This is a genomic window from Pseudonocardia sediminis (assembly GCF_004217185.1).
Classification (GTDB): domain Bacteria; phylum Actinomycetota; class Actinomycetes; order Mycobacteriales; family Pseudonocardiaceae; genus Pseudonocardia; species Pseudonocardia sediminis.
The window spans coordinates 284,753-396,786 of sequence record NZ_SHKL01000001.1 but is presented as its reverse complement, the minus strand read 5'-3'; the positions used below and the strand labels follow the sequence as shown (position 1 = coordinate 396,786).

Genomic DNA, 112,034 nt, shown 5'->3' with positions numbered 1-112,034 from the left:
ACGACCCAGTGGCAGACCACCGGCACCGCCTTCCCGGCGCCGTCACCGGAGCCCCGCCCGACCAACGGCCGGGCCACCGCGGGGTTCGTGCTCTCGATCGTCGGCCTGGTCGTCGGCTGGCTGCCGATCGTCGGGCTCCTGGTCGTCGGCCCCGCCCTCGGCCTCTCGATCAGCGGCTTCCTGCGCTCCCGGGACGGCCGGGCGGCCACCGCCGGCCGCAGCGTCGCCGGGATCGTGATGTCGGTGATCGGCGCCGTGATCTGCGTGGCGATGACGGTCGCCGTCGTCAACGCCGCTCCGGTCGCCCCCGCACCGGTCGCCGCACCGGCCCCGGTCGTCGCCCCCGCTCCGGTGCTGTTGCCCGTCCCGAACGTCGTCGGCTCCGGCGACGTCGCGGCCCGCGACATCCTGCTGCGGGCAGGCTTCACCAACGTGACCCTCGGCCCGTCGACCGGCTCGATCGCCGGTGTCGCGGCCGGCACCGTCACCACCCAGCTCCCGCTCGCCGGGGCGCAGGCCTCCGCCGGCGACCCGATCGTCCTGGGCGAGGCGTCGGCCCCGCCGCTGGTCGCGGCGCCGGAGCCCGTCGTCGCGCCGCAGTCGGCGCCGGTCACGCAGGAGCCCGCCGCCGTCGTCGACGAGCCCTCGGCCGACGTCGACACCCGCCGTCCGTTCGTCGCCGCACCGCGCGCCGCCTCGGTCCCGCAGTCCTCGTTGTCCGGGTCGAGCTCCTCCGGCGGCTCGGCCTACTACGCGAACTGCAGCGCGGCCCGCGCCGCCGGCGCCGCCCCGCTCAGCACCGGCGACCCCGGCTACTCCAGCAAGCTCGACCGCGACGGCGACGGTATCGCCTGCGAGTAGATCGACGGTCCGGTGGGGCGGTTCGGCTGAACCGCCCCACCGGCGCGCCGGGGATCAGACCTTCGTGTCGAGCAGGTCCTTCAGGTGCTGGTCGACCTGGCCGATGTAGGTCGGAGCGACGCCGAACAGACCGAGGTGGCCGAGGACGTCGTCGATCACCCGCAGCTCGCTGCCCTTGATCAGCTCCTGCTCGGCGACGTGGTCGCGGACCGGGAAGAACATGTCCTCGTTGATCGGCAGGACGAACGTCTTCGCCGTGATCCGGTCCAGCGCGGCCGCGAGGTCACCGCCGGTGTGCCGCGCGACGTCGCCGCGCTGCCACTTCCACGCCATCGCGAGCAGGTCGTTCGGGTCCATCGCGGTGAAGTAGGGCTCCAGGAAGCCGGCCAGGAACGCCTCCTTGGACTCGAACTCCAGCGCCCGCCACACCTCCTGCTTCCAGAACTCGGTGGAGAAGCCCATCACGGCCCAGATCCCGGCGTGCCGCGTCAGGCCGTCGACGACGTCGGCGTTGGACGTGTACTCCCCGCCGTTCCAGCCCGGGTCCGAGGTGATCGCCTCGATCAGGGCCTTGGTGTAGAGGAAGTCGTGCGGGGTGTTCTGGGCGGTGCCCGCGATGGGCGCGGCGCGCAGCACCTTGTCCGGGAAGCGGACGGCCCACTCGTAGGTCTGCTGGGCGCCCATCGACCCGCCGGTGACGAGCTGCAGCGTCTCGATCCCGAAGTGCTCGCGCAGCAGGCGCTCCTGGGCGACGACGTCGTCGCCGATCCGCACCTTCGGGAACTTCGACATCGCGATGGAGGCGTTCGGGCCGTCCGCGTTGTGCGGCGACGTCGACAGGCCCGACCCGATCTGGTCGATCACGACGATGAAGTACTTCTCCGGGTTCAGCGCGTGGTCGGGGCCGATGTAGACGTCACGCCAGATCTGGTGGGTGCCGGAGTACCAGGTCGACACGAAGATCGCGTTGTCCTTGGCGTCGTTGAGCGTGCCGAACGTGGCGACCGCGAGGTGGCAGTCCGGGATCGAGCCGCCTTCCTCCAGGTCCAGCTTCCCGATGGAGATCAGCTCGTAGTCGCCGTGGAACTCGTGGCTGTAGAACGGGTTGTCGATCATGTGGACGTTCCTCCTCGATGAGGGCGCCGGACGGCGGAGGGGTCGCCGCCCGCAGGCTCGTGTGTTCCCTACCACTACCGCGTCGGCGGGGACAGAAGCACGCGCCGTCACCGCGGGTACGCACCGCACACGCCGATCCCGCGGGCGGCGGCCGAGGTCTGAGCGCGAACGCCGTGGCCGAGCGGGCCCCGGGAGCGGCATCATCGACGCCATGAGCGAGCTGCCCGTGCCGCCCGAGGACCTGCGCGTGTCCGACGCGGACCGCAGGCGGGTCCAGGAACGGCTGCGGCGGGCGCACGAGTCCGGCGAGCTCGACCTCGGTGAGTTCGACGAGCGCGTCGGCGCGGCGTGGGCCGCCCGCACCCGGGCCGACCTGGTGCGCACCACGTCCGACCTGCCCGAACCCGAGGCGGCGCCCGCACCGAAGCCCGGCGGCCGGGTGTTCTCCGACTCCGGCGGCGGCGTCGCGATGCGGGTACTGACGATCATCTGGGCGTGCCTGTCCGCAGTCGCGCTCACGTCCTGGGGGATCGTCGCGCTGTCCACCGACGGCGACGTCGATCCGTGGTGGCTGTGGGTCGCCGGACCACCCGCGGCGGTCCTGCTGGTGCTCTACGTCGCCGGGATCGGCCGCCCGCCCCGGCTGTAGCGCCGGGGCCGGGCGGCCGGGCCGGGATCAGGACGTCGCGGCCTTCTCCTGCTCGTACTTCTTCGTCATGTGGTCGACGGCGTCGAGCTGGCTCTGTGCGTGCCCCTCACGGGTGTCCGTCGCCCGGGCCGCCGCGGCGCGGGTGCCGGCGGCCTGGTCCTGGAACTCCGGGAAGACGTGCTGGGCGATCAGCTCGTAGGACTTCTTGGTCGCCTCCGGGTTGGCCCACTCGTGGCCGAGCAGCAGCATCGCGCCGAAGCCGCCGTTGCTCTGGTCGACCAGCTTCTGGACCTGCGCCTTCGCGTCCTCGACGGTGCCGATGGCGCCGATCCCGGCGTCGTTGATGAAGTCGATCATCTCCTTGATGCTCGACCCGTCCACGGCCATCTGCGGGAACGCGGCGACCTTCTGGAAGTAGTTGAACCACTGCTCGATGCCGTACTCGACCTCGCGGTAGGCCTGCTCCTTGGTCTCCGCGATGTGCATCAGCCCGACCAGGCGCCAGCCTGCGCGGTCCGGCGTCGGCTGCCCGAAGTGCGCGGCCCGCTCCTCGACGACGCTCCAGTGGTGCGCAAGCGCGTCGAACCCGTCCTGGGTGAGGGTGGCGCCGATCGAGAGCAGCCCGGTGCCGAACCGGCCGGCCATGCGCGGCCCGGTCGGCGAGGCCACCGCGGCGACCGCGAGCTCGAAGCAGGGGTCGGTGTAGGGACGCAGCTGCAGCTGGGCGTCGACCAGGTTGTGCGTCTTCGTCTGCTGGGTGACCGTCTCACCGCGCAGCAGCCGGGTGATGATGTCGAGGTTCACCTCGAGCAGCTCACGGGTGTCGGTCGGGTTCAGCCCGATCATCGCCGAGTCGGTCGGCAGCGAGCCGGGGCCGACGCCGAGCATCGTGCGACCACGCGTCAGGTGGTCGAGCAGCACCATGCGGTCGGCCACCCACAGCGGGTTGTGGTAGCTGATCGAGGTGACGCCGGTGCCCAGCTTGATGGTGCGGGTGCGCTCGGCCGCGGCCGCGATGAAGATCTCCGGCGAGGCGATGATCTCGCTGCCGGCGGAGTGGTGCTCGCCGATCCACGCCTCGTCGTAGCCGAGGGCGTCCAGGTGGGAGACGAGGTCGAGGTCGCGCTGGAGGGCCAGCGTCGGGTTCTGGCCCGGCGAGTGGAAGGGCGCCAGGAAGGTGCCGAAACGGAGTCTGCTCACAAGTGCTCTCCTCGTCGAGATCGCGGTGCGCCCGGGGGCGCTCCTCCCGTCATACAGAGCGTGATCGGAGCCACGCAAGGGTTGCAGCGCCGCTGCACCGACGGGCCGGACGCCGGGGTGAACTCCGGGTGGACGTGCAACCGAAGGCACCGTCCCCCGATGCGATAGGTTCGCCGATCATGGGACACCGCGAGGAGCTGCTCGACGGGGCCGCGCAGTGCCTCTACGAAAAGGGGTTCGGCCGGACCACCGCGCGTGACGTCGTCGCGGCCTCGGGCACGAACCTCGCGTCGATCGGATACCACTTCGGGTCCAAGGACGCCCTGCTCACCGAGGCCCTCCTGACGGCGACCGCGGGCTGGGGCGAGGAGCTGGACAAGGCACTCGCCGAGCCGGACGCGACGACCACCGAGGATCCGCAGAGCCGGGTGGAGGACACCTGGAGCCGGGTGATCGGGCTGTTCGCCAGCCAGCGCCGGCTCTGGGCCACCCACGTCGAGGCGCTCGCCCAGGCCGATCGGCTGCCCGAGCTGCGCGAGTCGCTCGTCGCGGCCCAGCGCGAGGCGCGCGAGGGGCTCGCCCTGACCTTCCACACGCTGCCCGACGACCCCGAGGCCGCGGACCGTCGCGTGCACGTCCTCGGCGCGGTCTACCAGGCACTTCTCACCGGCGTGATGGTCCAGTGGCTGCTCGACCCGGACACCGCACCGACCGGCGTCGACGTGGCCGAGGGGCTACGGGCGATGGCAGACGAGCGGGCCGCGGCGCTCGCCTGAGGCGCTAGCGGACCTGCAGGCGCCCCAGCTCGACCCCGGGATCACCGACCGTCACCGTCAGCTCACCCGGTCGATCGACGACGAACCGGAGGCTCACGGTGCTCCCGGCCGTCACGTACCGGGACCAGCCGTAGCCCTGCAGCGTGACCCGCTCCGCGACGTCGCTGCCGACGACCAGGTCGACGACGGCACCGCGGGGCACCGCGACCACGGTGGCGGGCGGCTGGAGCGCGCCGGGCCGGTGGTCGAAGCGCACGCTCCGCACGCCGTCCGCCGAGGCCGCGGGCGTGATCGTGGGGGTCACCGGCACGGGCGGCGGCAGGGTGCCACACCCGACGAGCGAGGCCAGCGCGAGCACGGCGCCGACGGTCAGGGCCGACCCTCTGCGGGGACGGGGGGCCGCACGCACGATCGGTACTCCTCCCCGGCCGTCCCGGCACCGCCGTCGCGACTCGATCGACGACGCGACCACTGTGCCAGCCCGCGGGGCGTCACCCGGCCCCCAGGTGGACATCGCCCGAATGGGGCATGATCGGGGGGTGCGTGCCGACCCCTCCGTTGTCCCTGCCGACCCCGGGGCTCCGGCACCCGCGACCCACCCGGTCTCCCCGGTCCCGGAGCGTCTGTTCGACGACGACGCGGCCGAACGGCGCTGGCGGGCACGGTTCACCGCGGTCCGGATGTCGCGGCCGTCGTGGGCCCGGGACGCGCCGGACCGCACCGTCTACGTCTCCAACGGCAGCGGCACCACCGAGATCCACGTCTGGGATCGGGCGACCGACATCCACCGGCAGGTGACCTCGCGTCGCAGCGGGACGCACTCGGCCACCCTGCCCCCGGACGGGGACACCGTCTGGTGGTTCGACGACACCGACGGCGACGAGTTCGGGCACTGGGTCACCGAGCCGTTCGCCGGGCGCCCCGACACCGAGGAGCCCGCGGTCGCGGTCCCCGGCGCCGAGGACGGCTACCCCGCCGGCCTGGACATGGGCCGCGGTGTCGTGGTGCTCGGCACCTCCACCGACGCCGGGACCACGGTCTGGCTGCACGACCGCGGCTCGTCGGAGCCCGCCCGCGTCGTCTACTCGCACACCGAGGACGCCGGCGTCGGCGCGCTGAGCGAGGACGAGACCCTGCTCGCGATCCACCACTCCGAGCACGGCGACTCCCGGCACCCGTCGCTGCGGGTCCTGTCCGTGCCCTCCGGCGAGACCGTCGGCGAGCTGCACGACGGGCCCGGCAAGGGCCTGGCGCCGCTGGTGTTCTCCCCCGTCGCCGGTGACCAGCGGCTGCTGGTCGGGCACGAGCGCCGCGGCCGCGAGGAACTGCTGATCTGGGACCCGGTCACCGGGACCGAGTCCGAGCTGCACCTGGACCTGCCCGGCGAGGTGTTCGCCGACTTCTACCCGGACGGCACCGCGCTGCTGGTCGGGCACACCCACGCCGCCCGGACGCGGCTGTTCCGCTACGACATCGGGACCGCGTCGCTGACGGAGCTGCCGGTCGCGCCGGGGTGCGTCGGGTCGGCGGAGGTCCGCCCGGACGGCACGGTGGAGTACACCTGCAGCTCGGCCGCGACGCCGACGGAGATCCGGGCCCTGCACCCGGACGGCACCGACCGGCTCCTGCTCGTCCCGCCGGGTGAGCGGCCGCCGTCGTCGTCCCCGGTGCGTGACGTGTGGGTGGACGGCCCCGGTGGGTCCGTGCACGCCCTGGTGACCTCACCGGAGAACGTCCCCGGACCGGCTCCTGCGGTGTTCGTGCTGCACGGCGGCCCGCACGCGGCCGACGAGGACCGCTTCGACCCGGCCCGTGCGACGTGGGTCGAGGCCGGGTTCGTGGTCGTCGAGGTGAACTACCGCGGGTCCACCGGCTACGGCTCGGCCTGGCGGGACGCGATCGAGGGCCACCCGGGCCTGACCGAGCTGGCCGACGTCGCCGCCGTGCAGGACGCGCTCGTCGCCGACGGCACCGTCGACCCGGCCCGTTGCGTCGTCGACGGCTGGTCGTGGGGCGGTTACCTGTCGCTGCTCGCCGCCGGGGTCCAGCCCGAGCGGTGGGCGGTCGCGGTCGCGGGTGTCCCGGTCGCGGACTACCTGGCCGCGTACGAGGACGAGATGGAGCAGCTGCGCTCGTTCGACCGCGCACTGTTCGGCGGCTCGCCCGAGGAGCTGCCGGACCGCTACCGGGAGGCGTCGCCGCTGACCTACGTCGACCGGGTGCGGGTGCCGGTCCTCGTGCTGGCCGGGGAGAACGACCCCCGCTGCCCGATCCGTCAGATCGACAACTACCTCGACGCCCTGGCCGCCCGCGGCGACGTCCGCTACGAGGTCACCCGTTTCGACGCCGGTCACGGCTCCCTGGTCGTGACCGACCAGCTCGACCTCGTCGCCACCGAGATCGACTTCGCCCGCCGCGCCCTCAGCTGAGCAGCGGGAGCACGTTCTCCGGCGGCCGGCCGATCGCGGCCCGGCCGCCGGTGACGACGATCGGGCGCTCGACGAGCACCGGGTTCGCGGCGAGGGCGTCGAGCAGGGTGTCGGCGTCGGCACCCTTCAGACCCAGCTCGCGGTAGACGGCCTCGCCGGTGCGGGTGATCCTCAGCGGATCGTCGGTGCCCAGCGCGGCGAGGACCTCGACGAGCTCGGCGCGGGTGGGCGGGTCGTCCAGGTAGCGCCGCACCGTCGGCTCGACGCCGTGCTCGGTGAGCAAGGCCAGGGTGGCGCGGCTCTTGGAGCAGCGCGGGTTGTGCCAGATCTCGACGCCCATGACCCGAGCCTAGAACCGGCCCCCGACACGAATGTGGCCCGGCCGGGCGGGTCGAACCGCCGGACCGGGCCACGCCTCGTGGTGGGAGTGTCACCAGCACACCACCGGATCTGGAACCGGTCAAGTTCGAGCACCCTCGCCCGATTCCTGTCGGGGTCGTGGGTGACGATGGACGCGTGGTGACCGAGGCGAGCCCGGCGCGCGGGGGCATGGCGGCCTACCGCGACGTCCTTCGCCTGCCCGGCGTCGGCGGCGTCACGGCCGTGGCGCTCGCGGCGCGGATCCCGGCCACGGCCGTCGGCGTGACGATGACGCTGCACGTCGTGCTCACGCTCGGGTACGGCTACGCCGCGGCCGGGTTGGTCGCGGCCGCCGTCCCGACCGGGATGGCGATCGGCGGGCCGGTGCTCGGGTCGCTGGTCGACAAGCGCGGTCTGCGGCCGATGCTGCTGCTGACGATGCTCATCAGCGCCGGGTTCTGGGCGGTCGCCCCGCTGCTGGGCTACGGCTGGCTGCTCGGGGCGGCGTTCGTCGGTGGGATGTTCGCGCTGCCGGTGTTCTCGGTGGTGCGCCAGGTCCTGGCCGCCGCCGTCCCGGCCGGGTACCGCCGTCCGGCGTTCGCGATGGACTCGATGTCGGTCGAGCTGTCCTACATGACCGGACCCGCCGCCGGGTCGCTGCTGACGCTGTGGCTGGGCAGCGCGACCACGATGCGGGTGATCGGGGCCGGGTTCCTGCTCGCCGGGGTGGTGCTGCTGGTGCTCGACCCGCCGGTGCGCGCGACCGGCGAGGGGCCGCGACCGCCCGCGCCGCCGGTCCGGGAGTGGCTCACCGCCCCGCTGGTCGCGGCCCTGCTGGCGATCACCGCCGCCATCGTCGCGATCATGGGGACCGAGCTGGCGTTCATCGCGAGCCTGACCGGCAGCGGGCAGGCGTGGGCGATCGCCGTCGTCAACGCGGTGTGGTGCGTCGCGTCGCTGGTCGGCGGCTTCGTCTACGGCGCCGCCCGCCGGGCCCCTCCGATGCCGGTGCTGCTGGCCGTCCTCGGTGCCGCGACGCTGCCGGCCGCCCTCGGCGGGGCGTGGTGGACGTTCGCGCTGCTGCTGCTCGGCGCCGGCCTGTTCACCGCACCGACCCTGGCCGCGGGCAGCGACACGGTCGCGACCCTCGCCCCGGACCGGGTGCGCGGGCTGGTGACCGGCCTGCAGGGCTCGGCCACCACGGTCGGGATCGCCGTGGCCACGCCGCTGTCCGGGGTGCTGGTCGACACCGCGTCCCCCGCGGTCGCGATCCTCGTCTGCGGTTCGATCGCGCTGGTCGCGGCCGGGGTGTCCGCGGTCCTCCTGCGCCGCCCCCGGACCGGCGTCGTCTCCTGAAACCGCCCGGCGCACCGTCGGCGGGGTGCTGAGAAGGTCCACAGGCGGTCGGCGCAACGACCTCGCAGCGCCCGATCCCCGGCTCGGAGTCCGGGCACACTGGAAGACGATGAGCGCCCCTCCCCGGCCGGACTCGGCCACCCGACCGAACCGTCGCGGCCACCGCCCGGCGGGCCCGTTGCGCTGGCTGGCCGCCCTGCTCCTGACGGCGCTGGCCGCGGTCGCGGTGGTCCCGGACCTGCTCTTCGGGATGGACCGGTTCCCGCCGTTCGCCCAGACCATCGCGTTCCGGACGCCGATGCTGGTCGCGCTCGTGGTCGCCGTCGTGTTCTTCGGCGTGCTCACCGTGTTCCGGCGTGGGCTGTGGCCGATCACCGCGGGGCTGGCCGTCGTCGCCGTCGTCGGTGCCGGGCTGGTGCTGCCGCGGGCGGTCGCCGACACGCCGCCGACGTCCGGGGCGCCGTTGAAGGTCCTGGCGCTCAACGTGTTCGAGGGCGAGGCCGACGTCGACACGCTCGCCGCGCTGATCCGCACGGAGGCGCCGGACATCGTGTCGATCCCGGAGTCCGGGGGCCGTTTCGCGGGCCGGCTGGACCCGCTGATCGCCCCGCTGGGCTACCGCACGGTCGCGTCGGTCTCCGAGCGCCGCCAGGACGTCGCCGGGGTCACCCTGGCCGTCTCCGAGCGGATGGGCGAGGTGCAGACGCAGATCGGGCGCGGCCAGCCGTTCCCGTACGTCGAGGCCACCGGCGGCGCCCTCGGGGACACGCGCTTCGTCGCCTACCACTCGGTCGCGCCCACCCGCGGCAGCGTCGACGAGTGGCGCACGGACCTCGACCGGCTACGCCAGTGGTGCCAGGGCCCGACCCCGGCCGTACTGGCCGGTGACTTCAACGCCACCCTCGACCACTCGGTGCTGCGCGAGGGCACCGCCGGCTGCGGCGACGCGGCCGCGCAGACCGGCAACGGCCTGGTCGGCACCTGGCCGAACTGGGCCCCGCGCTGGCTGGGCCCGCAGATCGACCACGTCTTCGGCACCGACGGCATCGCCGCCGAGTCCTTCGACGTCGTCGACGTCCCGGGCACCGACCACCGCGCGATCGTCACGACCCTGCGGATCCCCTGACCCGCAACTCCTACAGCCGGCCCGGCTACCGGTCGACCGGCGGATCCGCAGCCCGTCCAGGCGTTCGCACCCTCTGCAAGGGGTGCGAATCGCGGAACGGGGTGCGGATCGCAGGCCGGGGCAACGACGACCCGCGGCGGCGGAGACCGTCAGGCCGGGGTGACCTCGGTCAGGGTGAACGCCTCGATGTCGAGGACGAAGCCCCGGATGTCGATGTCCTTGAGCAGGAACGGGTCGCTGCTCAGGCGGGTGATCCCGCGGCGGACGTTCGTGGCGGCGTCGGCGAAGGCCTGCGGACGCCAGGACGGGACCAGGCCCGTCTCCTGCGCCAGCTCCTCGGTGAACTCGTCGTCGGTGAACGTCGCCATGCCGCACCCGGTGTGCTGCACGAGCAGCACCTCGCGGGTGCCGAGCTTGCGCTGGCTGATCACCAGCGAGCGCACCACGTCGTCGGTGACCACACCACCGGCGTTGCGCAGCACGTGCACGTCCCCGGGCTCCAGCCCGAAGAGCGCCTGCTCGTCGATCCGGCAGTCCATGCAGGTGACCACGGCGGTGTGCAGGGAGGGCGCGGCGGCCAGGCCGGCGGCCGCACCGGCACACCGGTCGCGGCCCGTCGCGTCGTGTCGGCGAAGGAGTTCGTCGTTGCTCACGTGATCCAAAATATCGCGTTCGGGCCATGGGTGAGGACCTCGACGGTGGGAGCGGCCTCACACCTCTGACCAGCCGTTCCGCCACGCAACGCACGACGCCGCCGGGACCCGTGCGGATCCCGGCGGCGCCGGTGGAACGGTCGCGTCAGCCCGCGGCGGCCACCGTCTCGGCGACTTCGTAGGTGTTGAGCGCGGCGCCCTTGCGCAGGTTGTCACCGCACACGAACAGCTCGAGGGTGTTCGGGAAGTCCAGCGCCTGGCGGATGCGCCCGACCCACGTCGGGTCCCCGCCCACGGCCTCGGACGGCGTCGGCCACTCGCCCTTCTCCGGGTCGTCGCGCAGCACGATCGACGGCTGGGCGGCGAGCACCTTGCGGGCGGCGTCGACGGTGACCTCGCGGCCGAACGTCGCGTGCACCGAGAGCGCGTGCGTGGTGACGACCGGGACCCGGACGCAGGTGGCGGACACCTTGAGCTCCGGGATGCCGAGGATCTTGCGGGCCTCGTTGCGGACCTTGAGCTCCTCGGACGACCAGCCGTCCTCCTTCACCGAGCCGGCCCACGGCACCACGTTCAGCGCCAGCGGGGCCGGGAACGGCGAGCCGGCGTCGGACCCGACCGGCACGCCGGCCGCGGTCAGCGCCGCCGCCACGTCGCCGCCGGTGACACCGAGGTCCTTGCCGGCCACCGCGGCGATCTCGGCGTAGAGCTGGTCCACGCCGGGCTGCCCGGCACCGGAGGCGGCCTGGTAGGACGCCACGACGAGCGCCTGCAGGTCGAACTCGCGGTGCAGCGCGCCCATCGCCGCCATCATCGACAGCGTCGTGCAGTTGGGGTTGGAGATGATCCCCTTGGGCCGGTCGGTGACCTTCTCCGGGTTGACCTCGGGCACCACGAGCGGCACGTCGGGGTCCATCCGGAACGCGCCGGAGTTGTCCACCGCGATCGCACCGCGCGAGGCCGCGATCGGCGCCCACTCGGCGCTGACCTCGTCCGGCACGTCGAACATCGCGATGTCGACGCCGTCGAACACCTCGGGCTTGAGCTCGAGGACGGTGATGTCCTCGCCACGAACACGGAGCACCTTGCCGGCCGAGCGGGCGGAGGCGATGAGCCGGATCTCCGACCACGGCACGGACTCGCGCGAGTCCAGGATGTTGATCATCGTGGTGCCGACCGCACCGGTGGCGCCGACGAGGGCGAGGACGGGCTTGTCGATGGCCATCCCGGTCACCGGCCCGTTCCGCCGGCGACGACGGCGTCATCCTCGGCGCCGAGGTCGAACGCCTCGTGCAGAGCCTTCACCGCGTCGTCGAGCTGGTCGGAGCGGCAGATCACCGAGATCCGGATCTCCGAGGTGTTCATGGTCTCGATGTTGATCCCGGCGTCGGAGAGCGACTCGCAGAACTTCGCGGTGACGCCCGGGTGGTTGCGCATCCCGGCGCCGACCAACGAGACCTTGCCGACCTCGTTGTCGTAGATCAGCTCCTCGAAGCCGATCTGGTCCTTGGCCTTCTCCAGCACCGAGACGGCCTGGTCGCCGTCGGTGCGCGGCAGGCTGAACGTGATGTCGGTCTTGCCCTCGCTCTCGCGCGAGACGTTCTGCAGCACCATGTCGATGTTGATCTCGGCGTCGGCGACCGTGCGGAAGATCTTCGCCGCCATGCCGGGGGTGTCCGGCACGCCGGTGATCGTGATCTTGCCCTCGGACCGGTCGTGGGCCACGCCGGTGATGATCGGGTTCTCCAACGGAATCTCCTCGATCGAGCCGGAGACCAGCGTGCCCGGCTTGTCGTTGTAGGAACTGCGGACGCGCAGCGGGACGCCGTAGCGGCGGGCGTACTCGACGGCGCGCAGGTGCAGCACCTTCGCGCCCGACGCCGCGAGCTCCAGCATCTCCTCGTAGGTCACCGTGTCGAGATGGGTCGCCTTGGAGACGATCCGCGGGTCGGCCGAGAAGACGCCGTCGACGTCGGTGTAGATCTCGCAGACGTCGGCGTTCAGCGCCGCGGCGAGAGCGACGGCGGTGGTGTCCGAGCCGCCGCGGCCGAGCGTGGTGATGTCCTTGGAGTCCTCGCTCATCCCCTGGAACCCCGCCACCAGCACGATGTGCCCCTCGTCGAGGGCCTCGCGCAGGCGGTACGGGTTCACCTCGATGATCCGGGCGTCCCCGTGCTTGGACGTCGTCAGCATCCCGGCCTGCGAGCCGGTGAACGAGCGGGCCTCGGCGCCGAGGGAGTGGATCGCCATCGCGACGAGCGCGTTCGAGATGCGCTCACCCGCGGTGAGCAGCATGTCCATCTCCCGCGCCGGCGGCTTCGGGGAGACCTGTTCGGCCAGGTCGGTCAGTTCGTCGGTGGTGTCACCCATCGCGGACACCACGACGACGACGTCGTGGCCCTCTTTCCGGGTACGGACGATGCGCTCGGCGACCTTCTTGATGCGATCCGCGCTCTCGACCGACGAGCCGCCGTACTTCTGCACGACGAGGGCCACGCCGACCTCCTGTCCTGGCCCCGCACGGATGCGGGTCCTTCGGCTGTGCACCGCCGGCGGGGCAACCGTCGGCGGCGCTGGTCGGAACGGCACATTACCGGTGGACGGCACCCGATTTCAGGATCTGTGAAGTCGGCCATGACCGATCCCACACGGCCGGGTGCTCTCCTGCGGGTCAGCTCGCCCGGGCCCGGTGGCGCCGCACCCCGTCCCGGTTCGCACAACGCGTCGAGCAGTAACGACGGCGTCCGGTGCGGGAGGTGTCGGCGTAGATCAGACCGCACTCGTCGACGGCGCAGCGGCCCAGGCGGTCCATCCCGCGCCCGGCCAGGTGCATCGCGGTGCCGGTGGCGATCAGCGCGTGCAGCACCCCGGCCAGCGGGAGGCCGGCGTCGCGGTAGTGCAGGTGCCAGTGCCCGTCGTGGTCGGTCAGTCTCGGGTGCGCGGTGCCCGACGCCAGCAGGGCGTTGAGCCGCTCCGCGCGGGCGGGACCCGGATCGGCGTCGACGACCTCGGTCCAGCGCGCGAGCAGGTCCCGGACCTCGGTCAGGTCGTCGGGGCCGGGCGTCCATTCGCGGGTCAGCCCCGCGTCGAGGCAGCGGCGGACGAGCTCGTCGACGGTCTCCGGCGGTTCGTTGGCCAGGTCGGCGGCCAGGCACACCGGATCGTGCCCGTAAGGGTTGATGTGCACTGAGCCATTACAGCACGCTGGACGGTACGAGCGAACCGTTGCCGCACCGCTGGGTCGTCCGTTCCCGGCATCCGACGAGCGAGGGCGTGGTGCGCTACGAGGCCTGCCACTGCGGGGTCGCGCGCATCCGCACCGAGATCGTCGGCGCCGGGGACGATCAGGCGATGCGGCGCACCAGCCGCACGACCAGGGTCGTGACGACGAGCCAGACGATCGCCGCGACGCCGTAGTTCAGCGTCACCGCCATCTTCGGCTGGGCCGGGGTGAACAGGTTCCCCAGGCCGAGGTTGAACATCGCCGCCCACTCGCCGACGAACTGCGTCAGGAAGTTGGCGGGGTTCGCGTCCAGCAGGGTGAACACGATGTGCACCACCAGGATCGCGACGATCACCAGACCGACGATGCGCAGCAGGCTGGCCAGGAAACCGGCGCCGCGTCGCGCCGTCGTACCCACCGTGGACATTGGACCTCCCCGAAGTGACAGGCGACATCCTCACACGGAGATCACCACTGGCCCTACCAACGAGTAGGTCGCGCGTGAGGTTGTGATCACTTCGTTGTCGTGATCGTTTCGTTGCGGCGCAGCGACCGTCATCGAAATTGATGACCGCTGCGGGACGGTGCAACACGTCACGTGACCACATCGATCCTCTCGGTAGCGGACGGCATGCCCGTCGTCCGCTCCTACTCGTCGTGGAGTACCTGTGCGCACCTCCGTTCCCGCCGGTCCACCGGCCGCCCCCTTCCGCCGGATCGCACGGACGGGCGTCGCGGCCGCGCTCGGCGTCGTCATGGCGGCCGGGCTGACGATCGGCGCCGGGACGGCCTCCGCCGCATCGACGACCGTCGTCGCCGACGCCGACATCACGCGGGACTGCACCGCGACCACGCCGGTCTGCGAGTTCCAGCGCGACGGCGGCACCGCGACCGTCGTCGACGACGCGAAGGCCCAGTCCGGCACCGGCTTCCTGCGCCTGAACACGCCGGCCGGCAACGACAAGGCGACGGTCAACACCACCGCCTTCGCCGGGCGCAAGCTCTCCGAGATCAGCGACCTCGAGTACCGCACCTACATCGAGAAGGTCGCAGCCACGTCGTTCCAGGCTCCGGCACTGAACATCGGGGTCACCACGTCCCTCGGGTTCGTCACCCTGGTGTGGGAGCCGGTCTACACGAACGCGGCGGTCACGCCGGAGACCTGGCAGAACTGGTCACCTTCCACCAGCAACGGCGGCTGGTGGGCGAGCAACTCCGTAACCGCGCCGGGAACGGTCAACAAGTACGGCTTCACCACCTACTCCGCGAGCTTCGCCGACGTGAAGGCGGCGCAGCCCGATGCGACCGTCGGGCTCGTCGGGGTCAACCAGGGCGGCGGCAACCCCGGCCTGACGGCGGGCGTGGACCTGTTCCGCGTCAACGACACCACCTACGACTTCGACAACCCCGTGGTCCCGACCACGATCGCCGCCACCTCCGGGGGCGGGCAGTCCGCCGAGGTCGGGACGACCTTCGCCCAGCCGCTCACCGCGACGGTCAGCGGAACCGGCGGTAGGCCCGTTCCCGGGGCTCCCGTGTCGTTCGCGGTGACGAGCGGCAGCGCCGCGTTCGGGTCGTCGACCACCGCGACCGCGACGACCGGCGCGAACGGTGCCGCCGTCAGCCCCGCCCTGACCGCGGGCTCCACCGCCGGACCGGTGACGGTGACCGCCACCAGCGGCACCCTGACCACGAGCTACGCCCTGACCGTCACGCCCGCGCCGGCACCGGTCCCGGCCCGCGCGGACCTGTCCGCCGCTCTGACCGCGCCGCCGACGGCGACGCCCGGCAAGACGTTCACCGCGACCCTGACCGTGCGCAACGCGGGCCCGTCCGCGGCGGCGTCGGTGGCCTCGGGGATCACCGTGCCGAAGGGCCTGCGGATCACCGGCGCCGCCGGCGGCGTCGTGACGAACGACGGCCGCAACGCCGGCTTCCTGACCCCGTCGATCGCGTCGGGTAGGAGCGTGACCTTCACCGTGACCGTCTCCGTCGACCGGTCCGTGCGGGGCGCGCAGGACCTCGGCGCCGTCTCGACGTCGCTGCGCACGCCCGACCCGGCTCCGCGCAACAACATCGCGACGGCCCGCACGACCGTCCGCTGACGCACTCCCCGGCGGCGTCGCTCCACCGGGAGCGGCGCCGCCGGCGCGTCCGACCCGATCGGGTTGCCGCAACGCGGGCGCTTCGGGTTACGGTAGGGACATGGCGCGCCTGCTCCTTCGCCGCCGCGGCGGGGTCTGACCGACCGGCCCCTCGTCGCGGGGCTTCTGCGTGCTCGCCGGTCGTCCACCGGCACCGCCCTATCCAGGGCCACATCCAGGAGCATTCACGTGACGAGCACTCCCGACGCGTACACCGCCAGCAGCCAGAGCAAGGTGCGTACGCCGGACATCCCCGCCCCGCAGGGACAGGCACCGTGGAACCCGCAGAAGGGTTCCCATATGCCGTTCGGGCGCTACAAGCCGTTCCACGAGCTGGTCGAGCCGGTATCCCTGCCCGACCGCACGTGGCCGGACAAGCGGATCACCACCGCCCCGCTGTGGTGCGCGGTCGACCTGCGTGACGGCAACCAGGCGCTGATCGACCCGATGAGCCCGAACCGCAAGCGCCGCATGTTCGACCTGCTGGTGCGCATGGGCTACAAGCAGATCGAGGTCGGGTTCCCGGCCGCGAGCCAGACCGACTTCGACTTCGTCCGCGAGATCATCGAGAACGATGCGATCCCGGACGACGTGCAGATCCAGGTCCTGACCCAGGCCCGCCCCGAGCTGATCGAGCGCACGTTCCTGGCCTGCGAGGGCGCCCCGCGGGCGATCATGCACCTCTACAACTCCACCTCGGTGCTGCAGCGCCGGGTCGTGTTCCGCTCCGACCGCGCCGGCATCGCGAAGATCGCCACCGACGGCGCCGAGGAGGTCCTGCGCTTCACCGAGAAGTACCCGAACACCGACTGGACGGTCGAGTACACGCCGGAGTCCTACAGCGGCACCGAGCTGGAGTACGCCGTCGACGTGTGCAACCAGGTCAGCGCGATCTGGCAGCCCACCCCGGAGCACCCGATGATCGTCAACCTGCCGGCGACGGTGGAGATGGCGACCCCGAACGTCTACGCGGACTCCATCGAGTGGATGCACCGCAACCTGGCCCGCCGCGACGCCGTCGTGCTGAGCCTGCACCCGCACAACGACCGGGGTACCGGCGTCGCCGCCGCCGAGCTGGGCTACCAGGCCGGGGCGGACCGCATCGAGGGCTGCCTGTTCGGCAACGGCGAGCGCACCGGCAACGTCGACCTGGTGACCCTGGGGATGAACCTGTTCACCCAGGGCATCGACCCGCAGATCGACTTCTCCGACATCGACGAGATCCGCCGCACCGTCGAGTACTGCAACCAGCTGCCGGTGCACGAGCGCCACCCGTGGGGCGGCGACCTCGTCTACACCGCGTTCTCCGGCAGCCACCAGGACGCGATCAACAAGGGCTTCGAGGCGATGCGCGTCGACGCCGCCGCGGCCGGGCACGACGTCGACGACCACCCGTGGGAGGTCCCGTACCTGCCGGTCGACCCGAAGGACATCGGCCGGACCTACGAGGCCGTGATCCGCGTGAACTCGCAGTCCGGCAAGGGCGGCATCGCCTACATCATGAAGGCCGAGCACCAGCTGGACCTGCCGCGCCGGTTGCAGATGGAGTTCTCGCACGTCATCCAGGCGTTCACCGACTCCGAGGGCGGCGAGGTCGAGCCCAAGGCGATGCGCGACGCCTTCGACATCGAGTACCTCGACCGCGAGACCCCGCTGCGCCTGGTCAAGCACCGGGTGACCAGCGACGGCGAGGGCAACGACGAGATCGTCGCCACCGTCCGCGTCGAGTCCGACCTGCACGAGATCACCGGCAGCGGCAACGGCCCGATCGCCGCGTTCGTCGACGCGCTCGCCGGCATCGGATTCGACGTCCGGGTGCTCGACTACCACGAGCACGCCATGGGCGGCGGTGACGACGCCCGCGCCGCCGCCTACGTCGAGTGCGCCGTCGAGGGCAAGGTCTTCTGGGGCGTCGGCATCGACAGCAGCATCACCAGCGCGTCCCTCAAGGGCGTCGTGAGCGCGATCAACCGCGCCATGCGCTGACCCGCCCGTGCGCGGATATCGTTGCCAGGGCAGTGATATCCGCGCACGAGGGATATCCGCGCACGCGGGTTCAGCGGCCGAGGAACTCCGTCAGCGAGCCGCCGTGTTCGGGTGCGGCGGGGGCGGTGCCCACGGACTGGTCCACCGCCTCGGGGGCGACCTCGTGACGGGTGATCCGGCCGTCTCGGATGGCCTCGGCGTGGTGGCAGGCGACCCGGTGCTCCGGGCCCGCGCCGTCGGGGACGCGGAGCTCGGGACGCTCGGTGTCGCACCGGTCGGCCTGACGCCACGGGCAGCGGGTGTGGAACCGGCAGCCCGACGGCGGCGCTGCGGGTGAGGGCAGGTCGCCGGTGAGCAGGATGCGCTCCCGGTCGTCCTCGACCTGCGGGTCCGGCACCGGGACGGCCGAGAGCAGTGCCCGCGTGTAGGGGTGCAGCGGGTCGGAGTACAGCTCCCCGGCCGGTGCCTCCTCGACGATCCCGCCGAGGTACATCACCCCGACCCGGTCGCTGACGTGCCGCACGACGGCGAGGTCGTGCGCGATCACCAGGTACGTCAGCCCGAGCTCGCGCTGCAGTCGGGACAACAGGTTGAGCACCTGGGCCTGGACGGAGACGTCCAGTGCGGACACCGGCTCGTCGGCGACGATCAGGTCCGGCTCGACGCACAGCGCGCGGGCGATCCCGATCCGCTGCCGCTGCCCGCCGGAGAACTCGTGCGGGTAGCGGCGCAGTGCCCCCGCCGGCAGGCCGACGGCGTCCATCAGCTCCGTGAGCCGCGCGTGGTCGGCCTCGCCGCCCTTGCTCAGCCCGTGCGCGCGCAGGCCCTCGGTGAGCAGCGACTCCACCGACTGGCGCGGGTCCAGGCTGGACAGCGGGTCCTGGAACACCATCTGGAACCGGCGACGCATGCGCCGCAACGGTTCGCCCTTCAGCGTCGCGACGTCGGTGCCGTCGAACAGCACGCTGCCCGACGTCGGGTCGACCAGTCGCAGGATCGCCCGGCCCAATGTGGACTTCCCGCAACCGGACTCGCCGACCAGGCCGTAGGTCTCGCCGCGGTGCACCCGCAACGACACCCCGTCGACGGCACGGACGTGCCCGACGGTGCGCTCGAACAACACCCCGCTGGTGATCGGGAAGTGCACGGCGAGGTCGTCGACCTCGAGGAGCGGATCGGTCGCGGTCATCGATGAGTCCTCACGCCGACGTCGCCGGGACGGGGTTGTGGCAGCGCAGCATCCGCGACGCCGCCGTCTCCACGAGCGGCGTCGCCTCGGTGCAGATCTCGATCGCCCGCGAGCAGCGCGGGGCGAACGCACAGGCGGTGTCCCACGGCAGGTTGTCGTTGACCGAGCCGGTGATCGCCGGCAGCTCCTGGCCCGGGTCGGAGTCCAGCCGCGGGATGGAGCCGATCAGCCCGTGCGTGTACGGGTGCCGCGGTGTCGCGAAGAGGCGGTGCCGCTCCGCGCGCTCGACGATCCGGCCCGCGTAGAGCACGTTGACCCGGTCGCAGAGCCCGGCCACGACGCCGAGGTCGTGGGTGATCATCATCAGCGCGGTGCCGGTCTCGGCGACCAGATCGCGCAGCAGCTCCAGGATCTGCGCCTGGATGGTGACGTCCAGGGCGGTCGTCGGCTCGTCGGCGATCAGCAGGCGGGGGCTGCAGGCCAGCGCGATCGCGATCAGCGCGCGCTGGCGCATGCCGCCCGACATCTGGTGCGGGTACGAGCTCACCCGCCGCGCGGGGTCCGGGATGCCGACCCGTTCGAGCAGCGTGACGGCCTCGGACCGGGCGGCCTTCTTGTCCATCCCGCGGTGCCGGGTCAGCGCCTCGGTGATCTGCGCCCCGACCGGGACGACCGGGTTCAGCGACGACAGCGGGTCCTGGAACACCATCCCCAGGTCCCGCCCACGACGCTGCCGAAGCGCCGCGTCGGAGAGCGTGAGCAGGTCGTCGCCGCCGAAGCGCACCTCGCCGCCGACCTTCGGGCCGCGCCCGGGCAGCAGCCCCATGATCGCCAGCGAGGTGACCGACTTGCCGCAGCCGGACTCCCCCACCAGCCCGACGATCTCGCCCGGCTCGATGTCGAACGAGACGCCGTCGACGGCGACGGTGTCCGGCTCGCCGCGGCGGGTGAAGCGGACCGTCAGGTCGCGGACGTCGAGCAGCGGGCCCTCGCCGGGCGCCGTCCTGGGCGGCCGGGTGCTCATCGACGTCCCTTCGGGTCCAGCGCCTCGCGCAGGGCCTCGCCGAACAGCGTGAACCCGAGCGCGACGACGATGATCGCCAGCGCCGGGTACAGCGCCAGGGCGGGCCGGACGTCGAGGTAGGGCTGGGCGTTGGCCAGCATGAGCCCCCATTCGGCGCGGGCCGGGTCCGCGTCACCGAGCCCGAGGAACGACAGCGCGGCCGCGTCCAGGATCGCCGTGGCCAGGGTCAGCGTGGCCTGCACGATCACCGGTCCGATCGCGTTGGGCAGCATGTGCCGCACCACGATCGCCGGGCGCTTGACGCCGAGCGCGGTCGCGGCCAGCACGTGGTCGGACTCGCGCTGGGCGAGCATCGAGCCGCGCAGCAGGCGGGCGAAGATCGGCACGTTCACCAGCGCCACCGCGATGATCACCGTCGTCTGGCTGGGCCGGGCGGCCAGCGCCGCCACCGAGATCGCCAGCAGCAGGGACGGGATGGACAGCAGCACGTCGGTCACGCGCATCAGCACGGTGTCCGCCCAGCCGCCCAGGGCACCGGCGACGAGTCCGATCAGGACACCGAACACCAGGCCGAACAGCGTGGCCAGCACACCGACCAGCAACGTCTGACGCGACGCCAGGATCATCCGGGAGAACTCGTCGCGGCCGTTCTGGTCGCTGCCCAGCGGGAAGCCGTCCTGCGGGCCCGGGATGACGCCCGGCCGCAACGTGTCCAGCAGCTGCGGGAACGACTCCCCCGGACCGTGCGGGGCCAACAGCGGCGCGAACACCGAGATCAGCACGAACACGGCGATGATCACCGCACCGGTGATCGCGACCGGGTTGCGGCGCAGCCGGCGCAGCGCGTCCGCGGTGAGGCTGCGGCCCTGCGCGGTGTCGTCGATCTTCGCGCGGCGGCGCTGCGCCCAGGTGGTCGGTGCACTCATCGCAACCTCACCCGGGGGTCGATCAACGCATAGGACAGGTCGACGAGCAGGTTCACGATCACGTAGATCAGGGCCCCGAGCAGCACGATCGCCTGCAGGCGGGGGTAGTCGCGCCGCTCGATCCCCTCGGCGATCAGCGTGCCGAGACCACCCCAGTTGAAGACCTTCTCGGTGAGCACGGCACCGGCCAGCAGCAGACCGGTCTGCAGGCCGATCGTGGTCGAGACCGGCAGCAGCGCGTTGCGCAGGACGTGCCGCCCGCGCACCGTCCCCGGTGCGAGGCCCTTGGCGTTGGCGGTGCGGACGAAGTCGGAGTCGAGCACGTCGAGCACCGATGCCCGGGTGATCCGGACGATCACCGCGAGCGGGATCGTGGCCAGTGCGATCGCGGGCAGCACCAGGTGCGCGATCGCGTCGGCGCTGGCGTCGAACTCGCGGGTGAGCAGGCCGTCGAGGATCGCGAAGCCGGTGACCCGGGTGGCGTCGATGTCCACCGAGACCCGGCCCGACGGCGGGAACAGCCCCAGCTCGACGGCGAAGACCTGCTTGAGCACGTAGCCGAGGAAGAACACCGGCACCGCGACACCGACCAGCGTGGCCAGGATCGTCGCGTTGTCCCAGGGACGGCCGCGGTAGCGGGCGGCGAGGTAGCCCAGCGGGATCCCGGCCAGGATCGCGATCAGCAGCGCCGTCACCGAGAGCTCGATCGTCGCCGGCAGGGCACGCCCGATCTCGGCCAGGACCGGGTCACCGCTGACCAGCGACGCCCCGAAGTCCCCGGTCAGTGCCCGCCCGAGGTAGCGCAGGTACTGGATCGGGATCGGCTGGTCCAGACCCAGCGTTCGGTTCAGCGCGGCGATGCCCTCCGGCGTCGCCTTGTCCCCGAGCAGCGCCCCGGCCGGCCCGCCGGGCAGCGAGCGCAGCCAGGCGAACAACAGCACGGACAGGATCAGCAGCGTCGGGACGACCTGGACGAGTCGTCGCACGACGAAGCGCAGCATCGTTCCCCCTCACTCCCCCGAGCCGGACACCGCCGCCGGGGATCCCCGGCGGCGGAAGCAGTACCCCCTACTGCTGCTCGCCCTTGCTGACGGTCAGGAAGCGCTCGTCGGTCAGCGGCGACGGGACCAGTCCCTGGATGTTGCCCTTGACCACGACGGCCGGGCCGGTGGTCAGGATCGGCACCGCGGGCAGGAACTTGGCCATGATGTCGCGGTTGGCCTGCTGGTAGGCCGCGGTGTGCCCGGCCGGGTCCGGGATCGAGTCGGCCTTGGCGAGCTCGGCGTACATCGCCGGGTCGTTCTGGCCGAACTCCGCCTTCGGCCGGCCGAAGAACGTGCCGACGAAGTTGCCGGCGTCGTTGTAGTCGCCGGTCCATCCGAGCATGTGCAGGTCCTGCTTACCGGCCTTCTGCACGTCGTCCTTGTAGCCGCCGTTCCACGGCCGCGCCACCGGGTTGATCTTGATGCCGACCGCGGCCAGGTCCGCCGACATCGCGGCGAACAGGTCGGCCGGGTTCGGCATGTAGGGCCGGGTGACCTCGGTCGGGTAGTAGAAGTTCAGCGTCAGGTTCTGCTGCCCGGCCTGCGCCAGCAGCTGCTTGGCCTTGTTCGGGTCGTACGGGTACGTCGTGACGTCCGGTGCGTACCCGGCGACGGTGTCCGGCATGAACTGCGTCGCGACCTGGGTGCCCTCGGGCATCTTCGTCTTCACCAGCGCGTCCCGGTTGATCGCGTAGGCGATCGCCTGGCGGACCCGCAGGTCCTTCAGGGCCGGGTTGTTCTTCGGGTTGATGCCGACGTAGAGCAGGCTGAACGGCTTGCGCACGAGCACCTGGTTACCGGCGTCCTTGAGCGTCCCGTAGTCCGCCGGCGAGGGGAGGTCGTAGCCGTCGATGGTGCCGGCGGCGAGCTCCTGCTTGCGGGCGTTCTCGTCCGGGATGATCTTGAAGATCAGCTTGTCGAGCTTGGCCTTCTCGCCCCAGTACTGGTCGTTGCGGGCCAGGGTGATGGTGCCGTTGGCCTTGTCGAAGCTCTCGAACCTGAACGGCCCGGTGCCGGTCGGGTGCTCGTTGGCGTAGGCGGGGTAGGTGAAGGAGTCCCCGCTCTGGGTCACCGCGTCGGCGTTGTACTGCTTGAGCGCGGTCGGGCTGGAGATCGACAACGAGGTCAGGCCGAACGCGGCGGGGAAGGCGCCCTTGAACTTGTTCAGGTTCAGCACCGCGGTGTTGGCGTCCCTGGCCTGGCAGTTCTTGTAGACCGGCGAGCCGGACGCGTCGCCCTCGTTCTTGGCGAAGCCCTCGAACACGTCGCCGTAGTAGATCATCTGGCTCTGGGCGGCGGCGCCCTTCATGGTGAACCAGCGGTCGAAGTTCGCGCACACAGCAGCGGCGTTGAAGTCGGTGCCGTCGTGGAACTTGACGCCCGGGCGCAGCGCGAACGTCCACTGCTTGCCGTCCGGCGTCGAGGTCCAGGACGTCGCCAGGCCGGGCTCGAGCTCGGTCGTCCCCGCCTTGTAGGTGATCAGCGTGTCGTACATCTGACGCGCCGGCCGGAAGCTCTCCCCGTCGTCGTTGAAGATCGGGTCGAAGTTCTTCGGCGCACCCGCGGCGCCGAACACCATCGTCCCGCCGGCCGCGCCGCCGGCGTCGCGCTCGGATGTGGCGCAAGCGGTCAGGGACACGGCGAGCAGGCCTGCCGTGATGACGGCGACCAGTCGGCGGGGGGCACTCATGCGGTGACCTCGATGGTGAGTCGGGGCGTGCGTCGGGTGAGCGACGACGCTATATCGCGTCTTTACCCGCCGGTAGATCCTGACGTCACGAATCGGGAACGACCACGCCCCCGGCGCGGCTCAGAGGTCGTCGAAGTCGCCGCGGCGGACGCCGTCGCAGAACGCCGTCCACTCCTCGCGGGTGAACAGCAGCGGGGGCTCGCCGGTCTTGGTGTCGGCGACGGCGATCGCGCCGTCCGGCGTCGCCCCGACGGCGACGCAGTTGCCCAGGTGGCAGAAGCTACTGACCCGGTAGTCGATCAACGTGCGGCTCCCTCGGCGGACAGGTGCAGATCCCGATAGCGGAGGAGAGTGTCCCGTGTGGTCTCCGGGCCCTGCGCGCGGGCCCGGACGTCGTCGAGGATCCCGCGGTAGAGCAGGACGTCGGAGGCGTCGGTGAGGTACGTGTCGCCGGCGTGGCTCTCGGTGTAGACGACGTCGGAGCCCCGCTCGTCGGGGATCTCGAGGATCGCGAACTGGCCGGAGTGCGCGCGATGCATACCGGCGTCGAACGGCAGCACCTGCAGATCGACGTTCGGCATGGCGGAGAGCTCCAGCAGCCGGTCCATCTGAGCGGCCATCACCGCCGGGCTGCCGACGACCCGTCGCAGCGCGCCCTCGTCGATCACGTCCAGCAGCCGCAGCGGCCCGGTCGCGACGGTCAGTGCGCGCTGACGGTGACGGCGCAGGTCGACCAGGCGGTCCAGCTCCCACGCCTCGTGCCGCGGGAGCAGCGCGCCCAGGATCGCCCGGGCGTAGTCGGGGGTCTGGGCGAGGCCGTGCAGGACCGCGAGGTCGAACGAAGCGATCCCGACGGCGTCGGTCTCCAGCGCGGCGTAGCGCCCGGGGCTGTCCAGCACGAAGCGCTCCGCGGACAGGCCGTCGGTGTAGGTCTCCCACCAGCCCTGCGACCGGCTCTCGTGGACCAGCCGGCGCAGCATCGACTGCTCGAGGTCGGCCGTGACGTGGTAGATCCGGATCAGGTCCTCGATGTCGCGCGGCTTCGGGATGCCCTTCCCGTTCTCCAGCCGGCTGATCTTGGACGTGGAGCAGCTCAGCTCCTTGCCGACCTCGTCGAGCCGGAGCCCGGCGTTGCCGCGGAGCCGTCGCAGCTCCGCGCCGAGGCGGCGGCGCGCCCCGGTCGGTTCGTGCTCCACCCGCACCCCGTTCACCGGTCGTCGCGGGCCCTTTGCGGCGATACGACGAGTTCGTCTCTTCGGGTAACCATGTGCAATCCCACTGCTGTGCAATTGCACATGGGCCCGATGTCCGGCACTCTACCCATAGGCGGGCCAGAGACCGCGATCACACTCCGCGGGCTCGCCGCAGGTCCGTCACGGGCACGACGAGCAGAAGGAGAAAGTGATGATCCGCAGTCACCGTTCGCACCGCGCACCGGAGGTCCACCGGGCCGGGAAGTCCCCGGGGGCGGGCCAGGGCAGGTGGTCCCCATGACCGGACTGATCATGCTGGTGGTGATCGGCCTGGCCGTCCTCGTGATGACCGGCATCGTGATCGGGGTCGTCGACTCGGCACAGCGCCGGGCCTGGCGCCGGATCGCCGCCGAGCGCCGGATCAGCTGGGAGCAGCGTCAGCAGCCACGGGGTCACCGTCGCTACTACGTCGACGCCTGGGCCGACGAGGACACCGACTGACGCTCGACCGCACGACACGTTGACCGCACGAACAGCGGGTGGAGAGGACCGGCGCCGCGACGGGGGGTTGTTGCGCCGATCGGCCGGCCGCGCCCATGGGCGGGGCCGGCTTTCCGTGTGTCCGGGCCCGTGTGTCCGGGCCCGACTCAGAGGACCCGGCGGCCGGCGAGGGCGCGACCGAGCGTCATCTCGTCGGCGAACTCGAGGTCGCCACCCATCGGCAGGCCGGACGCGAGCCGGGTGACGCTCAGCCCCGGGAAGTCGCGCAGCAGCCGGACCAGGTAGGTCGCGGTCGCCTCGCCCTCGGTGTTGGGGTCGGTGGCGATGATGACCTCGGAGATGTCGGTCTCGTCCGGGGCCGGGCCGGTGCCGCCCAGGCGGGTCAGCAACTCACGGATCCGCAGCGTGTCCGGGCCGATCCCGGCCAACGGGTCCAGCGCCCCGCCCAGCACGTGGTAGCGGCCCTTGAACTCGCGGGTCCGCTCGACGGCGAGGACGTCCTTGGGCTCCTCGACGACACACACCAGCGTCGGGTCGCGCCGGGCGTCGGCGCAGTAGCGGCAGCGCGAGTCGGCCGCGACGTTGCCGCACACCTCGCAGAACTGCACACCCTGCTTGACCGTCTGCAGGACCTCCTGCAGGCGGGAGATGTCGGCCGCGTCGGCGGCCAGCAGATGGAACGCGATCCGCTGGGCGCTCTTCGGCCCGACTCCGGGCAGCCGACCCAGCTCGTCGATCAGGTCCTGGACCGGCCCCTCGAACACCTCAGGCGCCCGGCAGGCCCAGGCCGCCCATGTCCATGCCTCCGGCGAGCGGGCCCATCTTCTCGGCCTGCAGCGCCTGCGCGGCGCGGACGGCGTCCTGCAGGGCCCCGGCGACGAGGTCCTGCAGGGTCTCGACGTCCTCGGGGTCGACGACCTTCGGGTCGATCTTGACCCCGCGCGGCTCGAGCTGCGCCGTGATCGTGACCTCGACGAGGCCGTTGCCGGCCTGGCCGGTGACCTCGGCGGTGGCCAGTTCGGCCTGCGCCTGCTGCAGCTGCTGCTGCATCTTCTGCGCCTGCTGCAGGATCATCTGCATGTCGGGCTGACCCGGTTCCACCAGGGGACTCCTCGCTTCGACGAACTGCTCACGCCCGTCGGGACGCCGGTGCCACGTGGGAACGAATTCCCGACACGGCCGACGCGACGGGGCCTGGCGCCAGGGTAGCCGTGCCAGGGTGTCGCCCGTGTCCGCCCCGCTCCGCATCGCCGCCGCCCTGCTGGCCGGTACCGCCCTGTGCGCCGGGTGTGCCGGTGCCGGGTCCACCGCACCCGCACCGACGCCCGTGTCCGCCACGACGTCCGACCTCCCGGCGACGACCGTCGCCCGCACCGCGGCCACCGCGACCCCTGCCCGGACGCCCACCGCGGCGGCGGCGCCGGTCGTCCTGCTCGACCCCGGGCACAACGGCGGCAACGCCGGCGCGACGAAAACGATCAACCGCAAGGTCCCGGACGGCCGCGGCGGCACCAAGCCGTGCAACACGACCGGCACGTCCACCGACGCCGGGTACGCCGAGCACGCGTTCACCTGGGACCTCGCGCAGCGGGTGCGGAAGCAGCTGCAGGCGAAGGGGGTCACCGTCGTGCTCACCCGGCCCGACGACCGCGGCGTCGGGCCGTGCGTCGACGAGCGGGGCGATGCCGGCGCGAAGGCGAAGGCCGCGGCCGCGGTGTCCCTGCACGCCGACGGCGCGGCACCGAAGGGACGTGGCTTCCACGTCGCCTACGCCGACCCGCCGCTCAACGCCGCCCAGTCCGGCCCGGCCCGCACGCTGGCGACCGACCTGCGCGACGCGATGCAGAAGGGCCGGTTCGCCCCGGCCGACTACATCGGGACGAAGGGGCTCGACGGACGCGAGGACCTGGGCGGGCTGAACACCGCGACCGTGCCCACGGCCCTGGTGGAGTGCGCGAACATGCGCAACCCCGCCGAGGCGGAGCTGGTGTCCTCCCCGGCCGGCCGGGAGCGTTATGCCACGGCGATCACGGCCGGGATCCTGGCGTTCCTCGGCCGCTGAGGCCGCCGGACCCCGGGGACCGACCGGGGATCAGCGCTGCTCGAACGCTTTCGCGCCGAGCTCGTTGCTGAGCAGCTCCATCGCCGCGACCTCGGGATCGCGGCGTGTGGCGCCGCTCCCGGCGTCGGCGGCGGCCTCGGCCATCATCGACTCCTCGTCGTCGCGGTCGGGCGGGGCGTCCTCCGGCGGCGGCTCCGGCGGCAGCGGCTCCCCGCCGTCCGACGACGGCCGGCGACCGGCCGCCTGGCTGCGTCGCTGCGGGACCACCCGGTCCGGTGCCCGGTCCCCCGGCGCCGGCGGCGGGGCCTGCGGCGTGTCCCCGCCCTCGCCCTCGGACCGCGACGGGCGCTGCGGCGCGGGACGCTGCGGAGCCGGTCGCTCGGCGCGGGCGGGCCGCGCCGGGGCGGCGCCACCGGCGTCGCCCTGGTCGCACCGGACGCGCCACTGCACGCCGAGCACGGCCCGCAGCGAGTCGACGATCACGTCGGTGTTGCGCGGCTCGGACAGCCGCCGGGCGAGCGGGGCGGACCCGATCGTCAGGACGAGCATGTCGCCGTCGACGGCACGCACGGTCGCGTTGACCAGCAACGCCTCGGTACTGCGGCTGCGCTGACGTGCCGCGGCAAGGATCTCCGGCCACACCCGTCGCACCGCGGCCGCGTCCAGCGACGACGCCACCGGTGCCGGCTCGGCGGGTTCGGCCGGGCCGTTCTCCGGCACGGGCTCGATCGGCGCGCCGCCCTGCGATGCCGGGCGCTCGGTCGCCGGGCGCTCGGTCGTGGGGCGCTCGGTCGTGGGGCGCTCGGTCGTGGGGCGCTCGGTCGTGGAGCGCTCGGTCGGGTGCGATTCCGGCTGCTGGGCCCGCGGTTGCGGCCGCTCGGTCGGAGGTCGCTGCGGCGTCGTCGTGCTCGGGGCTGCAGCTCCCGGGCTCGCGGCGGCCGCAGCCACCTGCGGGGGTAGGTCGTCCGCCGAGGGCCGACTCGGCTCGGCGGTGGCGGCCTCCTGCTCGGAGTCCTCCGCCTCGGCGCGGCGCGCTCCGCCGCCCGACGCATCGCCGGCCGCCACGGAAGGACCCGACCCGGACCCGGTCGCGCCGGAGTCCGCCGCCGCAGCCGGCCGTTCCGCGGCCGCCGCGGGCGGACGCGCCGGCGCAGCCTGCTCGCGCGGCGCCTGCTCACGTGGCGTCTGCTCACGCGCGGGGGCGGGCTGCTCCCGCGGCGGTGCGGCCTGCTCGCGACCGGCCTGCTCACGCGGGGCCTGCCCGCTCTCGGACCCGGTGGCCGCCGGTTGTGCGGCGCCCCGCTCGGTCGGGCGCACGAACGCCCGCTTCACCGGCTCGGCGTCACCACCGCTGGCGCCGGGCTCGGGCGCGATCGCGTTGCGCCGCTCGATGCGCTCGAGACGCTCCAGCAGGCCCGCGTCCGTCGTCGTCGCCGCGGGCAGCAGCATCCGCGCGCAGAGCAGCTCCAGCAGCAGCCGGGGCGCCGTCGCGCCGCGCATCTCGATCAGCCCGCTGTGCACGATCTCGCCGTAGCGGGCGAGTGTCGCGGCGCCGAGACGGGAGGCCTGGTCGGCCATCCGGGACAGCTCGTCCTCCGCCCCGTCGACCAGCCCGCGCTCCGCGGCCTCCGGCACGGCCTGCACGAGCATCAGGTCACGCAGGCGCTGCAGCAGGTCCGAGGCGAAGCGGCGGGGGTCGTGTCCGGCCTCGACCAGCCGGTCCACCGCCTGGTAGACGGCCGCGCCGTCGCCGGCGGCCAGCGCGTCCACCGTGTCGTCGATCAGTGCCGCGTCGGTGACGCCGAGCAGGGCGACCGCGCGCTCGTAGGTGACGCCGTCCGGCCCGGCCCCGGCGAGGAGCTGGTCGAGCACCGAGAGCGTGTCCCGGGCGGAGCCGCCACCGGCCCGGATGACCAGCGGGAACACCGGCGGGGCGACGGTCACGCCCTCCTCGCCGCAGATCCGTTCCAGCAGCGACCGCATGGTGCCCGGCGGGATCAGCCGGAACGGGTAGTGGTGCGTGCGCGACCGGATCGTCGGCAGCACCTTCTCCGGCTCGGTGGTGGCGAAGATGAAGACCAGGTGGTCCGGCGGCTCCTCCACGATCTTGAGCAGGGCGTTGAAGCCCTGCGTCGTGACCATGTGCGCCTCGTCGACGATGAACACCCGGTAGCGCGACTCGGCCGGGGCGTAGAAGGCCCGGTCCCGCAGCTCACGAGCGTCCTCGACGCCACCGTGCGAGGCCGCGTCGAGCTCGACGACGTCGATCGAGCCGGAGCCCTCCGGGGCGAGCGCGATGCAGGAGTCGCAGACGCCGCACGGTTCCGGTGTGGGGCCCTGCACGCAGTTCAGCGAGCGGGCGAGGATCCGGGCCGAGGACGTCTTGCCGCAGCCGCGGGGCCCGGAGAACAGGTACGCGTGGTTGATCCGCCCCGCGGTCAGAGCCGTCGACAGGGGTTCGGTGACGTGTTCCTGCCCCACCACCTCGGCGAGCTTGGCCGGGCGGTACTTCCGGTACAGAGCCAGTGCCACGCTCGCGAGGCTACCGAGGGGGACCGACAGTGTTCGAGGCCGGACCGGAACTCCGGCCCTGGCGATGAGGGGTCCCGGACACGAAGGGGACCCCGCGCACCCGCCAGAGCCCGTTGACCCTTGCTGCCTTCCGGCCCTGGGGGAGTTCACAGGATGGACGCCGCGCGGGGTCCGCAGACAGTGTAGCGACCCCACCCCGGCCCTGACACGACCCAGGGGGCCGGGCGGGGCGCGCCGACCCGGCCGGTAGGCTCCTCTGCGGAGGATTCGCCTAGTGGCCTAGGGCGCACGCTTGGAAAGCGTGTTGGGAGCAATCCCTCAGGGGTTCGAATCCCCTATCCTCCGCCACACGAACACCACGGACGCCGCGCACACCCGACGAGGGTGGCGCGGCGTTCGTCGTCAGCGCACCCGGGCGGCTAGGGCGGCGTCGGCCCCGGAGGGGGCGGCAACGCCACCGGACACGACCCCGTGAGTTGATCGGTGGTGACGGCGTCGACGTCGGTCTGCACGGTGGCGTGGAAACGGCTCACCAGCTGGTCGAGGCCGACGGTGAACGAGATCTCCATGCACTGCTTCTCGGTGAAGTGGGCGCGCAGGTTGTTCCAGATCTCGTCGGTGATCGGTTGGAACCACGTCGAGGTGCGCGCGTAGACGATGATCGCCTCTTCCGCCGGGGTGAACATGCCCTCCGGCAGGGGGTCGTCGAGCAGGTGCGACATCTGTTCGTCGGTCAGTCCGGATGCTCGACCGAGCACCAAGTGGGTCGGCGTTCAATAGAAGCAGTTGTTCGCGACCGCCGAGGTCAGGTAGGGCAGCTCGCGGGTCTTCGCGTCCGGCATCGAGTTCTCGAAGTACACGACGTTGGCGAACTCCAGGAACTTCTGCAGCGCTGCCGGGTGGTTGGCCAGCGCCTTGTAGACGTTGAGCACCCCCGCCCCGGGGCGGGCCTTCGACGCCGCCTGCAGCAGCGCCGTCGCCGCGGGATCGACGTCGGGATCGTCCGGGGCGACGAGTGGGATGCGCGCCATGAGGGAACCTCCTGTGGATCGACGTCCGATCGACGTCCGATCGACGTCCGATCGACGTCCGATCGACGGTACGGCTGTGCCGGGAGAAGCGGATATCCGTTGGCCCGCCACGGTGAGCGCTGCTAGCTTTCCGGCGCCGTGCGAGACAAGGAGGTGGTACCCGTGGACGCAGTTTCGACAGGGGTGCTCCCCTCCGGGGTCACGGTCGGGCGATAGGTCGTCCGGGAGCGCCGCACCGGCACTCCCGAAGGGCACGACCATGCGATTCACCTCAGAACGACGCCTCGACGACGGCGTTGACGAACGCGAGTTCACCCTCGGCGAGATCCCCGGCATCCTCTGGACGCCCGGGTCCGCCACTGCACCGACGCCGCTGATCCTGCTCGGCCATCCCGGCGGGCTGAACGCGATGTACCCCCGCCTGCTGGCCCGGGCCCGGCAGTCGGTGGCGGAGGGCTTCGCCGCGGCCACCATCGAGCTCCCCGGGAGCGGCGACCGGCCCCGGGACGCCGCCGCCGAGGAGGCCCGCGCGGACCTGCGGCGAGCGATCGGGGCCGGCGGGCCCGTCGACGACGACATCGTCGCCCGGCTCGTCCTCCCGCTGGTCGAGCGGGCGGTCCCGGAGTGGCGGGCCGTCCTGGACGCCCTCCTGGCCCTGCCCGGGATCGACGGTCCGGTCGGGTTCGCCGGAGGGATCATCTCCGTCGGCATCCGGCTGGCGGTGGTCGAGCCGCGCATCGCGGCCGCCGTCCTGTTCGCCGGGAGCTACGTGCCCCGTGCCCTGTTCGACGACGCCCGGCGGGTCACCGTCCCGCTGCAGGTCCTGCTGCAGTGGGACGACGAGGGCAACGACCGTCAGGCGGCGCTGGACCTGTTCGACGCCCTCGGCAGCACGGAGAAGACGTTGCACGCCAACATGGGCGGACACACCGGCGTCCCGCGGTTCGCAGGGGAGGAAGCCGACCGGTTCCTCGCCCGGCACCTGCGGTGAACCCCGGCCGCCGGGCCGGTGGCGTCCGGTCCGGCGGCCCCTCATGAATGCGGGCGGCGGAATACGGGCGTTTCCGGCGCGGTTGGTGCGTCGGAACCCGTGCCGCCACACCACCGAAGGTGAGACGACCCCCATGGCCGACCTGCAGCGCAACAAGGACAACGTCCGGGCGTTCTACGACATGATGTTCAACGAGTCCAGGCCGGCGGAGGCGCTCGAGCGCTACGCCGGGGACACCTACACCCAGCACAACGTGCACGTCGCCGACGGCAAGCAGGCCTTCGTCGACTACTTCGAGCGCATGGCCGCCGAGTACCCCGGCAAGCACGTGCGGTTCGTCCGCACCGTCGCCGAGGACGACCTGGTCGTCCTGCACTGCCACCAGACCTGGCCGGGCGGCGACGACTACGCCGGGATCGACATCTTCCGCGTGGACGACCACGGCAGGGTCGTCGAGCACTGGGACGTCCTGCAGGTCATCCCCGCCACGTCGGCCAACGACAACGGGATGTTCTGACCGTACCCACCTCGGCTACCCGGCCGGGACCAGTTCGGCGAGCAGGGCGCGGACCCGGGCGTCGATGTCGTCGCGGATCGGGCGGACCGCCTCGGCGGGCTTCCCGGCCGGGTCGGTGAGCTCCCAGTTCAGGTAGCGCTTGCCGGGGTACACCGGGCAGGCGTCGCCGCACCCCATCGTGATCACGACGTCGGCGGCGCGGACGGCGTCGTCGGTCAGGGGCCTGGGGTACTTCCGCGACAGGTCCAGGCCGATCTCGGCCATGACGGCGCGCACGGCCGGGTTGATCGACTCCGCGGGCGCCGATCCGGCCGAGCGCACGACGACCGTCCCGGCGGCGTGGTGCTCGAGCAGGGCCGCGGCCATCTGGGACCGGCCGGCGTTGTGGACGCAGACGAACAGCACCTCGGGGGTCACGCGGGGTCCTTCCAGCGTCGGCGGGCGGCGAGGGAGACGTAGACGAGGGCGACCAGGACCGGGACCTCGATCAGCGGCCCGACGACGCCGGCCAGCGCCTGACCGGACGTCACGCCGAAGGTGGCGATGGCGACCGCGATGGCCAGCTCGAAGTTGTTGCCGGCCGCGGTGAACGCCAGCGTCGTGGTGCGCTCGTAGCCGAGGCCGATCGCGCGGCCGGTAGCGTAGGACCCGGCCCACATGATCGCGAAGTAGGCGAGCAGCGGGAGCGCGATGCGCACGACGTCGAGCGGGCGGGAGGTGATCGCCTCACCCTGCAGCGCGAACAGGATCACGATGGTGAACAGCAGCCCGTAGAGCGCGAACGGGCCGATGCGGGGCAGGAACCGGGACTCGTACCAGTCGCGGCCCTTCGTGCGCTCGCCGATCCGCCGGGACAGGTAGCCGGCGACCAGCGGGATCCCCAGGAAGATCAGCACCGACCCGGCGATCTGCCAGGGCGAGACGTCCAGGTCGGTCTGCGGCAGACCCAGCCACCCGGGCAGCACGTCGAGGTAGAACCAGCCCAGCGCGGCGAAGGCGAACACCTGGAACACCGAGTTCAGCGCGACCAGGACGGCGGCCGCCTCCCGGTCGCCGCAGGCCAGGTCGTTCCAGATGATGACCATCGCGATGCAGCGGGCGAGCCCGACGATGATCAGGCCGGTCCGGTACTCGGGCAGGTCCGGCAGCAGCAGCCAGGCGAGCGCGAACATCAGCGCCGGACCGAGGACCCAGTTCAGCACCAGCGAGGCCACCATCAGCCGCCGGTCACCGGTGACGGTGTCGAGGCGGTCGTAGCGGACCTTGGCCAGCACCGGGTACATCATGATCAGCAGGCCGAGCGCGATCGGGAGCGAGACCCCGCCCAGCGCCACCCCGTCCAGCGCCGGGCCCAGACCGGGGACGAACCGTCCGCCGAGGAGGCCGACGGCCATCGCGAGCAGGATCCACACCGGCAGGAAGCGGTCCAGGCGTGAGAGCCGGGCGACGACGGCCGGAGCGTCGGTCCGCGTGCTCACGAGCCGGCCACGGTGGCGTCGTCGGGCACCAGGACGGCCGACAGGCGGCTCAGCGCCTCGGGCTGCACCCGGTAGTAGACCCAGGTCCCGCGCCGCTCCCCCGCGATCAGACCGGCCTCGCGCAGCACCTTGAGGTGGTGGCTGATCGTCGGGCCGGACAGGTCGAACACGCCGGTCAGGTCGCACACGCACGCCTCGCCCCCGGCGTGCGAGGCGATCAACGACAGCAGGCGGAGACGGACCGGGTCGCCCATGGCCTTGAACAACCGCGACAGCTCGACCGCCTGGTCCGAGGACAGCGGCTCGCGCACCAGCGGCGAGCAGCACTCGACGTCGGCGGTCACGCGACCTTGATTCGACATACGTCTACCTTGACAGCCGTCGAAACAAAGCACAACCTCGTGTCTCGACCGTCGTCGAAACAAGGAGTGACCGCCATGTCCCGGATCCAGCTCGCACTACGGGTGTCCGACCTCGACGCCTCGATCGCGTTCTACCGGTCCCTGTTCGGCGTCGAGCCGGCCAAGACCCGTCCCGGCTACGCGAACTTCGCCGTCGCCGACCCGCCGCTCAAGCTCGTCCTCATCCAGGGCGACGCCGGCCGGCCGACCGCGATGGACCACCTCGGCGTCGAGGTCGGGACGACGGCCGAGGTCGGCGAGGCCACCGACCGGCTCTCCGAACTGGGCCTGTTCACCCAGGTCGAGAACGACACCACCTGCTGCTATGCGTTGCAGGACAAGGTCTGGGTGCACGGGCCGGGCGCCGAGCCGTGGGAGGTCTACACGGTCAAGGCCGACGCCCCCGACGCGACGTCGGTCCATCCCGTCGGCATCACGCCCGCCGCGACCGGCCCGTGCGAGTGCGGCGTCCCTGGCTGATCGGCCCGCGCCGGGTCAGCGCGGGTCGCGGCCGATGAACGCGAGCAGCCTGGTCTGCACGTCGGCGTCGTCACCGACGTCGACCTTCGGGCCGTACTGCCCGCTGGAGCGCAGGATCTCGTCGAGCGGCGCCATGCCCTCCAGCATCATCGCGCAGCGCTGCGGGTCGAGCGTCTCGTCCTGACCGGTGGCGCGGGCGAGGTCCCAGGTGTGCAGGAAGACGTCGCCGGTGAAGAACTGCGCGATCGCCCGCGGCAGGGGCACCTCGCCGATGTGCGGGTTGACCAGCATCTTCTCCGCCGACGCCGGGTCGTCGAGGACGGCCTGGACGCCGTCGCTCATGGTCCGCCAGGCCGCGACCGGGTCGTCGGACACCGGCGGCCCCTGCGGGAGCGTGACGTCGGCGCCGCCGGAGAGGAAGCCGGGGAACCAGGTGACGAGGTGGTCGACGACGTCGCGCGCGGCCCACTCGGGGACGGGCGACGGGCGGTCCCACGTGGCGTCGTCGGGAACGCCCTCGACGAGCGCGGTGAAGCGGCCGGCGATCTCGCGGTACTCGTCGGCGGGGGTCTGGTTCGCGATCACGTCGATCGCCCTCCTCGGGTGGAACGGATGCGGATGCTGTCGAGAGGGCAGACCGCGCCCCCGTACTCAACTCATCGGTTGATGACGTCACGGATTCCCGGAACAGCAGGCGTCGTCACAGGACCGCGGCGCGGCCGGGGCGCAGCACAGGTCCCCCCGCCAGGCGTTACGGCCCTCCCGCACCGCGAGGACGGCCAGGGCCAGACCGGCGACGGGGTCGGCCCACCACCAGCCGAGGGAGGCGTTGAGGACCAGGCCGACGAGCACCGCGGCCGACAGGTACGTGCACAGCAGGGTCTGCTTCGAGTCCGCGACGGCGCTGGCCGACCCGAGCTCGCGGCCCGCCCGGCGCTGCGCCCAGGACAGGAACGGCATCACCGCGACGCTGACGGCGACCAGCACGATTCCGACGGTCGAGCGCTCCGCCTCCCCCGCGCCCAGCAGCGCGCGCACCGCCTCGGCGCCCACGTAGGCGGCCAGGGCGAAGAACGACCAGGCGATCACCCGCAGCGCCGTCCGCTCCCGCCGCTGCGGGTCCGGACCGGAGAACTGCCAGGCCACCGCGGCGGCCGAGCCGACCTCGATCACCGAGTCCAGCCCGAACCCGATCAGGGCCACCGACGACGCGACCGTGCCGGCCGAGATCGCGACGACCGCCTCGACGACGTTGTAGCTGATCGTCACGGCGACCAGCAGGCGGATCCGCCGGGACAGGACGGCCCGGCGGTCGTCGGTGAGCGCCGCGGTCACGACGCGTCCCGCGCGGCCACGACCGGTTCGCCGTAGACGGGGCAGAGCGCGACCGCACTGCCGGTCTCGGCCAGCACCCGCTCGGCGCTGCGCAGCAGGTCGATCAGCTCCGGCCGGGTCGGCGGTAGTACGACTGGCGTCCCTCGGTACGGAAGTCGACCAGATGACAGTCCCGCAGGCAGGCGAGGTGCCGGGAGACGGTGGACTGCGCCAGCCCGAGCCGGCGGGTCAGGTCCACCACCCGCGCCTCCTCCTCGACCAGCCGGGACACGATGGCCAGTCGTGTCGGGTCGGCCAGCGACCGAAACAACGCGACGGCAGGGGTCACGTCCGGCCCGCAGCAATCCATCGTCATGCGACGATGATAGCGGCGTACAGCGATGCTGGATCGGCGCGGGCCACGAGCGATGATCACGTTCCGTACACATCTGCTCGATGCAGGACAACGGGATCCGGGCTCGGAAATCTCCCCGAAAATTGATCCGAACCGTTCTGCAACCGGCCTGCGAATGCAGGGTGCACGGTCGCCGAGAACAAACTCGGAGACCCTCGGCGCTCAAGGAGAATCGGCAATGATGCGTTCCGTTCGACGTGTGGTCGGCATGGCCACGATCGGTCTCGTCGCGGCAGCGGTCACCGGCCTCGGTGCCGGTGTCGCCAACGCCCAGGAGACCCCGCCCCCGGTCGCCACCATCACCAACCTCACCGGTCAGTCCACCTCGGTGAAGCTCGACTCCGGCTTCGTCGAGGCGCTCGGTTCGCTCGGTGTGGCCCCCGGCCCGTCGGGCAACGCGAAGATCGCCGACGGCTCGGCCAGCTTCCCGATCACCGGTGGTAACGTCACCGTCTACAAGCCGGGCGACGTGAACCCCTACGTCCAGGGCAGCATCAAGCACGAGGGCTCCGGCCTGACGCTGACCAAGGGCGACACCAAGGTCACCCTCGACAACTTCGTCATCGACCCGGGCGACCCGGCCATCCTGACCGGCCGCGTCAGCGCGGGCGGCAAGGTCGTCGCCGAGTCGACGACGCTGTTCGACCTCAACGGCTCGACCCTGAAGCCGATCTCGGTGGACTCGTCCGCCGGCACCGCCACCCTGACCGGCACCACGGTCACCCTGAACTCGGGTGCGGCCGAGGCCCTGAACGGCGCCTTCTCCACCGACGCGCTCAAGGGCGGCACCGTCATCGGTATCGCCACCATCGTGGTGAACACCAAGTCCGGTGACATGCCGATGCCCTCCGGTGGCGTCGAGACCGGTGGCGGCAGCACCTCCGGTATCGAGGACTCCGGCCTGATCGTGGCCGGTGGCGTGCTCCTGCTGGGTGCCGCCGGAGCCGTGGCGGTCTCCCGCCGCCGCGCCGGCTCGCGCAGCTGATCTCCCACACGGGCCCCGTCGAACGGCACCACGCCGATCGACGGGGCCCGTGGCACGTCCGGCCCCGCGCAGATCCGCCCCACTGCCGAACCGCCGGTGCCCGCGCACACGAAGACCCTCACGTCAGACCCCAGCTGAACGGAGTCGGCCGATGACCGGCGACACACCCGCCCCACGCCGCAGACGCCGGCTCGCGCTCCTCTTCGCGGCCGTGCTCGCCGTGGTCGGCGTCGCCCTGGTCGGCTTCGCGCTGCTGAACCAGCAGTCGGCCCCCGAGCCCACCGCCGCCGCGGGGGTCCCCGTCGCTCCCGGGATCGTCGGCTCGTTCCCGGCGTCGGCCAAGCCGGTCGGTGAGCTCCTCCCGGCCTCGCCGCCCGCGTCGATCGCCATCCCCGAGATCGGGGTGAGCTCTCCGGTGAACCCGGTCGGCCTCAACCCCGACGGCACGCTCGAGGTCCCCGCTCCGGGTCCGCTCTACGACCAGGCCGCCTGGTACCGCGCATCGGCGACCCCCGGCGAGCTCGGACCGTCGATCATCATCGGACACGTCGACTCGGCCGCGAACGGCCCCTCGGTCTTCTTCGACCTCGCCCGCCTCACCCCCGGCCAGAATGTCACCGTGAAACGCGCCGACGGCGTCACGACGACATTTCTGATCGACTCGGTCCGGACGTTCCAGAAGGATTCGTTTCCGACCCAGGAGGTATACGCCACCGGAAATCGGTCCGAACTGCGTCTGATCACCTGCGGCGGCCCCTTCGACTCCGCGGCCGGGAGCTACAAGGACAACACGGTCGTGTTCGCCCATCTGGTGGACTCCAGCCGCTCCTGAGAGTGACCGGGGCGGGGCTCAAGATCCCGACATGAGCCCCGCGAGCTCGGCGCGGGAGCGGATGCCGAGCTTCCCGTAGATCCGGGTCAGGTGGTACTGCACCGTCTTCGTCGACACGTGCAGCTCGGCGGCGACCTCACGGTTCGACAATCCGCGCGTGACCAGCTCGGTCACGGCCGTCTCCTGCGGGGTGAGGTCGGCGACGCCGCGATCGTCCTTCCGGGACTCCGCTCCGCCGGCGTGCACGACCCCACCGGCCTTGAGCTCGCGGCCGCAGCGCAGGACGTAGGCCTCCGCGCCGAGCGAGGCGAACCGGTCGCGGGCGGTGGTGAGCACGGCGTCGGCGTCCCGGCGGCGTCCGGCCCGGCGCAGCGTCTGGCCGTGCGCGAACGCGATCCGGGCCCGGTCGTAGCGCAGCGGTAACCCGTCGAGCAGCGCCAGCGACTCCTCGAACGTGGCGTGCGCGGCGTCGATGTCCCCGCGGGCGCCGTGCAGACGCCCGCGCGCGTAGCCGAGCCGCGCGCGGGTCGAGCGGTGCCCGCGGTCGAGCGCCCGGGTCTCGTGCGGGGCCAGGAACTCCTCGGCCTCGTCCAGGCGCCCCTCCATGACCAGGGCGTTCGCGTAGACGTCGGTCCACGGCCACCAGCCGGGCTCGTCGATACCGCTGCCCGGGTCGGACCGGGTCAGCGGTGCGAGCACGCGGAGCACCTGCGCGTAGTCGGCGCGGGCCTCGCCGACCTGGGCGCGGGCCAGCAGGCAGGGCACCCGCATGATCTCGTAGTCCAGCACCCCGGACTCGGCCGTACGGACGGAGCGCTCGGCCTCGTCGCGGTCACCGCGCAGGGCGTGCACCTGGGTCGCGGTCCACTCCAGCAACGGCCCGGCCAGCACCATCCCGGTGCGCTCACCGAGCGCGCGGCCCTCCTCGACGGTGGCCAGCGCGCGGTCCCACTCCCCGCACAGGAACCGCGCCCGCGCCAGCCAGCCCAGCGCCCACATCGAGATCCGCGACGAGCCGCCCAGGTGCGTCGTCGGGACCGCGGAGGCGAGCTCGGGCAGGGCGTCGTCGACCTCGTCGATGACGACGTCGAGCCACCCCTTGCCCATCGTGGCCCGCTGCCCCTGGGCTCCGCGGTCGACCCGTTCGGTCACCGCGCGGTAGTGCTCGACCGCCTCGGCGGGACGCCCCGCCGAGGCCAGACCGAGGCCACGGATCACGGCCGCCTCGACCGCGGCCGGCGAGTCCGGCCCGACCAGCTCGGCGGTGCGGTCGGACCAGGTGACCAGGTCCTCGCCGCGGCACCGGGCCAGCGCGTGCAACACATTGCGCTGGCAGATCATCGCGGCGGTCCCGGGGTCGGACCGGGCGTCGACCTGCTCCCACGCCCGGGCGAGCCGGTTCTCCGCCTCGCCCGCGCGGCCGAGGACGACGGCGAGGTACCCGAGCACCGCGTTGCGCAGCGGCGTCTCGCGCAGGCTCTCCACCACCGGGATCATCGACGCGGCGGCGAGCACGTCGCCCGCACCCACCATCGCGTCGACGGCCCGGGTGACCCGCTGTTCGCGCAGGTCCCGGTCCTCGGTCAGCCGCCCGGCCTCGCGCAGCAGTGAGGCGACCGACTGCCAGGCGCCCGCGTCGGCCTCGGTGCGGGCGCGGGCGTCGAGCCGGTCGGCCAGCTCTGCGTCGCGGCCGGGCGTCGCGGCCGCCAGGTACTCCAGGCCGCGCACCGGGTCGGTGACGACCTCGGCCGCCCGGCGGCGCAGCGTCGCCGCGGCGTCCGGGCCCAGCGCGTCGATGACGGCCGCGCGCACCATCGGGTCCGGTGCCACCGCCGTGGGACGACGGGTCCCGCCGGCCCGGGTCACCAGGCCGGAGCGGCTCGCCTCGTCCAGCGGGACCAACAGGTCGTCGATCCCGGCGAGGGCGCCGGCCTCGTGCAGCTCGACGGCCGCGCCGAGGACGGCGACGGCCTCGGCGAGCGCCCGGGCTCCCGCACCCACCCCGGCGAGGCGCTCCCCCACCGCGACGGCCACCACGGACGGAGGCGGGAGCCGGACGTCGGGCTCCCCCCAGGACTCGACCGGCATCTCGTCGAGCAGCGCGAGGACGTGCCGGGGGATCCCCGCCGTGTGCCGGGCCAGCCGCGCGGACGCCCGGTCCGAGAGCGGCAGCCGGCGCGCCGCCGCCAGCTCGGCCACGGCGCGGCGGCCCAGAGGCCCGACGTCGAGCACCTCGGTCGCCGAGCGGGTGAGCAGGTCCGCCGTCGTCGCGGATGCCTCGCCGACCCGGGCCGTGAGCACGACCAGCAACCGGGCTCCGTGGTGGTGAGCGACCGCGGTGGACAGCGCGCGCAGCGAGTCCGGATCCGAGTCGTGCGCGTCGTCGACGACCACGACGGTGACGGTGTCGTCCGGCAGGCCGTCGACGAGCAGCGCCGCCGCGCCGAACGGGTCCGCGGGCGGGACGGCCGACCGCAGGAGCTGGGACAGCACACCCAACGACCGTCCGGACTCCCAGTCCGCGCCGCGCGCCCGCAGGACCGGGCCGTCGTGGGTGCCGGCGAACACCTGGAGCAGCGCCGTCTTCCCGATCCCCGCCGCGCCCGTCACCAGCACCGAGGAGGGCCCGTCGCCCTCGGCGACGAGCCGCGCGCGCCGGCGCAGGCGGGCGAGCTCACCGTCCCGGTCGACGAGCCGAAGCGACGATGCCCCCATCGGCTCACCCTACGGTCGTGCGCGGATATCACTGCCCTGGCAGCGATATCCGCGCACGGTCAGCCCAGGTCGCCGCCGGCCACGGGCAGGACGGTGCCGGTGATGTAGCTGGCCTCCTCCGAGGCCAGGAACGTGATCGCCGACGCCTGCTCGTCCAGCGTGCCGTAGCGCTTGAGCAGCGACGACTCGGTGGTCTGGTCGACGATCGTGCGGTACCAGTCCTGCTCCTGCTCCGACTCCGGAGCCGGTCCGCGCGGCGTCTTGCGCGGAGGTGCGTCGGTCCCGCCGGGGGCGGTCGCGACGACCCGGACGCCGTGCGGCGCCATCTCCAGCGCCAGCGCCGCGGTGATCGCGTTGACCCCGCCCTTCGCCGCCGCGTACGGGAGCCGGTTCAGACCGCGGGTCGCCACCGACGACACGTTGACGATCGTGCCCCCGCCCCGTTCGATCATGTGCGGCACGACGGCGCGGCAGCACCACATCGTCGGCCACAACGACCGGTTGATCTCGGCCTGGATCTGCTCCGGCGGGTAGTGCTCGAAGGGCTTGGCCCAGATCGTGCCGCCGACGGTGTGGATGGCGACGTCGATCCGCCCGTAGCGCTCGATCGCCGCGTCGACGACGGCCTGCGCGCCCTCCCAGGTCTCCAGGTCGGCGGTGACGGACAGCGCGTCGCACCCGTCCTGGCCCAGCTCGGAGGCCAGGTCGTGGACGGTGTCGGCGCGGTCGGCCAGCACCAGCGTGCCGTCCTCGGCGCCGATCCGGCGTGCCGCGCGCTCGCCGATCCCCTGCCCGGCCCCGGTCACCAGGACGACCTGGCCGGCGAACCGGCCCGGCGTCACGAACCGCGGACGGCGCGACTCCCGGGTGTCGCGCATCGCCCGGCGCATCGTCTCCTTGGACCGTTCCGCGTGGTCGGAGATCAGCTGCCGGGCGACGTCCTTCTCCCCGGACTCGAACGCGTCGACGATGTCGAGGTGGTCCTGCGCGCACGACGGGTGGCACCACACCGCGTTGCGCAGCGTCTCCTCCATCGCCCCCTTCACCCCGAGCGCCTGGTAGGCGCGCAGCAGGTGCTCGTTGCGGGTGAGGGTGAACAGGTAGTCGTGGAACGCGGCGTTGGTCTCGGTGTAGCCGTGCGCGTCGGTGAACCGCTCGTTCTCGACGTCGACGTAGGGCACCGTCGACTCGGCCAGCAGCCGGTAGCCGGCGATCTGGGCGTTCGACAGACGTCCGACGGTCAGCTCCAGCGCCCCGAGCTCCAGGGCCCGGCGGGCGTCGAAGATCGCGTCCGACTTGTCGATCGACGGGTGCTCCTCGCCGATGACGTACCCGTCGTCGCTCACCGTGTCGTCGGTGACCGCGGGGGTCTCCGGTCCCGGCGCGGCGGGTGCTGTCAGCGGCTCCAGCTCGGAGACCGGCAGCAGCTCCTGGGCCAGGATGTTGCGGCCCGCCCCGACGATCAGCCCGTCGTCCGGGTCGAGGTCGGTGCGGATGCTCGTTCCGCCTGCGCTGCTCTCGGTCACCTCGCCCTGGTCGAGCGCGGAGAAGACCATCTGGCCGTTGATCCGCCAGGCGGCGTTCTCCGAGCCGACCGACTCCGGCCGGCCCGTGCCGTACAGCGGCTCGAGATCGGCGACGTGGAGCACCTCGCGACCGTTGATCGCGCGACCCTCCCGGCCCCCCAGCGTCAGCATGTCCTCGGCCGACCCGTCGCCGGACGGGATCGCGACGACCGTCTCCGACACCGGCCCGTCCTCGGTCTCGGCGCTGACTCTCGTTCCGCCGGCGCTGCTCTCGGTACCGGGGCCGTCCTCACGCTCTACAGCCTGCGGCTCCGGGTCGGCCTTCTCGCCCGCCTCGTCGTCCGGCTTCGCGGCCAGGGCGAACTTCTCGTAGTAGAAGCCCGAGGGCTCGTAGTCCTGCTCGGAGAAGAACCCGCGGACCGCCTCCACCATCGGCGGCGGGCCGCAGAGGTACACCGCGGCGTCGCCGTCGTGCAGGTGCGACTCTTCGATCAGGGCCGTGACGTACCCCTGGTTGGGGCACGACGTGTTCTCGTCGGCGACGCAGTAGTCCCAGGTCAGACCGTCGATCGAGTCGGCCAGCGCGCGCACCGTGTCCAGCTCGACGACGTCGTCGTCGGTCGTGGCGCCGTAGAGCAGGTGCATCGGACGCGTGCTCTCCGCGGCGTCGAGCGTGCGCAGGATGGCCAGGATCGGGGCCAGCCCGGTGCCGCCGGCGAGCAGCAGCAGCGGGGCGTCGGACTCGCGCAGGAAGAAGCTCCCATGCGGGCCGGTCAGCTCGATGTCGTCGCCGACCTTCGCCCGCGAGTCCAGGTACTCCGACATCACCCCGCCCGGGGTGATCTTGATCAGGAACGTGAGCGCCTCGTCGTCCGGACCGCTGGAGAACGAGTAGGACCGGGTGTCGTCGGTGCCGGGCACCGCGATGTTGACGTACTGCCCGGGCAGGTACGCCAGCTTGTCGCGGTCCTGGATCTCGATCGTCAGCGCGACCGTCGAGGAGGAGAGCCGGTCCAGCGCGGTGACCGTGCCCTTGTGGGTGGCGGCGCTGGTCTTGGCCACGGCCGAGGTGGTCGCGATCTGCACGACCATGTCCGAACGCGGCTTGGCCTGGCAGGCCAGCAGGTAGCCCTGCTCCGACTCGTCGTCGGACAGCGCGTCCTCGATATAGCTGCCGCCGTCGTACTCACCGGACTCGCAGAACGCCTTGCACGTGCCGCAGGCGCCGTCGCTGCAGTCCACCGGGATGTTGATCCGCGACCGGTAGGACGCGTCGGCGATCGACTGGCCCTCCTTGCAGTTCACGAACCGTGTCACGCCGTCCTCGAAGGACAGCGCCACCTTGTGCGTCGTTGCAGTGGCACTCATCGGCTACCACCCCTCTCAGAAGTGGTAGATGTCCACGACGTGGTGGATGTAGTCGTTCTTGAGCACCACGGTCTTGCGCCGGATCAGCGGGGCCTCGCCGGAGAAGTCGATCGTGTAGAACGACGTGCCGTAGTACGGGTCCACCGTCTTGTAGCGGAAGTACATCGTGTGCCAGTTGAACCGGATGTCGACCAGGTCGCCGCGGCGCTCGATCACCTCGACGTTGGAGATGTTGTGGCTGGTCCGCGGTTCCGGTAGCGAGGTGGCCGACGAGCGCTCGGTGCGGATCCGGAAGACCCGGTCCTCCAGGCCGCCCTTGTTGCCGTAGTAGATCAGCGAGATCTCGCGCTGCGGGTCCTCGGTGAGCTCACCGTTGTCGTCCCAGCAGGGCATCCAGTAGACGACGTCGTCGGCGTAGCACTCGAGCCACTTCTCGAACTCGCGGTCGTCGAGGTACCGGGCCTCGCGGTAGAGGAACTGCTCGATCGCGTTCTGCGTGATCAGCTTCGACCCGCGCTCCGCCTGGGCGGTGGCGTCGGACTTCTTCTCCGTGGTGGTCATGGTCTCCTCAGCCCTTCGCCTTCGCCGCGGCCGGCTTGCGGGAGGCAGCCACGGCCTCGCGCATCGTCTCCAGCCAGTAGCCGTGCTGGACCGGGTAGAGCCCCTCGTCCTCGTTCTTCTGCCCGGCCGAGATGACGCCCTCCATGTCGAGGGCCTTCGCGACCTCGTCCGGGCCGGTCAGCCAGTGCTCGGCACCGCGGCTCATGTCGCTGTACGGCGCGGCGGTGGCGCGGAAGGTGAGCTGGCAGGAGCGGAACTCCTCCAGGTCGTCCGGGGTGGCCATGCCGGAGGCGTTGAAGAAGTCCTCGTACTGGCGGATCCGGTGCGCCCGCGCGGCGTCGGACTCGCCGATCGGGGCGAAGCAGTAGATCGTGACCTCGGTCTTGTCCGGCGCGATCGGGCGGAAGTGCCGGATCTGCGTCGAGAACTGGTCCATCAGGTAGACGTTCGGGTAGAGACACAGGTTCCGGGACCCGCGGACCATGAAGTCGCCCTTGGCGTCGCCGAACTGCTCCTTGAGCGTGTCCAGCTCGCTCCAGAGAGGGCGGTCCTCGGGGTTCGCGGCCCAGGTCCACAGGCACAGGTGCCCGTTCGGGTACGACCAGTAGCCGCCGCCGGACTTGCCCCAGCCGCCGGCGTCGAGCGCCTTGGTGTCGTTCTTCGACTCACCGGAGCTACGACGCGAGGTCGTCGCCGCGTAGTTCCAGTGCAGCGCGCTGACGTGGTACCCGTCGGCGCCGTTCTCGACCTGGACCTTCCAGTTGCCGTCGAAGGTGTAGGTCGACGAGCCGCGCAGCACCTCCAGCCCCTGCTCGGACTGGTCGACCATCATGTCGATGACCTTGGTGGTGTCGCCGAGGTGCTCATCCAGCGGGACCACGTCGTCGTTCAGGCTGCCGAACAGGAACCCGCGGTAGCTGTCGAACCTTGCGACCTTGGTCAGGTTGTGCGAGCCGTCCTTGTCGAACGTCTCCGGGTAGCCGGCGTCGTCGGGGTCCTTGACCTTCAGCAGCGTGCCGTCGTTGCGGAACGTCCACCCGTGGAACGGGCAGGTGATCGTCATCCGGTTGTCGGTCTTGCGGCGGCAGAGCATCGACCCGCGGTGTGCACACGCGTTGATCAGGCAGTTCAGCGAGCCGTCCTTGCTGCGCGTGATCATGATCGGCTGCCGGCCGATGTAGGTGGTGAAGTAGTCGCCCGGGTTCGGAAGCTGACTCTCGTGGGCGAGGTAGACCCAGTTGCCCTCGAAGATGTGCTTCATCTCGAGCTCGAAGATCTCCTCGTCGGTGAAGATCTCCCGCTTGGCCTGGTAGAGCCCGGCCTCCGCGTCGTCGATGACGGCGTCGTCGAGAACGGATTCGACATGTGCGAAAACGTCGGTCATGGCTTCCTCCTGCGAAGCGGCGGCCCTGTGGTGCGGACCAGCGTCACACGGAAGGTTCGCAGGCGTGTGGTGGCAGCCACACCAGGCAAGTACCTAGTCCTGACCCAGGGTGCATCCAGACATCCGGCGTATGAGTGCCGTTCACGACGACCTGGGCGTCGTCCGACTCATTAAGACATCACATGGCTCAATCGAGCTGAACATTGTCCTTGGCTCGACAAGGTCGGCGTCCTACGGTCATGCCGGGACGAGGACGTCGACGGCACGGAAGGGGGCCCGACATGGAACTCCGCCAGCTCCGGTACTTCGTGACCGTGGCCCGGACCCGCCACTTCGGCCGGGCCGCCGAGCGCCTGCACATGGCGCAGTCGCCCCTGTCGCAGGCGATCCGTCAGCTCGAGTCACAGGTCGGAGCCACGTTGCTGGACCGCACCACCCGGCGGGTCGATCTGACCCCGGCCGGAGAGGCCTTCCTCGCCGACGCGACGAGGATCCTCTCCTCGGTCGAGGACGCCCGCATCCGTGTGGAGCACATCGTCGCCGGGCACACCGGCGTCCTGACCGTCGGCACGACCGACCTCGCCGCCTACCGCGTGCTCCCCCGGCTCGCCCGGGCCGCGGCACGGGAGATGCCGGGCGTCACGTTGCGCTTCGAGCCCGGCCTGCTCACCGCGGCCCAGGAGGACGCCCTGGTCGAGCGCCGGATCGACATCGGGGTGCTCCGGCCGCCGCTGCTGCGCCGCGAGCTCTCGGTGCGGCGGGTCGAGCGCGAGCGGATGGTGGTCGCCGTGCCGTCCGGGCACCGGCTGGACGGAGTCGGACCCGTCGAGCCGGCCGACCTGCGCGCCGAGCCGTTCGTCGCCTACGGGGTGCCGGGCTCGGTCGTCGACTCGGTCGTCGTCCAGGCCTGCCTCAACGCGGGCTTCCTGCCGCAGCGGGCCGCGGAGGCCGCCCAGACACCGATCATGCTGACCCTGGTCGCGGCCGGCGCCGGTGTGGCGGTGCTCCCGGAGTCGGTGCGCGCCCTGCGCATGGACGGGGTCACCTACGTTCCGCTGACCGACGAGGTGACCGTCGAGCTTGCCCTGGCCTGGCGCACCGAGGACCGCTCACCCGCACTGCTGCGCCTGATCGACGCGCTCGAGGGGAGCGGCGCCCTCCCCCGCCCCGAGCCCGCACACCTCGCCGACCCCGTAGCCAGCACCGACCCCGTACCCAGCGCCGACACCGACCCCACCGCCGACCTCGGAGGAGAACCGTGAAGATCGTCCGGATCGAGGCGATCCCGTTCGCCGTGCCGTACCGCAAGCCGCTGCGCTTCGCCAGCGGCGAGGTGCACACCGCCGACCACGTCCTGGTGCGCGTGCACGGCGAGGACGGCCTCGTCGGTGTCGCGGAGGCGCCGCCGCGCCCCTTCACCTACGGCGAGACCCAGGAGTCGATCATCGCGGTGATCGACAGGATCTTCGCCCCCGAGCTGGTCGGCCTCACCGTGTTCGAGCGGGAGGTCATGGCTGCCCGGATGGACCGCACGGTCGGCAACCCGACCGCGAAGGCGGCCGTCGACATGGCCGTGTGGGACCTGCTCGGGCGCTCGCTCGACGTACCCGTCTCGCAGCTGCTCGGCGGCTACACCGACCGGATGTCGGTGTCGCACATGGTCGGGTTCGCCCCGGACGCCGAGATGGTCGCCGAGGCGGAGAGGATGCGCGACACCTACGGCATCACCACGTTCAAGGTGAAGGTCGGCCGCCGCCCGGTCTCGCTCGACGTCGGCGCCTGCCGCGCGCTGCGCGAGGCCCTGGGCCCGGACGTCGACCTCTACGTCGACGGCAACCGCGGCTGGAAGCCCTCCGAGGCGGCACGGGCGCTGCACGCCATGGCCGACCTGGACCTGACCCTGTCCGAGGAGCTCTGCCCGGCCGACGACGTCCTCGGACGGCGCTGGCTCGTCTCCCAGACCCCGATCCCGACCGTCGCCGACGAGAGCGCCACCCGGCCCGGCGAGGTCACCCGTGAGCTGCTCGGAGGCTCCGCGAACATGATCAGCATCAAGACCGCGCGGACCGGGTTCACCGGCTCGCAGCGGGTGCTGCACCTGTGCGAGGGACTCGGCACCGAGGTCGTCATGGGCAACCAGATCGACGGCCAGGTCGGCACCGCCTGCAGCGTCGTGTTCGGCGCCGCGCACCGCTCCACGTCGGGCCGGGCCGGCGAGCTGTCGAACTTCCTCGACATGTCCGACGACCTGCTCACCGAACCCCTGCAGATCACCGGCGGCGAGATGCACGTGCGCCCCGGACCGGGCATCGGGATCGAGATCGACCCGGACAAGCTCGCGCACTACCGCCAGGACGCCTGAGCCCGAACCACCACTTCGCACACACGGGAGCCACCACATGAGCACCGAGACCACCGCCACGGCCGCCGGATCCGGCGCCTCGGCCACCGAGACGTTCCGCAACAAGGTCCGCGGGGCCGGCGAGATCGACCACGAACGCGTTTCCGCGATCGTGACCGACGCGCTGACCTCGCTGCACGAGGTCGTCCGCAAGCACAAGCTGACCTACGACGAGTACGACGCCCTCAAGGCGTGGATGATCCGCGTCGGCGAGGACGGGGAGTGGCCGCTGTTCCTCGACGTGTGGCTCGAGCACGTCGTCGAGGAGGTCGCCAACGCCGACCGCGAGGGTGCCACCGGCACCATCGAGGGCCCGTACTACGTCCCCGGCGCCCCTGAGTTCACCGGCGAGGCCACGCTGCCGATGCGCGAGAACGAGAAGGGCACGCCCTTCCTGTTCCAGGGCACGATCACCGACCTGGCCGGTGCACCGCTCGAGGGCGGGCTCGTCGACTTCTGGCAGGCCGACGACGACGGCTACTACTCGCAGTTCGCCCCGGGCATCCCGGAGTGGAACCTGCGCGGCCGCGTCACCACCGGCCCGGACGGCACCTTCAAGATCAACACTATGAAGCCGGCGCCGTACCAGATCCCGAACGACGGGGCCTGCGGCGCGCTGATCCGCGCGGCCGGCTGGCACGCCTGGCGCCCGGCGCACCTGCACCTCAAGGTGAGCGCCCCGGGCAAGCAGCTGATCACCACCCAGCTCTACTTCGACGGCGGCGACTACGTCACCGACGACGTCGCCCAGGCCGTCAAGCCGGACCTGGTGCTTCACCCGCAGAAGGCCGACTCGGGCAACGGGGAGCAGGTCACCTACGACTTCCCGCTCGACCCCGCCTGACCGGCCCGGCACCGGCGAGCGGGCTCCGGTGGTCACCGGGGCCCGCTCGCCGTCAGCCCGTCCGGAAGTCGTCGCGCTCGAGCAGGCGCGAGACCGCGATCCCGGCGACCAGCCCCCAGAACGGGCCGCCGATGTTGAGCACCGTGATGCCGGAGACGGTCACGACGAACGTCACCAGTGCGCCGAAGGTGTGGCGCGAGCCGAACGCGGCGACGAACGCGGACTGCAGCACCTTCAGCATCGCCAGGCCGCCCAGCGTCGCGACGAAGGCGACCGGCGCCGCGAGCATCAGCTGGGTGAACAGCGGGGCGAACACGCCGAACACCATCGCCAGCAACCCGCATACGATCCCGGCCGTGTACTGCCGGTGACGCTCACCGGAGACCGTGAGCAACGCGTTGGTCGGCCCGGTCAGGCACGTCGAGACGGCACCGACCCCCGCCGCGAGGACCGACCAGATCCCGCAGAGCGAGGTCACGACGTTGACCGGCGGGTCGTGCCGGGCCGCGCGCAGCACCGCGACACCCTGCCCGTTCTGCACCACCAGGACCGTGATCGCCAGCGGGATCACCAGCTCGAACATGGCCTGCAGCGACCACTGCGGTGTCTGCAGATCCAGGGCGGCGAGGAACGCCGACACCGTGCCGCCGGCGAGACGGAAGGTCCCCGTCACCGCCACGGCGACGGCGCCCACGACCAGCGCGCCGAGGATCGGCGGGACCCGCCGGCCGGCGGCGGCCCACGCACTGAGGACCACGAACACGACGACCATCGGCGCCGCGACCGCGGCGTCGGAGACCACCGCCTTCACCAGCCCGGTGCCGAAGCTCAGGAACACCCCGGCGACCATCGCCATCACGATCGGCATCGGGATCGCGTCCATCACCGTGCGCACCCAACCGGTCAGTCCCAGCAGGAGCATCAGGACCCCGGTGGCCAGGTAGGCCCCCACGACCTGGCCGAGGCTCAGGTGCCCCAGGGCCGGGCCGACGAGGACGGTGCCCGGGATCGTCCAGAAGAACGCCAGCGGCTGCCGGTAGACCCAGCTGGCCAGCACGGTCAGAGCGCCGTTGAGGAAGAAGACCCCGAAGACCCACGAGGCGATCTCCGCCGGGGACAGCCCGCCCTGGACACCGACCGCGAGGACGACGGCCCCGGGGCCGGTCGCGGAGAACACGACCCCGATCAGACCGTTCGCCGCGTACCGCGGCCCGAGGTCGCCGAGGATCCGCCGGGCGCCCGGCGGCCGCCGTTCCGGACGCTCGAACCGCCGCGTGGAGGAGTGGTCCACGGCCGTCATGGGGGGCCTTTCGGTGGTGGCGTGGTGATCAGTAACCACCCTCGCACGACGACGGGGCCGCCACACCGGACTCGTGTCCGATGTGACGGCCCCGTCGGCCCGCCCCTCTACAGAACGATCATTCGAACGGGCCGTCGAGCAGCAGCCCGCCCACCGGACCCTCGACGAAGCGCGGGTCGGGCTGGGGGATCTCGGTGTCGGTGCCGTTGACGCCGTCGGGCCGGTTGGTCGGCGAGAACGTGTCGAGCGAGTCGATGAACCCGAAGTTCGCGGTGTCGACGGTCGCCACGACGGCGTCGACGGCCTGGGTCGGGCTCTGCGTGCTGGGGTAGCCGTGCTCGGAGTCCTCGTCGGCGCTGGCCACCCCCGCGGCGAGCGGGAAGGCCACGGCGCTGAGCGCGCCGACGGCGATGAGCGAACGGCGAATCGGGTTCTTCATCGAATCCATCCTTGGATCTGGGGAGCGATCTGCCCCGAAGGGCAGTGACCTGTCGTACACCCTAACGGCCTAACGTGGCCCGGCATCCGGGCCACGCCGTAGGCGCACTCACATGTTGTCGGCGCCGACCTTGATCGCCTCACGGATGCGGTTGTAGGTGCCGCACCGGCAGATGTTGCGGATCTCGTCGAGCATCGAGTCGTCGATGTCGCGGCCCTCTTCCTGGCACTTCCGCACCAGGGCTACCGCGGCCATGATCTGACCCGGCTGGCAGTAGCCGCACTGCGCGACGTCCTTCTCGATCCAGGCCTCCTGCATCGGGTGCAGGGTCTCGCCGTCGGCCAGGCCCTCGATCGTGGTGATCTCGTCGGAGTCCTGGATCGCGCCGACCGGCACCGAGCAGGGGTTGAACGCCTTGCCGTTGATGTGGCTGGTGCAGGCCTTGCAGACGTTGATGCCGCAGCCGTACTTCGGGCCGGTCACCTTGAGCAGGTCACGGATGACCCAGAGCAGCCGGACGTCGTCCTCGACGTCGACGGTGACGGTCTCGCCGTTGAGCTTGAAGGTCTGAGTGGGCATGAAGGCTCCTGAAAGGGTGTTCGCGTCGTGTCGGGGGTCAGGACGCGAAGTCGAGGCCGTTGGTGGGCGACGGCGGGACCGGCGGCACCGTGGGGTACGGCTCGTAGGGCAGCGGTTCCTTGTGCAGGATCGGGAAGTACTCCGGGGTCTTGCCGGTGGCGCGGGCGTAGGCGCAGGCCACGGCGGCGCTGGTGGCCGCGACACCGACCTCGCCGGCACCGCCGGGCTCCGGGGATTCCGAGTCCTCGATGATCACGATGTTCATCTCGGGCGGGGTGTTCCACTGCCGGGTGTAGAAGTAGTTGTCCCAGCTCGCCTCGACGAAGTGACCGTCGTCGATGCGCAGGCTCGAGGTCAGCGCGTTGGCGATGCCGTCGTTGATGCCGCCCATCATCTGCGCCTCGAACCCGCGCGGGTTGATGATGATGCCGCCGTCGACGACGAAGGTCACCTTGGTGACGCGCGGGCCGGTGCGGGCCGAGCGGATCTGCCGGTTCACCGTCTCCGGCCGGCAGTCGAGCTCGACGACCGCACAGGTGACGCCCTTGTACTCGACGTGCATCGCGATGCCCTGGGCCGTGCCGGGCTCCATCGACTTGCCCCAGTCGGCCTCTTCGGCCGCACGGTCGACGACGTCGCGCCAGCGGGTGAGCTTGGTGAACTCGGACCGGAACTCGTACGGGTCCTTGCCCATCTTCTCGGCGATCTTGTCGATCATCAGCTCGCGCGCCATCGCGGTGTCGGGCGAGTAGATGTTGCGCATCGAGCTGGTGTTGAACCGCATGTCGACCTCGTTGAGGAGGCTGGTCGACACACCGACGTTGTACGGCGTCACCTGGGTGGTCACGTAGATCGACTGGGAGACCGTCAGGTTCCCCAGCGGAGCCTTGGTCGCGGCGGCGGTGATCGCCTCGCCGAGGCCCGGGTTGATCTCGGTGGCGACGCTGGTGTGCCGGATCTCGAAGCTCGCGACCGAGTCGCCGGTGACCAGCGCGCGGATCCGCGTGGTGGCCATCGGGTGCGTGCGGCCCTGGCGCGAGTCGTCGGCGCGGGTCCACATCAGCTTGACGGGCTTGCCCATCTTCTGCGAGACCTCGCACGCCTCCTCGGCGGCGTCGGAGAACAGCTTGCGGCCGAACGACCCGCCGCCCTGGATGACGTGGAAGGTGACCGCGTTCTGGGGGATGCCCAGCTTCTTCGCGCACTCGGCCTGGGCCGCGATCGGGTTCTTCGCCGGACCCCAGACCTCGGCGGTGCCGTCGCTGCGGACGTCGGCGATCGCGCAGTTCGTCTCGAGCGAGGAGTTGCTGCGGAAGTAGAAGACGAAGTCGCCCTCGAGGGTGTCGCCGACACCGGCCGGCACGGCCAGCGGCAGCTCCCCCTGGCGCAGTTTGGCCAGCACCGAGTCGTCGTTCTCGCCCTCGATGGTGCCGCCGTCCCACTGGGCACGGATCGCGTTGACACCGTCGATGGCCTGGCCGAACGTGTTCGCGCGGACCGCGACGCCGGAGGGGACCTCCTCGACGTCGGTGACGCCGGGCATGTTCCGGACCTCGTCGATGTTGTCGACGCTGATCAGGGCCGAGTTGAGTCCCGGTCCGCGGCAGATGACGGTGGGCAGCGCGTCCGGGATCTGCAGGTCGGTGGCGAACTGCTTCTTGCCGGTGACCATCTCGCGCGCGTCCGACTTGGTGCGCGGCGTGCCGATGACGGTGAACTCTTCGCGCGGCTTGAGCACGACGTCGGTGGCCTCGGTGACCGAGCTCGACGCCGCCTCGGTGAGCTCACCGAACGGGAGCGCCTTGCCGTTGTTGCCGGTGATCAGGCCCTGCCGGCTGGTGAGGAGACCGACCTCCTGCCCCAGCTGCGCGGACGCGGCGGCGAGCAGCCGGCCCTGCGCGAGCGCGGCGGCCACCCGGATCGGGGTGAAGGTGGTGAAGGTGGTGCTCGAGCCGGCCGTGAGCTGGTTGAACACCAGCTCCGGGCGGGCGTCGGCCAGGGTGACGATCACCTGGTCCGGGTCGAGGTTCATCTCCTCGGCGATGATCATCTGCGTCGAGGTGATGATGCCCTGGCCGTTGTCGGCACGGGGCAGGGCGAACGAGACGGTGCCGTCCCGGTTGACCTCGATACGGATGAGGTTCGCCGTGGGGCGCGCCGAGTCCCGCAGGACGTCGAGCAGGTCGTAGAGCTCCGCCGGGAGCGGCGGCGACGGGACCGCGGCCGCCGAGGCCTCCGGTGCGCCCATGATGGCCTCGCGACCCATCTCCGCCGCGACGACGAGAGTGGGGGCGGCGATCACGTAGCCGAGGAAGCGGCGACGGCTGACCCCGGTGCGGTCCGGCCGCGGCGTGGTGGTGGCTGCGCGATGAGCGGGCATCGTTGTCCTCTCCAACTACTGCCCGGCGGATCACGAAGGGGGGAGCGGACCCTGCCGGGGACTGTTGACGTGCCAACGGCATAGCCCGTTCTACGGATACGACACGGGACGACGTACCGGCGTCGACCGATCGGCGCACACGATCCGGACGAATTCCGGATAACCGCAGTTCACCGGCTCGCCGATCAGGGCACCCTAACCCGCAGATGCGGATTTTTTGCCGCTTCGGCTCGCTGTCGTGCGGATCGGGGATTCGTTACGAGATTCACTCGTCCAGGTGAGTGTTGCGGGGTCCACGGAGCGTGAGAGCGCTGGTCCGGACGGGCAGTGCGGCGCCACGACCGGCGGCGGAGCGTTGGACCCGATCGCCTGTGTGACGACCCCTCGCACACGACGAACGCCGGGCCCCTGATCGGGACCCGGCGCTCGGATGGCGGTAGCGGTGGGATTTGAACCCACGGAGGCTCTCACCTCACGCGCTTTCGAGGCGCGCTCCTTCGGCCGCTCGGACACGCTACCGCCGACAAGGTTACCCACCCGCTCCTCGCGCTCACGGCCCGGGGTGGGTGCCGCGGTGTCCGGCGAAGAACTCCTCCATCAACGCGGCCGCCTCGTCGGCGCAGACCCCGCCCACGACCTCCGGACGGTGCGTCAGACGGCGGTCGCGCAACACGTCCCACAGCGAGCCGGCCGCTCCGGTCTTGGGCTCCCAGGCGCCGAACACCACCCGCGCGACCCGGGCCAGCCCGATCGCGCCGGCGCACATCGTGCAGGGCTCGACGGTCACCGCGAGCGTCACACCGTCGAGGCGCCACTCCCCCACGACGGCCGCCGCGGCGCGCAACGCGAGCACCTCCGCATGTGCGGTGGGGTCGCCGAGCGCCTCGCGGGCGTTGCAGGCGGCGGCGAGCTCGGTGCCGTCCGCGGCGAGGACGACCGCGCCGATCGGGACGTCGCCGGTGCGGGCCGCCTCGCCCGCCACGGTCAGGGCACGGCGGACGGCGGCCTCGTCGGCCGGGAGGGCGTGCACGTGCAGGAGTGGATCGGCGCCGGCCGGCTCAGTGGCCGACGGCCTCGTCCAGCGAGTCGGCGAAACCGAGACGGCGGGCGATCGACTCGAGCTGTTCGTCCGGGTAGAGGTCCAGGTCGCCGACCAGGATCTCCAGCTCGTCCGCGGGCAGGCCGAGGTCGGACAGGATGCCCAGGTCGCCCTCGGGCCACGGGTCGTCGAGCGCGTCGTCGTCCGGCGGGAGCTCGACGCGCAGCAGGTCGAGCACGTCGGCGGCCACGTCGTAGTCCAGCGCGGCGACCGCGTCGGAGATCAGCAGGCGCACGCCGCCGGGGCCCGGGCGGAGCAGGACGAAGAACTCGTCGTCCACGTCGAGCAGCCCGATCACGGCCCCCTGTGAGCGCAGCCCGCGCAGCGCGGTGATCGCGGCGTCCAGGTCCTCCAGGGCGACGGCGTCGAGACGGACGCACCGCCAGCGGCCCTCCTCCCGGATGGCGGCCACCGCGAATCCGGGCAGGGCGGAGCCCCGCTTGGCGGGGGCGGCTTCGACGCTCTGCGTGGGCACGGGCCTACGGTACGTCCCCCTGACCATTGTGGTCCACGCCACATCCGAGTATGGCCCGTCACACTGCCACCATCGGGGCATGGCGATCACCCCCTCGTCCGTCCGCGACCTCCCGGTCGGCCTGCTGGGCCGGGCCCAGGCGATCCAGCCGCACACCGTCGCGCTGCGCCGCACGCTGCACCGGCGGCCCGAGCTCGGGCTCGACCTGCCCGCCACCCGCGACGCCGTCCGGGACGCCCTGGCCGACCTGCCGATCACGCTGCACCTGGGTGAGTCGTGCACCTCCGTGGTCGGCGTGATCGAGGGCGGCCGGCCCGGGCCGACGGTGCTGCTGCGCGGCGACATGGACGCGCTGCCGCTGCAGGAGGACACCGGTCTCGAGTTCGCCTCCGAGGTCGACGGCGCGATGCACGCCTGCGGGCACGACACGCACGTCGCGATGCTGGCCTCGGCCGCCCGGCTGCTCGCCGAGGACCGCGAGCGCCTGGCCGGACGGGTGCTGCTGATGTTCCAGCCCGGCGAGGAGGGCTTCCACGGGGCGCGGTACATGATCGAGGAGGGGCTGCTGGAGCGCTACGGCCCGGCCGGCGGTCCGGAGTCGGCGTTCGCCCTGCACATCTCCTCGACGCTGCCGTCCGGGGAGCTGCACCACCGCCCCGGCCCGATCATGGCCGCGGCCGACGTCGTCCGCGTCACCGTCACCGGCCGGGGCGGGCACGCCTCGGCGCCGCAGGACGCGTGCGACCCCATCCCCGCGGCCGCGGCGATGGTCGGCGCGCTGCAGACGATGCTGACCCGCCGGATCGGCCCGCACGACCCGGCCGTGCTCACGATCGCCCGGATCACGGCCGGGACCACCGGCAACGTCATCCCGGAGACCGCCGAGCTGGAGGGCACACTGCGGACGCTGTCCGAGCCGGTCCGCGTCCAGCTGCGCGCCGAGATCGAGCAGGTCTGCCGTCACCTCGCGCTGGCCCACGGCTGCACCGCCGAGATCGAGATCGAGCCGGGCTACCCGGTGACGGTGAACGACCCCGCCGCCGCGGAGGCCGTGGCCAGGGTCGGCGGGAAGATCCTCGGCGAGCCGCGGTGCGCGGCGATGCCGACCCCGATCATGGGCGCCGAGGACTTCTCCTACGTGCTGCAGCGGGTGCCGGGTGCGCTGGCGTTCCTCGGTGCCCGCCCGGCCGGGGTCGCTCCCGACACGGCGCCGCCGAACCACTCCAACCGCGTCGTGTTCGACGAGTCCGCGCTGCCGTCCGGGGTCGCGGTCTACGCCGGGCTCGCTCTCGCCGCACTGACGGCCTGAGAACCGCTGGCTGAGAGGGTACGGGCGTGTTCTCCCTCCCCGACCTGGTCCGCGCGCTGAGCGACGGCACGATCACCCCGTCCGACCACGTCGAGGACGTGCTGGAACGGCTCGCCGGCGACACCACGAACTCGGTGGTCACGCTCGACGCCGAGGGCGCCCGGCGGCGCGCGGCGGAGCTGACGGAGTCCGCGCGGCGGGGCGAGCGGACCGGTCCGCTGCACGGCGTCGCGGTCGGGGTCAAGGACCTGATCGACGTGGCCGGGCTGCCCACCCGCTGCGGCTCGCAGATCCTGGCCGACGCGCCCCCGGCGGGCGCGGACGCTCCGATCGTGGCGCGGCTGCGTGCGGCCGGGGCGGTCGTCGTCGGCAAGCTGCACACCCACGAGTTCGCCTACGGCCCTCTCGGCGACACCGCGGCGACCGGTCCGGCGCGCAACCCGCACGCCCTCACCCGGATCACCGGCGGCTCCTCGTCCGGGTCGGCGGCGACGCTCGCGGCCGGGCACCTGGCGCTGACGATCGGCACCGACACCGGGGCGAGCGTGCGCACCCCGGCCGCGCTGTGCGGCGTCGTCGGGCTCAAGCCGCGCCGCGGTGTGCTGCCCGGCGACGGGGTGTTCCCGCTGTCCGCGTCGTTCGACACGGTCGGGCTGCTGGCCCCCGACGTCGCCTCCGCCGGGCTCGCCTGGGACGCACTCACCGGCGCCGGGGCCCGCGACGACGTGCGCGGCCTGCGCGTCGGGGTTCCGGAGGACGAGTACTGGCACCCGCACGACCCGGTGCTGGCCGCCGCCGTCACCGCGGCCGCCGACGCACTGGACCGCGCCGGCGCCGAGGTCGTCGCCGTCCGCACGCCGGGCGTCGCCGAGCTCGCCGCGACGTATCCGACGATCGGCGGCGCCGAGGCCTACGCGACGCACCGGGAGTGGTTCGAGAGCCGTCGTGACGAGTACCGGCCCGCCACCCGGGACCGTCTCGACGCGCAGGCCGGGACGCTCGCGCACGCCTACGTCACCGCGCAGCGCGCCCGCCGTCGGCTCGGCGACGACCTGCTGGCCCACCTCGGCGCCCGCGTCGACGTCGTCCTCACCGCGACCACCCGGCTGCGCGCCACCCCGATCGGCGCCGAGGAGGTCGACGTCGCGGACGGCGGGTCCGCGCACGTCCGGACGTCGATGCTGGCGCTGACCAGCCCGTTCAACCTGACCGACCGCCCGGCGCTGTCGGTCCCGGTCGCCCTGCCCGCCGACGGTCTTCCGGCCGGGGTGCAGCTCGCGGCCGTCGGCCCCGACGTCACCCCGATCCTGCGGGCCGCGGCCGCCGTGGAAGGCGTCTGAGGCCGGTACGCGCGCCGAGCTCCCCGATGTGACGGCCGGGAGCGAGGCAGCGCGTTCCGGTGCGTGCGGGTCGCGGCGAGCGCCCCACTACCCTGCTCGGCATGCGAGCGGTCTGCGTTCTGGGAACCGGTCTGATCGGCGGGTCCGTGCTGCGGGCCGCCGTCCGTGACGGGCGTGACGCGTGGGGCACGGCCGCGTCCGAGCCGACCGCGGCGGCCGCCGTCGCCGACGGGTTCGACGTCACCACCGACACCGACGCCGCGCTGCGCCGGGCCGCCGAGACCGACGCGCTGGTCGTCGTCGCGGTACCGCTGACGGCGCTGGACGCGGTGCTGGCGCGGATCGACGAGATCGCCCCGGACTGCCGCCTGACCGACGCGATCAGCGTGAAGGGCGCGGTGGCCGACGCCGTGATCGAGCACGCGCCGCAGGCCCGCTACGTCGGCGGGCACCCGATGGCCGGCACCGCCGAGTCCGGCTGGGCCGCCGGGGACGCGGACCTGTTCACCGGTGCGGCGTGGGTCGTCGCGGCCGACGACGGGCTGGACCTCGACGTGTGGCGCGACGTCGCCGAGCTGGCCTGGGCGTGCGGGGCGCGGGTCGTCCCGGCCGCCTCCGACGAGCACGACCTGGCCGTCGCGAGGATCTCGCACCTCCCGCACCTGTTCGCCGCCGTGCTGTCCGCCGTCGGTGCGGGCGGGCAGGGCGACGACCTCGCGCTGTCGCTCGCGGCGAGCTCGTTCGCCGACGGCACCCGGGTCGCCGGCACCCGGCCCGAGCTGGTGCTCGCGATGTGCGAGGGCAACCGCAGCGCGCTGCTCGCCGCCGTCGACGACGCGCTCGGCCGCCTCGGCGCGATGCGCGGCTCGCTCGCCTCCACCGGCGGGCTCGCGGCGACGGTGACGAACGGCTACGAGGGCCGTCAGCGCTGGGCGTCGACCCGGGAGCCTCTGGCCCTGCCGGTGTCGCTGGACGGCGACGACCCGGACGCGGTACTGGCCGAGCTGCGCGAGCTCGGCCGTCGCGGCGACGTCGTGGAGCCCTGGAAGAACTAGGCGCGGGTGGCGAGCTCCGCACGCCGGGCGATGCCCGGGTAGTCGAGGACCAGGCCGTCGTCGTCGACGGTGATCTCCGCGGCGAAGCCCCCGGCCGAGAACCCCACCACCGCCGGGGCGCCGCCGGCACCGGCCGAGACGGTCCGGTAGGTCTGCTCGGCGAGCTCGACGGTCAGGTCGGGCAACGACACGAACGCCACCGGGATCGTGTGCTGGGACTCCTCCCGGTGCAGGTCCAGGCGCCGGATCGGGATCGTGTTGAAGACCGGGCTGAACGCCAGGTCCACGTCCAGCGCGCCGCCCACGGACAGGCGGGTGTTGCCGGAGCCGTCGTCGACCAGCCAGTCGCCGTCGGCGCTGCGGTTGATCGTCAGGCTCTTCTCCCGCTCGGCCGACGCCGCGTCCACGACCAGGCGCTGCACGGCGCCGTCGTCGCCCACCGCCAGCCGGTAGGACGCGGTGAACACGCAGCCGTCGACGTCGCGGATCATCCGGCCCACGGCGCGGAACCCGCCGCCGTTCAGCAGCACCCGTGCGGACTCCAGGCCGACGCCGTCGTCGGACTGCCAGGTCAGCATGGTCGCCATCGCGCACCGCCGTCACACCTCGGGCGCCGTCGGGGGTGCGGCGCGGGTAGGCCCATCCAACACGCCGGGTGGGTCCTGGACCAGGATGGATAGCTAGCCCCGCTCGCGACGGATCTCCGACGGTTCGACGTCGTCACGGACCCCGCGGAACACCGGCTGGCGCAGACGCCCGGCCGCGGTCCAGCCCAGGTGCGCGACCTCGACCACGATCGTCGGCTCGGTCCAGTGCGCCCCGTTCGCATCGACCCGCGGGACGTCCCCGCCGAACGGGGAGGCCGCCGTCGTCACCGGGGCCAGCCGCTCGGCCAGCACCTGCTGCACCGCGGACCCGGCCAGCCCGGACCCGACGCGGCCGGCGAACGTCATCCCTCCGTCGTCGTCCGGGACACCGAGCAGCAGGGCACCGATCCGCAGCACGCTGGTGCGCTCGGAGCGCCAGCCGCCGATCAGGCAGGTCTGCGAGTACCGGTGCGTGACCTTGACCCAGCTCGGGCTGCGCCGGCCCGCCCGGTACACCGAGTCGGCGCGCTTGGCGACCACGCCCTCCATCCCGCGCTCCCCGGTGACGGCCATCAGCGCCTCGCCGTCCGGGTAGAGCGGGGACGACGCGACGGTGTCGAGGCCGTCCAGGTCGAGCCGGTCCAGGGTGGCGCGGCGTTCGGCGAGCGGACGGTCGGTCAGGTCCACCCCGTAGAGGCGCAGCACGTCGAACACCATGAACGTGACCGGCCGGGCGAGGGCCACCGACGGCGACACGGCCGAGTGCATCCGATGTGCGAGCGCGTCGAAACTGGGTACCCCGCCGTCGAGCAGCACGACCTCACCGTCGAGGACGACGTCCGGCGCGAGCTCGGCCAGACCGGCGAGCTCCGGGAAGTTGGCGGTGACGTCACGCCCGGTGCGGGTCGCCAGCTGCAGGGTCCCGTCGGCGACGTCGGCGATGACCCGCATGCCGTCCCACTTGACCTCGAAGAGCCAGTCGTCCCCGGTCGGGAGGGGTCCGGGGGTGGCGAGCATGGGCAACACACCGTCATGCTGTCACCGCCGGGCCGGGGTCGGCGTGCCACGACCGAGTTCGGTTCGCCACGAGGGGGAGGAACGCCATGCGTGCCATCTGGAGCGGGGCCGTGTCCTTCGGGCTGGTCAGCGTGCCGATCAAGGTCTACTCGGCGACGACGAACCACGACGTCCGGTTCCACCAGGTCCACGAGGCCGACGGGGGCCGGATCCGCTACAAGCGGACCTGCCAGGTCTGCGACGAGGTCGTCGAGTACGCCGACATCGCCAAGGGCTACGAGACCCCCGAGGGCGAGCTGATCACCCTCGACGAGAACGACCTCAACTCGCTGCCGGTCGCCACCGGGCACGAGATCGACGTCATCGAGTTCGTACCGGCCGACCAGATCGACCCGCTGCTGTTCGACAAGAGCTACTTCCTCGAGCCCGAGACGAAGGCGGCCAAGCCCTACGCGCTGCTGCGCGAGGCGCTGACCGAGACCGACCGGATGGCCGTGGTCAAGGTCGCCCTGCGCCAGCGGGAGACGATCGCGCTGCTGCGCGTGCGCGGCAAGGCGATCGTGCTGCAGACGATGCTGTGGCCGGACGAGGTGCGCGAGCCCGAGTTCGACATCCTCGAGACCGACGTCGAGCTGCGCCCGCAGGAGCTGCAGATGGCGTCGTCCCTGGTGGAGAGCATGGGCGCGGACTTCGACCCGGCCGACTTCCACGACGACTACCGCGACGCCGTCGTCGAGCTGATCGAGTCGAAGAAGGAGCACGGCGACGCCCGCCCGGCCCCGGCCGCGGAGAAGCGCGACGACAGCGCGGACTCGATGAGCGACCTGCTCTCGGCCCTGCAGGCCAGCGTCGACGCCGCCCGCGGCTCCACGTCGAAGTCGACGTCGTCGAAGCCGAAGACCGGGTCCGAGGACGACCAGGCCGACGACACGGCCGACCCGAAGGACGACACCGGGTCCGACTCCGGGGACGACGGGAAGAAGACCACCACCACCCGTCGCCGGAGCACGGCCTCGAGCTCCGGATCGGGCACGACCCGCTCCCGCTCGAAGAAGTCCGACGACACCGGGGCCGACGACAAGGTCGAGTCGGACGCGAAGACCACGACCACCCGCAAGCGGGCTCCCCGCAAGACCGCCTGACCGGTCAGGGGCCGTAGTCGGCCTTCGAGGGGGCCTCGTCCTTCTGCAGGGCGCCCCAGAGGTTCGTCGCGCGGGAGCGGTCCCAGCGCAGGGTGGCACCGGACCCGCCGCGGGCGACCGGCACCGTCGTGGCGACGCCGTCACCGCCGGAGACGCCCTTCATCCCCCAGGCGAGGAACGCCAGGTTCCACAGGTGGTCGCCGTCGTCGACGGTGATCGTGTCGGTCATGGCCGAGGCCAGCGGGATCATCCGGAACGGGTTGATCAGCGTCAGCGGGCTGGTCGCCTTGTTCATCAGCGCCGAGAGGAACGCGCGCTGCCGGCCGACGCGGTCGAAGTCCGACCCGGCGGTGGCGCGGGTGCGGACGTAGCCGAGCGCCGTCTGGCCGTCGAGCTCCTGCTCACCGGCCTGGATGTTGAGCCCGGCCTTGGGGTCCTCGATCGCGGTGGGGATGTCCATGGTCACCCCGCCGACCGCGTCCACCGCGCCGACGAACCCGCCGAAGCCGACCTCGGCGTAGTGGTCGATGCGCAGCCCGGTCGCGGCCTCGACGGTCTGCACGAGCAGCTGCGGGCCGCCGATCGCGTACGCAGCGTTGATCTTGTTGCTGCCGTTGCCCGGGATCGGGACGTAGGAGTCGCGCGGAATGGAGACCAGCACGTCGCCGGAGCTGCCGGTGTGCAGCAGCATGATCGTGTCGGTGCGCTGGCCCGCGGCGTCGCCGGTGGCCAGGCGTTCCTCGTCCTCGGCGGACAGGCCGTCGCGGCTGTCCGAGCCGACGATCAGGTAGTTGGTGCCGTCCGAGGACGCCTCGCTGTCCGAGGGCAGCGCCTCCACCCGGGACAGGTTCGCGTCGAGGTAGACGCCGAAGCCGACGATCGCGACCAGCAGGACGACCAGCACGGCCTTCCAGCGCCCGCCCCGGAACAGCCCGGTCGGCATCCGGAGGTTCGTCGGGCGGCGCAGCAGCGGGCCTCCGCCACCACCTCCGCCGTAGCCGCGCGGCGCCTGCGACGCCGGGTGCGCCGGCGGCGGCATCGCTCCACCCCGGGCCCGCTGCGGGACCGGCGGGGGCAGTGCTCCGCCACGGGCCGCTCCACCGCGCCCGGGTGGGGGCATACGTCCGCCCTGCCGCGGCGGCGGCTGGCGCAGCGGCCCGCCCGGACGGGGAGCCGAGGGCGGCGGGGCCTGCGGCGGGGACGGCGGGGCCTGTCGACCGGGTGGGGGCTGGCGACGCGGCGGCTGGTTCGCCCAGCCGGGACCGCGGCCACCGCGCGGGGGCGGCCCGCCGCCCTGCGGGGGGCGGCCTCGGAAGTCACCGGGCATCGTCCACCATCCTGTAGGAGCGGGTCGTCACGACGACATCGGGGTGTCGCCGTTCCGCACCACTCGCACCTGGATCCGACGATAGCGGCATCCGGCCCGGCACGGCCGGATCCGCCGCCGGCCGGACGGCCGGGAGCGCTCACCTGCGGGCCCGGAGGAGACGACCCGGTGCGCGACAGGCGATGATCGCCCGCGATGAGCACCGACCCGAACGGCACGGGAGCCGCACCCGTCACCGACCTGCCCCTGCTCGAGGACGACCTGGGCGAGTCCGGCGTGATCCGCGCGTCCGAGATCGTCCCGGAGGTCGACGACATGCCGGCCGCGGCCGTCATGTGCTGGTTCCCCGAGGTCGTCGACGGCGTCGGGGCCACCGCCCGCGCCGCGACCACGCTGCGCTCGGAGCTGGGACGCAACCCGCTCTGGGTCGTCGACTCCCCCGCCGGACGCCCGGTCGCCGTCCTGCACCCCGGCGTCGGGGCTCCGCTTGCGGCGATGTTCCTCGAGGAGCTCGCCGCGCTCGGCGTGCGCACGGTGGTCGGTGTCGGCGGGGCCGGTGCGCTGCTGCCGCACCTGACGCTGGGCCACGCCGTCGTGCTCGGCAGCGCCCTGCGCGACGAGGGCACCTCGTTCCACTACCTGCCCGCGGGCCGGGTGGTCGAGGCCGACCCGGCCGGCGTCGACGCGCTGTCGGCTCTGCTGGGCCGGGAGGGCGTGCCGTACGTGGTCGGCCGGAGCTGGACCACCGACGCCGTGTTCCGGGAGACCCCGGAGCGGGTACGTCGCCGTCGTGAAGAGGGCTGTGCGGTCGTCGAGATGGAGGCCGCGGCGCTGCTGGCGGTCGCCCGGTTCACCGGGGTCCGGTTCGCCCAGCTCCTGCTCGCCGCCGACTCGCTGGCCGGCCCGGAGTGGGAGCACCGCGGCTGGACGACGGCGCGCGAGGCCCGCGCCGGGATGTTCGGCCTCGCGCTGGCCGGGGTGGACGCGCTACTGGACGGACCGACCGGGTAGGAGGTCCCCCCGGGACGCGCATCGCACCGGAGGAACCGCGACACGCCGGGCGGACCGGTGAGCCCCGGGCCGCCGCTGCCCCGGACGGGGGTGACCCATACTCTGCGCGCCATGCGAGTACTGGTGACCGGCGGGGCGGGCTTCATCGGCTCGCACATCGCGGACCGACTGACCGCCGACGGGCACGAGGTGGTCCTGCTCGACGCACTGCTGCCGCAGGCGCACGGCGGCCGGGCCCCGGAGTGGATCTCCTCCCACGAGCTGGTCCAGGGCGACGTCCGCGACCCCGAGGTGCTGCGCCGCCTGCTCCCCGCCGTGGACGCGGTGTGCCACCAGGCCGCGATGGTGGGTCACGGCGTGGACCCCTCGGACGGGCCGGACTTCGCGTCCAACAACGACCTGGGCACCGCGGTGCTGCTGGCGGCGATGCACGAGGCGAAGGTCTCCCGGATGGTGCTCGCGGGCTCGATGGTCGTCTACGGCGAGGGCCGCTACGACTGCCCGGAGCACGGCGTCGTCCGTCCCGGGCCGCGCGCGTTCGCCGACATCGACGCGGGCCGCTTCGAGCCGCTGTGCCCCGAGTGCGGGCGCGACCTGGTGTCCGGGCTGGTCCCGGAGTCCGCGCAGCTGGACCCGCGCAGCACCTACGCCGCCACCAAGCTCGCACAGGAACACCTGTGCAGCGCGTGGGCACGCCAGACGGGCGGCACCGTCTGGGCGTTGCGCTACCACAACGTCTACGGGGCGCGGATGCCGCGCGACACCCCGTACTCCGGGGTAGCGTCGATTTTCCGGTCCGCTCTGGAACGCGGCGAAGGCCCCCGGGTGATGGAGGACGGCCTGCAGCGACGTGACTTCGTGCACGTCTCGGACGTGGCGGCGGCCAACGCACTCGCACTCGCGGCGGAGCCGACCTCGACCGGGTTCGGTGCCGCGAACGTCTGCTCCGGCGAGCCGCACACGATCCTGGACCTCGCCACCGAGCTCGCCACCGCGATGAACGGACCGGCCCCGCAGGTCGTCGGCGGTGCCCGTCCGGGCGACGTCCGGCACGTCGTCGCCGACCCGTCCTACGCGAAGGAGCGTCTGGGCTTCCGGGCCGCGACGGGCTTCGCCGAGGGCGTCGCCGCGTTCGCGACCGACCCGCTGCGTTCCCCCGCCGGGCTGAACGCCTGACCCACCGCCGAACCGATGTCCGCCCGGGACCGAACACCTTTCCAGCCCCCGAGCGCACCCCACCCGAAAGGGCCAAGATCACGCCGTGCACCGATGTCCTGAGATCGTGCTCCCCTGTCTCGACGAGGAAGAAGCCCTGCCCGCGGTTCTGAAGCGACTGCCCGCGGACTGGCCCGTCCTCGTCGTGGACAACGGGTCCACCGACGCCACCGCCGACGTGGCCCGCGCCCACGGCGCCCGTGTCGTCGTCGAGCCCCGCCGCGGGTACGGCGCCGCCGTACACACCGGCCTGGTCAACGCCGAGGCCGATCTCGTCGCCTTCCTCGACGGTGACGGGTCCCTGGACCCGGACGTGCTGCCCGGGATGGCCGAGACCGTCATGGACGGCCGGGCCGACATGGCCGTCGGCCGCCGGATCCCCGACACCGCCGGGGTGTGGCCCTGGCACGCCCGCGCCGCGAACTCGGTGATCGCCGCGATGCTGCGCGGCAAGGGCGTCCCGGTGCACGACATCGCGCCTATCCGGGTCGCGCACCGCAAGGCGCTGATCGACCTGCAGATCGAGGACCGCGCGTTCGGTTACCCGCTGGAGCTGCTGATCAAGGCAGGGGCCGCGGGCTGGACGTTCGACGAGATCCCGGTCGCCTACTCCCGACGCGCCGGGGGCCGCTCGAAGGTCTCCGGTTCGGTGAAGGGCACCTTCCGGGCCGCCCGGGACATGACGGGACTGTTGCGATGACCACCGGTGAGACGGCGACCCCGGTCGCGATCATCGTGCTGGCCAAGGCCCCGGTCCCCGGCCGGGTGAAGACCCGTCTGTGCCCGCCGGCCACCGCCGAGCAGGCCGCGACCCTGGCCGCGGCGTCCCTGCTCGACACCCTGGACGCGGTGCTGGCCGTGCCGGGCGTGCGCCCGGTCGTCTCGTTCACCGGCGAGCGCTCCGACGCCGTGCTGGCCGAGGAGCTGCACGCCGTCCTGGACCGCACGGACGTCGTCGAGCAGCGCGGGGACTCGCTCGGCGAGCGGATCGCCGCCGCGCACGCCGACGCCGCCGCGCTGCACCCCGAGCTGCCCAGCCTGCAGGTCGCGATGGACACCCCGCAGGCCTCCGCCGAGCTGCTCGGCGAGTGCGCCCGCACCCTGCTCACCCCGGGCACCGACGCGGTGCTCGGACACGCCACCGACGGCGGCTGGTGGATCCTCGGCCTGCGCGACCCGCGCCGGGCCGCCCTGCTCGCCGACGTCCCCATGTCGTGCGACGACACCGGGGCCCGGACGCTGGCGGCGCTGCGCGCCGCGGGTCTGCGGGTCGCGACCGTACCCGAGCTCACCGATGTCGACACCGCCGACGAGGCCGTCGAGGTCGCCGCCCTGGTCCCCGGTTCCCGCTTCGCCGCCTCCGTGGACGCGTTGACGTCCGCGCTGACCGCAGGGAGCCCGGCATGACCGCCGCCGCCACCCGTCTCGCGTTCGACGCCGCGCTGGCCGGGATCCCCTCCCGGCTGCTGTGCAGCGACGGCACCGAGGTCCTGCTCGACGTCTCCCGCTGGACCGACGCGGCCGGCGGCGAGGACGACTGGCTGCTCGACCGCTGCAGCGGCCCGACCGTCGACCTCGGCTGCGGCCCCGGACGGCTGGTCGCCGCGCTCGCGCAGCGTGGGGTGCCGGTGCTCGGGGTCGACCAGTCCGGCGTCGCGGCCACGCACTGCCGCCGTCGCCGGGTCTCGATGATCCGCCAGGACCTGTTCGCCCCGCTGCCCACCGAGGGCGACTGGGGCCACGTGCTGCTCGCCGACGGCAACATCGGCATCGGCGGCGAGCCGGACCGGCTGCTGGAGCGGGCGTCGCGCCTGCTCGCGCCGGGCGGCACCGTGCTGGTCGAGGCCGACCCGCGCCCGGAGCTCGTCTGGACGGGAACGGTGCAGGTCTGCACCGGACCGGCGGTCGGGGAGCCGCTGCCGTGGGCCGTCGTCGGGATCGAGGAGCTGACCCGGATGGCCGCCTCCGTCGGTCTCGCCACGACCGCGCGGTACACCGGGCACCGATCCTTCGTGGAGCTGACCAGGTCATGAGGTCTTCACGGGTCCTCCGGTGGCGCAGTCCCATCCGTGGTCCCTGGCTGACCTCGATGTTCGCCCTCCCGCTGCTGATCGGTCTGCCGATCGTCATCGTGACCGGGCTGCTCGACTGGATGGCGTACTCGCCGCAGTTCGGGCAGTCCATCCCGTCCGACGTGGGCTTCCTGCGGCTGCCGTTCTTCGAGTGGCCGGTGTCGCCGTCGTGGCTGTTCCGGCTGACCGAGGGCCTGCACATCGGGCTCGGGATGATCCTGGTGCCGGTCGTGCTGGCCAAGCTCTGGTCGGTGATCCCCAAGCTGTTCACCGGCCCGCCGAAGGGCCCGGTCAGAGCGCTCGAGCGGCTGTCGCTGGTCCTGCTCGTCGGCGGGATCCTGTTCGAGATCGTCACCGGCCTGCTCAACATCCAGTACGACTACGTGTTCGGGTTCAGCTTCTACCTGGCGCACTTCGTCGGCGCCTGGGTCTTCATCGCCGCGTTCGTCCTGCACGTGCTGCTCAAGCTGCCGACGATGGTGCGCAGCCTGCGCTCCCGCTCGCTGGTCCGTGAGCTGCGCACACCGCTGTCGGCGACCGTCCCGGAGCCGCCCGACGTCCACGGTCTCGTGGCGCCCGACCCGGACCCGCCCACGATGACGCGCCGCGGTGCGCTGGCCCTCGTCGGTGGTGGCGCGCTGTTCGTCGCCGCGATCACGCTCGGGCAGACGCTCGGCGGTCGGCTGCGGCCCACCGCGCTGCTGCTGCCCCGGGGCCGCACCACGGCGCCGGACTCGACCGAGGCCGGCGGGCCGAACGACTTCCCGGTCAACCGCACGTTCGTCGCCTCCGGCATCGCCGCGGCCGCGATCACCGACGGCTGGGCCCTGACCCTGAACGGCGGACCGTCGCCGGTGCGCCTGGAACGCGCCGACCTCGCCGCCATGCCCCAGCACACCGCGGAGCTTCCGATCGCCTGCGTCGAGGGCTGGTCGAGCACCCAGACGTGGACGGGTGTGCGGCTCCGTGACCTCGCGGTCGCGGCCGGGGTGCCGGAGCCGGCGTCGGCTGTCGTGCGGTCGGTGGAGGTCGGGCCGTTCGCCCGTGCCCAGCTGACGCAGGCGCAGGTACTGGCACCGGACTCGCTGCTGGCCATGCAGGTCAACGGCGCGGAGCTCTCCCGCGACCACGGGTACCCGGCGCGCGTGATCGTCCCGGCCCTGCCCGGGGTGCACAACACGAAGTGGGTCGTCATCATCGAGTTCCGTCGTGTCTGAGCCCGACTCCCCCACCGCCACCGCCCCGCCGGAACGCGCACGGCGCAGCCCGGGGGCGCTCGCCCGCCTCGGCGCCGGAGCGCTCGTCCGGCTGGTCCTCGTGCTGGCCTGCTTCGCGCTCGTCGCCTACACGGTGGACCTGCTGCTGATCGACGACCCGTCGCTGGTCTCGGTCCTGATCTGGTTCGCCGGCGCGCTGTTCCTGCACGACCTGGTGCTGTTCCCGCTCTACGCGGGCGGGGACCGGGTGCTCGCGCTCGTGCTGAAGGCGCTGCCCCGGACCCGGGTGCCGCTGGTGAACCACATCCGGATCCCGGTCCTCGGCGCCGGGCTGTCGCTGCTCATGTTCCTGCCCGGGATCATCCAGCAGGGCGGTGCGACGACGCTCGCCGCGACCGGCCTGGACCAGGAGCCCTACCGGGAGCGCTGGGTCTGGCTGACGGTCGCGCTGTTCGCGATCTCACTCGTGATCTGGCTCCTGCGCACGCTCGTGGCGAGCATCAGGGCACGCTCACCACGGCATCGTGAGCAGGTGGTTGACGGCGAGCGCGAGGACGGCCTGCGCGACCAGCCAGCCGCGGACCTGCCGGTGCGGGAGCAGCCCGCACACCAGCACGAGCCAGACCCCGAACGGTAGCCAGATCCGCTCGACCTCGGCCTTGCTCATCCCCGAGTAGTCGGCGAGCGCGATCGCCAGCACCGCGGCCGTGATCAGCAGCGCCGCCCCGACCGGGACGGCCCGCGGGTGCGTCACGAAGCGCCGCAGGCCCGCCACGACGGCCGGTCCGAGCGCGAACAGCACCGCCGCGATGTTGGCCCAGACGAAGTACTCGTACGGGCGGTCCTGCGCGATGGAACCCGCGTAGATCAGCCGGACCTTGTCGAACCCGTCGAGCCACCAGAACCCGGACAGGGTGAACGCCGCGACGACGATCGCCGCCCCGCCCAGCGCGGGCGCCACGATCGACCACCTCCGGGTCGCCGCCAGCACCGCGAGCGGGAACAGCACGCCGATCGCCAGGCCGTAGGACAGGTAGATGCTCAGCGTCAGGACCAGCCCGCCGGCCAGCCCGTAGCCGATCGTGCGGGCCCGCGCGGTCCCGACCGTGGCCAGAGCCAGCAGCGCGACGCCCCAGGCCAGGACACCGGCGAACATCCCGTCCGCGGAGACCCCGACCCACACCGCGCCCGGGAACAGCACCGCGAACGGCAACGCCCGCCGCGCGAGGTCCTCCGCACCGAGAGCCCTGAGCGTCACCGCGGTGGCCGCGGCGGCCGATGCCCCGACCAGCATCACGACCACCCCGGCCGCGCCGCCGCCGGAGAGCCCGATCTGGTCCAGGCCGATGAACACCGCGAACGCGCCGGGCGGGTGCGCACCGACGTGGGTGGACCAGAACCAGGTCTGCGACGGGTCCTGGCCGGTGGTCAGGATGTGGTCGGAGAAGATCGAGAGCATCTGCCCGATGCCGGTGACCCGGGGCAGGTCGTAGAGGTACTCCTGGTCGCTCGTCAGGCGGGTCGCGATGCCGGCCGTCCAGCCGTCGACCAGGGCCAGCGAGACCGTCCAGGCGAACGCCGCGCCCCAGGCCGCGAACATCAGCCGGACCCAGCCCGCCCGGGCCGCGAACGACGGCCCGAACACCACCACGGCGAGCGCCACGAGGATCGCGAGCGGCGTGCCCGGCCCGGTGTGCGGCGCCCAGTTCGCCAGCAGCGGCGGGAAGAACACGAAGATGTTGACGCCCGCGTCGAGCAGCCGCCATCCCTCCCGCGCCGCCAGCACGACGAACACGACGGCCGCGGCGACCGTCAGCAGGTCGGGGATCGCGGGGCGGGGGCCGTCACCGCGCCGCGGAGGCTCCCCGGTCTCGGGGAGATCCGGGGGTACCGGTGCAGGTGGACCGGCCTCGACGGGTGTGCTCGACACGTCACCACGCTAGCGACAGTGCGCCGAACGGCGGCGGGTGGTGCGCCGGCCGATCGCCGGTGACCGGGCGCACATGACGGGCGGGACCCGCGGAGTGGTTGCCACACTGGAGGCATGTCCACCACGTCTGCACCCGCCGTCGGCGAGGGGTCCGCTCCCGCACCCGAGTCCACCGACGTGCTGGTGGTGGGCGCCGGACCGGCCGGTTCCGCCGCGGCGGCGTGGGCCGCGCGGCACGGACTGGACGTCCTGCTGGCCGACTCCGCGACGTTCCCCCGGGACAAGACGTGCGGCGACGGCCTGACCCCGCGCGCGATCGCCGAGCTCGACCACCTGGGCCTCGGCGAGTGGGTGCGCGGGTACGGCACGAACAAGGGCCTGCGCGCACACGGCTTCGGGCAGACCCTGGAGCTGCCCTGGCCCGGCGGTGCGCTGCCGGCCCACGGCGGCGCGGTCGCCCGCACCACGCTCGACGACCGGATCCGCCGGGTCGCCCTCGACGCCGGCGCGGTGCCGATGGACGGCGCGAAGGCCGTCGACGTCACCTACCTCGGCGACCGGGTGGAGAGAGTCGTCTTCGCCGACGGCCGGACGGTGCGGTGCAAGCGGCTCGTCGTCGCCGACGGCGCGCGCTCCACCCTGGGCCGGGTGCTCGGCCGCGAGTGGCACAAGGACACCGCCTACGGCGTCGCCGCGCGGGGCTACATCACCTCCGGCCGCAGCGACGACGAGTGGATCAGCTCGCACCTGGAGCTGCGCGGCGAGGAGAACGAGGTCCTGGCCGGGTACGGCTGGGTCTTCCCGCTGAACAACGGCGAGGTCAACATCGGCGTCGGCACGCTGGCCACCGAGCACCGTCCGGCCCAGGTCCGGCTGCGCAGCCTGATCGAGCTCTACGCCGACCAGCGCCGCACCGACTGGCAGCTCGACGGCCCGGTCCGCCACACCGCGTCGGCGCTGCTGCCGATGGGCGGCGCGGTGTCCGGAGTGGCCGGGGCGAACTGGGCCCTGATCGGCGACGCGGCCGGATGCGTGAACCCGCTCAACGGCGAGGGCATCGACTACGGCCTGGAGACCGGGCGTCTGGTCGCCGAGATGATGGCCGGCGAACGTGACCTCGCGACGGCGTGGCCGGCCACCCTGCGCACGCACTACGGGCAGGCGTTCTCGATCGCGCGCCGCCTCGCCGGGCTGCTGACGATCCCGCGCCTGCTGCCGCTGGCCGGGCCGGTCGGGATGCGCTCGCGGGCGTTGATGACGGTCGCGCTGCGGGTGATGGGCAACCTCGTCACCGAGTCCGACAATGACCTCACCGCGCGGGCCTGGCGGGCCGCGGGGAGGGCGTCACTGCGCCTCGACGACCGCCCGCCGTTCCCGGCCGCCGACCTGCGCGTCCCGACCGCGGCGCGCTGACCCGGCGCGCCGGGGCACCGGTCGCAGGGCCGCTGGTCGCCGGGGCAGACTGACCGGCGATGAGCACCCCGACGTTCCTCCTCGTCCCCGGCGCGTTCTGCAACGCCGCGTGCTGGGGCCCGGCCCTGCGCGAGCTCGCCCTGCGCGGGCACCGCGCGCTGGCCGTGGACCTACCGGGGCACGGCTTCGACGCCGCGATCCCGTGGGGCTACCTCGGGGAGCAGGACGCCGTCGCGCTGGCCACCGAGTCGAGCCCGATGAACACGATCGGGACGGGGGACGACGTCGCCGCCGTCACCGCGCTGCTGCGCCGCGCCCGGGAGCACGGCCCGACCGTGCTGGTCGGCGCCAGCCGGGCCGGGCTGACGCTGAACGCGGTCGGCAACGCCGAGCCCGGTCTCGTCGACCACCTCGTCTACGCCTCCGCGCACTGCCCCGTCCCGCGGACGCCGGCGAACCCGCCGGAGATGGAGGCGAGCCTGCTGCACCTCGCCGAGGGCATCGCCGCGGCGAACCCGGCCGACGTGGGTGCGCTGCGGATGAACTGGCGCACCGCCGACCCCGACCACCTGCTGGGCCTGCAGACGGCCCTGCTGGCCGACGGCACGCGCGCCGAGCTGCTGGCCTACCTGCACACCCAGGACCCCGACGAGTCGCTCAACGTCGACATGGGCGCCGCCACCGCCGACGGGCGCACCTGGGGCACGATTCCGCGCACCTACGTCCGGCTCACCGAGGACCGCGCGCTGCCCCTGCCGATGCAGGACCGCTACATCGCCGACGCCGACGCGCTGACCCCGGACAACCGCTTCGACGTCCACGACATCGCGAGCAGCCACCTGCGGTTCCAGATCCACCCCGGCGCGTTCGCCGACGTCCTGGACGGGGTCGCGGCCCGGGTCCGCTGACCGCCGGATCACCCCTCGGCGATCACGACACACCCGGACGGGTCACGCCCGACCCGATCAGGGACGACCGATCGCCCGGTACCGTCACCGCGAACTCGGCGGCGCCTCCCCTCTCCGGCAGGAACGAGGGCACGCCCGCCCACCGTGAGTCCCGGGAGGACCCGTGCAGGGTGACGACGACCGGACCCGCCGCGGCGGGCCGGACCCACGTGACGGCGAGCAGGGCCGCCGTCCGGGACCCCCGCCGGGATCGTGGCCGAGCCGCTCCGAGCGCGAGACCGGCACCCGCCGGATGCCGCCGCCCCCCGGCGACCCGGTGGCGACCCGCCAGGTCGACCCGGACGGCACCCGCCGCGTTCCCCCGGGCGACGACCGCACCCGTGCGGTGGGGGCGCAGGGCGACCCCGGTGCGACGCGGCGCGTCGGCCCGCAGGACCACCGCACCCAGGTCATGGGCGGCGGCCCGGTCGACGCCCGCTCCGCGCACCCGGACTCGACCCGGATGCTGCCGCAGCCGGTCGGCGGCCCGGAGCTGGTCGGCGGCCGCTACCGCCTGGAGGGGCTGATCGGGCAGGGCGGGATGGCCGACGTGCACCGCGCCACCGACACCCGGCTCAACCGCCCGGTCGCGGTGAAGATCTTCGGCCCGGGCAACGACCCGACCGCCGATGCGCGCTTCCAGCAGGAGGCGCAGGTCATGGCGAACCTGCACCACCCCGGCCTGGTCGCGGTGCACGACTTCGCCGTCGAGCCGCACCGCGCCTACCTGGTGATGGAGCTCGTCGACGGCCCGACGCTGCGCGAGGTGATCGAGGCCGAGCGCCTGCCCGCCGACGACATCCGCCGGTTCGGCCTGGAGGTCGCCCAGACCCTGGCCTATGTGCACGGCCAGGGCGTCACGCACCGGGACGTGAAGCCGTCGAACATCCTGGTCGACGGCAACGGCCGTGCCCGGCTCGCCGACTTCGGCGTCGCGTCGCTGCTCGGCGGGGACGGGCACACCGCCGTCGGCGAGATCGTCGGCACGCCCGCCTACCTCGCACCGGAACAGGTGCGCGGACGCGACGTCGGCCCGCCCGCGGACGTCTACGCACTCGGCCTGGTGCTGCTCGAGGCCTGGACCGGGCGTCGCGAGTACCAGGGCGAGGGCATCGAGGGCGCCGGCGAGCGGCTGACCCGCTCCCCCGTCGTCCCGCGGGACGTGCCGGAGCCGCTGCGCGGCGCGATCGCCGCGATGACCACGACCGACCCGTCGCGGCGCCCGGACGCCCGGGAGGCCGCCGGGATGCTCTCCGCCGCGTCCGGTGCGGCCCCGCCGCCGCCCCCGCCGCCGGAGGAGCCGGGCGAGGAACGCGACCTGGGGTCGTCGAAGACAGGGCGCTGGATCGCGATCGGCGCGTTCGTGGTGGTGCTGCTCGTCCTGCTGATCGGGCTGCTGGTCTACAACAACAGCTCCGAGGAGACGACGCCGCCGCGCGAGTCGGAGTCGTCGACGGCCGCCCCGACGACGTCGGCCGACCCGACCTCGGAGGCTCCCAGCAGCGAGAACGACGGTCCCGGCTTCGGCATCCCGACCGCGATCCCGGGCCTGCCGAGCGGGCTGCCGTCGAACATCCCGACCCAGCTGCCCAGCCTGCCCTCGAACCTGCCCAGCCTGCCGTCGAACCTGCCGGACCCGTCCCAGATCGGGGACGACGCCCGGGGATTCTGGGACCAGGTCAGCGACTGGTGGTCGAGCGTGTTCTAGGCCGTTCCGCGCCCGGTGTGTCGTGCACGGCAATGACGCACCCGGGCGGGCGCGCGGGGCACCCGGTCGGGGACCATTCTGGGTGGGCCCGGCGTCGTGGCATGGACGAGGCCGGCCGGGCTCACGTGCAGACGAGCCCGGGAGGACCGACGTTGAGCGGCGCAACTGAGACCGTGACCGATGCGGCGGCCCCCGCAGGTCGTGGTGACGCGCCCGCGTCGCGCACGGGCGGGCTCCGGCCGGGTGCCGTCGCGACCGGACTGACGGTGCTCGGCGTCGTCGTGTGCGCGCTGGCCGCGGCCGCGATCGTGCTGACCGATGCCGGGGTCTACGCCCGGGTCGGCGTCCCGGCTCCGCCGCTGGACGTCCGGATCCTCGGGCCGGTGCTACGGACGGTCGCGCTGCTCAGCGGCGCGCTGGCCGCCGGTGCGCTGCTGTTCGCCGCGTTCCAGGCGCGCCCGCAGGCCTCCGGCACCGTCGGGGTCGAGGGCTACCGGGCCCTGCGCCGGGCGGGTGTCGCCGCGGCCGTGGCCGGGTTCGCCGCGCTGGGCGCGGCCTGGACGACGACCTCGGACCTGACCGGCTCGGCGCTGCTGGCCCCCGCCCAGGGCGGTCTCACCGGCTGGTTCACGGTGTTCGCGACGCTCGAGGAGCCGATGGGCTGGTTGTTCACCGGCATCGCGCTGCTGCTGGTCGCCGCGGGCTGCACCTGGTTCCTGAGCTGGCGTGCCGTCGGCGCGATGGGCCTGCTCGCCGCGGTGTGCTGGGTGTTCCCGGCCGCGGTGAGCCCGGCGGCCACCGGCGCGAACCACGACTGGAGCGGCGACGGCGGCATGATCCGCGCCGTCGGCGGGATCGTCTGGCTGGGCGCGGTCGCCGCACTCGCCGCGTACCGCACGCACGGCGGCGAGGTCACCGACGTCGGATGGCGCCGGTTCCGCCTGCTCGTGCTCGGCAGCGGGACCCTGTTCGTCGTCGGTGAGCTGATCTTCCAGGTCGTGGTCGTCGGCGGTGGGTCGCTGACCGGGACCGCGTACGGACGACTCCTGCTCGCCGAGATCGCGCTCGTCCTGGTGGTCGGGGTGGCGACGGTCCTGCTGCTGCGCCGCGGCCCGGCCGCCGCGGGCTCCCGCACGCTGGTGCCGCTGGTGCTCGGCGGTGCGCTCGTCGCCGTGCTGGGGGTCGCGATGGGCCACATGGTCCCGCCCCGGTTCCTGGTCAGCACCGACTCCGACCTGCAGACGCTGATCGGCTGGGACGTGGACCGCCCGTTCGGCGCGATCCCGCTGCTGGTCGACTGGCGCTTCAACATCATCTTCGGCACGGGGATCCTGCTCGCCGCCGGCGTGTACCTGCTCGGCGTCCGCACGGTCCGGGCCCGCGGGATCCCCTGGTCGACGGGCCGGACCGTGGCCTGGCTCCTCGGCTGCACCGTCGTGCTGCTGGCGACGTCGTCCGGGCTCGGCTTCTACTCCCCGGCCATGTTCAGCGCGCACATGATCAGCCACATGTCGCTGAACATGCTCGCGCCGGTGCTGCTGTGCCTGGGCGGGCCGGTGACGCTGGCGCTGCGGGTGCTGCCGACCGCCGGCAAGGGCAACCCGCCCGGCCCGCGCGAGTGGATCCTGGCGTTCGTGCACTCGGGCTTCGCCAAGGTCCTGACGAACCCGGCCGTGGCCGCGATCCTGTTCGTCGGCTCGTTCTACGTCCTGTACTTCACCGGGCTGTTCGACGGCGCGCTGCGGTTCCACTGGTCGCACCAGCTGATGAACCTGCACTTCATCCTCGTCGGGTACCTGTTCTTCTGGCCCCTGATCGGCGTCGACACCGCCCCGAACAAGCTGCCGCACCTGGGCCGGCTCGCCGTGCTGCTGGCGACGATGCCGTTCCACGCGTTCTTCGGGATCGCGGTGATGAGCTCGGACACCGTGCTCGGCGAGAACTTCTACCGCTCGGTCGGCCTGCCCTGGGTCTCGAGCCTGATCGAGGACCAGCACGTCGGCGGCGGGATCGCCTGGGCCACCGGTGAGATCCCGATGCTGCTGGTGGTGATCGTGCTGATCGTGCAGTGGTCGCGCGACGACACCCGCACGGCCGTGCGCAAGGACCGCCAGGCCGACCGCGACGGCGACGCCGACCTCACCGCCTACAACGAGATGCTGGCCAAGCTCCGCTCCCGGGGCTGACCCTCGCTCGCGGGACCGCGCGGTTCAGCTGAACCGCGCGGTCCCGGAGTCCGGGCCGGGGGCGTGGTCGACACCGGCGGCGCGGCGGACGTGCTCGGCGAGGGCGGCCGTCGCGTCGGAGTCCCGGCGCGCCGTCGTGCCCCAGGCCAGCGACAGGCTCCGCCTCGACCACGGGTCGCGCAGCGCGCAGACCTCGAGCGGCGCCGCCGGGTCGACGGCCCGGCGTGGCAGCACCGCCAGCCCGACACCGGCGGCGGCCAGGGTGACGACGGTGCCGATCGTCGGGGCGCGGGTGCGGACCCGGGCCACCGGGGCGTCCTCTCCGAGCCGTCCGGTGATCCAGCGGTGCAGCGGCGTCGCGGTGTCCAGTCCGACGAGCGGGTGCTCGGCGACCTCCCGGTAGGTCAGCTCCTCGCGACCGGCCAGGACGCCGCCGGCACGGCCGATCACGACGAGCGAGTCGTCGCCCAGCGGCTCGGTGCCCGGCCCGGGCGCGCGGGACCCGTCGTCGACGACGATCCCGAGGTCGGCCTCGCCGTCGGCGAGCATCCGCAGCGTGTCCGGGGTGGGCCGCTCGGCCGCCTCCACGTCGACGTCCGGGTGCTCGGCGAGGAACGACGCCAGCGCCCGCGGCACGAGCCGGTGCGTCGCCGACGTGCCGGCCAGCAGCACGAGCGGTGCCGCCGGGGATCGCCGGTACCCGGCGACCGCGCTCTCCAGGCGGGCCGTGTGCGTGAGGACGTCGCGGGCGTGGCGGGCCAGCGACGTCCCCGCCGGCGTGGGACGCACACCCCGCCGTCCGCGGACGAGCAGGTCCACCCCGGCCTGGCGCTCCAGCGACCGGACCCGCGCGCTCGCCGACGGCAGGCTCAGGTGCATCCGCACGGCCCCCGCGGTGATCGAGCCCTCGTCCAGCACGTGCAGGAACAACCGCAGGTCGACCAGGTCGTAGCGCACGCCGCCAGCCTAAGGCTGAGCCTGACCCTGGGTGCGCCGATCCCGCATTGCCCGGTCGCGGTGCGGCAGCCGATGCTGGCGTCGTGATCGAGGTCGTCGCCCTGCTGCTCGTCGGCGTCGCGGCGGGCGCGCTGAACGCCGTCGGTGGCGGGGGCACGTTCGTGGCGTTGCCGGCGCTGGTGGCCGCTGGGCTTCCGCCGGTCACCGCGAACGCGTCGACGACCGTGGCCCTGCTGCCGGGTGCGGTCACCGGCGCCTACGCCTACCGCGCCGATATCCGGCCGGTCGGGGCCACCACGACCCGGTCGTTGACGGTGGCGAGCCTGCTCGGCGGCGGGTGCGGCGCCGCCCTGCTGCTCGGGCTGCCGGCGTCGTCGTTCGACGCGGCCGTACCGTGGCTGCTCGCCTTCGCCACCGTGGTCCTGGCGTTCGGGCGCCGGCTCGCCCGTGTGCTCGACGCGGCGCTGCACCGCACGACGGACATGGGCCCGCGGGCGATCCTCGTCGGGCAGTTCCTGCTCGCGATCTACGGCGGATACTTCGGCGGGGCCGTAGGCATCCTGATGCTCGCCCTGTGGAGCGCGGGACTCGGGATCGACGCGGCGGCGGGCAACCCGATGCGGGTAGCGCAGCTCGCGGCCGTCAACGCCGTCGCGGCCGGGATCTTCCTGGTCGCGGCGGACGTGCTGTCCGACCCGGTTCCGCTGCTGGCGGTCCTGCTCGGGGCCGCGGTGGGCGGGTTCGCCGGGGCCCGGGTGGCCCGACGCCTGTCCGCTCGGGTGCTGCGGACGCTCGTCCTGACGACCGCGACGACGATGACCGTCCTGTACTTCCTGCGCGGTTGAGACGCTTGCGCGGCCGGGCACCCGCCCGGACCTCAGCGGCTGTACTCGACCTCGTCGTCCCGCTCGGCGGTGATCTCGGACGGGGTCGGGGCGAACGTCCCGCCCGCGTGGCGCAGCCGCAGGCTGTTCGTGACGACCAGCAGCGACGACACCGCCATCGCGGCCCCGGCGAGCAGCGGGTTGAGCAGCCCGGCGGCGGCCACCGGCACGGCGGCGACGTTGTAACCGAACGCCCACCACAGGTTCCCGCGGATCGTGCGCATCGTCGCCCGGGCCAGCTCGACGGTGGTCGGCAGCACGCGCAGGTCGTCGCGCACGAGAACGACGTCGGCGGCTTCCAGCGCGATGTCGGTGCCCGACCCGACGGCGATGCCCAGGTCCGCGACGGCCAGCGCGGCGGCGTCGTTCACCCCGTCGCCGACCATGGCCACGGTCCGGCCCTGCGCCTGCAGCCGCCGGACCAGGTCCACCTTCTCGTCCGGCAGCACCCCGGCGTGCACGTCGGTGATCCCGACGGCGCTCGCGACGGCGTGCGCGGCGGCCGGGGAGTCCCCGGTCAGCAGCACGGGACGCAGGCCCATCTCGATCAGCTCGGCGACGGCCGGGACGGCGGAGTCCTTCACCGGGTCGGCCAGCGCGATCACTCCGGCGACGGCGCCGTCGACCGTCACCGCGACGGTGGTGCGCCCGGCCGCGTCCCACTCGGCGACCCGGTCGGACAGCGGCCCGAGCTCACCGGCCAGCGACGGCCGTCCGACCGTCACGTCGTACCCGTCGACAACCCCGCGCGCGCCCAGCCCCGGCATCGGCACGAAGTCCGTGACCGGCGGGACGACCACCGGAGCCTGCTCGGCGTGAGCGCAGACCGCGGCGGCGATCGCGTGCTCCGACCCGGACTCGACGGCCGCGGCGCGCGCCAGCAGCTCCCCCGGGTCGGTGCCGTCGGCACAGGCCAGGTCGGCGACGCTCATCCGGCCCGTGGTCAGCGTGCCGGTCTTGTCCATCACGACGGTGTCGACGGCGCGGGTGGTCTCCAGCGCCTGGTATCCCTTGACGAAGATCCCCAGCTCGGCGCCGCGGCCGGTCGCCACCATCAGCGCCGTCGGCGTCGCGAGCCCGAGGGCGCACGGGCAGGCGATGATCACGACGGCGACGGCGGGCGCGAACGCCCCGGCCCACCCGGCGCCGGCGAGGAGCCAGCCGACCAGGGTGAGCAGCGCGATCACGAGGATGACGGGCACGAACACCGACGACACCCGGTCCACCAGGCGTTGCACCGCGGACTTCTCGGTCTGCGCGCGCTCCACCGCGGCCAGCATCCGGGCCAGGCGGGTGTCCGCACCAACCTTCTCTGCCCGCACCACCAGCCGCCCGCCGGTGGCGATCGTGCCGCCGATGACGGCGTCGCCCGGCGCGACCTCGGACGGCACCGGCTCACCGGTCATCGCGCTGGTGTCCACCGCCGCGACGCCCTCGACGACGGCGCCGTCGGCGGCGATCCGCTCGCCGGGCCGGACCACGAACCGGTCGCCGGCCCGCAGGCGCGGCACGGCGATCCGGCGCTCGGTGCCGTCGGCGTCGAGGACCGCCACGTCGTCGGACTCCAGCCCGGCGAGCGAGCGCATGACCTCACCGGCGCTGCGCCGGGCCCGGGCCTCGAAGAAGCGCCCGGCCAGCACGAACGTCGTGACCCCGGCCGCGACCTCCAGGTACAGCGGCCCGGACGGGTGCAGCACGGCCTGCCAGCCGGTGGCCGCGTCCGGGGCGCCGTCGGTGAACACCAGCGCCCCCAGCGACCAGCCGGACGCCGCGATCACCCCGAGCGAGACCAGCGTGTCCATCGACGTGGTGCCGTGGCGCAGGTTCAGCACGGCGGTGCGGTGGAACGGCCACGCCGCCCACACCACGACGGGCAGCGCGAGCAACGCCACCACGGCCTGCCAGAACGGGAACCGCAGCGACGGCACGAGCGACATCGCCAGCGACAGGTCGGCCAGCGGGATGAACAGCACCAGCGCGACGATCATGCGCAGCCGCAGCGAGCGCATCGCCGCGTCGTCGCGGACGGCCGCGTCGGCGGCGTCCTCGCCGTCCGGGTCCGGCACGATCTCGAACGCGCCGTACCCGGCCTTCTCCACCGTCGCGACCAGCGTCGAGACCTCGACCCCGTCCGGCGTCTCGACGAGCGCCCGCTCGGTGGCCAGGTTGACCGCGGCCCGGACGCCGTCGAGCTTGCCGAGCTTGCGCTCGACGCGGCCGACGCACGCCGCGCACGTCATCCCCTCGATCCGCAGCTCGACCAGGCGCACGTCACCCGCGGCGCCGGGAGGCGTCGCGGTGCTGGTGCTCGTGGCCGGGCTGTCGCGTGTCACGGCACCGATGGTTCCCCACCTCACCGACAGTTTCACCCGCGGGTCCGGTGACCTGCGGAACAACACCGGTCGCCGAGACCCGGGAACCACGCACGGTCGCGGGGCGACCCCTCTCCCGTGACCACCGACGTCGACCTCCCGCCGCGGGCCGCCCGCACGGACGTCCTGTCCTGGCTCGTGCTGGCCGGACGGCTGGTACTGGGCGGGGTGTGGATCGTCGCCGGTGCGCTGAAGGTGACCGACCTCGACGCGTCCGTGCGCGCCGTCCGCGCCTACCGCCTGCTCCCCGACCCGGCCGCCCAGGTCCTCGGCGCCGGGCTCCCCGTCGTCGAGATCGTGCTCGGTGTGCTCCTGGTGGTGGGCCTCGGTGTCCGGGTCGCGGGCGTGCTGTCGGTGCTGCTGATGGGCGCGTTCGTCGTCGGGATCGCCTCGGCCTGGGCTCGCGGCCTGCAGATCGACTGCGGCTGCTTCGGCTCCGGCGGGGCGCTGGCGCCCGGTGAGTCACCCACCTACGGACTCGAACTCGCGCGCGACGGCGCCCTGCTCGCCGTCGCCGTGCTGCTGACCTGGCGGCCGAGCGGGCGCTTCGCGCTCGACGACCGTCCGGTAACCCGACAAGGAGACCGATGACATCCGGGAAGAAGTCCCAGAATCCGCTGACGGCGAGGTCCGGACCGGCCCGCGGGACGGTGCTCGGCATAGTCGCGGTCGTGCTGTTCGCCGGGCTCGTCGGGTTCGGTGTCTACCAGGCGCAGAAGCCGGCCGACGTCGTCGTCCCGCCGAACGCGACGGCCGCCGGCGTCCCGATCGGCAACCCCTCCGCCAAGGCGACGATCGACGTCTTCCTCGACTTCCAGTGCCCGGCCTGCAAGCAGTTCGAGGACCTGAGCGGGCAGACGGTCGACCAGCTGGTCGCCGCCGGGCAGGCGAAGGTCGTCTACCACCCGGTCGCGATCCTGGACCGGTACTCGCCGGACCAGTACTCCAGCCGATCGTCCGCGGCGTCGGCGTGCGCGGCCGCCGACGGCGTGTTCCCGCAGTACCTGAAGCTGCTCTACGCGAACCAGCCGGCCGAGAACACGCCGGGCCTGACCGCGGAGAAGCTCACCGAGCTGGGCCGGCAGGCGGGTGCCGGTCAGGGCTTCGCCGAGTGCGTCGGCAGCGACCGCTACGCCGGCTGGACCACCTCGATCACCGACCAGGCGTCGAAGGACGGCCTGACCGGCACCCCGACGGTGAAGGTGGACGGCGAGCAGATCCAGCAGCCCACCCCCGACGCCCTCCGCCAGGCCGTCGCGGCCGCCCAGTCCTGAGGTCGAACGCCTCGATCCGCAGGTGAGGAGCCCGTACGATCGGGCTCGAGACGAGCGTGGCGCTCGGTCCGGACGGGGGGTCGGGATGGACAGGGAACACGCCGGGCCGGCGACGACAGGTCCTCGCCCGGGCGTCTCGCCCGGCACCGCCGTCCTGCTGTGGATCCTGGTCGGCTGGCCGCTGTCCTGGATCCTGCTGCTGTTCGTGTTCGCGCCGCTGGGGATCCTGTTCGGGATCGGCATCACGATCTGGATGATGGTGACGGTCTCCTCCGCCGGCGCGCGACGGGGCCCGCCGGTCCTCCCCGGCGACCGGTACGGCCCGCCGCCCTCGCCGGCCGAGACGCGGTACCAGGCGATCCGGCGTGAGGTCGAGAGCATCGCCACCGTCAACGCCGTCGGCGGTTGCGGATGGTGCGGCTCGCCGTCGGCGCACGTCAACGACCTGGGCTACCTCGTCCCGCCTCATCACTGGCACAGCGCCGAGATCGAGGAACGGATCCGCTACAAGCTGGAGCGCTGAGGCGGCCTCAGGCCGTCTCCAGCAGAGCGGCGAGCCGGTCCAGTGCGTCCTCGGCGCCGTCGCCGTCCGCGGCGAGGGTGACCCGCTGACCCGGGCCGACGCCGAGGGTCAGGACGTTGAGAACACTCGTCGCGTCGACCGGATCGCCGTCGCCGAGGGCGAGGGTCACGGCGAGGCCGGTCTCCTTCGCGGCGCGGCTGAACAACGCGGCGGGGCGGGCGTGCAGGCCGACCTCGGAGGCGACGGTCGCGGTGCGGGTGGCCATCAGCCCGCCGTCCCGGTCGCCGGGTCCGGCCGATCCGAGACCGCCGGCTCCTCGTCCCGTCCCGGCGTCCGCAGGTTCCAACGCCGGATCACGAACCGGAACAGCACGTAGTAGACGAGCGCGTACCCCAGCCCGATCGGGATCAGCAGCAGCGGCTTGGTCGCCTGCCCGAAGTTGATCAGATAGTCGATCGCACCGGCCGAGAACGTGAACCCGTCGTGGATCCCCAGCGCGTTGACCAGCGCCATCGACGTCCCGGTCAGCACTGCGTGCACGATGTAGAGCGGCCACGCGACGAACACGAACGCGAACTCCAGCGGCTCGGTGATGCCGGTGACGAACGCCGTCAACGCGACCGATGCCATCACGCCGCCGGTGACCTTGCGCTGCTCCGGACGGGCCTCGTGCCAGATCGCCAGCGCCGCCGCGGGCAGCGCGAACATCATGATCGGGAAGAAGCCGGTCATGAACGTCCCGGCGCTCGGGTCACCGGCGAAGAAGCGGTTCAGGTCGCCCTGCGCGCCGTTGTAGTCGCCGATGACGAACCAGACGACCGAGTTCAGGATGTGGTGCAGCCCGAGCGGGATCAGCATCCGGTTCGCGAACCCGTAGATCCCGCCACCGACGACCGGGTTCGCCGTGACGGCCTGACCCAGCGCCGTCAGACCGGCGTTGAACAGCGGATAGAGCAGCCCCAGCCCGGCCGCGAGCACCATCACCACGACGGCGGTCAGGATCGGCACCAGCCGCCGTCCGCCGAAGAACGCCAGGTAGGTGGGCAGCTTCGTCCGGTAGAAGCGCTGCCACAAGGCCGCGCTGATCAGGCCGACCAGGATGCCGCCCAGCACCCCGTAGTCGATCAGCTCCTGCGCGCCGTCGGAGTCCTTCAGCCCGGGCAGGACGAGCGGGCTCATCGCCTCGAACACGCCGTCGAGCACCAGGTACCCGACGACGGCCGCCAGCGCCGTGGACCCGTCCGCCTTGCGCGCCCAGCCGATCGCGATGCCCACCGCGAAGATCAGCGGCAGGTTGTCGAACAGCGCCGACCCGGCCGCCCCGATCACCGTCGCCACCCCGGACAACCCCGGGACGCCACCGAGGAGGTCGTCCTGACCGAGCCGGTTCAGCAGCCCGGCGGCGGGGAGCGCGGCGATCGGCAGCATCAGGCTGCGCCCGAGGCGTTGCAGGCCGGCGAGCCCGCGGCGGGGCCGCCCCGTCGCCGCACTGGACGTCGTGGCGCTCGTCATGACTAACCTTCCGATCACCTCGGCTGCGGGGCAGGGTGACGATCGGCCGTCCCCGACGGCCGTGTCAACGGGTTGGATCATCGGAGGTGGGGGATCGCGATGGCGGACGACACGCGGGCGGCGGAGATCCTGGCCGGGCTGGGCGGCGCCGGGAACGTCGTCGAGGTCGAGGGCTGCATCACGCGCCTGCGCACCGAGGTGACCGACCCGTCGAAGGTCGACCAGGCGGCGCTCAGGAAGCTCTCGCACGGCGTGGTCGTGTCCGGGACGGCCGTGCAGGTCGTCGTGGGCCCGGAGGCCGACATGATCGCCGACGACATCGAGGACCTGCTGTGACGATCCCGGCCGGTGACCCGGTGCGGGTTTCGGCGCCGCTGGCCGGCGAGGTCGTCGACCTGACCGACGTTCCCGACGCGGTGTTCTCCGCGCAGATGCTCGGCGCCGGTCTGGCGATCGAGCCCGGGCACGGCGTCGCCGAGGTCGTCGCGCCGGTGGCCGGCACGCTGGCCAAGCTGCACCCGCACGCGTTCGTCGTGGTGACCGACGACGGCGCAGGCGTGCTCGTGCACCTGGGGATCGACACGGTCGGGCTCGAGGGCGAGGGCTTCACCGTGCACGCCACCGAGGGCGACGAGGTCACCGCCGGTGAACCGGTGGTCACGTTCGACCCGGACCTGGTGCGCTCGCGCGACCTGTCCGCGGTGTGCCCCGTCGTGCTGATGGAGGCCGAACCGGACAGCGCCACCGATCGCGCATCCGGTTCGGTGAGGGCCGGCCAGCCGCTGTTCAGCTGGACGGCCGGATGACTAGCGGAACGGACACTCCGCACAGAGCGACTCCGGATCGCAGCGCCGGGCGACGAACGTCGACGCCCCGCGTTCCTCCCGGAGCAGTCGCCGCTGTTCGGCGAGCCGCTGCCACTCCCTGCGCTGCCCCTCGGTGTCCATCGCCGTTCCGATCAGGACGGCGAACCAGACGAGAAGGGCGATCCCGGCCAGGGCTATCAGGACGGTGGTCATGGTGACCACCCCCCGCTGCCTTTCGGCCGGCTGGTGCTGACTGCGTGTCGTGCGGTCATCTCGCACCCCCGTTCAGGGGCGACCGGGTTGGGTCGCCCGACAGGTGGGTACCGAGTATTACCCGGGACCGGACGTTTGCACCATGCTGTCAGCCAGAACTTAGGCGAAATTTGACGAAAGAGAGCTGTCGTCTGCAATTGCAGACGGGCGTTGCCCCGCCACCCCCGTGCGCGCCATACTCGATGCCGCGGGGCGCGAACCGGTGGTGGGAGGTCCCATGACGATGACGCACGGCCCTGTCGTGATCAGGCGCCGTCTCGGATTCGTTCTCAAGCAGTTGCGTGGACAACGAGGGCTTCTCCTCGACTCCGTGGCACGGCAGTTGGAGATCTCACCGTCGAAGCTCAGCCGCCTGGAGACCGGCCAGGTCGAGCCCAAGATCCGCGACGTCAGGGACCTGCTCGACATCTACGACGCGGGCGCCGAGGTCCGTGAACAGATCATGGACTGGGCCACTGACGCCAAGCAGCCGGGGTGGTGGCAGCCCTTCTCCATCGAGATCCCGGCCGACTTGGACATGTACATCTCACTGGAGGCCGAAGCCCATTCGCTCCAGATCTACAGCATTCCGATCAGCGGCCTGTTGCAGACGGAGGAGTACGCGCGCGCCATTATCCGCGGGGTCGTTCCGCACACCACGAAAGATGATCTCGACACCCTGGTGAACGTCCGACTGGGACGCCAGCGGGTCATCGACCCGGATCGGGATGACGCCCCGCCACTGCAGCTGCACGCCATCCTCGACGAGAGCGCGCTGCACCGTTTCCCCGAGGACGACGACGGCGGCGTCGCGGCGGATCAGCTCCAGACGCTCCTCGAGCGGTCGGAGCGTCCGCACGTCACGCTCCAGGTCCTGCCGTTCTCCGCCGGCTACACGAGCGGGAGTTCCAGCACGTTCGCCATCTTCGAGCCCCGACAGACCACCGACTGGACCGTGGTCAACGTCGAGAGCACCGGAGCGGACGCCTACTACGACACCCCGAACGAGATCAGCCGGTATCGGGCGATCTGGAAGGACGTCCTCGCCAAGGCGCTCGATCCGGACAGGTCCCGAGATCTGATCCGAGACCTGATCGCGCAACGCCGGACGAGCTCCTGACGCGCGTCAGGACTCCAGCACGGGGAGATCGAACTCCCCGTTACGCACTCCCGCCAGGAATGCGACCCACTCCTCCTGGGTGAAGGCCAGCACCGGACCGTCGTCCACACGCGACGATCGAATCAGCACTCCGTCCTCGGCAGGTGCGACTGCGACGCAACCACCGGCGGCGCAGAAGGAACTGATCCTGAACGGAGCACTGCTGGTCAACGGGAGCCTCGTTCCACATCGGCCCGCACAGTCTCACCAGCGGGGCTCTGAGCTGGTCGCACTATTCACGGCTAGTACTACCAGATGCTTCGGTTAGGCCAGTCAGACCCTTCGCGTGCAGGAAACGTAGATCAGCCTTATGGATCTGTCGGCACCGGGGTGCGGGAATGTTAGCGATATCCCATCATGATCCAGTTGTACGTACCGATCTCGTCGATCGACGGTCGGCCTCAGGCTAAGCGGTTGGATCAGCAAGCCAAGCGAGTCATGCAGATGAAGCCATGGGTACGTCTATCGCGCTTTCTGCCCGTCGAATGACGACGATCCCACCCAAGATCAACACTCCCCCGATCAGTTGGATCAGGGTCGGGATCTGCGAGACGAGCAGCCACGCCGCGAGGACGCCGAAGAGCACCTCGCTCAACCCCACGAACGACGCCACACGCGTGTCGAGTCGCCGAATCGCCACCACTCCGGCCACATAGGACACCACCGTCGAGATCACCACCAGCATCGCGGCGATGACGATCCAGCTCATCCCGATCCCACCGAGGACTCCGGTCCCCGCCCCGGCCCGCAGCGGCGTGAGACCGACCAGTCCGGTGATCGTCAACAGCACCGCCCCGACGATCATGCCGCCCGAGATCATCAGCATCGGCGGCAGCGAGCCCTCACCTGTACCGCCCGGCAGGGAGAAGTACACGCACACGCAGACCGCGGCGGCGAGGCCCCAGATGATCCCGACGAGGTCCACCTCGGACGGTCGGAACACGTCCACCACGAACGCCAGACCGACGAGCGCGAGCACGCAGCCACCGAACGTCGTCGCCGACGGGGTGCGGCGCGTGCGGAACCACGTCCACCCGACGAGCAGCACCGGCGCCAGGAACTCCAGCAGCAGCGCCACTCCCACGGAGAGGTGTTGCAACGCGTAGAAGAAGCACAGCTGCGCCCCGGCGACGGCGAACACGCCGTAGGCGAGGACGGTCCGGGCCGAGGCCCTCGTCAGGGAGTGGCGGCGGAGCAGGACGAGCGCCACCGGCAGCATCAGCACGGCAGCGCCGCCGATCCGGAGCAGGGTCGTCGCCCCGGACGACCAGCCGGCCTCCAGCAGGGACGAGCCGAGCGGGCCGGAGAAGCCGAAGGTCGCCGCTGAGATCAGAGCCCAGGGAAGGCCCCGGGTCGTGGCCGTCGACTTCAGGGCGGTCGCGTTCATGTCAGGACCATGGAGTTCATATACTCCTGACACTAGGAACGAGCGACGTCAGGAGTCAAGATGGATTTCGCTCATGACACGCAGGTCGCACTCGTCGCCGCGGCGTCGCTGGTGAACACCGCGACCGAGGACCCCGACCCGCTGGCCGACCGCGCCCTGTTCGACGCGTGGCTCGTCGAGTACCCCTACACCGGGGAGTACCTGGGCACCGACGACGAGCTCGCGTCGGTGCGCGCGGTGCGCGCCCGCATGCGCGGGCTGTGGGACGCCCCGGACCGGGACGCCACGGTGACGCTGGTGAACGACCTGCTGGCCGACGCCCGGGCCACCCCGTACCTGACGCGGCACGACGAGTGGGACTGGCACCTGCACGTCACGCCGCCGGAGGCGCCGCTGGCGCACCGGATCGGCGGGGAGGTCGCGATGGCCGTCGTCGACCTGGTGCGCGGCGACGACCTGGGCCGCCTGCGCCGGTGCGCCGGGGACGGCTGCGACGCGGTGCTCGTCGACCTGTCCCGCAACCGGTCCAAGCGTTTCTGCGACACGGGCAACTGCGCGAACCGGGCCCACGTCGCGGCCTATCGCGCGCGTCAGGCGGCGGGCTGAGTGATCACCGTCCGGGGACCGGGAGCTGTGTGTATCGCGCCGTCCGGTCCCGAAACGGTGATCACCGCCCGGCGGCCTCCTTCAGGTGCCCGGCGATGAGCTCGTTGACCCGGTCCGGGTCCTCGGCGTTGAGCAGGTGCGCCGTGTCCGGGACCTCGGCGTAGCGCGCGCCGGGGACCGAGTCCGCGATCAGGCGCAGGAACTCCGGCGGGGTGGCCGGGTCCTCGGCGCCGGCCACGGCCAGCGTCGGCACCGTGATCGTCGACAGCTGGTCGCGGATGTCGAAGCCGCCGATCGCGGCACAGCAGGCGGCGTAGCCCTCGTCGGAGACCGCACGCAGCATGTCCAGCAGCCGTCGTGCCTCGGTCGGGTTCCGCAGCTCGAAGTCGCGCGTGAACCACGTGCCGACCCGGGAGGCGACCATCGCCTCGGTGCCCTTCTCCCGGACCGTCGCGGCGCGGGTGCCCCAGGCCTCGGGATCGGCGAACCGGGCGGCCGAGGCCAGGACGGCGAGGCTGAGCAGCCGGTCGGTGTGCACGGCCAGCTGCTGGCCGATCGCGCCGCCGATGGAGACCCCGACATAGTGCACCTTGTCGATGCCGAGCGAGTCGAGCAGCTCGACGACGTCGCCGGCCAGGTCGGCCATCGTCGCGTCGCCGGACGGGACCGGGGAGGCCCCGTGCCCGCGCAGGTCGAAGCGGACGACGCGGAACCGGTCGGAGAACGCGGCGGTCTGGGCGTCGAACAGTCCCAGGTCGGTGCCCAGGGACGGGCCGAGGACCAGGACCGGGGCGTCGTCCGGGCCGTCGATCCGGTGGTGGATCTGCATCGGGAATCCTTCCGTCACCGCGACGAGCGTGCGGCGTCGAGGGTGAACAGTCCGTCGTCCCAGCCCTGGGCCAACGGTGCGAAGTAGTCGAACGAGACGGCCTTGGTGCGGTAGAGCCAGCGGCCCCCGGACCGGACGGCGACGTCGGTATAGCGCCCGGCGGCGACGTGCGGGACACCGTCCTGCACGCACGGCTGCCAGAGCTTGGAGCGGATCTCCGCCCGGTCGCCGTCCAGGTCGATCTCGTGGTTGCCGACGTGGTGCCAGAACGCGGTCAGCCCGCCGGCGGCCAGACCGCCGAAGAACTCCCGGATGCCGTCCCGGCCCTGCGCACGCGCCAGGCCGACGAACTCGCCGTCGTCGGTGAAGAGATCGGCGAGCCCGTCCCAGTCGTAGGCGTCGAGGGTGCGGCAGTACTCGGCGTCCAGGGCCCGGATGGCCTCGAGGTCCTCGAGCCGGGCCAGCCGCTCCTCGACGGTGGTCACTGCACCGCCAGGTCCGACGGGTGTGTCGTCAGCGGCGCGACCGTGATCGTCATGTACGGGAACAGCGGCAGCGAGCCGAGGATCTCGTGCAGCTCGGCGTTCGACTCGACGTCGAAGATGCTGATGTTCGAGTACTGGCCCACGACCCGCCAGATGTGCGGCCACTTGCCGGCGCGCTGGACCTCCAGCGCCCGCGCCTTCTCCCTGGCGACCGTCTCGGCCCGGACGTCCGGGTCCAGGTCGTGGGGAATGGCCACGTCCATGCGCACGTGGAACAGCACTCGATCAGCTCCTCGGTGTCGGGTGGAGAGGGTCAGGCGGCTTCGAGCACGAAGTCGTAGTCGACGCGCAGGCGGCCGTCGTCGCCGGGGGCGGGGTCGAGGACGAGGTCGTCCTTGGTCGCCGACGCGACGTCGTCGCTGAGGTAGTCGCCGCCGCGGAAGTAGAGCTGCGTGGTGACCTGACGGTGCCCGTCGGCCCGCACCATCAGGTGCAGGTGCGCCGGACGCCACGGGTGCCAGCCGGCAGCGGAGATCATCTTGCCGGTCGGGCCGTCCGTCGGGACCTGGTACGGCGCGGGCTGCACGGTGGTGATCTCGAAGCGGCCCTCGTCGTCGGCGGTGATCACGCCGCGTAGGTTGTGCTCGGGCAGGTGCGGCGCGAAGCCGGAGTAGTAGCCGTCGGCGTCGGCCTGCCAGATGTCGACCTCGGCGCCGGCGAGCGGGGTGCCGTCGAGGTCGCGGACCTGACCGGCGAACACCAGCGGGGTGCCCTTCTCGTCGTCGCGCTGCGGCAGCGTCGCGACCGAGCCGAACGTCGGCTGGCCGGGCAGGTAGTACGGCCCCTCGATGGTGCCGACGGTGCCGTTCTGGCTGCGCGCGGCGACGGCCTCGACCTCGTGCTCGACGAAGACGTCCAGGAACAGCGGCCACTCGCCGCCCTCACCGAGCTCCATCAGCCACGCCTTGGCGGCCTGGAACTCGGGGTAGGTCACGTCGTGGTCGCGGATCGCCTTGTGGACGCCCTCGAGCACGGCCGAGACGACGGTGCTGACGCGCTCGGGCGAGGTGTCGGCGGCCCCATGGCGCTCCGCGCTGGCGCGGAACGCCTCGGACGCGTTCGCGCCGGAACCCGCGGCGGTGGGGGACGTGTCTGTGGTGGTCATGGGAGAACCCCTTTGTCCTGCTGCAGTCGAGACACCGCACGAGGGCTTGTACGCTCTGCGTACGTCCTGCACGCTTTGCGTTCAAGGTTCCCGAACGGCCGGGACGTCGTCAAGTGCGGAGGGTAGGACGCGTGGACCAGCCCGGCGACCGCGACCGCATCCAGAGCCTGGAACGCGGCTTCGCGGTGCTCAACGCCTTCGACGAGGAGCTCCCCCGGCCCACCCTCGCCGAGCTCGCCGCCGTCACCGGCCTGTCGCGTCCGGCGGTCCGGCGCATCCTGATCACCCTGCAGCACCTCGGGTACGTGACGTCGACCGGACCGCGGTGGTCGCTCACCCCGCGGGTCCTCGCGATCGGGCAGCACTACACGGCCGCGCACGCCCTGATCGAGTCGGCGCAGCCGCACCTGCTGGCGCTCGCCGAGCGGACCGGCGAGTCCGCGTCGCTGGCCGAGCTGGACGGCGGCGAGGTCGTCTACGTCGCCCGGGTGCCGGTGCGGCGGATCATGACGCTGACCGTCAGCGTGGGCACCCGGGTCCCGGCCCACGCGACGTCGATGGGACGGGTGCTGCTGGCCTGGGCCGACCCGGAGCGGGTCTCCGCGGTGCTCGGATCGGGACCGCTGGCCCGCCCGACCGCGCGTACGACCGTGGACCCGGACGCGTTGCGCGCCGAGCTCGCCCGGGTCCGCGAGCAGGGGTTCTCGATCGTCGCCGGTGAGCTGGAGGAGGGGCTGATCTCGGCGTCGGCGCCGGTCCAGGACCGCTCGGGACGGGTGGTCGCGGCGCTCGCGTCGTCGACGTCGGCGGGGCGGTCCACGGCGGAACGCCTGCGGACCGACGTGGTCCCGCTGCTGGTGGAGACGGCGCGCGCGGTCGGCGCGGAGCTGACGCTCTGACCCTCACGTGCCGCGCAGCAGCCCGGACTCGTGGGCGAACGCGATCGCGCGGGCCCGGTCGCGCAGGTCGAGCTTGTCCAGCACCCGCCCGAGGTGGGTCTTCACGGTCGTCTCCCCGAGGTGCAGGGCCGCCGCGACCTCGGCATTGGACAGTCCCCGGCCGACCTCCCGCAGCACGTCGGTCTCCCGCGGGGTGAGCCGGGCCAGCGCGGCGGAGCGCTCGGACGGGCGCGGCGCCGCCCCGTAGGCGGCGATCACCCGGGGCACCACGGCCGGGTCCAGCTGGCCGCCACCGGCCGCGACCCGGCGCACCGCGTCGAGCAGCTGCTCCGGCGGGGAGGTCTTGAGCAGGAACCCGGCGACGCCCAGTCGCAGCGCGGCGTCGACGACCTCGTCGTCGTCGAACGTGGTGAGCACCAGGACCCGGGCGGCCGATCCGGCGGCGGCCAGCTCGGTGGCCGCGGCGATCCCGCCGCCGCCGGGCATCCGCACGTCCATCAGGACGACGTCCGGCGCGGTGCCCAGAACGGTGCGCACGGCGGAGCCGGTGTCGGACGCCTCGCCGACGACGTCGACGTCGGGCTCGCCGTCGAGCAGCATCCGCAGACCCGCGCGGACCAGGGCCTCGTCGTCGGCCAGGACGACGCGGACGGCGCTCACGACCGGACCTGCGCGGAGGACGGCGTCGGTGACGGGGCGTCCGCGACGGGGAGGCCCGGGGCGGCCGGCACCGGGAACCGCGCCCGGACGGCGAACCCGCCATCCGGCTCCGGACCGGTGACGAGCTCACCGCCGAACAGCTCGGTCCGCTCCCGCATCCCGAGCAGCCCGTACCCGGTCCCCCGCGACCGTGTCGCCGGGCCCGCACCGTCGTCGACGACGGCGAGCCGCAGCTCCCCCGGCGCGTGCTCGACGGTGACGACCACCGAGGCCGCCCCGGCGTGCCGGACGGTGTTGCTCAGCGCCTCCTGCACGATCCGGTACGCCGAGCGCTCCAGCCCGTCCGGCAGCCCGGCGGGCTCACCCCGCACCTCGACGACGACCGGCGTCCCCGCCGCGCGGACGCCGGCGGCCAGCTCGTCGAGCCGGTCCAGCGACGGCGCCGGGTCGGTCGTGGACGTGTCGTCCTCGCGCAGCAGCCCGACGACCCGGCGCAGCTCGTCCACCGACCGCCGTCCCAGCTGCTCGACCGACTCCAGCGCGGTGTGCTCGGCCGAGCCGTCCGGCAGGCGGCGACGTACGACGCCGGCCTGCAGCGTCATCACCGACACCGTGTGCGCGACGGCGTCGTGCAGCTCGCGGGAGATCCGCATCCGCTCCTGCGCGACGGCGGCCTCGGCGCGGGCGTCACGCTGCGCGGCCAGCTCGGCGGTCATCACCCGCAGCTGCTCGGCGCGCTCGCGCTCACGGCGCAGCAGCATCCCCATCGCGGCCGCGACACCGAGGATCACCGGGTAGAAGCCGGCCTCCCACGGCGAGCCGAGCGCCACGGCGACCGTCCCGCCGGCCACCAGACCGGTCACGGCCGCCACCACGAGCGCCGTCCGCGGCGGGCAGCGGTACCCGGTGTGACCGAGCAGCAGCATGAACGCGATCAGCTGGGCCCCGCCGGCCCCGACCCCGACCGGCAGGAACGGGGCCAGCATCAGCAGCGGTCCGGCGACCGGGACCTTCGCGGCGAGGAGGAACACCGCGAGCACGAACACGGCCAGACCCCACGCCGCCGGGACGAACCCCACGCCCTCCGGGTCGCCACCGGTCTCGGCGAGCACGGCCAGCGCGCAGACGAGGCCCGCGGGCACGGCGAAACCCCAGGGCATCGACGGTCTCGGCAGGCGCACGAGCGCGACGGTAGCGCCGGACCGGGTGCGCGGGGATCCTCCGCCGGGAGGACCCCGGCGGCGCCGATCTCGTGTTCCGGGCCCGCTGGATCGGCCGTCCGGAAGGATCCGCCGGCCACCCCCGTGACGGCACCGTTCTCGTCATCGGCCCCGCCACCCCGGCGCGGCACCGCCCCACGAGGAGCCCCCGATGACCGCCACCGACCCGACCGTCGCCCCGACCGACACCGCCCGCGACACCGCCGCCCGCGACACCGACCGCGGCCCCGTCTGGCCGGCCCGCGCCGGCGGCGTCGCCCTCGGACTCGCGCCGCTGCTGCTCGCCGGAGGGTTCGCCACCTCACCCCCGCAGGACGACCCCGGCTCGGCCGCCTACGTCGCCTCGCTCGCCGCGGACCCGGTCGTCAGCGGGATCTCGGCAGCCTTCCTGCACTACTACTGGGTCGCGCTGCTGTTCGGCGCGCTGGCCGCGATGGGCCTGGTCCGCGGACGGCGCGGGCGGGGCCTGACCACGGTCGCCGGTGTCGCGACGGTCTTCGGCTCGGTCCAGATCTCCGGGCTGCTGCTCGGCGACCACTACCTGGCCGCGATGGGCAACCGGATCCCGGTCGACGCCGCCGCCGGCGTCCTGGAGAACCTCGACGCGGGGATCCCGTGGGTGTCGATCTGGCTGGCCACCGGTCAGGTGCTCGGCCTGCTCGGACCGGTGCTGCTGCTCGCCGGCCTGGCCCGGGCCGGGGTCGTCGGATGGTGGACCGTCCCGGTCTTCGCCCTGATCTGGGTGCTGCCGCCGATGGCGGCCGGGGTCGTCGGGGGCGCGGGGGTCACCGCGCTGACGGTCCTGCTCGGCGCGCCGCTCTACCTGCTGGCCCTGCGCCTGGTCCGTCGCGGCTCCCCGGACGTGCTCGCCGCGACCCGGACCGCCTGATCCCGCCCGACGACGCCGGCGGGTCCGCTCCCACGCGGGGGCGGGCCCGCCGTCGTCACGCCAGCACCACCCGCCCGCCGCTGACGGTGACCTGCCGGGGCTCCAGCGGGGACGTCGCCGGGCCCGCGGTGGGGGCGCCGTCGGTGAGGGCGAACGTGCTGCCGTGACACGGGCAGGAGATCGCGCCGTCGGTCACCTCGTTGACCTGGCAGCCCTGGTGCGGGCAGACGATGCCGAACGCCTTGAACTGCCCGGCCGTCGGCTGGGTGACGACGACGCCCTGGTCGGCGAAGATCGTCCCGCTGCCGACCGGGATGTCGGTGGTGGCGGCCAGCCCCTGCGCCGGGGCCGCCGGAGCAGGGGCCGCCGGAGCCGGGGCCGCCGACGGTGCCGCAGGAGCGGGGGCGGTGGACGCGGCGGGCGGTGCGCCGGAGCCGTAGGTCGCGCATCCCGCCGCGCAGGACAGGCAGAGCACCCCCGCACCGGTCAGGGCGGCGCGTCGGCTGAGATCTGTGGTGGTCACGTCGGACTCCTCTGGAGACAATGTGTGCGGTGGTGACCGGGTTCCCCGGATCAGAAGGTGATGCCGCGGGTGCCGAAGAACCAGGCCGCGGACGTCAGCCAGATGCCGGTGAGCAGCGCGAACACCAGCCCGCCCGCCACGGCCATCGCCCAGCCGGGGACTCCGCGTCGGCGCAGCAGAAGCATCTTGGTCGCGAACGCGCCGTAGAACAGGCAGCCGAACAGCGAGTGCGCGAGCGCCCTCGGCGTCGCCCCGGACCAGCCCAGGGCGATCAGGCACTGGACCGCGACCGGCACCGTGACCAGCACGGCGGCGCGTCCGGACCAGCGGTGCAGGGCGTGGATCAGCGGGGTCTCGCCGTGGCCGATCCGCCCGGTCACGACGAGCGCCGACCACAGCTGCACCAGCCCGAGCGCCATCGCGGCGGTGGCCAGCCACGTCTTCACCGCGAGCGCGCCGGAGAACCCGGCCAGGTTCACCGCGACGCCGGTCGGGTCGTGCTCGCGGGCGTAGACGCCGAGCGCGACGGCGACGAGCGTGCCGATCGCGACCGGCACGACGAGGGTGGAGATCCTCGGGCCGGGCAGGTCCATCAGGTCGGCCAGGGGCTCGGCTCGGGCCGTCGTCTCCGGGGCGGCGGGCCGCGCCCGTTCGGACACGGCCGGGCGGGGTGGCCGGTCCCGCCGCGCCGTCGCCTCGCGGCGTGAGGTCGCGGTCGGACGGGCGGTGCCCGCCGGGCGCAGGGTCTCCGCGGCACGGGCCGAGGTCCGGGGACGCGACGACGTGCGCCGCTCCGGACGGCGCGCGGGCCGTGCCCCGTCCGGGTACGGCTCGGGCTCCGCGTCGCGCGCGGTCTCCCCCGTCGCCCCGCGCTGGCGCGGGATGGACAGGCCGGTGCCGTCCTGCGGACGCCGGCGGGGACGGGCCGGAGCGGCGTCGGCGGGGACCGGCTCCCACCCGTGGGGGTCGGTGTGCGGGTCGTCGCGGGGGTCGCCGACGGCCATGTGACCGGTGAACAGGTCGTCGCCGTAGGGGTCGGTCTGACGGGTGGACCGGCCGCCGACCGGGCGGGAGCCGGGGTCGCCGGTCGCCGCCGCGTAGCGGTCCACCGGACCGGGTGCACCCTCGTGCCGCTCGCGGTGGCGGTCGGCGTCGTAGCCGTCGGCCGCCGGGCCCGCCGGGCCGCGTGCGGCCGGCACGCCGGGTTCCGGGGGTGATCCGTGGACGGCGTGGCGCCCGGACGAGCCGGTGGGGCCCTGGTCGTCGCCGTCGGTGAGGGGATAGCTGCGTCGCAACGGGATCAGCCCCATCCGTCGGTCGAGGTGCTCCCGTACGTGCCGGGTGCGGCCTTCTCCGGAGCGGTGTTCCCGGGAGCGGCCGGCGCCTCGGCGGCGGCGGCCTTCTTCTTGGGCGGGGCCGCGGCGAACGGCCAGCTCTTGCCGCCGACCTGCACGGTGCCGAACGCGGCGCCGTCCTCGGTGCGGCCGTCGAGCACCGCGCCGTCCTTGCCGGTCAGCTTCAGCTCGGTGCCCTCGACGGTGCCGCGCATCCAGGACTCGATGCCCTTGTTGTCGCAGACGTACGCGGTGGCCGCACCGCCGTCGGCGATCTTCAGGGCGACCGTGACCTCGTCGCCGGAGGTGCGCCCGTCGTACGCGGCCGGCGCGGCGGCGGCCTGCGGGGCCGCGGCGGCCACGGGTGCCGGGGACGCCGGGGCGGCCGGGGCTGCGGGAGCGGCCGGCGCGGCGCCGTAGGCGTCCCCGCCCGCACCACCGCCGTAGCCGTCGCCGGTGCCGTAACCGTCGGCGGACAGGCCGAGCGAGGCGGTGCGCTCGGGCGGCGGGCCCTCGTCGGTCAGGACGAGGTTCGTGGCGAAGACGGCCGCTCCCGCGGCGACGACGGCGAGCAGGGTGGCCAGGGGCCCTCGGATCCGCATGGCGATCTCCTTGAGTGACGAGGGGTGGGGGTCGGTGTTCACGCGCACGCCCGGATCACCCGACGTCGATGCGGACGGAGTCGAACGCCGGCGTCTGGTCGGCGCGCTGCATCATCGGGACGCGGTGCGAGCCGTCCCCGGCCCAGGCCGAGCACTGCAGCTCACCGGTGGTGTCCACGCCGGGGACCTCGACCGTCACGGTGTCCGGCGTCGAGCCGCCCTTCTTGTCCTCGGTGGCCTTGAAGAACGCCGGCTCCGGGCTCGCGTCCGGGGCCTCGCCGGTGCTGGGCAGCATCCGGCAGGCGGTGTGGAAGTGACCGCGCTGCAGGCCGTCCGCGGTCAGTAGCGACGCCTCCTTGTAGTAGCCGCCCGCCGCCGCGCCGAGGAACCGGTCGCGGACCAGGTTGCGGGTGCTGACCTCGATCTGGAACGTCTGGCCCTTCGCGACCGACTTCGGTGCGCCGGTGATCAGCAGCGACGGGCTCGACGCCTGCGCGGCGACCTCGCCGAACGCCGTCGCGACGCAGCGGGGTGCCTTCTGGAAGCCATCGTGCGGCGCGAGGTTGCTCGAGCTGCAGTCGGTGGCCAGGACGTCGAGGCCGGGTGCGCCCTCGTCCTTGCCGTCGGCGTCGCCCTTGCCGCCGGAACCGTCGACACCCTCCTGGGCCTTCATGCGCTCCTGCCCGGCCGAGCCGTCGCCCGGACCGCCGTCGCCCGCACCGCCGTCATCCGAGCCGCCGTCATCCGAGCCGCCGTCGCCGGAGGAACCGGACGCACCGGAGGTTCCGCCCCCGTGGTCGTGACCGCCACCGGATCCGGCGTCGGCGCCCCCGCCGTCGGGTTCGGCGCCGTCGGGTTCGGCGCCGTCGGGTTCGGCGCCGTCGGGTTCGGCGCCGTCGGGTTCGGCGCCGTCGTCTCGGTCCGGACTCTCCTGCTGCGTCGCCGACGACGCCGCCGGGCCGTCGACGGTCGTCGCGGCCACGCCGTACGCAGCCGGGCCGAGGACGAACACGGCCGCCGAGACGGAGGCGGCGACGAACAGTCGCCGGCGGGAACGTGAGGTGGGTGCCATGGTCGGTCAGCTCCAGGTGTCGCGACGGTGGTGGCCGTCGATCGGGTGGTCGGTGTCGTGGTCGGGACGGCGGCGACGGGCGCGCCGCCCGGGTGGGGCGTTGCCGAGCTCGTCCCAGGGGTCCGGGCCGGTCGGGTGCGCCGGCACCAGGTCGGACTGTGTCCGTCGGGCCCCGGTGCCCGGCCCGTCCCTCTCGATGTCCGGGACCGGACGCGGGGCCGGGAGGATCGCCCGTCCCCCGAGTGCCCGCAGCGGGCGGTGCAGGAGGTCGGGCGCGTCGCCGTGCGGCCGGGGGCGGCGGCGCAGCGTGGTGAGCAGCCCGATCGCGGCGAGCAGCGCCCCGAGCACGACGAGCGCGGGCACGATCAGCCCGGCGCCCGAGGTGCCCGGGGCCGGAGCGGGTTCCGGCGGCTCCGGCAGCGCGGAGTAGTCGACCAGCCCGGTGCTCTCCAGGTAGCCGATGTGGCGGCCGACGTACTGGTCGGCGGTGTCGGCGAACTGGCGCATCAGCTGGTTGCGGGTGCCGGACCGGACCTCCGCGATCAGCGGCAGCACGGTGCCGTGGGCGGCCCGCACGATCTGGATGAACGCGCGGTCGTAGTCGGTGCCGGTCAGCCCGGAGAGCTGGTTCATCCAGCCGAGCTGCTGGTCCGAGGGCCGGCTGGGCAGCAGCACACCGAGCTTGTCCGCGGTCTCGCGGGCGGCGACGTCGAGCTGGGCGTGCTCGCCGGCCAGGTGCGCGCCGACCTCCTTGACGGCCGGGGCGACGGCCTGCTGCTGGGCCTGCTGCCCGGTCGGGGCCTCCCACAGACCGGCGAGGCGGACCTTCTGCAGCAGGTCGCGGTCGGCCGGGCCGAGCGGGCCCCACCGGGTCTGGGTCCAGCCACCCGCGGACGGCGCGGCGGCCACCCAGGACTGGCCGATCGAGATCACCACCGCGCCGACGAGCGCGACGAGCAGCGCCCAACGCAGGGCGGCCGGGATCCGGCGGGGCATACGGGTACACCTCTCTGGCGGGAGCGTCGAAACGGGGAGCGTCGGGCCGCTCTAGACGTGGTGGAACTGCTCGGTGTGCACCCGGTTCTCCGGGACGCCGAGCGCGGTGAGCGTGTCCAGCACGTCGGTGACGAGCCGGGGGTTGCCGCAGACGAAGTAGTCGACGCGCCGGTGCGGGTCGTCGAGGTCGATCAGGGTCGCGGCCAGCAGGCTGGTGTCGATCGGCCCGGTCGCGCCGTCCCAGTCCAGGGCCGGGCGGCGCAGGACCTCGGTGACCCGCAGGTCCAGCCGGGTCCGGAGCTGGGCGAGCTCGGCCCGGAACAGCAGGTCGGCGCGGTCGCGGGCGTGCACGACGAGCCGGTACGGACGACGGTCGCCGCGGTCGGCGGCGGTGCGCAGCATGCTCATCATCGGCGTGATGCCGACGCCGCCGGCGATCAGGACGAGCCCGGTGCCGGGGACCCCGTCGGTGGTGAACGCGCCGTACGGGCCGTCCAGCCACACTGGCTCGCCGGGCGGGAGGTCCCGCAGCCGCCCGGCGAAGTCGCCGGTGTGGCGCACCGTGAACTCGACCCGGCCGGTGTCCTGCGCGCTGGAGGCGATCGTGAACGGGTGCTCCTCGACCGCGTGCCGCTCCAGGCGCAGCCACGCGAACTGCCCGGGCCGGAACCAGGTGCCGCCCCCGGAGTGACGGCCGCGACGCGCCAGCACCAGCGTGCTGACCGTCGGGCTCTCGGTCCGCACCTCCTGCACGCGGAACTCCGAGCGCTGGTCGAACACCGCGCGCATCAGCCACCGGCTGACCAGCACCGCGAGCAGCAGGACGCCGAGACCGGCCAGCACCGGGCCGAGCACGGCGTCGGCGACCACGTGTCCGAGCCAGAGCACGTGCAGCGCGGACGCCCCGAGCACGGCGGCGGCGAGGAGCAGGTGCAGCCAGCGCCAGACCTCGTGCGTGCCGCGGTGCCGCGACCGGCGCAGCGCGAGCACGAGCAGCACGGTCAGCGCGATCGAGGCCCCCGTCGCGGCGATCCCGCGGGCCGGGGCGACCAGCGGGTCGAGCAACGTGACCCGGGTCGGGTCGGCCGCGATCACCGTGGCCAGGTGCGCCGCGACCAGCGCCCCGGCCAGCACCCCGAGCTGGCGGTGCAGGGCCAGCAGGGTCTCCAGGCCGAGCGCCCGGCTCAGCGACCGGACCCGGGACGGCAGCGTCGCGGCGACGACCATCGCCGAGAGCGCCAGCAGGCCGGTGACCACGGAGAGCTGGCGCCACAACGGTTGCGGGCCCGAGCGCAGCAGCCACAGCAGCGCCGGACCGGCCAGCACCGCGACCAGGACCACGGTCCAGACCGTGCCCGCCGCCGGACGCGGACGGCCGGCGGCGATGTCGGCCGAACGCGGAGGCGGCACGGGGACGCCGGTCCGCCCCGGCTCAGTCCGCACGGCGGACCCCGTCGACGACGACCTCAGCGGTCAGGCACGGCGCTGAGCAGCGGAAACGGGGTACCGCACGGGCTCGGGGGCCGTCTGCGGACAGACGGGTGCCACGATGGGTCATCGGTCGTCACTTCCGTGTCGGGGGACGCCACGGCGTACGGGGAGCGCACCGGGGCATCACGACCGCGGCACGAGGGGGAGCGAGCCGCGGCGGGACGTGACGAACCATAGGAACCCCGACCCCCTCGGGGTTGCGTCCCTGAAGGCAGTGACCGCTGTCCGTGCACGATCACGCGACGAACGGTGACGGGATTGGACCGCACGCAGTATCGCCATCACCCGTCCGACGCCCTCCCTCTCAGGGACATCACAGCGGGCCCACGACGGACCGGTCGGCGCACCGGCGGCCCGGGCGCGCGGGTGGACGGCGACGTCAGCGGTCCGACCGGTGCCGTCCGGCGCACGCCCCGGCCCCGGACACACGACGGCGGCCTCCCGGGGACGGCGATCGTCGTCGCCGCCGGGAGGCCGCCGGTGCTGTGCGGGAGGGGGTCAGGCGCGCACGGACGACCCCTCGCGGACGCCCTCGGCGAGCTCGGAGGCCAAGGCGCGCACGGCATCGACGCCGGACTTCCGGTCCGGGGCGTCGGCGAGGGCCTGCACGAACGCCGTCCCGACGATGACGCCGTCGGCGTATCCGGCCACCTGACGGGCCTGCTCGGCGGTCCGCACGCCCACGCCCACGCAGACCGGCATGTCGGTGATCTCGCGGCAGCGACCGACCAGCTCGCGGGCCCCGGCACCGATCGACGCGACACCGGTCACGCCCATCAGCGAGACCGCGTAGAGGAACCCCCGCGACGCCCCGGCCGTCATCGCCAGACGCTTCGGCGTGGACGTCTGGGCGACGAGGTAGACGCGGTCGAGGTCGTGCTTCTCCGACGCCGCCCACCAGTCCTCGGCGTCGTCGGGCAGCAGGTCGGGGGTGATCAGCCCGGAGCCGCCGGCCGCGGCCAGGTCGGCGGCGAACCGCTCGACGCCGTAGCGGTCGATCAGGTTCCAGTACGTCATGACCAGCGCCGGGGCACCGGCCTCGACCGCGCCGCGGACCGCGGTGAACGCGTCCGCGGTGCGGGCGCCGCCGTCGAGTGCGGCCTGGGTGGCGCGCTGGATGACCGGGCCGTCCATCAGCGGGTCGGAGTACGGCAGCCCAATCTCGACGACGTCGACACCGCCCTCCACCATCGCCTGCAACGCGGCGACGGAGGTGGGCACGTCGGGGAAGCCGACCGGCAGGTAGCCGACGAGCGCGGCACGCCCCTGCTCCCGGGCGGCGGCGAAGGCGGGTGCGGTACTCACGGGGTCTCTCCGTCGGTGATCGCGGAGCCCTCGGCGTCCACGAGGTCGAAGTAGCGGGCGGCGGTGTCGACGTCCTTGTCGCCGCGCCCGGACAGGTTCACGAGCACGACGCCGTCGGGCCCGAGGCGCCGGCCCTCACGCAGGGCCCCGGCCAGCGCGTGCGCGCTCTCGATCGCCGGGATGATCCCCTCGGTGCGGCACAGCAGCTTGAACGCCTGCATCGCCTCGTCGTCGGTGACCGACTCGTAGCGGGCGCGGCCGAGCTCGTGCAGCCAGGAGTGCTCCGGGCCGACGCCCGGGTAGTCCAGGCCGGCCGAGATGGAGTGGCTCTCCCGGGTCTGGCCGTCGTCGTCCTGCAGGATGAAGCTGCGGCTGCCGTGCAGCACGCCGACGTCTCCGCCGCCGATCGACGCCGCGTGCCGCGGGGTCTCGACGCCGTCGCCGCCGGCCTCGAAGCCGACCAGCTCGACGTCGGCGTCGTCGAGGAACGCGTGGAAGATCCCCATCGCGTTCGACCCGCCGCCGACGCAGGCGCAGATGACGTCCGGCAGGCGCCCGACGGAGTCGAGCATCTGCTGCCGCGCCTCGACGCCGATGATCCGCTGGAAGTCGCGCACCATCGCCGGGAACGGGTGCGGCCCGGCGACCGAGCCGATCAGGTAGTGGGTGTCGGCCACGTTGGTCACCCAGTCCCGCATGGCCTCGTTCATCGCGTCCTTAAGGGTGCGCGAACCGGAGGTGACGGGCCGGACCTCGGCACCGAGCAGGCGCATCCGGGCGACGTTGAGCGCCTGGCGCTCGGTGTCGACCTCGCCCATGTAGACGACGCAGTCGAGCCCGAGCAGCGCGGCCGCGGTCGCGGTGGCGACGCCGTGCTGGCCCGCGCCGGTCTCGGCGATCACCCGGGACTTGCCCATCTGACGGGTGAGCAGCGCCTGGCCCAGCACGTTGTTGATCTTGTGCGAGCCGGTGTGGTTGAGGTCCTCGCGCTTGAGGATCACCCGCGCACCACCCGCGTGCTCGGCGAACCGGGTCACCTCGGTGATCAGGCTCGGACGCCCGGAGTAGGTGCGGTGGAGCTCGGCGAGACGCCCGGTGAACTCGGGGTCGACCAGCGCGCCGGTGTAGGCGGCGTCGAGCTCGTCGAGGGCGGCGACCAGCGCCTCCGGAACGTAGCGGCCGCCGAACCGGCCGAAGTACGGACCGGTCTGGTCGATCAGACGCGCCGCGTCCTCGACTCGGGTGGTGGTGTCGGTCACGGGGGACCCTCTCCTACTGCGGTTGCGCGGGCCCGGCGACGGTCGCGGCCGTCGATCCGGCCGGGCTCGCGCGATGAACATCGGTCCCGATCCGGCTGCGTCCGCCCGCGTGGCGGGCGCCGATCGGTCACCGACGACGGTAGCGCGCAGCCGGAGGTTCCGGCGACGCGGTTCCGGCAGCGCGAGAAAGGATCACAGCGACGCTCAGACGTACCGCGGGCGACCGACGATCCAGCCCAGCACCATCTCCGCGACGATGACGACGGCGAGCAGGGACAGCGACAGCGTCCATCCCCCGCTGATCCCGTGCAGCAGCCCGAACAGGAACGGGCCGCTCGCGCCGAACAGGTAGCCGAAGCCCTGCGCCATCGCCGACAGGCTGGTGGTGTCGACCGAGTTGCGGGTGCGGACCGCGATCACGCCCAGGCCCAGCGGGAACACACCCATCCCGACGCCGAGCATGACCGTCCACAGCCAGGGTGCCGCGGCCGGCGCGATCGCCATGCCGATCACCGACGCCAGCCCGACCGAGGCCATCCCGACGATCCACCCGGACTGCGAGCGCCGGTTCAGCGCGAGCGGCGGCACGATGAAGCTCAGCGGGATCCCGATCATGTTGACCAGCGCCAGCATGTAGCCGGCGTCGGTGCGCGGGATGCCGACGCTGACGAAGAGCTCCGCGAGCCAGCCCATCGCGGTGTAGGCGACGAGCGCCTGCAGCCCGAAGAACGCGGTGACCGCCCAGGCCAGCGGGCTGCGCAGCAACGACCGGCGCTCGGGCACGGCCCCGTCGCCACCTGCGCGCGCTACGCCGCCGGTCGTCCCGTGCCGGGCGCCGATGCCCCAGACCAGCAACGCGGCGAGCGACAGTGCCGCCCACGCCCCGACCGAGGCCCGCCAGCCGCCGAACAGCGCCTCCATCGGCGGGGTGAACGCGGCGCCGATGCCGCCTCCGGCGGCGAGCGCGGCGGTGTAGACGCCGGTGACCCGCCCGACCGCGTTCGGGAACGACTCCTTCACCACGACCGGGATGAGGACGTTGCCGATCGCGATGCCGGCCGCGGCGACGAACGTGCCGCCGAGGACCACCCACGGCCCGTCGATCACGCGCATCAGCAGGCCGAGGGTCAGCACGGCCAGGGAGATCCCGACCGCGCGGGCCATCCCGAAGCGGCGTCCCAGCAGCGGCGCGGCGACCGCGGCCAGGCCGAAGCAGATCGTCGGGGCGGAGGTGAGCACGCTCGCCCACACCGACGAGGCGCCCAGGTCGTCGCGCACCTCGCCGAGCACCGACGCCATGCTGGTGACGGCCGGACGCAGGTTGGACGCGGCCAGCGCGACGCCCACGACGAGCAGCGGCGTACCGACGAGGGCGGCGTGTCGCCGGTGGTCCACCGACTCGGCGGCCCTGGTGACGACGGTCTCCTCTGCCTGGTCCTCGGCGTGCTGGATGCTCATTGCGACTACTCTGGCAGACGTAGGATGTTCCGATGAAAGGATAATCCGGTGCCTCTGGTCACAGCACGCCGTGGCGGCCTGGTCGAGCAGGTCATCGAGCAGCTGAGCGCGGCGATCCGGGACGGCGAGTGGGCGGTCGGGACGAAGATCCCGCCGGAGGCCGAGCTCGCGACCTCGCTCGACGTCGGGCGCAACACCGTCCGCGAGGCCGTCCGCGCGCTGGCGCACGGCGGACTGCTGGAGGTCCGGCAGGGTGACGGGACGTTCGTCCGCGCGACGAGCGAGCTCTCCGGGGCGCTGCGCAAACTGTGCGGCGACGAGCTGCGCGAGGTGCTCGAGGTCCGCCGGATCCTGGAGGTCGACGCGGCGCGCCTGGCCGCCGTCCGCCGTACCAACGACGACCTCGCCGACCTGCGCGCGGCCATGGTCGTCCGGGACACGGCCCTGCACGACGCCGCGGTCGCCGACCCCGACGCCAACCACACGGCCGTGGCCGACGCCGTCCGCACCGACACCGACTTCCATGCGCTCGTCGTGCGGTGCGCGCACAACTCCCTGCTCAGCGAGCTCTACCGCGGGGTCGCCGAGGCGGTGGCGGGCAGCGTCGCGGCGACGATGCCGCCCGAGATCGGCACCGAGAAGGAGGTCTCGCACTCCGGCATCGTCGAGGCGATCGCGGCCCGCGACGTCGAGCGTGCCGCACGGGAGGCGGGCGAATTCCTGACCCGGTTGATCGAGCAGCGGGCCTGAGCAGGGGTTCTCCCGAGTACCCGGGCGGGGGTCCGCGAACGGGACGGTGTCTCCCCTATGGTCGTCCGGCGGACCACCCGACCCCGACCGGGAGCGACCGTCTTGCTCAAAGGTTTCAAGGACTTCCTGCTGCGCGGTAACGTCGTCGACCTGGCGGTCGCGGTCGTCATCGGTGCGGCGTTCACCTCCGTGGTCACGGCGTTCACGAACGCGTTCCTCAAGCCGCTGATCCAGCTGTTCTCCGGCGGCGGCGAGTTCGCCGGGAAGATCGTCGTCAACGACGTCGAGTTCGACTACGCGACGTTCATCAACTCGACGATCACGTTCGTCATCACGGCCGCGGTCGTCTACTTCCTGGTCGTCGCGCCGATGAAGTGGCTGGTGGAACGACGTCGCCGGGGCGAGGAGGACGGTCCCGCCGAGAGCACCGACGTCGAGCTGCTGACCGAGATCCGCGACCTGCTCAAGGCCCAGGCCGAGGCATCGGTGGGGGCGTCGGTGGGGGCGTCGGTGGGGGCTGCGGTCCCGGCCGAGGAGCGCACGGCCCGGATGACCCCGCAGGACGACGGGCCGCCGCCCGCCCCGCAGCAGGCCGCGCCCCACCGGCCCGGATCCGGGCGAGCGGCCGCACGGCGTCCGGGCCCGGGTGCGCAGTGGGCCGACGAATGGATCGACGAGCAGACCAACGGGTACCGGCAGCAGTCCCCGGGCCACGCCCGCGGCCACGACGAAGCCCGGCCCACGGCGCGTCCGCGCCGTCCCCGCTCCCGGCACGCGGATCCCAGCGACACCCCGCGACACTGACCGGCGGATCCCCGCAGGTCACTCCGGGTCGTTGGCCGCGTCCCCACCGACGCGGAACGGCTCGGAGATCCCGGTGTACATCAGGTGCGCCACCAGCCCCTCGGCCGCGTGCGTGAGGTTGTGGCAGTGGTCCATCCAGATGCCGGGGTTGTCGGCGACGAAGGCGATGTCGTAGGACTCGCCGTCGCCCACGTCGAGCGTGTCGACCCACCACGGGCTGCCGGTGGCGGGCACCCCGTTGCGCGCGAGGACCACGGCGTGGTGCCCGTGCAGGTGCATCGGGTGCACGTCGCCGCTGGTGTTGGTGATGTGCACGCGCACCACGTCGCCCTCGCTGACGACGAACATCGGCACGTCCGGCCACATGTGGCCGTTGACCGTCCACCACAGGCCCGGGCGGCCGTCGACGAACCCCGGACGGCGCCCCACCGCGTACCCGAAGGTCCGGTCCGCCGCGGCCGGGTCGAAGCCGAGCGGCGCCGGCGTCCCGTAGGCCAGGGTGTCGAGCGTGACGGCCGGCTTCCGCGACGGTGCGAGGGGCCTCCCGAACACCATCGCGGTGTCGCCGCCGAGCTCGACCCGGGCCCCGGAGCCGTCCGCGGGCACCGCGACCTCCAGGTCCGCCCGCCCGCCGGCGGTCACGGTCACCGCCTGCCCGGACACCGGTGACGGCTGGTTCACGTCGGTGCCGTCGACGGCGACGAGCCGGAACGGCGCGCCGGTCACCCACGCCGACATCGGGCCGTTGTCGGTGTTCACCACCCGCACGCGGACCCGGCTCCCCGGCGCCGCGGCCACCGGGACGTCGCCGGAACGGCCGTTCACGGTGCGGTGGCCGTCGTAGAGGTGGACCAGGGCGAGCGCCTCGGGCCCGGCCGGTGCCGCGGCGGGGGCGATCACCAGCGCACCGAACAACCCCTTCTGCACCTGCTCGTGGGCGACCTGGTGCGAGTGGTACCAGTACGTCCCGGCGTCGCGAGCGGTGAACCGGTAGGTGAACTCCCCACCCGGGGGCACCGCGTCCTGGGTGACGCCTGCGGTGCCGTCGTCGCCGTTGGGCACGTCGACACCGTGCCAGTGCAGGGTGACGCCGCCGGGGACGGACTCGTTCACCAGCCGTATCTGCACGATCTGCCCCTGGACGGCGCGGATCTCCGGCCCCGGTGACGTCCCGTTCAGGGTGTACCCGTCCACCTGCTGCCCCGACGGCAGCCGGAAGACCTGACGCCGTGCCGTCACGGTGACGAGAACGTCGGCGGGCGCGGTGGAGGTCTCGCGCAGGGTGTCCACGCCGCGGCCGCCGTGCATCCCCGCGTGCGCGCCGTCGTGCGTCCCGGCCGCCGGCGGGCCGGCGGGACCGCCGCCGAGGTCGGGACGGCCCATGTCCATGACCGAGTAGGTCGAGGGCATCGTGCTGTCCCACCACAGCCACGCGATCGGCGCCAACACCGCGACGGTGGCCAGCAGCGCGAGCACGGTGCGCCACCGCCGACGGCCGGTCCACACGGGCGCGGCCGGGACCGGCGGCGACGCGGGAGGCCCGGGCTCAGCCGAGGTCAGCACGCTCGGACACGCGGACCCTGCCCTCGCTGCGTGTCCCGCTCGCGAGCCGGGCCGCCACGACCGCCGTCGTGAAGAGGATCAGGGCGTTGACGCCGTGCAGCATCCCCAGCGCCGGCAGGCCCCGCCCGAACATCCCGAGCAGCACCTGCACGACGACGACCAAGAGGACGATCGCCGCCCACCGCACGCCCCCGGGGATCTTCGCGAAGAACGAGACGACCAGCAGCAGGAGCGCGAGCAGCGGGACGACGAGCTGCCCGTTGATCCCGTGGATGATGAACCCGGCGACCTCGGGGAACGGGATGACGTCGCTCTCCATCACCGCCTTGTCGAGGACCCCGCCGCCCTCGATCCACGCGGCCTCGCCGAAGAAGGCGTAGGCGACGGCGGCGGCCTGGATCACGACCTCGATCGCGAGCAGGTAGGCCAGTACGCGATAGGCGGTTCGCATCGTGCCCTCCGGGAGGTCGCGGGGTCGCAAGTACCGATGGCGCAGTGAACTCCCCGGACCCGTGCGCGGTCATACACAAACGAGATGAAACCGCCGGTCGCGGCGCTGCCACGGCGGAAACCGGTCCCCAAAACAGATGAAACCCGATCGAAACGGCCCCCGGCGGGCGCACACTTCCAGGGAGCCCGCCGCGGCGACCATCGTCCGGACCGATCGGTCCGGCCCACGGTTTCCCGGCGCGCCGGTCCCGAACTCCCCCCGTCCGGACCGGCGTGCCGGGTTTCCCGCCCCCGTGTGAGCAACACCTCAGAGCGCTTTCCGGCGCCGGTTTCCTCCTGCTCCCGATTCCGATGTCCGGCTTCCGGGCGCCCTCCCCGGCACCCGCCGCGGCGGCTCGGGAAACGCCACGGCCCGGTCCGCGCACCGGTGCCATGATCAGGAGACACCGGCCCGGGGCCGTCGTCGCCCGGGCGCACCCCGAGTCGCCGAGGGATCATGAGCAGGCACTTCGCGTTCGTCAGCATGCCGGCACACGGCCACATCAACCCGACGTTGCCGCTGGTCACCGAGCTGGTCCGTCGAGGGCACCGGGTCACCTACGCCACCGGCGCGGAGATGGCCGGGACCGTGCGCGCGGCCGGAGCCGAGCCGGTCGAGGTGCCGTTCTCGATGCCGGACGGGCCGCCCCCGATGACCGGTGGCACCCCGCCGGACCCGGACGACATGGCCCGGCGGATGCAGGCGTTCGCGACGTCGGTCGAGGACACGTTCCCGGTGCTGGTCGAGCATTTCGGCCGCGACCGCCCGGACGCCCTGTGCGGGGACGCGATGAGCCCGGTGAGCTCGCTCGTCGCGCAGGAGCTGGACCTGCCGTTCGTGTCGCTGAACCCGTCGTTCGCCGGCAACGAGCACTTCGACCTGCGCCGCGACGTGCTGAACCGGTCCCCCGTGGCGGCCGCCATGGCGCCGGTGTTCGCCGGGCTGGCCGAACGCGTCGCGAAGTTCGCCCGTTCCCGTGGGCTACGGCACGACGCGGCGGTGTTCGGGACGCCGGGCGAGCTGAACCTCGTGTTCGTCCCGCGGAGCTTCCAGCCGGCCGGCGACACGTTCGACGACACGTTCGTCTTCCTCGGGCCCTCCGTCGCCGGCCGGAGCGGTGACGTCGGCTGGGAGCCGCGCGACCCGGACGCGCCGTTGCTGCTGATCTCGCTGGGCACCGTGTTCAACGACCGTCCGGACTTCTTCCGGCTCTGCGCCGAGGCGTTCGGCGGCAGCCGCTGGCAGGTCCTGATGGCGGTCGGTGAGCGGGTCGACCTCGACGCGATCGGCGAGCTCCCGGGCAACATCGAGGTGCGTGTCCACGTCCCGCAGGTCCAGGTCCTCGAGCGGGCGGACGCGTTCCTCACCCACAACGGCATGAACTCGACGATGGAGGCCCTCTGGTTCGGGGTCCCGCAGGTCGGGGTGCCGCAGATGCCCGAGCAGGACATGAACGCCCGCCGCGTGCAGGAGCTCGGATGCGGGCGCCGCCTGGACCCGGACGCGCTCGACGCCCGCACGCTCCTCGGGACCGTCGACGCCGTCGCCGACGACGCGGAGGTCCGCGCGAGCTGCGAGCGTCTCTCCGCCGAGCTCCGGTCCACCGACGGCCCGTCGACCGGTGCCGACGCGCTCGAACGGCTCGTCTCCTCCCGTGCCCGGGGTGAGGGAGAACCCCTGTCGCGGCGATGATCCGCGCGTGCGGCTCGACAGCGGGGGTCCGGCCCAGCACTCTGTACCGATCGTGACGGAGCGGGCGTCGGCGACGTCCGCGATCGGGGGGATCGGAACCACATGGCCGAACAGACCGCGTCGACCGGTGGCGACGTCACCGAGGACGGACAGCCCGCGCTCAAGCGGGTGATGGGCCCGAAGCTGCTGCTGCTGTTCATCATCGGCGACATCCTCGGCACCGGGATCTACGCCCTGACCGGGCAGGTCGCCGAGGAGGTCGGCGGCGCGGCGTGGCTGCCGTTCCTGGTCGCGTTCGCGGTCGCGATGGTGACCGCGTTCTCCTACCTGGAGCTGGTCACCAAGTACCCGCAGGCGGCCGGTGCGGCGCTGTACACGCACAAGGCGTTCGGCATCCACTTCCTGACGTTCATGGTCACGTTCATCGTGATGAGCTCGGGCATCACCTCGGCTTCGACGGCGTCGCGGGCGTTCGCGTCGAACCTGAACGAAGGCTTCGGGCTGGACCTGGGCAACGGCGGGATCGTGCTGATCGCGCTGGGCTTCATGCTGCTCGTCGCGGCGGTCAACTTCCGCGGCGTCGGCGAGAGCGTCAAGCTCAACGTGGTGCTCACGATCGTCGAGCTCTCCGGTCTGCTGCTGGTGATCCTGATCGGGATCTACGCGATCGCCGGCGGGAACGCCGACTTCTCCCGGGTCGTCGCGTTCGACGCGCCCGAGGACAAGGGCGTGTTCCTGGCCGTCACGACGGCGACGTCGCTGGCGTTCTTCGCGATGGTCGGCTTCGAGGACTCGGTGAACATGGCCGAGGAGTGCCGCGAGCCGCGCAAGATCTTCCCCAAGATCATGATCACCGGCCTGTCCATCACCGGCGTGATCTACGTGCTGGTGGCGATCTGCTCGGTGGCGCTGGTCCCGGTCGGGCCGCTGGCCGCGAGCGAGACGCCGCTGGTGGAGGTCGTGCGGGCCGGCGCCCCGGGGATCCCGGCCGACGTCGTGCTGCCGTTCATCTCGATGTTCGCGGTCGCCAACTCGGCGCTGATCAACATGCTGATGGCCAGCCGGCTGCTCTACGGCATGGCCAACCAGGCGGTGCTGCCGAAGGCCCTGGGCCGCGTGCACCCGTTCCGCCGCACGCCGTGGGTCGCGATCATCTTCACGACGCTGGTCTCGTTCGGCCTGATCACCTACGTCTCGCTCGGCGGCTCGGACGTGGTCTCGGTGCTCGGCGGCACGACGTCGCTGCTGCTGCTCGCGGTGTTCACCGTCGTCAACGTCGCGGTGCTGGTGCTGCGCAAGGACCGGGTCGACGCCGACCACTTCCGCGCCCCGCCCGGCCTGCCCGTCGTCGGCGCGCTGGCGTGTGCCTACCTGGTCCTGCCGTTCTCCGGCCGCGACGCCGAGCAGTACCAGGTGGCCGGGATCCTGGTCGTCCTCGGCGTGCTGCTCTGGGTCCTGACGGTGTTCCTCAACCGCCGCCTCGGCGTGAAGAAGGCGACGCTGGACCCGGCCAAGCTCGAATGACCCGTGCGCGGAAATCGCTGCTGGAGCGACGATGTCCGCGCACGACCCCTCACGACTCCCCGCGGTCGAGCATCGCCTCCTCGTAGTCCAGGCGGCGCTGCACGCGGCGGAGCACCTCGTCGTCGATGTCGCCGGAGTCGCGGCGGGCCACGAACGTGGCCCGCTCCGCGGCGAGCATCTCCGCGCGCAGACGACGGTGCCGCGCGGCCGGGCTCTCCCCGGCCTCGGAGTCGGGGCGTCCGAGCCGCTCCCACACGGCGTT

The 112,034-nt window shown here is 72.9% G+C and carries 111 protein-coding genes, 2 tRNA genes, 1 other RNA gene and 1 pseudogene (2 of these 115 running past the window's edge); 47 read left to right on the top strand and 68 right to left on the bottom strand.

The annotated features are described in order from the left end of the window. On the top strand, positions 1 to 861 hold the 3' portion of the coding sequence (locus tag EV383_RS31550) for an excalibur calcium-binding domain-containing protein (RefSeq protein ID WP_242622850.1). The gene continues 6 nt to the left of window position 1, outside the view; the window shows 861 of its 867 coding nt (coding positions 7-867); its start codon lies beyond the left edge, outside the window; the stop codon is at positions 859 to 861. Positions 862 to 915: 54 nt separating this feature from the next. Here the strand turns inward: EV383_RS31550 and EV383_RS01955 are convergent, their stop codons facing one another. Then, positions 916 to 1,977, bottom strand: a complete 1,062-nt coding sequence (locus tag EV383_RS01955; protein ID WP_130288319.1) for an alpha/beta fold hydrolase — start codon at positions 1,975 to 1,977, stop codon at positions 916 to 918. Positions 1,978 to 2,188: 211 nt separating this feature from the next. Between EV383_RS01955 and EV383_RS01950 the strand changes: the two genes are divergently transcribed. Then, the gene (locus tag EV383_RS01950; RefSeq protein WP_130288318.1) at positions 2,189 to 2,626 is read left to right on the top strand and encodes a DUF1707 SHOCT-like domain-containing protein; all 438 of its coding nucleotides are present in this window, start codon (positions 2,189 to 2,191) and stop codon (positions 2,624 to 2,626) included. A 27-nt stretch (positions 2,627 to 2,653) separates the two neighbouring features. Here the strand turns inward: EV383_RS01950 and EV383_RS01945 are convergent, their stop codons facing one another. Next, complete coding sequence (locus EV383_RS01945) at positions 2,654 to 3,826, bottom strand: LLM class flavin-dependent oxidoreductase (RefSeq protein WP_130288317.1); 1,173 nt, start codon at positions 3,824 to 3,826, stop codon at positions 2,654 to 2,656. 179 nt (positions 3,827 to 4,005) lie between these two features. On the opposite strand from EV383_RS01945, the gene EV383_RS01940 reads away from it, so the two are divergent. After that, a complete protein-coding gene (locus EV383_RS01940; RefSeq protein ID WP_130288316.1) occupies positions 4,006 to 4,602 on the top strand; it encodes a TetR/AcrR family transcriptional regulator in 597 nt (198 codons plus the stop codon). A 4-nt stretch (positions 4,603 to 4,606) separates the two neighbouring features. Here the strand turns inward: EV383_RS01940 and EV383_RS01935 are convergent, their stop codons facing one another. After that, complete coding sequence (locus EV383_RS01935) at positions 4,607 to 5,011, bottom strand: hypothetical protein (RefSeq protein WP_130288315.1); 405 nt, start codon at positions 5,009 to 5,011, stop codon at positions 4,607 to 4,609. A 130-nt stretch (positions 5,012 to 5,141) separates the two neighbouring features. On the opposite strand from EV383_RS01935, the gene EV383_RS01930 reads away from it, so the two are divergent. Continuing rightward, positions 5,142 to 7,031 carry a S9 family peptidase gene (locus EV383_RS01930; RefSeq protein ID WP_242622849.1) on the top strand — a complete coding sequence of 630 codons (1,890 nt, stop codon included), beginning with the start codon at positions 5,142 to 5,144 and terminating at the stop codon, positions 7,029 to 7,031. Here the strand turns inward: EV383_RS01930 and arsC are convergent. Further along, complete coding sequence (gene arsC / locus EV383_RS01925) at positions 7,024 to 7,371, bottom strand: arsenate reductase (glutaredoxin) (RefSeq protein WP_130288313.1); 348 nt, start codon at positions 7,369 to 7,371, stop codon at positions 7,024 to 7,026. The two genes, EV383_RS01930 and arsC, sit on opposite strands and share 8 nt — an antisense overlap. Positions 7,372 to 7,547: 176 nt before the next feature. On the opposite strand from arsC, the gene EV383_RS01920 reads away from it, so the two are divergent. Next, positions 7,548 to 8,747, top strand: coding sequence for an MFS transporter (locus EV383_RS01920; RefSeq protein ID WP_207223404.1), 1,200 nt, complete (start codon positions 7,548 to 7,550; stop codon positions 8,745 to 8,747). 109 nt (positions 8,748 to 8,856) lie between these two features. Further along, a complete protein-coding gene (locus EV383_RS01915) occupies positions 8,857 to 9,873 on the top strand; it encodes an endonuclease/exonuclease/phosphatase family protein (RefSeq protein WP_130288312.1) in 1,017 nt (338 codons plus the stop codon). Positions 9,874 to 10,022: 149 nt separating this feature from the next. Here the strand turns inward: EV383_RS01915 and EV383_RS01910 are convergent, their stop codons facing one another. From EV383_RS01910 to EV383_RS01885, 5 genes are all read right to left on the bottom strand, one after another. Next, positions 10,023 to 10,526, bottom strand: coding sequence for a beta-class carbonic anhydrase (locus EV383_RS01910; RefSeq protein ID WP_207223403.1), 504 nt, complete (start codon positions 10,524 to 10,526; stop codon positions 10,023 to 10,025). A gap of 145 nt (positions 10,527 to 10,671) precedes the next feature. Next, positions 10,672 to 11,751 (bottom strand): aspartate-semialdehyde dehydrogenase, encoded by a 1,080-nt coding sequence (locus tag EV383_RS01905; RefSeq protein WP_130288311.1) that lies wholly within the window; start codon positions 11,749 to 11,751, stop codon positions 10,672 to 10,674. Between the two features lie 5 nt (positions 11,752 to 11,756). Next, on the bottom strand, positions 11,757 to 13,022 hold the full coding sequence (locus EV383_RS01900; protein WP_130288310.1) for an aspartate kinase: 1,266 nt from the start codon (positions 13,020 to 13,022) through the stop codon (positions 11,757 to 11,759). Positions 13,023 to 13,197: 175 nt separating this feature from the next. Then, positions 13,198 to 13,713: a CGNR zinc finger domain-containing protein gene (locus EV383_RS01895; RefSeq protein ID WP_130288309.1), complete on the bottom strand. Its 516-nt coding sequence runs from the start codon at positions 13,711 to 13,713 to the stop codon at positions 13,198 to 13,200. Positions 13,714 to 13,870: 157 nt separating this feature from the next. Beyond that, positions 13,871 to 14,176, bottom strand: a complete 306-nt coding sequence (locus EV383_RS01885; protein WP_242622848.1) for a hypothetical protein — start codon at positions 14,174 to 14,176, stop codon at positions 13,871 to 13,873. 241 nt (positions 14,177 to 14,417) lie between these two features. Here EV383_RS01885 and EV383_RS01880 point away from each other — a divergent pair, with 241 nt between their 5' ends. Beyond that, on the top strand, positions 14,418 to 15,854 hold the full coding sequence (locus EV383_RS01880; protein WP_130288307.1) for a DUF11 domain-containing protein: 1,437 nt from the start codon (positions 14,418 to 14,420) through the stop codon (positions 15,852 to 15,854). Positions 15,855 to 16,082: 228 nt separating this feature from the next. Beyond that, the gene (gene leuA, locus EV383_RS01875) at positions 16,083 to 17,879 is read left to right on the top strand and encodes a 2-isopropylmalate synthase (RefSeq protein WP_130288306.1); all 1,797 of its coding nucleotides are present in this window, start codon (positions 16,083 to 16,085) and stop codon (positions 17,877 to 17,879) included. A 70-nt stretch (positions 17,880 to 17,949) separates the two neighbouring features. Here the strand turns inward: leuA and EV383_RS01870 are convergent, their stop codons facing one another. From EV383_RS01870 to EV383_RS01845, 7 genes are all read right to left on the bottom strand, one after another. Then, the gene (locus EV383_RS01870) at positions 17,950 to 19,068 is read right to left on the bottom strand and encodes an ABC transporter ATP-binding protein (protein ID WP_130288305.1); all 1,119 of its coding nucleotides are present in this window, start codon (positions 19,066 to 19,068) and stop codon (positions 17,950 to 17,952) included. Between the two features lie 10 nt (positions 19,069 to 19,078). Continuing rightward, positions 19,079 to 20,092, bottom strand: coding sequence for an ABC transporter ATP-binding protein (locus EV383_RS01865; protein WP_130288304.1), 1,014 nt, complete (start codon positions 20,090 to 20,092; stop codon positions 19,079 to 19,081). Next, positions 20,089 to 21,018 (bottom strand): ABC transporter permease, encoded by a 930-nt coding sequence (locus EV383_RS01860; protein ID WP_130288303.1) that lies wholly within the window; start codon positions 21,016 to 21,018, stop codon positions 20,089 to 20,091. Before EV383_RS01860 ends, EV383_RS01865 begins: the two co-directional genes overlap by 4 nt. Then, on the bottom strand, positions 21,015 to 22,019 hold the full coding sequence (locus tag EV383_RS01855) for an ABC transporter permease (RefSeq protein WP_130288302.1): 1,005 nt from the start codon (positions 22,017 to 22,019) through the stop codon (positions 21,015 to 21,017). Before EV383_RS01855 ends, EV383_RS01860 begins: the two co-directional genes overlap by 4 nt. 67 nt (positions 22,020 to 22,086) lie before the next feature. Then, positions 22,087 to 23,751, bottom strand: coding sequence for an ABC transporter substrate-binding protein (locus EV383_RS01850; protein ID WP_130288301.1), 1,665 nt, complete (start codon positions 23,749 to 23,751; stop codon positions 22,087 to 22,089). A 120-nt stretch (positions 23,752 to 23,871) separates the two neighbouring features. Then, entirely contained in the window at positions 23,872 to 24,054 is a 183-nt protein-coding gene (locus EV383_RS30975) for a DUF397 domain-containing protein (protein WP_165438201.1), read from the bottom strand. Then, positions 24,051 to 24,947: a helix-turn-helix domain-containing protein gene (locus EV383_RS01845; protein ID WP_165438200.1), complete on the bottom strand. Its 897-nt coding sequence runs from the start codon at positions 24,945 to 24,947 to the stop codon at positions 24,051 to 24,053. Before EV383_RS01845 ends, EV383_RS30975 begins: the two co-directional genes overlap by 4 nt. A gap of 294 nt (positions 24,948 to 25,241) precedes the next feature. On the opposite strand from EV383_RS01845, the gene EV383_RS01840 reads away from it, so the two are divergent. Further along, complete coding sequence (locus tag EV383_RS01840; protein ID WP_130288299.1) at positions 25,242 to 25,445, top strand: hypothetical protein; 204 nt, start codon at positions 25,242 to 25,244, stop codon at positions 25,443 to 25,445. Between the two features lie 146 nt (positions 25,446 to 25,591). On the opposite strand, the gene recR is transcribed toward EV383_RS01840, so the two are convergent. Together recR and EV383_RS01830 are read right to left on the bottom strand one after the other, a co-directional pair. Further along, entirely contained in the window at positions 25,592 to 26,209 is a 618-nt protein-coding gene (recR, locus tag EV383_RS01835; protein ID WP_130288298.1) for a recombination mediator RecR, read from the bottom strand. 1 nt (position 26,210) lies between these two features. Then, positions 26,211 to 26,549, bottom strand: coding sequence for a YbaB/EbfC family nucleoid-associated protein (locus EV383_RS01830; RefSeq protein WP_242623392.1), 339 nt, complete (start codon positions 26,547 to 26,549; stop codon positions 26,211 to 26,213). 124 nt (positions 26,550 to 26,673) lie between these two features. Here EV383_RS01830 and EV383_RS01825 point away from each other — a divergent pair, with 124 nt between their 5' ends. Continuing rightward, positions 26,674 to 27,507, top strand: a complete 834-nt coding sequence (locus EV383_RS01825; RefSeq protein WP_130288297.1) for an N-acetylmuramoyl-L-alanine amidase — start codon at positions 26,674 to 26,676, stop codon at positions 27,505 to 27,507. Positions 27,508 to 27,537: 30 nt separating this feature from the next. On the opposite strand, the gene EV383_RS01820 is transcribed toward EV383_RS01825, so the two are convergent. Both EV383_RS01820 and ffs read right to left on the bottom strand, forming a co-directional pair. Further along, a complete protein-coding gene (locus tag EV383_RS01820) occupies positions 27,538 to 30,039 on the bottom strand; it encodes a DNA polymerase III subunit gamma and tau (RefSeq protein WP_130288296.1) in 2,502 nt (833 codons plus the stop codon). Positions 30,040 to 30,120: 81 nt separating this feature from the next. Beyond that, positions 30,121 to 30,215: signal recognition particle sRNA small type (gene ffs / locus EV383_RS01815), an RNA gene on the bottom strand. An 84-nt stretch (positions 30,216 to 30,299) separates the two neighbouring features. Between ffs and EV383_RS01810 the strand changes: the two genes are divergently transcribed. Next, a tRNA-Ser gene (locus tag EV383_RS01810) sits at positions 30,300 to 30,387 on the top strand. A gap of 71 nt (positions 30,388 to 30,458) precedes the next feature. Here EV383_RS01810 and EV383_RS01805 read toward each other — a convergent pair. Together EV383_RS01805 and EV383_RS01800 are read right to left on the bottom strand one after the other, a co-directional pair. Further along, the gene (locus EV383_RS01805) at positions 30,459 to 30,761 is read right to left on the bottom strand and encodes a carboxymuconolactone decarboxylase family protein (protein WP_130288295.1); all 303 of its coding nucleotides are present in this window, start codon (positions 30,759 to 30,761) and stop codon (positions 30,459 to 30,461) included. 51 nt (positions 30,762 to 30,812) lie between these two features. Further along, positions 30,813 to 31,070 carry a carboxymuconolactone decarboxylase family protein gene (locus EV383_RS01800; RefSeq protein WP_130288294.1) on the bottom strand — a complete coding sequence of 86 codons (258 nt, stop codon included), beginning with the start codon at positions 31,068 to 31,070 and terminating at the stop codon, positions 30,813 to 30,815. 259 nt (positions 31,071 to 31,329) lie between these two features. Here EV383_RS01800 and EV383_RS01795 point away from each other — a divergent pair, with 259 nt between their 5' ends. Next, a complete protein-coding gene (locus EV383_RS01795; protein ID WP_130288293.1) occupies positions 31,330 to 32,061 on the top strand; it encodes a dienelactone hydrolase family protein in 732 nt (243 codons plus the stop codon). A gap of 133 nt (positions 32,062 to 32,194) precedes the next feature. Continuing rightward, positions 32,195 to 32,578 carry a nuclear transport factor 2 family protein gene (locus EV383_RS01790; RefSeq protein ID WP_130288292.1) on the top strand — a complete coding sequence of 128 codons (384 nt, stop codon included), beginning with the start codon at positions 32,195 to 32,197 and terminating at the stop codon, positions 32,576 to 32,578. 15 nt (positions 32,579 to 32,593) lie between these two features. Here the strand turns inward: EV383_RS01790 and EV383_RS01785 are convergent, their stop codons facing one another. Genes EV383_RS01785 through EV383_RS01775 form a run of 3 tightly spaced genes read right to left on the bottom strand, consistent with a single transcriptional unit; the run spans position 32,594 to position 34,418 of the window. Continuing rightward, positions 32,594 to 32,995, bottom strand: coding sequence for an arsenate reductase ArsC (locus tag EV383_RS01785; protein ID WP_278044807.1), 402 nt, complete (start codon positions 32,993 to 32,995; stop codon positions 32,594 to 32,596). Continuing rightward, the gene (gene arsB, locus EV383_RS01780) at positions 32,992 to 34,056 is read right to left on the bottom strand and encodes an ACR3 family arsenite efflux transporter (protein WP_130288291.1); all 1,065 of its coding nucleotides are present in this window, start codon (positions 34,054 to 34,056) and stop codon (positions 32,992 to 32,994) included. Before arsB ends, EV383_RS01785 begins: the two co-directional genes overlap by 4 nt. Next, on the bottom strand, positions 34,053 to 34,418 hold the full coding sequence (locus EV383_RS01775) for an ArsR/SmtB family transcription factor (protein ID WP_130288290.1): 366 nt from the start codon (positions 34,416 to 34,418) through the stop codon (positions 34,053 to 34,055). The genes arsB and EV383_RS01775 overlap by 4 nt, the downstream gene beginning before the upstream one ends. A gap of 75 nt (positions 34,419 to 34,493) precedes the next feature. On the opposite strand from EV383_RS01775, the gene EV383_RS01770 reads away from it, so the two are divergent. After that, entirely contained in the window at positions 34,494 to 34,937 is a 444-nt protein-coding gene (locus EV383_RS01770) for an ArsI/CadI family heavy metal resistance metalloenzyme (protein WP_130288289.1), read from the top strand. A 15-nt stretch (positions 34,938 to 34,952) separates the two neighbouring features. Here the strand turns inward: EV383_RS01770 and EV383_RS01765 are convergent, their stop codons facing one another. From EV383_RS01765 to EV383_RS01755, 3 genes are all read right to left on the bottom strand, one after another. After that, positions 34,953 to 35,522: a TIGR03086 family metal-binding protein gene (locus tag EV383_RS01765; RefSeq protein ID WP_130288288.1), complete on the bottom strand. Its 570-nt coding sequence runs from the start codon at positions 35,520 to 35,522 to the stop codon at positions 34,953 to 34,955. 87 nt (positions 35,523 to 35,609) lie between these two features. After that, positions 35,610 to 36,272 (bottom strand): cation diffusion facilitator family transporter, encoded by a 663-nt coding sequence (locus tag EV383_RS01760; protein WP_130288287.1) that lies wholly within the window; start codon positions 36,270 to 36,272, stop codon positions 35,610 to 35,612. Between the two features lie 103 nt (positions 36,273 to 36,375). Beyond that, on the bottom strand, positions 36,376 to 36,627 hold the full coding sequence (locus tag EV383_RS01755) for an ArsR/SmtB family transcription factor (protein WP_242622846.1): 252 nt from the start codon (positions 36,625 to 36,627) through the stop codon (positions 36,376 to 36,378). Between the two features lie 247 nt (positions 36,628 to 36,874). Between EV383_RS01755 and EV383_RS01750 the strand changes: the two genes are divergently transcribed. Together EV383_RS01750 and EV383_RS01745 are read left to right on the top strand one after the other, a co-directional pair. Continuing rightward, positions 36,875 to 37,651 carry a hypothetical protein gene (locus EV383_RS01750; protein ID WP_207223402.1) on the top strand — a complete coding sequence of 259 codons (777 nt, stop codon included), beginning with the start codon at positions 36,875 to 36,877 and terminating at the stop codon, positions 37,649 to 37,651. 151 nt (positions 37,652 to 37,802) lie between these two features. Next, positions 37,803 to 38,483: a class F sortase gene (locus EV383_RS01745; protein WP_130288285.1), complete on the top strand. Its 681-nt coding sequence runs from the start codon at positions 37,803 to 37,805 to the stop codon at positions 38,481 to 38,483. An 18-nt stretch (positions 38,484 to 38,501) separates the two neighbouring features. Here the strand turns inward: EV383_RS01745 and EV383_RS01740 are convergent, their stop codons facing one another. Genes EV383_RS01740 through benA form a run of 4 tightly spaced genes read right to left on the bottom strand, consistent with a single transcriptional unit; the run spans position 38,502 to position 46,037 of the window. Further along, entirely contained in the window at positions 38,502 to 41,198 is a 2,697-nt protein-coding gene (locus tag EV383_RS01740) for a LuxR family transcriptional regulator (RefSeq protein ID WP_130288284.1), read from the bottom strand. A 59-nt stretch (positions 41,199 to 41,257) separates the two neighbouring features. Further along, positions 41,258 to 44,092 carry a benzoate 1,2-dioxygenase electron transfer component BenC gene (gene benC, locus EV383_RS01735; protein WP_130288283.1) on the bottom strand — a complete coding sequence of 945 codons (2,835 nt, stop codon included), beginning with the start codon at positions 44,090 to 44,092 and terminating at the stop codon, positions 41,258 to 41,260. Between the two features lie 15 nt (positions 44,093 to 44,107). Continuing rightward, positions 44,108 to 44,653: a benzoate 1,2-dioxygenase small subunit gene (gene benB / locus EV383_RS01730; protein WP_130288282.1), complete on the bottom strand. Its 546-nt coding sequence runs from the start codon at positions 44,651 to 44,653 to the stop codon at positions 44,108 to 44,110. Positions 44,654 to 44,660: 7 nt separating this feature from the next. Beyond that, entirely contained in the window at positions 44,661 to 46,037 is a 1,377-nt protein-coding gene (benA, locus tag EV383_RS01725) for a benzoate 1,2-dioxygenase large subunit (protein WP_130288281.1), read from the bottom strand. 281 nt (positions 46,038 to 46,318) lie between these two features. Here benA and EV383_RS01720 point away from each other — a divergent pair, with 281 nt between their 5' ends. From EV383_RS01720 to catA (EV383_RS01710), 3 genes are read left to right on the top strand one after another with little or no spacing between them, the layout of a single operon-like run. Then, complete coding sequence (locus tag EV383_RS01720) at positions 46,319 to 47,299, top strand: LysR family transcriptional regulator (RefSeq protein WP_130288280.1); 981 nt, start codon at positions 46,319 to 46,321, stop codon at positions 47,297 to 47,299. Further along, positions 47,296 to 48,399 (top strand): mandelate racemase/muconate lactonizing enzyme family protein, encoded by a 1,104-nt coding sequence (locus tag EV383_RS01715; protein WP_130288279.1) that lies wholly within the window; start codon positions 47,296 to 47,298, stop codon positions 48,397 to 48,399. The genes EV383_RS01720 and EV383_RS01715 overlap by 4 nt, the downstream gene beginning before the upstream one ends. A 37-nt stretch (positions 48,400 to 48,436) precedes the next feature. Continuing rightward, the gene (gene catA, locus EV383_RS01710) at positions 48,437 to 49,282 is read left to right on the top strand and encodes a catechol 1,2-dioxygenase (protein ID WP_130288278.1); all 846 of its coding nucleotides are present in this window, start codon (positions 48,437 to 48,439) and stop codon (positions 49,280 to 49,282) included. A 52-nt stretch (positions 49,283 to 49,334) separates the two neighbouring features. Here catA (EV383_RS01710) and EV383_RS01705 read toward each other — a convergent pair whose 3' ends face one another. The 7 genes from EV383_RS01705 to EV383_RS01675 form a co-directional block, all read right to left on the bottom strand. After that, the gene (locus EV383_RS01705; RefSeq protein WP_130288277.1) at positions 49,335 to 50,582 is read right to left on the bottom strand and encodes a benzoate/H(+) symporter BenE family transporter; all 1,248 of its coding nucleotides are present in this window, start codon (positions 50,580 to 50,582) and stop codon (positions 49,335 to 49,337) included. Between the two features lie 118 nt (positions 50,583 to 50,700). After that, positions 50,701 to 51,021, bottom strand: coding sequence for a hypothetical protein (locus EV383_RS01700; RefSeq protein ID WP_130288276.1), 321 nt, complete (start codon positions 51,019 to 51,021; stop codon positions 50,701 to 50,703). Between the two features lie 108 nt (positions 51,022 to 51,129). Next, on the bottom strand, positions 51,130 to 51,600 hold the full coding sequence (locus tag EV383_RS01695; protein ID WP_130288275.1) for a (2Fe-2S)-binding protein: 471 nt from the start codon (positions 51,598 to 51,600) through the stop codon (positions 51,130 to 51,132). Between the two features lie 37 nt (positions 51,601 to 51,637). Next, on the bottom strand, positions 51,638 to 53,980 hold the full coding sequence (locus EV383_RS01690; protein WP_130288274.1) for a molybdopterin cofactor-binding domain-containing protein: 2,343 nt from the start codon (positions 53,978 to 53,980) through the stop codon (positions 51,638 to 51,640). Positions 53,981 to 54,411: 431 nt separating this feature from the next. After that, positions 54,412 to 54,499 (bottom strand) — tRNA-Ser (locus EV383_RS01685). Between the two features lie 31 nt (positions 54,500 to 54,530). After that, positions 54,531 to 55,010: a nucleoside deaminase gene (locus tag EV383_RS01680; RefSeq protein ID WP_130288273.1), complete on the bottom strand. Its 480-nt coding sequence runs from the start codon at positions 55,008 to 55,010 to the stop codon at positions 54,531 to 54,533. A gap of 28 nt (positions 55,011 to 55,038) precedes the next feature. Next, on the bottom strand, positions 55,039 to 55,554 hold the full coding sequence (locus EV383_RS01675; protein WP_130288272.1) for a tRNA adenosine deaminase-associated protein: 516 nt from the start codon (positions 55,552 to 55,554) through the stop codon (positions 55,039 to 55,041). Positions 55,555 to 55,633: 79 nt separating this feature from the next. Between EV383_RS01675 and EV383_RS01670 the strand changes: the two genes are divergently transcribed. From EV383_RS01670 to EV383_RS01660, 3 genes are all read left to right on the top strand, one after another. Next, positions 55,634 to 56,863, top strand: coding sequence for a M20 metallopeptidase family protein (locus EV383_RS01670; protein ID WP_130288271.1), 1,230 nt, complete (start codon positions 55,634 to 55,636; stop codon positions 56,861 to 56,863). Between the two features lie 26 nt (positions 56,864 to 56,889). Then, entirely contained in the window at positions 56,890 to 58,203 is a 1,314-nt protein-coding gene (locus EV383_RS01665) for an amidase (protein WP_130288270.1), read from the top strand. Between the two features lie 101 nt (positions 58,204 to 58,304). Continuing rightward, positions 58,305 to 59,258 carry a prephenate dehydrogenase gene (locus tag EV383_RS01660; protein ID WP_130288269.1) on the top strand — a complete coding sequence of 318 codons (954 nt, stop codon included), beginning with the start codon at positions 58,305 to 58,307 and terminating at the stop codon, positions 59,256 to 59,258. Here EV383_RS01660 and EV383_RS01655 read toward each other — a convergent pair. Continuing rightward, positions 59,255 to 59,845: a putative glycolipid-binding domain-containing protein gene (locus EV383_RS01655; protein WP_130288268.1), complete on the bottom strand. Its 591-nt coding sequence runs from the start codon at positions 59,843 to 59,845 to the stop codon at positions 59,255 to 59,257. The genes EV383_RS01660 and EV383_RS01655 overlap by 4 nt on opposite strands. Before the next feature lie 93 nt (positions 59,846 to 59,938). After that, positions 59,939 to 60,862 (bottom strand): non-homologous end-joining DNA ligase, encoded by a 924-nt coding sequence (gene ligD / locus EV383_RS01650; RefSeq protein WP_130288267.1) that lies wholly within the window; start codon positions 60,860 to 60,862, stop codon positions 59,939 to 59,941. Between the two features lie 86 nt (positions 60,863 to 60,948). On the opposite strand from ligD, the gene ku reads away from it, so the two are divergent. Then, positions 60,949 to 62,004 carry a non-homologous end joining protein Ku gene (gene ku, locus EV383_RS01645; RefSeq protein WP_130288266.1) on the top strand — a complete coding sequence of 352 codons (1,056 nt, stop codon included), beginning with the start codon at positions 60,949 to 60,951 and terminating at the stop codon, positions 62,002 to 62,004. Between the two features lie 4 nt (positions 62,005 to 62,008). Here ku and EV383_RS01640 read toward each other — a convergent pair whose 3' ends face one another. Next, on the bottom strand, positions 62,009 to 63,043 hold the full coding sequence (locus tag EV383_RS01640) for an LCP family protein (protein WP_242622845.1): 1,035 nt from the start codon (positions 63,041 to 63,043) through the stop codon (positions 62,009 to 62,011). A gap of 483 nt (positions 63,044 to 63,526) precedes the next feature. On the opposite strand from EV383_RS01640, the gene EV383_RS01635 reads away from it, so the two are divergent. From EV383_RS01635 to EV383_RS01610, 6 genes are all read left to right on the top strand, one after another. Then, positions 63,527 to 64,342, top strand: a complete 816-nt coding sequence (locus EV383_RS01635) for a nucleoside phosphorylase (protein ID WP_207223401.1) — start codon at positions 63,527 to 63,529, stop codon at positions 64,340 to 64,342. A 111-nt stretch (positions 64,343 to 64,453) separates the two neighbouring features. Continuing rightward, positions 64,454 to 65,518 carry an NAD-dependent epimerase/dehydratase family protein gene (locus tag EV383_RS01630; protein ID WP_130288264.1) on the top strand — a complete coding sequence of 355 codons (1,065 nt, stop codon included), beginning with the start codon at positions 64,454 to 64,456 and terminating at the stop codon, positions 65,516 to 65,518. A gap of 103 nt (positions 65,519 to 65,621) precedes the next feature. After that, positions 65,622 to 66,257, top strand: a complete 636-nt coding sequence (locus EV383_RS01625) for a glycosyltransferase family 2 protein (protein ID WP_207223723.1) — start codon at positions 65,622 to 65,624, stop codon at positions 66,255 to 66,257. After that, a complete protein-coding gene (locus EV383_RS01620) occupies positions 66,254 to 66,964 on the top strand; it encodes a TIGR04282 family arsenosugar biosynthesis glycosyltransferase (protein WP_130288262.1) in 711 nt (236 codons plus the stop codon). Before EV383_RS01625 ends, EV383_RS01620 begins: the two co-directional genes overlap by 4 nt. Next, positions 66,961 to 67,590 carry a methyltransferase domain-containing protein gene (locus EV383_RS01615; protein WP_130288261.1) on the top strand — a complete coding sequence of 210 codons (630 nt, stop codon included), beginning with the start codon at positions 66,961 to 66,963 and terminating at the stop codon, positions 67,588 to 67,590. The genes EV383_RS01620 and EV383_RS01615 overlap by 4 nt, the downstream gene beginning before the upstream one ends. A gap of 56 nt (positions 67,591 to 67,646) precedes the next feature. Then, a complete protein-coding gene (locus tag EV383_RS01610) occupies positions 67,647 to 68,846 on the top strand; it encodes a molybdopterin-dependent oxidoreductase (protein WP_242622844.1) in 1,200 nt (399 codons plus the stop codon). 511 nt (positions 68,847 to 69,357) lie between these two features. Here EV383_RS01610 and EV383_RS01600 read toward each other — a convergent pair. Continuing rightward, positions 69,358 to 70,776: a hypothetical protein gene (locus EV383_RS01600; RefSeq protein WP_242622843.1), complete on the bottom strand. Its 1,419-nt coding sequence runs from the start codon at positions 70,774 to 70,776 to the stop codon at positions 69,358 to 69,360. Positions 70,777 to 70,890: 114 nt separating this feature from the next. Between EV383_RS01600 and EV383_RS01595 the strand changes: the two genes are divergently transcribed. From EV383_RS01595 to EV383_RS01580, 4 genes are all read left to right on the top strand, one after another. Further along, a complete protein-coding gene (locus EV383_RS01595) occupies positions 70,891 to 72,189 on the top strand; it encodes a geranylgeranyl reductase family protein (protein WP_130288259.1) in 1,299 nt (432 codons plus the stop codon). 59 nt (positions 72,190 to 72,248) lie between these two features. Next, positions 72,249 to 73,097, top strand: coding sequence for an alpha/beta fold hydrolase (locus EV383_RS01590; RefSeq protein WP_130288258.1), 849 nt, complete (start codon positions 72,249 to 72,251; stop codon positions 73,095 to 73,097). A 163-nt stretch (positions 73,098 to 73,260) separates the two neighbouring features. Beyond that, positions 73,261 to 74,844, top strand: a complete 1,584-nt coding sequence (locus EV383_RS01585; RefSeq protein ID WP_130288257.1) for a serine/threonine-protein kinase — start codon at positions 73,261 to 73,263, stop codon at positions 74,842 to 74,844. Positions 74,845 to 74,996: 152 nt separating this feature from the next. Next, entirely contained in the window at positions 74,997 to 77,030 is a 2,034-nt protein-coding gene (locus tag EV383_RS01580) for a cytochrome c oxidase assembly protein (protein WP_130288256.1), read from the top strand. Between the two features lie 24 nt (positions 77,031 to 77,054). Here EV383_RS01580 and EV383_RS01575 read toward each other — a convergent pair whose 3' ends face one another. Continuing rightward, positions 77,055 to 77,987: a LysR family transcriptional regulator gene (locus EV383_RS01575; RefSeq protein WP_130288255.1), complete on the bottom strand. Its 933-nt coding sequence runs from the start codon at positions 77,985 to 77,987 to the stop codon at positions 77,055 to 77,057. An 83-nt stretch (positions 77,988 to 78,070) separates the two neighbouring features. Between EV383_RS01575 and EV383_RS01570 the strand changes: the two genes are divergently transcribed. Beyond that, positions 78,071 to 78,832 (top strand): sulfite exporter TauE/SafE family protein, encoded by a 762-nt coding sequence (locus EV383_RS01570; protein WP_130288254.1) that lies wholly within the window; start codon positions 78,071 to 78,073, stop codon positions 78,830 to 78,832. A 32-nt stretch (positions 78,833 to 78,864) separates the two neighbouring features. Here the strand turns inward: EV383_RS01570 and EV383_RS01565 are convergent, their stop codons facing one another. Further along, positions 78,865 to 81,204: a heavy metal translocating P-type ATPase gene (locus EV383_RS01565; protein WP_242622842.1), complete on the bottom strand. Its 2,340-nt coding sequence runs from the start codon at positions 81,202 to 81,204 to the stop codon at positions 78,865 to 78,867. Between the two features lie 117 nt (positions 81,205 to 81,321). On the opposite strand from EV383_RS01565, the gene EV383_RS01560 reads away from it, so the two are divergent. From EV383_RS01560 to EV383_RS01550, 3 genes are all read left to right on the top strand, one after another. Next, the gene (locus tag EV383_RS01560; protein WP_130288253.1) at positions 81,322 to 81,834 is read left to right on the top strand and encodes a MauE/DoxX family redox-associated membrane protein; all 513 of its coding nucleotides are present in this window, start codon (positions 81,322 to 81,324) and stop codon (positions 81,832 to 81,834) included. Beyond that, positions 81,831 to 82,517, top strand: a complete 687-nt coding sequence (locus tag EV383_RS01555) for a DsbA family protein (RefSeq protein WP_130288252.1) — start codon at positions 81,831 to 81,833, stop codon at positions 82,515 to 82,517. The genes EV383_RS01560 and EV383_RS01555 overlap by 4 nt, the downstream gene beginning before the upstream one ends. An 85-nt stretch (positions 82,518 to 82,602) precedes the next feature. Beyond that, positions 82,603 to 83,040: a guided entry of tail-anchored proteins factor 1 gene (locus tag EV383_RS01550; RefSeq protein WP_130288251.1), complete on the top strand. Its 438-nt coding sequence runs from the start codon at positions 82,603 to 82,605 to the stop codon at positions 83,038 to 83,040. Between the two features lie 7 nt (positions 83,041 to 83,047). On the opposite strand, the gene EV383_RS01545 is transcribed toward EV383_RS01550, so the two are convergent. After that, the gene (locus EV383_RS01545) at positions 83,048 to 83,305 is read right to left on the bottom strand and encodes an HPr family phosphocarrier protein (RefSeq protein ID WP_130288250.1); all 258 of its coding nucleotides are present in this window, start codon (positions 83,303 to 83,305) and stop codon (positions 83,048 to 83,050) included. Beyond that, positions 83,305 to 84,552, bottom strand: a complete 1,248-nt coding sequence (locus EV383_RS01540) for a PTS transporter subunit EIIC (protein ID WP_130288249.1) — start codon at positions 84,550 to 84,552, stop codon at positions 83,305 to 83,307. Before EV383_RS01540 ends, EV383_RS01545 begins: the two co-directional genes overlap by 1 nt. A gap of 99 nt (positions 84,553 to 84,651) precedes the next feature. Here EV383_RS01540 and EV383_RS01535 point away from each other — a divergent pair, with 99 nt between their 5' ends. Together EV383_RS01535 and EV383_RS01530 are read left to right on the top strand one after the other, a co-directional pair. Next, complete coding sequence (locus tag EV383_RS01535) at positions 84,652 to 84,888, top strand: PTS sugar transporter subunit IIB (protein ID WP_130288248.1); 237 nt, start codon at positions 84,652 to 84,654, stop codon at positions 84,886 to 84,888. Beyond that, on the top strand, positions 84,885 to 85,358 hold the full coding sequence (locus EV383_RS01530; protein ID WP_242622841.1) for a PTS sugar transporter subunit IIA: 474 nt from the start codon (positions 84,885 to 84,887) through the stop codon (positions 85,356 to 85,358). Before EV383_RS01535 ends, EV383_RS01530 begins: the two co-directional genes overlap by 4 nt. Here the strand turns inward: EV383_RS01530 and EV383_RS01525 are convergent, their stop codons facing one another. Further along, positions 85,359 to 85,571, bottom strand: coding sequence for a hypothetical protein (locus tag EV383_RS01525; protein WP_130288247.1), 213 nt, complete (start codon positions 85,569 to 85,571; stop codon positions 85,359 to 85,361). A gap of 277 nt (positions 85,572 to 85,848) precedes the next feature. On the opposite strand from EV383_RS01525, the gene EV383_RS01520 reads away from it, so the two are divergent. After that, positions 85,849 to 86,730 (top strand): helix-turn-helix domain-containing protein, encoded by an 882-nt coding sequence (locus tag EV383_RS01520; RefSeq protein ID WP_130288246.1) that lies wholly within the window; start codon positions 85,849 to 85,851, stop codon positions 86,728 to 86,730. Between the two features lie 6 nt (positions 86,731 to 86,736). Here EV383_RS01520 and EV383_RS01515 read toward each other — a convergent pair whose 3' ends face one another. Both EV383_RS01515 and EV383_RS01510 read right to left on the bottom strand, forming a co-directional pair. Further along, entirely contained in the window at positions 86,737 to 86,940 is a 204-nt protein-coding gene (locus EV383_RS01515) for a DUF397 domain-containing protein (RefSeq protein WP_130288245.1), read from the bottom strand. 265 nt (positions 86,941 to 87,205) lie between these two features. Beyond that, positions 87,206 to 88,156: an EamA family transporter gene (locus EV383_RS01510; RefSeq protein ID WP_130288244.1), complete on the bottom strand. Its 951-nt coding sequence runs from the start codon at positions 88,154 to 88,156 to the stop codon at positions 87,206 to 87,208. A 60-nt stretch (positions 88,157 to 88,216) separates the two neighbouring features. Between EV383_RS01510 and EV383_RS01505 the strand changes: the two genes are divergently transcribed. Further along, positions 88,217 to 88,762 carry a CGNR zinc finger domain-containing protein gene (locus tag EV383_RS01505; RefSeq protein WP_130288243.1) on the top strand — a complete coding sequence of 182 codons (546 nt, stop codon included), beginning with the start codon at positions 88,217 to 88,219 and terminating at the stop codon, positions 88,760 to 88,762. Positions 88,763 to 88,823: 61 nt separating this feature from the next. On the opposite strand, the gene pcaD is transcribed toward EV383_RS01505, so the two are convergent. The 4 genes from pcaD to catA (EV383_RS01485) are packed head-to-tail and all read right to left on the bottom strand — an operon-like array spanning position 88,824 to position 91,241. Next, entirely contained in the window at positions 88,824 to 89,591 is a 768-nt protein-coding gene (gene pcaD, locus EV383_RS01500) for a 3-oxoadipate enol-lactonase (protein WP_130288242.1), read from the bottom strand. A gap of 14 nt (positions 89,592 to 89,605) precedes the next feature. Next, positions 89,606 to 90,076: a nuclear transport factor 2 family protein gene (locus EV383_RS01495; protein WP_130288241.1), complete on the bottom strand. Its 471-nt coding sequence runs from the start codon at positions 90,074 to 90,076 to the stop codon at positions 89,606 to 89,608. Then, positions 90,073 to 90,357, bottom strand: coding sequence for a muconolactone Delta-isomerase (gene catC, locus EV383_RS01490; protein WP_130288240.1), 285 nt, complete (start codon positions 90,355 to 90,357; stop codon positions 90,073 to 90,075). Before catC ends, EV383_RS01495 begins: the two co-directional genes overlap by 4 nt. Positions 90,358 to 90,389: 32 nt before the next feature. Continuing rightward, positions 90,390 to 91,241 (bottom strand): catechol 1,2-dioxygenase, encoded by an 852-nt coding sequence (gene catA, locus EV383_RS01485; RefSeq protein WP_130288239.1) that lies wholly within the window; start codon positions 91,239 to 91,241, stop codon positions 90,390 to 90,392. Between the two features lie 131 nt (positions 91,242 to 91,372). On the opposite strand from catA (EV383_RS01485), the gene EV383_RS01480 reads away from it, so the two are divergent. Next, the gene (locus tag EV383_RS01480; RefSeq protein WP_130288238.1) at positions 91,373 to 92,140 is read left to right on the top strand and encodes an IclR family transcriptional regulator domain-containing protein; all 768 of its coding nucleotides are present in this window, start codon (positions 91,373 to 91,375) and stop codon (positions 92,138 to 92,140) included. 3 nt (positions 92,141 to 92,143) lie between these two features. On the opposite strand, the gene EV383_RS01475 is transcribed toward EV383_RS01480, so the two are convergent. Both EV383_RS01475 and EV383_RS01470 read right to left on the bottom strand, forming a co-directional pair. Beyond that, the gene (locus EV383_RS01475; protein ID WP_278044806.1) at positions 92,144 to 92,800 is read right to left on the bottom strand and encodes a response regulator; all 657 of its coding nucleotides are present in this window, start codon (positions 92,798 to 92,800) and stop codon (positions 92,144 to 92,146) included. Next, entirely contained in the window at positions 92,797 to 93,981 is a 1,185-nt protein-coding gene (locus EV383_RS01470) for a sensor histidine kinase (protein WP_130288237.1), read from the bottom strand. The genes EV383_RS01475 and EV383_RS01470 overlap by 4 nt, the downstream gene beginning before the upstream one ends. Positions 93,982 to 94,171: 190 nt before the next feature. On the opposite strand from EV383_RS01470, the gene EV383_RS30970 reads away from it, so the two are divergent. Continuing rightward, positions 94,172 to 94,909 (top strand): hypothetical protein, encoded by a 738-nt coding sequence (locus EV383_RS30970; protein ID WP_165438198.1) that lies wholly within the window; start codon positions 94,172 to 94,174, stop codon positions 94,907 to 94,909. 55 nt (positions 94,910 to 94,964) lie between these two features. Here EV383_RS30970 and EV383_RS01460 read toward each other — a convergent pair whose 3' ends face one another. From EV383_RS01460 to EV383_RS01420, 9 genes are all read right to left on the bottom strand, one after another. Further along, positions 94,965 to 95,432, bottom strand: coding sequence for a Rieske (2Fe-2S) protein (locus EV383_RS01460; RefSeq protein WP_130288236.1), 468 nt, complete (start codon positions 95,430 to 95,432; stop codon positions 94,965 to 94,967). Between the two features lie 50 nt (positions 95,433 to 95,482). Then, positions 95,483 to 96,631: a DUF6529 family protein gene (locus tag EV383_RS31920; RefSeq protein WP_242622840.1), complete on the bottom strand. Its 1,149-nt coding sequence runs from the start codon at positions 96,629 to 96,631 to the stop codon at positions 95,483 to 95,485. Between the two features lie 101 nt (positions 96,632 to 96,732). Then, positions 96,733 to 97,368, bottom strand: coding sequence for a hypothetical protein (locus tag EV383_RS30965; protein WP_165438197.1), 636 nt, complete (start codon positions 97,366 to 97,368; stop codon positions 96,733 to 96,735). 55 nt (positions 97,369 to 97,423) lie between these two features. After that, the gene (locus tag EV383_RS01445; RefSeq protein WP_130288234.1) at positions 97,424 to 98,440 is read right to left on the bottom strand and encodes a Pecanex-like protein 1; all 1,017 of its coding nucleotides are present in this window, start codon (positions 98,438 to 98,440) and stop codon (positions 97,424 to 97,426) included. A 6-nt stretch (positions 98,441 to 98,446) separates the two neighbouring features. Continuing rightward, positions 98,447 to 99,436 carry a DUF4142 domain-containing protein gene (locus tag EV383_RS01440; protein WP_130288233.1) on the bottom strand — a complete coding sequence of 330 codons (990 nt, stop codon included), beginning with the start codon at positions 99,434 to 99,436 and terminating at the stop codon, positions 98,447 to 98,449. A gap of 51 nt (positions 99,437 to 99,487) precedes the next feature. Continuing rightward, complete coding sequence (locus EV383_RS01435; RefSeq protein WP_130288232.1) at positions 99,488 to 100,846, bottom strand: ferric reductase-like transmembrane domain-containing protein; 1,359 nt, start codon at positions 100,844 to 100,846, stop codon at positions 99,488 to 99,490. A gap of 579 nt (positions 100,847 to 101,425) precedes the next feature. After that, entirely contained in the window at positions 101,426 to 102,232 is an 807-nt protein-coding gene (gene trpA, locus EV383_RS01430) for a tryptophan synthase subunit alpha (RefSeq protein ID WP_130288231.1), read from the bottom strand. Then, on the bottom strand, positions 102,229 to 103,491 hold the full coding sequence (gene trpB / locus EV383_RS01425; RefSeq protein WP_242622839.1) for a tryptophan synthase subunit beta: 1,263 nt from the start codon (positions 103,489 to 103,491) through the stop codon (positions 102,229 to 102,231). Before trpB ends, trpA begins: the two co-directional genes overlap by 4 nt. A 204-nt stretch (positions 103,492 to 103,695) precedes the next feature. Further along, a complete protein-coding gene (locus EV383_RS01420; protein WP_130288229.1) occupies positions 103,696 to 104,949 on the bottom strand; it encodes a CynX/NimT family MFS transporter in 1,254 nt (417 codons plus the stop codon). A gap of 48 nt (positions 104,950 to 104,997) precedes the next feature. Between EV383_RS01420 and EV383_RS01415 the strand changes: the two genes are divergently transcribed. Together EV383_RS01415 and mscL are read left to right on the top strand one after the other, a co-directional pair. Beyond that, entirely contained in the window at positions 104,998 to 105,699 is a 702-nt protein-coding gene (locus tag EV383_RS01415) for a FadR/GntR family transcriptional regulator (protein WP_130288228.1), read from the top strand. A gap of 102 nt (positions 105,700 to 105,801) precedes the next feature. Beyond that, positions 105,802 to 106,173 (top strand): annotated as a pseudogene (gene mscL / locus EV383_RS31915) (large conductance mechanosensitive channel protein MscL); the annotation flags it as partial. Positions 106,174 to 106,521: 348 nt separating this feature from the next. On the opposite strand, the gene EV383_RS01405 reads toward mscL, so the two are convergent. Further along, entirely contained in the window at positions 106,522 to 107,979 is a 1,458-nt protein-coding gene (locus EV383_RS01405) for a multicopper oxidase family protein (RefSeq protein WP_242622838.1), read from the bottom strand. 70 nt (positions 107,980 to 108,049) lie between these two features. Further along, positions 108,050 to 108,517 carry a hypothetical protein gene (locus EV383_RS01400; protein WP_130288226.1) on the bottom strand — a complete coding sequence of 156 codons (468 nt, stop codon included), beginning with the start codon at positions 108,515 to 108,517 and terminating at the stop codon, positions 108,050 to 108,052. Between the two features lie 495 nt (positions 108,518 to 109,012). Between EV383_RS01400 and EV383_RS01395 the strand changes: the two genes are divergently transcribed. After that, positions 109,013 to 110,248 carry a macrolide family glycosyltransferase gene (locus EV383_RS01395; RefSeq protein ID WP_130288225.1) on the top strand — a complete coding sequence of 412 codons (1,236 nt, stop codon included), beginning with the start codon at positions 109,013 to 109,015 and terminating at the stop codon, positions 110,246 to 110,248. 102 nt (positions 110,249 to 110,350) lie between these two features. Continuing rightward, the gene (locus EV383_RS01390) at positions 110,351 to 111,772 is read left to right on the top strand and encodes an APC family permease (protein ID WP_130288224.1); all 1,422 of its coding nucleotides are present in this window, start codon (positions 110,351 to 110,353) and stop codon (positions 111,770 to 111,772) included. Positions 111,773 to 111,821: 49 nt separating this feature from the next. On the opposite strand, the gene EV383_RS01385 is transcribed toward EV383_RS01390, so the two are convergent. Next, positions 111,822 to 112,034, bottom strand: the 3' portion of a protein-coding gene (locus tag EV383_RS01385) for a Na+/H+ antiporter (protein WP_341273699.1). 1,356 nt of this gene lie beyond the right edge of the window; 213 of the gene's 1,569 nt are visible here — the last part of the coding sequence; its start codon lies off the right edge, out of view; its stop codon occupies positions 111,822 to 111,824.

Excerpts from the sequence above, each read along its gene's own strand:
- EV383_RS01550 (WP_130288251.1), top strand. The coding sequence starts at position 82,603 with ATGGACAGGGAACACGCCGGGCCGGCGACGACAGGTCCTCGCCCGGGC.
- EV383_RS01905 (WP_130288311.1), bottom strand. The coding sequence starts at position 11,751 with ATGGCCATCGACAAGCCCGTCCTCGCCCTCGTCGGCGCCACCGGTGCG.
- EV383_RS01395 (WP_130288225.1), top strand. The coding sequence starts at position 109,013 with ATGAGCAGGCACTTCGCGTTCGTCAGCATGCCGGCACACGGCCACATC.
- EV383_RS01545 (WP_130288250.1), bottom strand. The coding sequence starts at position 83,305 with ATGGCCACCCGCACCGCGACCGTCGCCTCCGAGGTCGGCCTGCACGCC.
- benB (WP_130288282.1), bottom strand. The coding sequence starts at position 44,653 with ATGACCACCACGGAGAAGAAGTCCGACGCCACCGCCCAGGCGGAGCGC.
- EV383_RS01610 (WP_242622844.1), top strand. The coding sequence starts at position 67,647 with ATGTTCGCCCTCCCGCTGCTGATCGGTCTGCCGATCGTCATCGTGACC.
- EV383_RS01525 (WP_130288247.1), bottom strand. The coding sequence starts at position 85,571 with ATGACCACCGTCCTGATAGCCCTGGCCGGGATCGCCCTTCTCGTCTGG.
- EV383_RS01420 (WP_130288229.1), bottom strand. The coding sequence starts at position 104,949 with ATGAGCATCCAGCACGCCGAGGACCAGGCAGAGGAGACCGTCGTCACC.
- EV383_RS01520 (WP_130288246.1), top strand. The coding sequence starts at position 85,849 with ATGACGATGACGCACGGCCCTGTCGTGATCAGGCGCCGTCTCGGATTC.
- EV383_RS01885 (WP_242622848.1), bottom strand. The coding sequence starts at position 14,176 with ATGTCCACGGTGGGTACGACGGCGCGACGCGGCGCCGGTTTCCTGGCC.
- EV383_RS01705 (WP_130288277.1), bottom strand. The coding sequence starts at position 50,582 with ATGACGGCCGTGGACCACTCCTCCACGCGGCGGTTCGAGCGTCCGGAA.
- catA (WP_130288239.1), bottom strand. The coding sequence starts at position 91,241 with ATGACCACCACAGACACGTCCCCCACCGCCGCGGGTTCCGGCGCGAAC.
- EV383_RS01750 (WP_207223402.1), top strand. The coding sequence starts at position 36,875 with ATGGCCACGATCGGTCTCGTCGCGGCAGCGGTCACCGGCCTCGGTGCC.
- EV383_RS01690 (WP_130288274.1), bottom strand. The coding sequence starts at position 53,980 with ATGCCCGCTCATCGCGCAGCCACCACCACGCCGCGGCCGGACCGCACC.
- EV383_RS01755 (WP_242622846.1), bottom strand. The coding sequence starts at position 36,627 with ATGACGATGGATTGCTGCGGGCCGGACGTGACCCCTGCCGTCGCGTTG.
- EV383_RS01620 (WP_130288262.1), top strand. The coding sequence starts at position 66,254 with ATGACCACCGGTGAGACGGCGACCCCGGTCGCGATCATCGTGCTGGCC.
- EV383_RS01860 (WP_130288303.1), bottom strand. The coding sequence starts at position 21,018 with ATGAGTGCACCGACCACCTGGGCGCAGCGCCGCCGCGCGAAGATCGAC.
- EV383_RS01800 (WP_130288294.1), bottom strand. The coding sequence starts at position 31,070 with ATGGCGCGCATCCCACTCGTCGCCCCGGACGATCCCGACGTCGATCCC.
- EV383_RS01865 (WP_130288304.1), bottom strand. The coding sequence starts at position 20,092 with ATGAGCACCCGGCCGCCCAGGACGGCGCCCGGCGAGGGCCCGCTGCTC.
- EV383_RS01790 (WP_130288292.1), top strand. The coding sequence starts at position 32,195 with ATGGCCGACCTGCAGCGCAACAAGGACAACGTCCGGGCGTTCTACGAC.
- benC (WP_130288283.1), bottom strand. The coding sequence starts at position 44,092 with ATGAGTGCCACTGCAACGACGCACAAGGTGGCGCTGTCCTTCGAGGAC.
- EV383_RS01855 (WP_130288302.1), bottom strand. The coding sequence starts at position 22,019 with ATGCTGCGCTTCGTCGTGCGACGACTCGTCCAGGTCGTCCCGACGCTG.
- EV383_RS01695 (WP_130288275.1), bottom strand. The coding sequence starts at position 51,600 with ATGCCCACTCAGACCTTCAAGCTCAACGGCGAGACCGTCACCGTCGAC.
- EV383_RS01700 (WP_130288276.1), bottom strand. The coding sequence starts at position 51,021 with ATGAAGAACCCGATTCGCCGTTCGCTCATCGCCGTCGGCGCGCTCAGC.
- ligD (WP_130288267.1), bottom strand. The coding sequence starts at position 60,862 with ATGCTCGCCACCCCCGGACCCCTCCCGACCGGGGACGACTGGCTCTTC.
- EV383_RS01510 (WP_130288244.1), bottom strand. The coding sequence starts at position 88,156 with ATGAACGCGACCGCCCTGAAGTCGACGGCCACGACCCGGGGCCTTCCC.
- EV383_RS01555 (WP_130288252.1), top strand. The coding sequence starts at position 81,831 with ATGACATCCGGGAAGAAGTCCCAGAATCCGCTGACGGCGAGGTCCGGA.
- EV383_RS01590 (WP_130288258.1), top strand. The coding sequence starts at position 72,249 with ATGAGCACCCCGACGTTCCTCCTCGTCCCCGGCGCGTTCTGCAACGCC.
- EV383_RS01795 (WP_130288293.1), top strand. The coding sequence starts at position 31,330 with ATGCGATTCACCTCAGAACGACGCCTCGACGACGGCGTTGACGAACGC.
- ku (WP_130288266.1), top strand. The coding sequence starts at position 60,949 with ATGCGTGCCATCTGGAGCGGGGCCGTGTCCTTCGGGCTGGTCAGCGTG.
- EV383_RS01390 (WP_130288224.1), top strand. The coding sequence starts at position 110,351 with ATGGCCGAACAGACCGCGTCGACCGGTGGCGACGTCACCGAGGACGGA.
- EV383_RS01770 (WP_130288289.1), top strand. The coding sequence starts at position 34,494 with ATGTCCCGGATCCAGCTCGCACTACGGGTGTCCGACCTCGACGCCTCG.
- pcaD (WP_130288242.1), bottom strand. The coding sequence starts at position 89,591 with ATGCAGATCCACCACCGGATCGACGGCCCGGACGACGCCCCGGTCCTG.
- EV383_RS01535 (WP_130288248.1), top strand. The coding sequence starts at position 84,652 with ATGGCGGACGACACGCGGGCGGCGGAGATCCTGGCCGGGCTGGGCGGC.
- EV383_RS01640 (WP_242622845.1), bottom strand. The coding sequence starts at position 63,043 with ATGCCGCCGCCGGCGCACCCGGCGTCGCAGGCGCCGCGCGGCTACGGC.
- EV383_RS01950 (WP_130288318.1), top strand. The coding sequence starts at position 2,189 with ATGAGCGAGCTGCCCGTGCCGCCCGAGGACCTGCGCGTGTCCGACGCG.
- EV383_RS01540 (WP_130288249.1), bottom strand. The coding sequence starts at position 84,552 with ATGACGAGCGCCACGACGTCCAGTGCGGCGACGGGGCGGCCCCGCCGC.
- EV383_RS01635 (WP_207223401.1), top strand. The coding sequence starts at position 63,527 with ATGAGCACCGACCCGAACGGCACGGGAGCCGCACCCGTCACCGACCTG.
- EV383_RS01870 (WP_130288305.1), bottom strand. The coding sequence starts at position 19,068 with ATGACCGCGACCGATCCGCTCCTCGAGGTCGACGACCTCGCCGTGCAC.
- EV383_RS30965 (WP_165438197.1), bottom strand. The coding sequence starts at position 97,368 with ATGCGGATCCGAGGGCCCCTGGCCACCCTGCTCGCCGTCGTCGCCGCG.
- EV383_RS01720 (WP_130288280.1), top strand. The coding sequence starts at position 46,319 with ATGGAACTCCGCCAGCTCCGGTACTTCGTGACCGTGGCCCGGACCCGC.
- EV383_RS01440 (WP_130288233.1), bottom strand. The coding sequence starts at position 99,436 with ATGCCCCGCCGGATCCCGGCCGCCCTGCGTTGGGCGCTGCTCGTCGCG.
- EV383_RS01655 (WP_130288268.1), bottom strand. The coding sequence starts at position 59,845 with ATGGCGACCATGCTGACCTGGCAGTCCGACGACGGCGTCGGCCTGGAG.
- EV383_RS01840 (WP_130288299.1), top strand. The coding sequence starts at position 25,242 with ATGACCGGACTGATCATGCTGGTGGTGATCGGCCTGGCCGTCCTCGTG.
- EV383_RS01400 (WP_130288226.1), bottom strand. The coding sequence starts at position 108,517 with ATGCGAACCGCCTATCGCGTACTGGCCTACCTGCTCGCGATCGAGGTC.
- benA (WP_130288281.1), bottom strand. The coding sequence starts at position 46,037 with ATGACCGACGTTTTCGCACATGTCGAATCCGTTCTCGACGACGCCGTC.
- EV383_RS01940 (WP_130288316.1), top strand. The coding sequence starts at position 4,006 with ATGGGACACCGCGAGGAGCTGCTCGACGGGGCCGCGCAGTGCCTCTAC.
- EV383_RS01740 (WP_130288284.1), bottom strand. The coding sequence starts at position 41,198 with ATGGGGGCATCGTCGCTTCGGCTCGTCGACCGGGACGGTGAGCTCGCC.
- EV383_RS01915 (WP_130288312.1), top strand. The coding sequence starts at position 8,857 with ATGAGCGCCCCTCCCCGGCCGGACTCGGCCACCCGACCGAACCGTCGC.
- EV383_RS01660 (WP_130288269.1), top strand. The coding sequence starts at position 58,305 with ATGCGAGCGGTCTGCGTTCTGGGAACCGGTCTGATCGGCGGGTCCGTG.
- catA (WP_130288278.1), top strand. The coding sequence starts at position 48,437 with ATGAGCACCGAGACCACCGCCACGGCCGCCGGATCCGGCGCCTCGGCC.
- EV383_RS01955 (WP_130288319.1), bottom strand. The coding sequence starts at position 1,977 with ATGATCGACAACCCGTTCTACAGCCACGAGTTCCACGGCGACTACGAG.
- EV383_RS01805 (WP_130288295.1), bottom strand. The coding sequence starts at position 30,761 with ATGTCGCACCTGCTCGACGACCCCCTGCCGGAGGGCATGTTCACCCCG.
- EV383_RS01595 (WP_130288259.1), top strand. The coding sequence starts at position 70,891 with ATGTCCACCACGTCTGCACCCGCCGTCGGCGAGGGGTCCGCTCCCGCA.
- EV383_RS01505 (WP_130288243.1), top strand. The coding sequence starts at position 88,217 with ATGGATTTCGCTCATGACACGCAGGTCGCACTCGTCGCCGCGGCGTCG.
- EV383_RS01745 (WP_130288285.1), top strand. The coding sequence starts at position 37,803 with ATGACCGGCGACACACCCGCCCCACGCCGCAGACGCCGGCTCGCGCTC.
- EV383_RS01670 (WP_130288271.1), top strand. The coding sequence starts at position 55,634 with ATGGCGATCACCCCCTCGTCCGTCCGCGACCTCCCGGTCGGCCTGCTG.
- EV383_RS30970 (WP_165438198.1), top strand. The coding sequence starts at position 94,172 with ATGACCGCCACCGACCCGACCGTCGCCCCGACCGACACCGCCCGCGAC.
- EV383_RS01445 (WP_130288234.1), bottom strand. The coding sequence starts at position 98,440 with ATGGCACCCACCTCACGTTCCCGCCGGCGACTGTTCGTCGCCGCCTCC.
- EV383_RS01630 (WP_130288264.1), top strand. The coding sequence starts at position 64,454 with ATGCGAGTACTGGTGACCGGCGGGGCGGGCTTCATCGGCTCGCACATC.
- EV383_RS01775 (WP_130288290.1), bottom strand. The coding sequence starts at position 34,418 with ATGTCGAATCAAGGTCGCGTGACCGCCGACGTCGAGTGCTGCTCGCCG.
- EV383_RS01615 (WP_130288261.1), top strand. The coding sequence starts at position 66,961 with ATGACCGCCGCCGCCACCCGTCTCGCGTTCGACGCCGCGCTGGCCGGG.
- arsC (WP_130288313.1), bottom strand. The coding sequence starts at position 7,371 with ATGGGCGTCGAGATCTGGCACAACCCGCGCTGCTCCAAGAGCCGCGCC.
- EV383_RS01850 (WP_130288301.1), bottom strand. The coding sequence starts at position 23,751 with ATGAGTGCCCCCCGCCGACTGGTCGCCGTCATCACGGCAGGCCTGCTC.